The sequence below is a fragment of the Dongia sp. agr-C8 genome, assembly GCF_054658695.1.
In genome coordinates, this window is the sequence record NZ_BAAGHZ010000004.1 from 721,835 (window position 1) to 835,384 (window position 113,550).

Genomic DNA, 113,550 nt, shown 5'->3' on the forward strand with positions numbered 1-113,550 from the left:
GCCGGTCACGGTCTTCGGCAGCTCGCCGAAGACGATGTAATGCGGACGCTTGAATCCGGCCATGTGGTCCTTGCACCAGGCCTTGAGATCCTCGGCGCTTGGGGCGGCGACGCCATCCTTCAGTGCGACATAGGCGCAGGGCGTCTCGCCCCAATGGCTGTCGGGCTTGGCGACCACGGCGACTTCCCGCACGGCAGGATGCCGCGACATGATCTCCTCGACCTCGAGCGAGGAGATGTTCTCGCCGCCGGAGATGATGATGTCCTTGGAGCGATCCTTGACCTCGACATAGCCGTCCGGATGCATCACGCCGAGATCGCCGGAGCGGAACCAGCCGCCCTTGAACACCTGTTCCGAGGCTTCCGGATTCTTCAGGTAGCCCATCATCACCGTGTTGCCGCGGATCGCGATCTCGCCCATCGACTGGCCGTCGGCCGGCATCTCCTTGCCGGTGTCGGGATCGATCACCGTCAGGCCCGCGGAGGTGACGTAGCGGACGCCCTGGCGCGCGATCAGCTTCGCCTTTTCGGTGAGCTCGAGTTCGTGCCAGTCGGGCTGGATCTCGCAGAGGCTGGCCGGCCCGTAAGTCTCGGTCAGGCCATAGGCGTGGATTACCTCGAAGCCCATCTTCTCCATGGCGCCGATGACGGTGCTGGTCGGCGCGGCGCCGCCGGTCATGATCCGGACCTTGTGCTTCAGGCGCCGGGTCTCGCTGCCGGGCGCGAAGGCCAGCATGCCGAGCACGGTCGGCGCGCCGCAGAGATTGGTGACGCCATGGCGCTCGATCTTGTCGAAGATCTCCGCCGGCACGATCGCGCGTTGCACGACATGGGTGCCCCCGACTGCGGTGACGCCCCAGGTATAGGTCCAGCCGTTGCAGTGGAACATCGGCAGGGTCCAGAGATAGACGCTGTCGGGGCCCAAGCGACCGGCGAGCCCCTGCCCCAGCGCGTTCAAGTAGGCGCCGCGGTGATGGCAGACGACGCCCTTGGGATTGCCGGTGGTGCCGGAGGTGTAGTTCAAGCTGATCGCGCGCCATTCGTCCTTGGGCCAGTCGATTCGGCCTTGCGGATCGCCGGCGCCGATGAAGGCCTCGTATTCGACGTAATCGCCGCTCGCCGCATGCTTGGGCGCCGCGATCTCGACCACGGTCAGCTTGCGCTTCACCTGCGCCAGTGCCGCGCGGGCGACCGGGGCCAGCTCGGCGTCGAAGAGGAAGACCTTGGATTCGGCATGGTCCAGGATGAAGGCGACGGTCGGCGCATCGAGGCGGAAGTTGATCGCGTTCAACACCGCGCCGGCCATGGGCGCCGCGAAATGCATCTCCAGCATCGCCACGCCGTTCGGCGCGAGGACCGAGACGGTGTCGAGCTCGCCGACCCCGGCTTGGCGCAGGACATCGGCGGCCTGGCGGCAGCGGCGGAGCATCTCGCCATAGGTGATGACCCGGTCGCCGTCGATGATGGCACGGCTGTTGGGATAAACCATCGCCGAACGCTCGAGAAAGCTGATCGGCGTCAGCGGCTCGTAATTGGCCGGACGCTGCTCGAGCCCGGTGACGTATTTCTCCATGAAACTCCATCTCCCAGAATCCGCTGCTTCGAGCGGTTACTGAAGCGATGTTAGCAAGGGATGCGGCGCTGTCGAAACGAGTTTGACGCGGTGACTCGCACCCCACCCTAGCCCGCCCCCGCTTCGGGTCGGGGATTCTTCTCCCTCCCCCGATTCGGGGGAGGGTTGGGGTGGGGGATTGGGGTGGGGGTACGGAACAGCGTGGCAGTTTAATCGCGCGGTTTTCGCGCCCGCGCCCGCGCCGGGCGGAGCTCGCCCTGGTCGAGGACGACGGTGAGCGAGCGCCAGTCCTCGATGAAGAAGTCCCGCGATTCCGGGCCGAGGGCCTCGGTCAGGACGGGATGGAGCTCCCCCTTCATCCGCACCAGCTCCTCTTGCGCCAGCAGCCGTGACTGGTCGGTGATGTCCTCCAGCGTCACATCCTCGAAGCCGGCGCCGTGCAAGAACTGGCCGTACTCCGCCAGGGTCACCAGGTTGTAAGTGAGCCCTTCCATCTTGAAGAAGTACTCCATGTCGCGGCTGTAGGGGCCGGGCGACTTCATCCAGTCGCCGCAGGCGACGCTGCCGCCGGGCTTGAGCACCCGGAAGACCTCGGCGAAGAAGGCCGCCTTGTCGGGGATGTGCAGCCAGGCGTCCTTGCCGAAGACAACGTCGAAACTCGCATCCGCAAACGGCAACGGGCCCGGCTCGGTCAGGCGGATCTCGATCCGGTCCTTGAGCGACGAGTTCGCGATCCGGGCGCGGCCCCTCTCGACGATCAGCTTGGCGACATCGACGCCGGTGACGCGCGCGCCGAACACGCCGGCCAGGACCTCATCCAGGCCGCCGAGGCCGCAGCCGATGTCCAGCACCTGCTTTTCCCGGAGATCGAGCCCTTGGACGATCGCCCGCACGGCTTCGGGACCGCCCGGCGAGAGGAAGCCCTCGCCCCACATGATCTGCAGCAGCTTCAACATGCGGTCGTCGTATTCCTCGTGGACTTCTTCGCTCATGCCCCCTCCAGCGCCGGCTTCGCGGGCGCCTGCCGCGCCCAGCCCCAAAGCAAGGCGGCGGCGATCAGCGCCACCGGCACACCGGCCCCGATCAGCACCCAGGACCAGCCGGCCAGATGCTCGATCGTGCCGGCGATCAGCGAGCAGAGCGCCACCGAGGTGAAGATCAGGCAATCGTTCAGCGCCTGGATCTTCGGCGCCTCGCTGGGGCGATAGCATTTGGTGAGCAGGCTGGTGCCGGCGACATAGAGTCCGTTCCAGCCGAGGCCGAGCAGGATCAGCGCGATCCAGAAATGCGGCAGCGAGACCCCGTGGAGGCCGAAGGCGATGGTGCCGGAATAGGCGACCGCGCCGAGCGCCATCACCTTCAATTCGCCGATCCAGCGGATCACATGGCCGGTGAAGAAGGACGGGAAGAACATCGCCACCGCATGGGCGCTGATGACGCTGGCCGACTGGTCGAAGCCGAAGCCGCAAATCTTCATCGCCAGCGGCGTCGCGGTCATGACGAAGACCATCAGGCCGTAGCCCAGCATGCCGGCGGCCATGGCGACCAATGCCATCGGCTGGGCCAGGATCTCGCGCAAGGGTCGCGCGTGGACCGCGGCGCCCTTGGGGAGCACGGGCGCGAACTTGACCGGCAGCACGAAGAGGCAGGTGGCGCCGGCGAGGACGGTGACGATCAGGAAGCAGCCGGCGAAGGTATAGGGCGAGAGCAGGTCGTAGCCCTGCTTCGAGAGCTCCGGTCCGGCGAGCGCCGCGAGCACGCCGCCCGCCACCACCAGCGAGATCGCCTTCGGCCGGAAGCTCAGGGACGCGGCATCGGCGGCGGCGAAACGATAGAAGGCGGTGAAGGCGTTGAAGATGCCGATCACCATGTTGCCGAGCGAGAAGACCATGAAGTCGGCATGCAAGGTCGCCCAGAACATGATGGCGCCGCCGATGGTGCCGGACAGCGCGCCGACCAGGAAGCCGACCCGGCGGCCGTAGCGGCGCATCAGGAAGGCAGCGGGGAACATGGTCGCCATGGTGGCGACGAATTGCAGGCTGAGGGGCAAGGTCGCCAGCGCCTTGTCGCTCGCCAGCATCTGCCCGACCAGCGCCGAGGTCACCGCCATGATCGAGGAACAGGTCATGGCGACCGCGGTCGCCAAGGCGAGCAGGATGACGTCGCGATGCCGGAACGCCGGCTCGCTCACTCCGCTTCCTCCATGTTGGTGATCGTGACCTGGTAGACGATGCCCGGCCCAAGCCGTCGGTCACAGAGCTTCTGCAGCTGCCTCTGCAGCAGTTCGATCCGGTCGTTGTTGTTCGTTATCTCTTCGACCAGCTTGCGGGCCATCAGGCCGTGCAGCTCGACATTGAAGTCGTTGATCAGGGCGGGCATCAGCCTGCTTGCCTTCTCGCGCTTGTCCGCCGCGTCGAACAGCAGAGTGAAGCGGAAGAAGACGTGCTTCTCGATCTTGCCGTTCTTGGCGATGTTGATGACCAGCGCATCCTCGGCCCGCTCCGGGATGGTGAGCTGCGAGTATTGCGGCGGCGGCGGAGGCGGAGGCGGCGCATTGGGATCGGCGCGCAGATAGAACCACCATGCGGCGAAGCCGCCGCCGCCGAGCAGCAGCAGTACGATCAGGATGATCAGCAGCTTCTTCATGGGCCGGTGGTTTTCATGGGCCGGTGGTCTTCATGAGCCTGCGGTTCTGAGTCTCCCCTGCCCGCCGACTCAGACTGTCACTTGTCAAGCGGGACGGCAGTCTATACGACGCCAGCGGCGGAGAGGAACAGCGGAGGTTGGACTTGACCATCGAGGCGATGATCTTCGATTTCGGCAATGTGCTGATCGGCTGGGATCCGCATAACCTCTATCGCAAGCTGATCCCGGACGCGGCGGAGCGGGAGCATTTCCTGGCCGAGATCTGCAACGGCCCCTGGAACTGGCTGCAGGATGCCGGCCGCTCCTGGGACGAGGCGATCGCCGAGCGAATCGCCCTGCACCCCGAACGCGCCGCCCATATCCGCGCCTATCGCGACCGCTTCGCCGAGATGCTGACCGGCCCGGTCGCCGAGGGCAACGCGATCCTCGACAAGCTCCACGCGGCGGCCTTCCCCTGCTACGGCCTCACCAACTGGTCGTCGGAAACCTATCATGCCAGCCGGGAGGCGATGCCCTTCCTCGCCCGCATGAAGTACACGGCGGTCTCCGGCGACCTGAAGATGGCGAAACCGCATCCCGAGATCTTCCAGCACCTGCTCGGCGTCATCGGCAAGCCGGCCGAGGCCTGCGCCTTCATCGATGACTCGCCGGCGAACATCGCCGCCGCCAAGGCACTCGGCATCCAGGCGGTGCTGTTCAAGAACGACGGCAGCGCGACGGCGCAGCTGCGGGCGATGGGGCTTTCTGTCTAGAAATGCTGCCAGCCGGCGCTGCGCATGGGGATCTCGGCGCCGTCGCGGTCCAGCACCTTCACGCCGCTGCCTGAGACAACTTCGCCGATCTCGGTTGTCAGGTCGGGCGCCGAAAATCCCGCGGCGGCGGTGAACAGGAGCTCGTAATCGTCGCCGCCGGAGAGCAGCACCGGCAGCAGGTCGAGGTTGCTCGCCAGCGCCTCTTGCGCGCCGATGGAGAGCGGCACGCGGTCGGCGTGGATGATCAAGCCGCAGCGCGACGATTCGCCGATATGGCCGGCATCGGCGACCAGGCCGTCGGAAACATCCATGGCCGCCGTCACCTGGCCGCCGGCCAGCAGCGCGGCACCGAGCGCCAGCCGCGGCTGCGGGAGGTGATAGCGGTCGGCGAGCGCTTCGCGCTGGCTTGCAGCAAGTTCGAAGAGTTCGCCCTTCAAGACCTTCAAGCCGAGGATGCCGTCGCCGATCGTGCCGCTGACGAAGAGGCGGTCGCCCGGTTTCGCGCCGCGGCGCCGCAGCGCGCGGCCGGCCGGCACGATGCCCATCGCGGTCAAAGACAGCGTGGTCGGGCCGGGCGTCGCGACCGTGTCGCCGCCCATCAGCGAGATGCCGTATTCCTGCTGGTCGGCGGCGAGACCCGCCGAGAACTTCGCGATCCAGGCCTCGTCGATCTCGGGGCCGAGGGCGACGGTCATGAGGTAACCAATCGGCTTGGCGCCCTTCGCCGCAAGATCGGAGAGATTGACGCGCAGCATCTTGCGCGCGACCAGATCCGCGGGATCGCTGCCGAGATAGTGCCGGTCCTCCACCAGCGCGTCGGCGGTGAGAACCAGGTCATGGCCCGCCGGCGGCGCGTAGGTGCAGGCATCGTCCTCGAGGTCGAGCGCGCCGGAGAACCCCGCGGCCAAAGGCGCGAAGTATTTCCGGATCAGCGCGAACTCACCGGGGAGCGGCGCTCGGTTTCCCACGCCCCTGCTCCATCTCCGCCGGCCGCAGCAGATGGGCGAGACGGTCCAAGACGCCGTTGGCGAGCGAGGTTTCCTTGTCGCCGAGGAAGGCGTCGGCCACGGCCAGATACTCGCTGATCGCCACCTTCGGCGGAATGTCGGTGCGGTGCGCCAGTTCGTAGGCGCCGCCGCGCAGCACCGCGCGCAGGATGGATTCCAGCCGGTCGACGCTCCAGTCCTCGCTGAGCACGCCGGCGATCATGGAATCGAGATCGTCGGCGGTGGCGATGGCGCCGCGCACCAGGTTGCCAAAAAGCCGGATATCCGCGCTCGGCAGGTCTATCCCGTCGACGTTCTTGCCGATCCGATGCTCGGCGAATTCCTTGATGATGGTGTCCGCGGACGCGCCGCTCTGTTCCCACTGATAGAGCGCCTGCACCGCGGCGAGCCGGGCCGCGCGGCGTTCCATCGACTTGCCGGTCTTCGGTTTCGCGTTCACGCCGTGAGCCCGAGCTTCTTGCGGATGGCGATCATGGCGAGCACGGCCTCCGCCGCGCCGCCGCCCTTGTCCTTCTCGGTCACGCGGGCGCGGGCCCAGGCCTGGTCGTCATTTTCGACGGTCAGGATGCCGTTGCCGATGCAGGCGGCGTAATGGACACCGAGCTCCATCAGCCCACGCGCGCTCTCGTTACAGACCGTCTCATAATGCGTGGTCTCGCCGCGGATGACGCAACCTAAAGCCAGATAGCCATCGAACGGCTTCTTCAGCGTCTTCTGCTGCTGCGCTTCGATGGCGAGGCGGATCGCGCCGGGGATCTCCAGCGCGCCCGGGACCTGGAAGCGCTCCAGCGTCGCCCCGCCCTTTTTCAGCGCGCGTTCCGCGCCCTCGAACAGCGCGTCGGAGATCTCGGTATAGAACCGGGCCTCGACGACCATGATATGCGGTTTCTTGGCAGCCACGAGATCCTCTTAGGAAATATCGAGTGGAATGGCCTGCTGGCCCTCGACCGTGAGGCCGTAGCCCTCAAGGCCGACAATCGTTTTCTTGTGATTGGAAAGCAGGATCATGTTGCGCACGCCGAGATCCAAGAGGATCTGCGCGCCGACGCCGTAGTCCCGGAGTTCCGCCTTGCCTTTCGGCGCATCGCCGGACCGGCTCCTGACCGCGTCGGAGAGCGAGGTCGCGAGCGGCTCGCGGATCAGCACGATGACGCCCCGGCCCTTGCGCTCGATCTCGCGCATCGCCGCGGCCAATTCGCCGCCGCGGCCGGAACGTGCATCGCCCAGCACGTCGTCGAGGATGCTGACCGCATGCATGCGCACCAGCACCGGATCATCGGTGTGGAGATCGCCCTTCACCAGCGCGACGTGCTCCGCATGCGCCACGGTGTTGGTATAGACATAGAGCTTGAACGAACCGCCGAAGCGGCTCTCGAAGGTGGTCTCGAGCGTGCGCTCGACGATTCGGTCGTAGCGGCGACGATAGGCGATCAAGTCAGCGATGGTTCCGATCTTCAATCCGTGGAACTGCGCGAACTGCACCAGGTCGTCGCGGCGCGCCATCGAGCCGTCCTCGTTCAGGACCTCGCAGATGACACCGGCCGGCTGCAATCCAGCAAGGCGCGCAACATCGACCGCCGCCTCGGTATGGCCAGTGCGGACCAGCACACCGCCGTCGCGGGCGACCAGCGGGAAGACATGACCGGGAGTCACGATATCGCTCGCACCCTTCGCAGGATCGATCGCGACCTGGATGGTGCGCGCCCGGTCGAAGGCCGAGATGCCGGTCGAGATTCCGTCGCGCGCCTCGATCGAGATGGTGAAGGCGGTCTGGTGTCGTGTGCCGTTGCGCAAGGACATCAGCGGCAGGCCGAGCTGCTCGACCCGCTCGCGCTCCATCGCGAGGCAGATCAGGCCGCGGCCGTGCTTGGCCATGAAGTTGATCGTCTCCGGCGTCGCCATCTGCGCCGGGATCACGAGGTCACCCTCGTTCTCGCGGTCCTCGTCATCGACCAGCACGAACATGCGGCCCTGCCTGGCCTCTTCGATGAGCTCGGCGGTCGTCGATTTGAACTGTTCGAAACTCACTGCGAATCCTTGCCTAGAAGGCGCGCAACATATCGCGCCACCTGGTCGATTTCCAGGTTAACAGCGCCGCCGACCTGGGCCGCGCCGAGATTGGTAACCTCTTGTGTTATTGGGATAATATTTACGCCGAAGGTCGCGTCGGTGACCTCGTTGACGGTGAGGGATATGCCATCGACCGCGATCGAGCCCTTGGAGGCGATGAAGCGCATCAGAGGCTTCGGGCCCTCGAGGGTGATGCGGATGCTGCCGCCGTCCGGGCGCAGCTCGGCGATCCGGCCGACCCCGTCGACATGGCCACTGACCAAATGCCCGCCGAGCTCGTCGCCGACTTTCAGCGCGCGCTCGAGGTTCACCCGGGTCCCGACCTGCCAGCTGCCCAGCGTGGTGACCGAGAGCGTCTCCTGGCTCACCTCGAAGGCCATCCAGTTCGGACCCTTCTCGACCACCGAGAGGCAGCAGCCGTTGCAGCAGACCGAAGCGCCCAGCGCGATCTCGGCGACCGGATAGGCAGTCTCGATCTCGAGGCGGGTCACCGGTCCCGGCGTGATCCGCCGCACCGTGCCCAGATCCGTCACGATTCCCGTAAACATGCTTTTAAATTCAGGTATTTAAGAGGATTTCTTCCGGTAGATCTCAACCGTATCGGCACCGGCGGCGAAGAGCGCCGTGCGTTCGAAGCGGTTCATGTGCTCAGGGCTATCCAAGCCGATTTCGGCGACCGACGCCAGCCCATCCCCGCCGATCACCCCGGGCGCCCGGAACCAGTGGATTCGGTCCACCAGGCCGGCCTTGAGATAGGCCGCAGCGACGGCAGCCCCGCCCTCGATCAGGACTCGAGTGAGGCCGAGCTCGCCCAGCGCCGCCATCACGTAGGGCGGGTGCGGATGGCCCTGTTCATCGGTGATCACGGCGAGGACCTCGAGGCCAGCGTCCTTGTAGGGCTGGCGCAGCTCTTTCCGACCGCGCCCCGCCACCAGCACGGTTCGCACCTTGCTCGCGCTCTGCACGAGCTTGCTGGCAAGCGGCGTGCGCATTCGGCCGTCCAGGATGACCCGCACGGGCGAACGGTCTTCGAGACCCGGCAAGCGACAGGTCAGCTCCGGATCGTCGGCGAGCACCGTGCCGCTGCCGACCAGGATCGCGTCATGGTTGGCGCGCAGCCGATGGCCGTGCGCCCGTGCGCGCTCGCCGGTGATCCACTTGCTGTCGCCGCTCTTGGTCGCGATCCGGCCGTCGAGGCTGGAGGCGATCTTCAAGGTCACCATCGGCCGGTTGTCGCGCAGCTTGGTGAGGAAGCCGAGGTTCAGGTCCTCGGCTTCGCTGCCGAGCAGCCCAACCTCGACGTCGATCCCGGCATCGCGCAGGCGCTGGATGCCGCGGCCGTTCACTTCCGGATAGGGATCCTTGAGCGCCACCACACAGCGCTTGATGCCGGCTTCGACCAGGGCGTCGGCGCAAGGCGGCGTCTTGCCGTGATGCGAACAGGGTTCCAGCGTGACATAGGCCGTGCCGCCGCGTGCTTGCACGCCCGCCATGCGCAGGGCCTCGACTTCCGCATGCGGTCGGCCACCGGGCTGGGTCCAGCCGCGGCCGACGACATGGCCCGCCGCATCGGCGATGACACAACCCACGGCAGGGTTGGGTGCCACGCGCCCGAGGCCGCGCTCCGCCAGCAGGAGCGCGGTCCGCATGTGCTCGATGTCGGCGGTTTTACTCGTTGCCGTCGCCAAGCTTGTCGACGAAGGCCTCGAAATCCTTCGCCTCGCGGAAGTTCCGGTAGACCGAGGCAAAGCGGACGAAGGCGACCTTGTCAAGATTGGAGAGCGCGTCCATCACCGCCTCGCCGATGGCGTTGCTGCTGACTTCGTTCTCGCCCGAGCTTTCCAGGCGCCGCACGATGCCGTTCACGACCCGGTCCAGCCGTTCGCTGTCCACCGGTCGCTTGCGGAGCGAGATCTGCATCGAGCGCATCAGCTTCTCGCGGTCGAAGGGCTCGCGCTGGCCATTGCTCTTCACCACCGTGAGTTCGCGCAGCTGCACGCGCTCGAAGGTGGTGAAGCGCGCGCCGCAATTTGTGCATTGGCGGCGCCGGCGGATCGCGGCGTTGTCGTCGGTCGGCCGTGAATCCTTGACCTGGGTATCCTCGTTACCGCAGAACGGACAACGCATCGTCTCCCCTCAATTCGCCGCTACTCGCCCCTAGTTGTAGATCGGGAAGCGCTTGCAGAGCGCACTCACTTCCTTGCGGATTTCCTGCTCGACGGCGCCGTTGTTCTGCGGGTTCGCCGCCAGCGCATCCAGCACCTTCACGATCATCTCGCCCACCTGCTTGAACTCCGCGGTGCCGAAGCCGCGGGTGGTCGCGGCCGGCGTGCCCAGCCGGATGCCCGAGGTGATGGTCGGCTTCTCGGTGTCGAACGGAATGCCGTTCTTGTTGCAGGTCATGCCGGCATGTTCGAGGCTCGCCTCGGAGATCTTGCCGTTCAGTTTCTTCGGCCGCAGATCGACCAGCATCAGGTGGTTGTCGGTGCCGCCGGTGGTGATCGCGAAGCCGCCGTCGATCAGCGTCTTGGCCAGCACCTTGGCATTATCGATTACCTGCTGCGAATAGACCTTGAACTCCGGCTTCAGCGCCTCCCCGAACGCAACCGCCTTGGCGGCGATCACATGCATCAGCGGACCGCCCTGCAGACCCGGGAAGATCGCCGAATTGATCTTCTTGCCGAGCTCCTCGTCCATGGAAAGGATCATGCCGCCGCGCGGACCGCGCAAAGTCTTGTGCGTGGTCGTGGTCGCGACATGGGCGTGCGGGAACGGGCTCGGGTGCACGCCCGCGGCGACGAGACCCGCGAAATGCGCCATATCGACGAAGAAGATGGCGCCGACTGCATCGGCGATCTTGCGGAAGCGCGCGAAATCCCAAAAGCGCGGATAGGCGGATCCGCCGGCCAGGATCAGCTTCGGCTTCGTCTCATGCGCCAGCTTCTCGACCTCGTCCATGTCGACGGTCAAGGTCTCGGGGTTCACGGTGTAGGGCACAGGCTTGAACCACTTGCCCGACTGGTTGGCGGGCGAGCCGTGGGTCAGGTGACCGCCGGCCGCGAGATTGAGACCCATGAAGGTGTCGCCGGGCTGCAACAGCGCCATGAACACGCCCTGGTTCGCCTGCGCGCCGGAATGCGGCTGCACATTGGCGAAGTTGCAGTTGAACAGCTTCTTGGCGCGCTCGATCGCCAAGGCCTCCGCGACGTCCACGTATTCGCAGCCGCCGTAGTAGCGCCGGCCGGGATAGCCCTCGGCGTATTTGTTGGTCAACACCGAGCCCTGCGCCTCGAGGACGGCGCGGGAGACGACGTTCTCCGAGGCGATCAACTCGATCTGGTCCTGCTGGCGGTGCAACTCCTCGCCGATCGACTTGAAGAGATCGGGATCCTGCTCCTTCAAGGAGGCGGTGAAAAATCCGGGCATCGGCTTGTAGGCGTTCATCTGGCTATCCTCGTATTGCGACGGACACGCTGCCCGTCACCCCAGTTTCGCGACACGGTTTTGGTGGCGCCCACCTTCGAAGTCTGTCTCCAAAAACACCCGCAAACAGTCTTTTGCGACATCGAGCCCGATGATCCTGGCGCCCAGGCAGAGCACGTTGGCATTGTTGTGGAGGCGGGTCAGCCGCGCCGTCGTGGCGTCGTGGACGACGCCGGCGCGGATGTGGCGGTGCCGGTTGGCGGCGATCGAGATACCGATCCCGGTGCCGCAGACCAGCACGCCCCGCTTTGCCTTGTCCTCGGCCAGCGCGCTGGCGAGCTTCCCGGCGAAGTCGGGGTAATCGACGGAGGCGGAGCCTTGGGTCCCGAGGTCCAGCGGCGAAAACCCGAGCTCTTCCAGGGTGCCTTTCAGGGCCTCCTTGAGCTCGAAACCAGCATGGTCGCTGGCAATCGCGATGGTTTCCCGGTTTCCCGTCATTTCCGCCCGGCCGCCTAGGTTAATCGGGGCCTGGGGCTGCCCCGTACGCCCCGGGCCTGGAGGGCCAGAACCCGGAAGGCGCATACCATATCTCCGGCGCCGGGCCGGCAACAACCACAAACTAAGGGATGAGGCTCGGTCTAACGGCGGATTGGCACCCGGCCCCAGCCGGCCGGAAACGCATCAATCCGGCTGTTGCCGATATTGCCCGTTCTGCCAGGCATACCAAGCGTAATAGAGTTCCTTGAGATCGCCCTTGGCGTCCCAGGAGAGGTCGCCGATCACCGTCTGGACGTGGTTCGCCTTCAGCCATTCCGCCATCTTCCGGGCATCAGTCGAGTTGGTTCCGGCGGCCGCGGCGGCGAACACCTGGACCGCGGCATAGGCGTTCAGGGTGTAGCCCTCCGGCTCGTAGCGCGGATCGAGCCGGGACGGATAGTCTCCGTTCCGGAACTTGGCGACGACTTCCCTGGCGGCCGCGAGCCCGGTCTTGCTGCTGGCATCGGCGAAGCGGACACCGTCCGCAGCCGAACCCGCATAGGTGACGAATTCATTCGTGTTCAGCGCGTCGTCGGAGACGAAGGCGCCGTCGAAGCCTTGCTCGCGGGCCTGCTTGGCGAACGGACCGACCTCGTCATGGTATCCGCCGACGAAGACGACATCGATCTTCGCTGCCTTCAGCCGGGTGATCAGATCGGAGAAGTCCTTGGTGCCGCGCTTGAACGAACCCATCATCGCGGGCTTCAGCCCCAGCGCTTCCGCCGTCTTCGCTGTCTGTCCGGCGGTGTCGCGGCCATAAGGCTGCTCGTCATCGATCACCGCGAGGTTCTTGCCGGCATAGGCCTTCGCCAGCCAGGTGCCGGCGAATATCCCTTGGGCATCATCGCGGTTGGTGACGCGAAAGACCGTCGGGATGCCCTGCTCCGTCAGTTCCGTATTGCTCGACGAGGGTGTGATCTGCAGGACGCCCGCATCCTGGTAGACTTTGGCGGCCGGAATCGAGGTGCCGGAGCAGAAATGCCCGACCACGAAGACGGCACCCTGGTCGATCAAGTCGTTCGCAGTCGGCACGGCCTTCGGTGGCTGGCAGCGATCATCCGCCACCACCAGCCGCAGTTGCTTGCCCAGCACGCCGCCCTTGGCATTGATGTCCGTCACGGCCGCCTGGGTTCCCCGGCGCATCTGCTCACCGAACGCTGCGAGCGGCCCTTCCATGGGTCCGGCAGTGCCAATCACCAGTTCGGTCGAGGAGGTGGAGGCGGTCTTGGCGCCGCCGGCGCAGGCCGCCAGCAGCAGCATTGCCAAGATCGCCGACAGATTCCGCAGCAGGCGGGAGTTCATCGCATTCTCCTCCAAAGCTGCCGGATCCTAGACAGCCGCCGGTTGCAGCACAACGGCGCCGGCGAAGATGCAAAGAAAAAGGCCCGGGCTTGCGCCCGGGCCTTCCGTCAGCCTCCTTGCGGAAGCCGATGCTTAGTTCAGCGGCTCCTGGGTGGCCTTGCCGTCGTGATAGACGTACCAGGCATAGTTGACCTTGGTGAGGTCGCCCTTGGCATCCCACTTCAGCTCGCCGATCGCCGTCTGGAACGGATGGCTGCGGAGCGTGGCCGCAACCTTGTCGCCATCGGTGGTCTTCGCTTCGTTGGCCGCAGCGGCCCAGGCCTGGATCGCCGCGTAGCTGTTGAGGGTGTAGCCCTCCGGCTCGTACTTCTCGGCGCGGAACTTCTCGACCACCGCCTTCGCGGAATCGAGGTTCACGGCAGAGGCGCCGTCGCTGTAGCGCAGGCCTTCACCGGCCGGACCGGAGATCGACCAGAACTCCGCGGTGTTCAGCGCGTCGGCCGAGATGAAGTCGGCCTTGAAGCCCTGCTCACGCGCCTGACGCACCATCAGGCCCACGTCGTTGTGGTAGCCGCCGATGTAGACGGCGTCGATCTTGGCTTCCTTCATCTTCGAGATGAGGGCCGAGAAGTCCTTTTCCTTCTGCGTGTAGGTCTCGCGCAGCGCGGTCTTCTGGCCGGCGGCCTCGAAGTTCTTCTGGGTCTCGTTGGCGAGGCCCTGGCCGTAGGCCGACTTGTCGTCGAGGATCGCGACGTTCTTGCCGGCATAGGTCTTCGCCAGCCACGGGCCAGCGAACACGCCCTGCGCATCGTCACGGCCGCAGGTGCGCATCACGGTGGTGACGCCCTTCTTCGCCGGGTCATCGGTGAAGGCCGGGTTGGTCGAGGCCGGCGTGATCTGCAGGATGCCTTCCTCGATGTAGACTTCCGAGGCCGGGATCGACGAGCCCGAGCAGAAGTGGCCGGCCACGAAGACCACGCCCTTCGCCACGAGGTCGTTGGCAACCTGGCGGGCCTGCTTCGGATCGCACTGGTCGTCACCGATCTCGAGCTTCAGCTGCTCGCCGTTGACGCCGCCGGCGGCGTTGATGTCCTTCACCGCCATCTCCGAGCCGCGACGCAGCTGCTCGCCGAACGCGGCGAGGTCGCCCGTCATCGGACCGGCGACCGCGATGGTGATGTCCGCTTGCGCCGAGGCGTTGCCGAAGACGACGGCGCCGGCGGCCAAGGCGACTGCCATGGCGGTCGTGGTAACTAGCTTCTTGTACATTGGTAGCCTCTTCCCGTTGTTCGTTGCGTCCAATCGCTTTCTGCAACCGGACTTGTATTCAATCTTGCGCACCCAGTGTCGCGGGTCAACCCGCTAGCGGCGGCCGGTCGCGCAGCCCGGTCGCCGAAACGTTCCACTCACCTACAATTGTACGGCACGCTAGCTGCGTGCCCGCCATGAGAGCAAACTGGACCGCTCATACAACCAAGGGTACTGCTGCACCATCTTGCGCGCAAGCGTGATGCGGTGCGCCAGGAGCGCGATGACGATGATGATGACGGCGTCGAGCAGGTAGTGGCTGATCGAAAGCCAGTCGCCGCCGAACAGGGCGCAATCGATGAAGTGATTGCCGAGCGCCAGTAGCAGGCCGTAGGTCACGTTCTGCCATGCCGGGCGCCAGGTGTCGGCGATCGCCTGCCCCATCAGGAACGCGGCGAAGCCGAACAGGACGAGGGTGACGCCGAGGACTTCGCCGATGCTGAACTCGCTCATGCCCGCCTCCACCATCAGTGATGCCCACCTTCGAGATAGGCGGCGCGCACCTCGGCGTTGCTCAGCAACTCCTTGCCGGTGCCGCTCAGCGTGATCTTGCCGTTGACCATGACGTAGGCGCGATGCGCCAGCTTCAGCGCATGGTTGGCGTTCTGCTCGACCAGGAAGACGGTGACACCCTGCTTCTCGTTGATCTCGCGGATGATCTGGAAGATCTGCTTCACGATCAGCGGCGCCAGGCCCAGCGACGGCTCGTCCAGCAACAACAGCTTCGGCCGGCTCATGAGCGCCCGGCCGATCGCCAGCATCTGCTGTTCGCCGCCGGAGAGCGTGCCGCCGCGCTGCTTCTGCCGCTTCTCCAGCACCGGGAACATGGCGAAGACCCGCTGCAGGTCCTCATCGAAATGGCCGGGATCGGTGGTCAGCGTGCCCATCTTCAGGTTCTCGAGCACGGTCATGCGCGGGAAGATCCGCCGTCCCTCGGGCGATTGGGCGATGCCGAGCCGCATGATTTCGTAGGTCGGCAGCCGGCTCACGTCCTTGCCGGAGAACGTGATCGTGCCCTCGCGGATCCGCGGCGAACCGCAGATCGACATGAGAAGCGTCGACTTCCCCGCGCCATTGGCGCCGATCAACGTGACGATCTCGCCGGTGTTGATCGTGATGTCGATGCCCCGCAGCGCCTCGATATGGCCGTAGAAGGAGCGGATGCCCGAGACCTGGAGCATGGTTTCGGCCATGGCTAGTCTTTCTCTTCTTCGCCGAGATAGGCGCGGATCACGGCCGGGTCCTGCTTGATCTCCGCCGGCGTGCCGTCGGCGATCTTGCGCCCGTAATCCAGCACCACGATGTGGTTGGAAATTCCCATCACGACGCTCATGTCGTGCTCGATCAGCAGCAGGCCGATACCGGTGCGGTCGCGGATCTCCAGCAGGAGCTCGTTGAGCTCGGCGGATTCGCGCGGGTTGAGACCGGCGGCCGGCTCGTCCAGGCAGAGCAGGACCGGATCGGTGCACATCGCGCGCGCGATCTCCAGGCGGCGCTGGCCGCCGTAAGGCAGGCTGCCCGCCGGCTGGTCGGCCAGGCTCAGCAGCCCGACCCGCTCCAGCCACTGCACCGCGAGGTCCTTCGCCTCGGCCTCGGCGCGCCGATAGCCGGGGGCGCCGAACAGGCCGAGAATGGTGAGGCCCGAGGCCTTCATCAGCTTGTTGTGCTGGGCGACGATCAGGTTCTCCAGCGCCGACATGCCGGGGAAGAGGCGGATGTTCTGGAAGGTGCGCGCGACCCGGGCGCGCTGCCCGATCCGGAACCCGTCCATCTGCTCCAGCAGGTAAGGCGGCGCGCCGTCGGTCCGGTGCAGGGTGATGCGGCCGGTCGAAGGCTTGTAGAAACCGGTGATGCAGTTGAACAGCGTCGTCTTGCCGGCGCCGTTCGGGCCGATCACGCCGGTGATCTGGCCACGACGGGCGGTGAAGTTCACGTCCTCGACCGCGACCAGGCCGCCGAAGCGCATGGTGAGATGCTCGACCTCCAGCAGGACGCTGGAATCGGTCGGGTGATCGGGCTGGGCCGGAACCGCGGTCATGACTTCACCCCGCGCGCGGTGGCGCCGGTCGCCGAGGGCGCGTGCTTCGGGTCGAGCGCGATCGTCGGCTCGCGGTGTGCGAGCAGGCCGCGCGGCCGCAGCAGCATGATCATCACCATGCACATTCCGTAGAACAGCATGCGGTAGAGCGAGAGCTCGCGCATCACCTCGGGAAGCCCCACGAGCAGGATCGCCGCCAGCGCCACGCCGACCTGGCTGCCCATGCCGCCCAAGACGACGATCGCCAGGATCTGCGCGGATTCGATGAAGACGAAGCTCTCCGGGCTGACGAAGCCCTGGCGGGTCGCGAAGAACGAGCCGGCGAAGCCGGCGAACATCGCGCCGATCGCGAAGGCGGTGAGCTTGGTGTTGGTCGGGTTGATGCCGAGCGCGCGGCAGGCGGTCTCGTCCTCGCGCAGGGCTTCCCAGGCGCGGCCGATCGGCAGCTTGCGCAAGCGGATGGTGACGAAGTTGGTGATCAGCGCCAGCACCAGGATCACGTAGTAGAGAAAGATCGACCGGTGGATAGTGCTGAAGTCGAGGTTGAAGAAGGTGGCGAAGGTGTCCTGCCCTTCCGGCGCCTTGCGGTCGAACGGCAGGCCGAAGAAGGTGATCTTCGAGAGATTGCCCAAGCCGTTCGGACCACCGGTGAATACCTGCCAGTTGATCAGCACGATGCGGATCATCTCGCCGAAGCCGAGCGTCACGATCGCCAGATAATCGCCGCGCAGCCTGAGCACCGGGAAGCCGAGCACCACGCCGAAGGTCGCGGCGAGCAGGCCGGCGATCGGCAGGCATTCCCAGAAGCCGAAGCCGAAATCGATGCTGAACTTGGCGTAGGTATAGGCACCGACGGCATAGAAGGCGACGTAGCCGAGATCCAGCAGCCCGGCGAGACCGACGACGATGTTCAGGCCCCAGCCCAGCATCACGTAGGTGAGGATCAGGATCAGCGTCTCCACCACCTGGCGGGTGTTGTTCGACCAGGGGGAGATGTAGATCAGCCCCGGAAGAACGATCGCGATGATGATCAGCGCAGGGCCGAGAATGCCGGACATGCGGCGCGCCCAGTGCGCGCGACGTTCCTCGCGGGCCTCGCGCGCGGCGACCGTCATCGCGCCGTGGCGCAAGGCGCGCCGGCTGGAGATCGCTGTGCCGAAGATGAAGGCGGCGCCGAGGCCGAAGATCACGTTCACCATCGGCTGCTCGTAGGGGAACGGCAGGCTGGTGTAGATCGCATCCAGGCTGGGGTTCTCCGCCGGCTCGAACAGGCCGGTCGCACCCAGAACGGACAGGTAGATGAAGCCGATGGCGCCGCCGATCAGCGCGGGCTGCGACTTTCCGAGCCGGTTGAGCGCAATCAGGAACCGGCCGACCGGCACCAGGATGCAGGCCCAGATCACGTCGGAGAACTGGGTAACGAAGCTCAGGGGCTGGCCCTGCTCCGCCTGGGTCTTGAAGCCGACCATGTAGATCGAGAGCAGGAAGACCAGGACGACGGTGATCGAGGCCTCGCGCGCCGCCTCGATCACGGGCGACGGAGCCTTCTTGGTCGGCATTGCGCCGCGCACAGCAACGTCGGCCATGGTCAGACCTTCTCCACTTCAGGACGCCCGAGCAGGCCGGTGGGACGGAAGATGAGCACCAGCACCAGGATCGAGAAGGCCGCCACATCCTTGTACTCGGAAGTGAAATAAGCCGACCACAGCGCCTCGATGAGGCCGATCAGGATGCCGCCCAGCATCGCACCCGGGAGCGAGCCGATGCCACCCAGCACCGCCGCGGTGAAGGCCTTGATGCCGGCCACGAAGCCCATGAAGAAGTCGTTGTTGCCGTAGTAGAGCGTCACCATCATGCCGGCGACGGCGGCAAGGGCCGCGCCCATGACGAAGGTCAGCGAGATGGTGCGGTCGACGTTCACGCCCAAGAGCGAGGCCATCTTCATGTCCTGCTCGCAGGCACGCTGCTGGCGGCCGAGCGAGGTGTTGCCGATAGCGAAGGCGACGGCGCCCATCATCACCACGGTGACGCAGATGATGACGATCTGCAGATAGCCGAGCTGCACCGTGAAGCCCGCGGTCTCGGCGCTGATCACCTCGAAGCCGCCGCGGATGATCGGCTCGACCGGCTTCGGGCGCGGGCCTTGCAGCAGCTGCACGTAGTTCTGCAGCAGCACCGACATGCCGATCGCGGAAATCAGCGGCGCCAGGCGACTCGATCCGCGCAGCGGCCGATAGGCGATACGCTCCACCGTCCAGCCATAGGCGGCGGTGAGCACGACGGAGACGACCAGCATCAGCAGCAGAATCGCCGGCACCCAGGTGATCCCCAGCGCGCCGCAGACCAGCAGCATGATCATCCCCTGGAAGGCGCCGATCATATAGACGTCGCCGTGGGCGAAGTTGATCATGCCGATGATGCCGTAGACCATCGTATAGCCGATGGCGATCAGGCCGTAGACCGAGCCGAGCGTGAGCCCGTTGATGACCTGCTGCAGAAAATACGGAAACCAATCCATGTGAACTCGCCTGCCGGATTATGCCGAAGCAAAGCGGATGGGTCCCGCGACATGGTTTCCCCGCGCTCCCCTGCCTGCCTTCCGAATTTGGCAGGACGTCCAGACCTGAATGATTGTCTTTCCCGGTTCCGCTGGAACCGGGCTCCACTGTGCGACGCTCAGCATTCCCCGCTCTCGACCTTCGCTGGCCGGCCGATGGTTCGGCCCGATCCGCGCTGTCGTTGTTTCGCGGAACCTAGCTCAAGCCCCTTGTAGGAACAAGAGATATTGCACCCCAAGGATTGCGTTCCTTACCTGTTCCCGGGATTGGTCCCGCGTTTGGCGAGCACATATTCCAGCTTGCGGACCGCCAGGCGCGTGAGTTCCGCGTCGCCGACGCCAAGTGCTCCGACGATCGATACTTCGGTCAGGGTTGCCGGGTCCATGGCGGTCACTTTCACCGCATTGCCAACGCGGTGAAACTCGATGATATACCCTTCTTCGTCAGCCATTGACCCTGGCATTCCCGCCCTGGGATGAAATCGGTCCCAAGATGAATTCTAGCATCGATCGCCTGTTGAGGAGAGTGAGATGAGTTCCGCCCGCCACAGTTCCAAGCCCGAGTTCACCTGGGATGACGCCTTGCTGCTGGACGAGCAGCTCAGCGAAGAGGAACGGCTGGTGCGCGACACCGCGCGCGGCTATGCCCAAGACAAGCTGATGCCGCGCGTGCTCCTCGCCAACCGGCATGAGAAATTCGACCGCGAGATCATGAACGAGCTGGGCGAGCTTGGCTTGCTCGGTTCCACGATCGACGGCTATGGCTGCGCCGGCACCAACTACACCTCCTATGGCCTGGTGGCGCGCGAGATCGAGCGCGTCGATTCGGGCTATCGCTCGGCGATGTCGGTGCAGTCGAGCCTGGTTATGCACCCGATCCACGCCTACGGCACCGAGGAGCAACGGCAGAAATACCTGCCCCGCCTCGCCACCGGCGAGATCGTCGGCTGCTTCGGCCTGACCGAGCCGGACCACGGCTCCGATCCCGGCAGCATGAAGACCACGGCGAAGAAGACCGCCGGCGGCTATGTGCTGAATGGCGCCAAGATGTGGATCACGAATTCGCCGATCGCCGACATCGCGGTGGTCTGGGCCAAGACCGAGGACGGCGTCATCCGCGGCTTCATCCTCGAGCGCGGCATGCAGGGCTTCTCGACGCCGAAGATCGAAGGCAAGTTCTCGCTCCGCGCCTCGGTCACCGGCGAGATCGTGATGCAGAATGTCGAGGTGCCCGAAGCCAATCTGCTGCCGAATGTCTCAGGCCTCAAGGGTCCGTTCGGTTGCCTCAACAATGCGCGCTACGGCATCGCCTGGGGCGCTTTGGGCGCCGCCGAGTTCTGCTGGCACCAGGCGCGCAGCTACACGCTGGACCGCAAGCAGTTCGGCCGGCCGCTCGCCGCCAACCAGCTCATCCAGAAGAAGCTCGCCGACATGCAGACCGAGATCACGCTGGGGCTGCAGGCTTGTTTGCGGGTCGGCCGGTTGAAGGACGAGGGCCGCGCCGCGCCGGAGATGATCTCGCTGATAAAGCGCAATTCCTGCGGCAAGGCCCTCGACATCGCGCGGACGGCCCGCGACATGCACGGCGGCAACGGCGTCAGCGACGAGTTCCACGTCATCCGCCATGTGATGAATCTGGAAGCCGTGAACACCTACGAGGGCACGCACGACATCCACGCGCTGATCTTGGGGCGCGCGCAGACCGGTTTGCAGGCCTTCACCGGGGCATAGGACCGGCACGGACAAGGCCGCCGATCACCCCGCCCTACTCCGACAGGGCGGCAAGGGCGAAGCGCAGCGCCGCCAACGCCGCGGCGACTGTCGCTGCCAGGGCCGCGCGGGCGTTGAGCAACTGACTCCGGTTGACCGCCGTGACGATGCGGTTGAGGTCGGCCGCGTCGATCTCTTCCGAGCGCGAAATGCGCCGGAGCGTTCGGCCGGAGGCGCGGTACCACAGCATTGAGGCGAGGCAGGCTGCGGCGGCGGCGGCGACGTCAAGGGTGAAGGCGAGTATCTGCATGCCAGAGAGCTCGGGGCGTCGGAAGACGGACGATACTACCGGACCGGCTGGCTCGCCGCACCCCGGGACTTCCAGAGGGAGGCACCGACGCCGGCCGCAAGCAGGCCGAAGGTAATGGCGAGCGAGACTACCGGCGGGATCTTGGCCAAGTCCAGCATGTCGGCAACGAAGATCTTCGAGCCGATGAACACCAAGATCGCGGCCAGCGCGTATTTCAAGTAATGGAACCGGTCCGCCATGGCGGCTAGCGCGAAGTAGAGCGCCCTCAAACCGAGGATCGCGAAGATGTTCGAAGTATAGACCACGAAGGGATCGGTGGTGATGGCGAAGATCGCCGGCACCGAATCCACCGCGAAGACCAGGTCGGCGAACTCGATCATCACCAGCGCCAGGAAGAGGGGCGTCACAAACCAGCGATGGCGGCCCTTGCCGTCGGCCTGGCGAACGAAGAAGCGCTCGCCGTGCAGCTGCTCCGTCACGTTGAAACGCCGGCGCACCCAGCGCAAGGCCGGATTGGAGCCGACATCATACTGTTTATCGACCGTCATGGCCATCTTGATGCCGGTCGCGATGAGGAAGGCGGCGAAGATGTAGAGAACCCACTCGGCCTGCGCGATGATCCCGGCGCCGAGACCGATCATGATCGCACGCAGCACGATGACGCCGAGAATGCCCCAGAACAGCACGCGGTGCTGGTAGAGCCGCGGCACCGAGAAATAGGCGAAGATCATGGCGATGACGAAGACATTGTCCATCGCCAGCGCCTTCTCCACCGCGAAGCCGGTGATGTAAGCCATGCCGGAAGCGGCGCCCAGATACCACCAAACCCAGGCTCCGAAGGCGAGCCCCAGCCCGATGTAGAGCCCACTCATCAAGAGGCTCTCGCGGATTCCGACCTCATGGACCTTGCGATGCAGCGCGCCGAGATCGAAGGCGAGGAGCGCCAGCACGATCCCGATGAAGCCTAGCCACATCCAAACCGGCTGACCCAGCACGGGCTCGGTCACGAGACTGCCTTTGAACGCGCTGCCGTCCAGCACCCTGGCGGTGATGGCAGCAAGGTCGAGCGCCACGGTCTCCATCGGTCCCCGTCGTCCCATTCGATCGTCGGCGGACGCGCGTTAACGATCCGACATCGCGCAGCTGCCGACAGGCTGCGCCAGAGGGGCCCGGACCGGGTGTGCGGCTCAGATGGCGGCGGGAGGCCGATTCGTCAAGGGCGGGCGCGACGGCACGTGCCCGGTCGAACCGCCGGGATGGGAGTCCCGGCGGCGGCGCTATGCCACCCGCACCGCTTCGAGGAAGCTCTCCACCTCGCCGCGCAGGGCCTGGGAGCGTTCGGCCAAGCCATCGGCCGCGCCGCGCACTTCCGAGGCCGCAGCGCCGGTCAGGTCCGCGGCATGCGTGACACCGGTGATGTTCTCGTCCACCGAGGCGGTGCCCTGCGCCGCCTCCTGGACGCTGCGGGCGATTTCCTGGGTCGCGGCGCTCTGCTGGACCACGGCGGCGGAAACCTGGGACGTGATGTCGTTGATCTTGTCGATGGTCTCGACGATCGAGCGGATCGCCGCCACGGATTCGCCGGTCACCGACTGCACGGCCGAGATATGCGCGCCGATCTCCTCGGTCGCCTTGGCGGTCTGGTTGGCCAAGGTCTTCACTTCAGACGCGACCACCGCGAAGCCGCGGCCGGCATCGCCCGCCCGCGCCGCCTCGATCGTGGCGTTGAGCGCCAGCAGGTTGGTCTGCTCGGCGATGTCGTTGATGAGCCGCACCACGGTGCCGATCTTCTCGGTCGCGGCGGCCAGGCTCTCGACCAGCTTGTTGGTCGACTTCGCCTGCTCGGTCGCCTCGCCGGCGATCTTGGTGCTGTTCTCCAGCTGGCGCCCGATCTCCTGCACCGAGGCCGCCAATTCCTCGCTGGCGCCGGCCACGGCCTGGACGTTGACGGTCGCGGCGTTGGAGGCCTTGGCCACGGTCTGCGCCCGCTCGGCGGCGCCGCTCGCGGTTTCGGTCATTGATTCCGCCGTGGTCCGCATCTTGCCGACCGCGTCGGAGACGTCCTTCAGGATGCCGGAGACCGCTTCGTCGAAGCGGCCGGTGATTTCCGTCACGCGTTCCGCGCGCGCCTCGCGCGCCGCCTGCTCCTCTTTCTGCTGCGCATCGAGCGCGCGGGCCTGGATCATGCTGGTCTTGAACACCTCCAGCGCCCGGGCCATGGCGCCCATCTCGTTCTTCAAATGCGCGTCCGGCACGACGACCTCGAGATCGCCGCCCGAGAGACTGCCCATCGCCGCGGTCAGGCGCGAGATCGGCCTGGTCAGCGCGCGGATCACGATGACAGCGATGACCGCCGCCAGCACGATGCCGCCGATGCCGAGCGCCCCCATCACCAGCATCAGCAGCTTGGAGGCGTCAATGATCTGGTTGCCGCTGGTCTTCAGCGAATCCGCCTGGCGCTCGACCAGGCCGCCATGGCGCTGGCCGTCCTCACCCGGCTTGCCGGCGAGCAGATCGAGAATGGCCTCGAAGGTCGGCGTCACTTCCTTGTTGAGCTTGGACTGGGCCGCGTTCCAGTCGTCGCCGCTGCGGATGTCCTGCACCTGCGGCAGGATCGGGGAGATGATACCCATCTGCTTCTGCAGCATGCCGAAGGTGACCTTCTGGCCGCTGGTGAACAGCGCCTGGTCCTTCTCGAGCTTGGCCATCCGCGTGGTGGTGATCGCCCAGTTCTTCTTGAAACCGGAGGTGAAGGAGTCATCGCCGGTCAGGGCATAGGCGCGGATATTCGCCATGCTGAGCGCGAAGCCCTGCCGCAGATCGGCGATGGTGAGCAGCAATTCCTTGCGCTCGTCGGTGCTGGGCTGGGTCCGCTCCTCGTTGGCCATGGCGACGAGACCGCCGTTCATCTGCGCCTCGGCCGACTTCGCATTCTTCTCCAGCAGGGTGAGCGCCGGCTGCTCCAGGGTGCTGTGCGCGATGGTCTCGGTCTCTTGCTGGGCATTGCGCAGCGTCTCCAGCAGCGTCTTCACCTGCTGCCAGTCTTCCTTGTCTTGCTGTGCGTCCCACCCCGCCGCCAACGCGTCGAGGCCAGCCACGTCGGCGTCGATGGCCTTCCAGATGTCGAGGCGCGCGCCCTTGAACACGGCATTGTCGCTGATCATCCAGTCGCGCAAGGCGGCGGTCGAAGCCTGGACATTGGCGACCAGGCGGTCGCCCGTCATTGTGCTCGGCAGGCGCTCGGCCACCATCTCGCCAGTCATCGCGCCGTTGTCCTGGATCTGCTTGAGGCTGACCGCGACGATCACGACCAGAATGGCCGCCATCAGGCCGAAGCCCGCGATGAGCCAGGTCCGCACTTTGAAGCCGGACAGTTTTGCTTTAATTCCCATGGAGTTGGTCCGCATCCCGAGGTCAAGATTATTCCCGTCAACTTTTGCCGGTAATGTCTTTCCACGCGGTTAACGAGAGAGATTAGGATGAGCACACGGAACCTGACGCACCTGCTTCAACCGCAGTCGATCGCATTGATCGGCGCCAGCGACCGGCCCGGCCGCATGGGGGAAAAGACCTGGCGCAACCTGACCGGCTCCGGCTTCTCCGGCCGCCTCTTTCCGGTCAACCCGAAGCATCGTCGCCTCGGCGATGCACAAGTTTATCCGAATATCGCGGCTCTCCCGGAAACACCCGACCTCGCGGTGATCGCGACTCCCGCCGATACCGTGCCCGGCATTGTCGAGGAACTTGCGACCAAGGGCGTGAAGGGAGCGGTCATCATCACGGCCGGCCTGGATGCCGGCATGAAGCAGCGCATGCTCGACGCCGCCAGGACGAACACCATGCGCCTGCTCGGGCCGAACTGCCTTGGGTTGATCATCCCGGGGCTGGGCGTCAATGCGGCCTTCGCGCATCTGATGCCGGAAGCGGGCGGCCTCGCCTTCCTGTCGCAGTCGGGCGCGATCCTGACCTCGGTGATCGACTGGGCGCAGCCGCGCGGCATCGGCTTTTCCCATCTCGTTTCCATGGGCGAGCTGATCGACGTCGATTTCGGCGACATGCTCGACTATCTCGCCGACGACCCCGGCACCACCGCGATCCTCATGTATGTCGAGGCGGTCACCCATGCGCGGAAGTTCATGTCGGCGGCAAGGCGCGCCGCGCGCGTGAAGCCGGTCATCGCCATCAAAGCCGGACGCCATTCGGAAGCCGCCAAGGCGGTCGCTTCGCATACCGGCGCGCTGGCCGGCGCCGACGCGGTCTATGACGCCGCCTTTCGCCGCGCCGGCATGCTGCGGGTCTATCAGCTCGACGAGCTGTTCGCCGCGGCGCAGACCCTGGCGCTGTCGCGGATCCCGGCCGGGGGACGGTTGGCGATCATGACCAACGGCGGCGGCATGGGCATTCTCGCCACCGACACGCTGATCGATGCCGGCGGCGAGCTCGCCGAGCTTGCGCCGGCAACGCTGGATAAGCTGAGTGGCGTGCTGCCGGCCGGCTGGTCGCACGGCAACCCGGTCGACATCATCGGCGATGCCCCGCCCGAACGGTTTGCGGCGGCGGCCGGAATCCTGCGCGACGATCCCAATGTGGATGCGCTGCTTGCCCTCAACTGCCCGACCGCGATCGCCGATCCGGTCGCCGCGGCCGATGCCGTGATCGGCGCGGTTGAAGGCAGCCGGCTCTGCGTCCTGACCAGCTGGATCGGCGAGGCAACCGCGGCCGAGGCGCGGCGGCATTTCTCCGCCGCCGGCATCCCCACCTACGAGACCCCGGAAGCGGCGGTGCGCGCCTTCGGCCACGTGGCCGAGTATAGGCGCAACCGCGAGATGCTGATGGAGACCCCGCCCTCGATGCCGACCTCGTTCCAGGTCGAGATGGAGCCGGTCCGCAAGATCATCGACGGCGCGCTCGCCGAACGGCGCGAGATGCTGACCGGCCCGGAGGCGCAGGCGATCCTCGGCGCCTATCACATCCCGACCACCGAGGCAGCCAGGGCATCGACACCGGCCGAAGCCAGGGCGGCCGCGGCGATGCGGTCCGGGCCCTTCGCGGTGAAAATCCTCTCGCCGGACATCACCCACAAGTCGGATATCGGCGGCGTGGCGCTCGGCCTCGACGGAGCCGATGCGGTCGAGCGGGCCGCCGAGGCGATCATCGCCCGGGCGAAGAAGCTCAGGCCCGAAGCGCGGATCCTTGGCGTCAGCATCGAGCCGATGATCCGCAAGACCGACTCGATCGAGCTCATCCTCGGCATGACCGAAGATGCGCAATTCGGCCCGGTGCTGCTGTTCGGCCATGGCGGGGTCGCGGTCGAACGCCTCGCCGACAGCGCCCTCGCGCTGCCGCCGCTCAACATCAAGCTCGCCCATGAGCTGATGAAGATGACCCGGGTCTACCGGCTGCTGACCGGCTATCGCGACCGGCCGCGGGCGGACATCGACGCCATCGCGCTCACCCTGGTCAAGCTTTCGCAGCTGATCGTCGATGTGCCGGAGATCGTGGAGCTCGACATCAACCCGCTGCTCGCCGACCAGCACGGCGTTATCGCGCTCGACGCCAGGATGAAGGTGCGACCGGCCAAGGGCGTGCCGCGGCTGGCGATCCGCCCCTATCCGCGCCGGCTCGAGGGTATGGTCGCGGACGCGAGCGGCCGCCCCTTCATGATCCGGCCGATCCTGCCCGAGGACGAGCCGGAGGTGCAGGCGCTGATCGGCCGCCTCTCTCCCCGCGCGATCCGGCTGCGCTTCTTCGCGCCGCTGAAGGCACTGACCCACCGCGATGCCGCTCGTCTCACCCAGATCGACTATGACCGCGAGATGGCCCTGGTGCTGACCGAGCCCGGCCCAGCCGGCAGGTCGCCGATCTACGCCGCCGTGCGCCTGATCTCCGATCCCAACAACGAGCACGGCGAGTATGCGGTCGTGGTGCAGGACGACCTGACCGGCAAGGGTCTCGGCATGCTGCTGATGAAGCGGATCATCGAATATGCGAAGAGCCGGGGGCTGGGCGAGATCATCGGCCATGTGCTGAGCGAGAACACCACCATGCTGAAGCTCTGCGAGGAACTGGGCTTCCGCATCGAGCGCAACCTGGAAGACACCTCGGGCGTCGTGGTGCGGCTCAAGCTCTAGGAATCTTCGAAGCGGCTTGGAACAATTTTACGTCGCCGCTCTCCCAGCGCCCTGCTACAAGTCCGCCCCATTTCACTGGAGGGAGGATTCGCCATGTCGTCTCTTGCAGGAAGGATCGCGCTGGTCGCCGGCGCCACGCGCGGCGGCGGGCGCGGAATCGCGGCGGAACTCGGCGCCGCCGGGGCCACGGTCTATGTCACCGGCCGCACCACACGCAGCCAGCAATCGGAATACCGAAGACCGGAGACCATCGAGGACACGGCGGAGCTCGTCACCAGCCTCGGCGGCCAGGGGATCGCCGTGCGGACTGATCACCTAAACCCGAGCGAAGTCGAGGCGCTGGTCGCTCGGATCAAGAGCGAACAGGGCCGGCTGGACATCCTGGTCAACGATGTCTGGGGCGGCGAGAATCTGTTCGAGTGGAACAAGGCGGTCTGGGAGCACAATCTGGAGAACGGCCTGCGCCTGCTCCGCCTCGCCATCGACACCCATCTCATCACCGCGCATCACGCGCTGCCGCTGCTGATCCAGCAGCCGGGCGGGCTGATGGTCGAAGTCACCGACGGCACAGCGGAATACAACGCGACCCATTACCGCCTCTCGGTGTTCTACGATCTGGCCAAGAATGCGGCGATCCGCATGGCCTGGGACCACGCCAAGGACCTGGAGAAACACGGCGCCATGGCAGTCGCGATCACGCCCGGCTGGATGCGGTCGGAGATGATGCTCGGGCACTTCAACGTCACGGAAGCGAACTGGCGCGACGCGACGAAGGACCAGCCGCATTTCGCGATCTCGGAGACGCCCCGCTTCACCGGCCGCGCGATCGCGGCGCTTGCCGCCGATCCTGACCGCAAGCGCTGGAACGGGCAGTCGCTCTCCAGCGGGCAACTGGCGCAGGTCTACGGCTTCACCGACCTCGATGGGTCACGGCCGGATTGCTGGCGCTATCTGGTGGAAGTGCAGGAAGCCGGGAAGCCCGCGGATACGACGGGGTATCGTTAGCCTCTTGAATCGTCATGCCCGGGCTTGACCCGGGCATCTGGTTCCTTGGGGCGCGAGATGGCCGGGTCAAGCCCGGCCATGACGGTTTGACTAGCGGTAGTCCATGCTGGTGGCCCAGAAGCGCTCCAGCTTGCGCAGGGTTCCGTTAACGCCGTCGAGATCGCCTTCGTTGGCGACTTCCGCGGTCATGTTCTTAAGGTGCCGGTCATACATCTCGTGCATGCGCTCGACAACCTTGAGCGCCTTCTCCGAGAGCTTCACATGGACCGCGCGGCGGTCATGCGGCGAACGCTCCTGCACCAGATAGCCGTTCTCGACCATCTTCTTGACGTTGTAGGAGACGTTGGAGCCGAGGTAGTAGCCGCGGTTGGTCAGTTCGCCGACCGAGAGCACGTCGGAGCCGATGTTGAACAGGATCATCGCCTGAACGTTGTTCAAGTCGCGGATCCCCTGGCGGTCGAGGTCAGCCTTGATGACTTCGAGACACTCGCGGTGCAGCCGCTCGATGAGCGCGATCGTGTCCAGATATGCCTTTTTCACCTTGAGCCCCCGAAACTTCGAATCGGCAGAAAACTGCGAATAAGCGCCGAAACTAGGCGATCGTCCTAAAAAAAGGGTTAATTTCGCAGGAATTCCGCCTAACCTGCCGGAAAAAGAGCATAAAATGATTCGCCGCGCATGGCGAGCAATTCGCTAAGCCTGGGCCCTGGCAAGAAAATTGCCTCCTAGGCCGCAGGCGACCATTCCATTGCGCGATCCAGCGGCGCAAACAGCGCGTCCAGCGCGGCTTCCGTGACTTCGCGCTGCTCGGCGGGCTGCCAGACCGGCTTCTCATCGCGGTCGATGACGAAGGCCCGGATCCCCTCCCGGAAGTCGTGCCCGTCGATCAGGTGCTGGCTCAGACGGTAGTCGGCCTTCAGCACCTCCTCGAGCGGCTTCCCCTTGGAGGTGCGCAGATGGCGGTAGGTCAGCGCCAGGCTGGTCGGCGATTGCGGACGCAGCTGCTCGGCGGTGCCCTTGGCCCACTCGCCGCCGCGCGCCGCCAGCACGCCCTTGATCTCGGCGACGCTGCCGAGGCCGAAGACCTGGTTCACATGCGGCTCGATGTCTGACAGCGTCGAGACCGGCGGCGGGATCGAGAGATCGTTGATCAGGAGCGGCGTGATCAGCGAGACGCGGTCCTCAGGCACCATATGGGTGAGCAGTCCGGCGTGGAACAAGCCGCGCGCCCGCAAAGCGACGCCGGTCAGCGCCAGGAACATGCCGATCTCGCCGGGGCATTTATTGTAGAAGAAGGCAGCGCCGCCATCGGGGAAGTAGCCGACCTTGCAGTCGGCGAAGGCGAGGTAGCAGTTGCGCGTGCCGACGCGGATCCGGCAATGCGCGCCCAGCGCCACGCCGCCGCCCATGGTGATGCCGTCCATCACGGCGACGGTCGGCTTCTTGTAGGTCGCGATCCGATAGAGCAGCTGGTAGAAGCGGCGATAGACCCGCGCGCCGTATTCCCGGTCGCCCGACTGCAGCGCTTCGTAGAGCGCGCGCTGGTCCACCCCGGCGCAGAAGGCATCGCCGGTCCCGGCCTTGCCGATCAGGATGCCGGTGACCTTGGGGTCGGTCGCCCATGCGGCGAGCTGGCCGTCGATCGCCTCGATCATCTCCAGCGAAAGCGCGTTCAGCTCCTCCGGCCGGTTGAGGCGGATTTCGCCGGTACCGGCGCGCAAGGAAAACTCGACATGGGGCGTGCTGGGCATAAGGGGATCTGTGTTGACAGCGGATGGGGCGGCAGGCCGGAATTGGCGGGCCTGATTGGCACGATTTCGACCGTTTTGACAAGTCTTTGCCGTTTCCGGCGAAAGGCGTTGGGAAGGGCGCGATTTCATGCTTGGATGACCCAACAGCCGCTGGAGCCCCGGCCGGGTGACGAAGATCACTTGATCTCGCCCGGCCCATCAAAAATAGTCCGACCCCATTGAAATCGACCTTCGATAAGGGAGCCCCGACATGACCGCGAAGAGCAAAAACCCCGAGACCATCGTCCTTCACGCCGGCCACCGGCGCGATGCCGCCACCAACGCGGTCGCGGTGCCGATCTACCAAACCACCTCGTATCAGTTCAACAGCACCGAGCATGCTGCGAACCTGTTCGGCCTCAAGGAATTCGGGAACATCTACACCCGGATCATGAACCCGACCCAGGACGTGCTGGAGCAGCGCCTGGCGGCGATCGAAGGCGGTGCGGCCGCCCTCGCCCTCGCCTCCGGCCAGGCGGCCAGCGCCTTCTCGATCCAGAACATCGCCCGGGCCGGCGACAATTTCGTCGCCTCGACCGATCTCTACGGCGGCACCTGGAACCTCTTCGCCAACACCTTCAAGGAAATGGGGATCGAGGCCCGCTTCGTCGATCCGAAGGACCCTGAAGCCTTCGCGCGTGCGACCGACGCCAAGACCCGCGCCTATTACGCCGAGACCCTGCCCAACCCGAAGCTGCGCGTCTTCCCGATCAAGGAAGTCGCCGATATCGGCCGCAAGCTCGGCGTGCCGCTGATCATGGACAACACCGCGGCGCCGATCATTTGCAAGCCGTTCGAGCATGGCGCGGCGGTCATCGTCTATTCGACCACCAAGTATATCGGCGGCCACGGCACCTCGATCGGCGGCGCGCTGATCGACGGCGGCAACTTCGACTGGGAAAAGCACGCCGAGCGCTTCCCGGGACTCAACCAGCCGGATCCCAGCTATCACGGCGCGGTCTGGACCCAGGCGGTGAAGCCGATCGGGCCGGTCGCCTATATCATCAAGGCGCGGGTCACCCTACTGCGCGACCTCGGCGCCGCGATGAGCCCGTTCAACGCCTTCCAGTTCATCCAGGGTCTCGAGACCCTGCCGCTCCGTATGCGCGAGCATTGCCGCAACGCGCAGGCGGTGGCCGATTTCCTGAACAGCCATCCCTCGGTCACCAAAGTGATCCACCCCAGCCAGATGGAGGGCGAGGAGAAGCGCCGGGCGCAGGCCTATCTGAAGGGCGGCCTCGGCGGCCTGGTCGGCTTCGAGATCAAGGGCGGCGCGGCGGCCGGCCGGAAGTTCATCGACGCCTTGGAGATGTTCTACCACGTCGCCAATATCGGCGATGCGCGCAGCCTGGCGATCCATCCGGCGAGCACCACGCATTCGCAGCTTTCGCCGGAAGAGCAACTGAAGACCGGCGTCAGCGACTCCTATGTGCGGCTGTCGGTTGGCCTGGAGCATATCGACGACATCCTCGGCGATCTTCGCCAGGCGCTGGACAAGGCCACCGACGCGAAGAAGGCGGCGGAGTAGGCGTCAACTTTTTCTACAAGGGGCGCGCTGGATCCTCCGGCGCGCCCTTTTTCTTGCTCCGACTTTTGTGACGCCTGCCGGCAGAAGCGGCACAACAACTCCCCAACCGCGCCCGGATTAGGCCGCAATCCTCCGCCATCGATGGAGGATGCACGACCACACCACGATGCTCCCCGTTATCCCGGTGGACGAACCGGTGCCGATCGGCCCCCGCACCGCCGACTTGCCGCTGGGACGCGTCCTGCTGGCACTCGCCGTAGCGCCGCTGCTGGGCGCCACGCTCATGACGCTGGGCGTCCATCTGGTCAACGCATTCGAGGGCAGCGGTGTCGGCTGGCAGGACCTGACGCTTTCGATGCTGGCCCCGATCGCCTGGTCGGTGATCTGCGGATTGACCTATCTGCGGACCGTGAGTCGGTTGCGCAACCAGATTGCGTGGCACGAATGTCTCCTGCTCGGCTGCGCCAGCAGCTTCCTTATGCCGCTGGTCTACGACATCGTGGGCACCCTCCTGCTGCAGGGGCGCTTCCCGCTCGTGGATTGGGCGCACCTCAAGACCTACGCCTTTGCCGGCCTGTTCACCCTGCCCTTCGGCCTGCTCGGCGGCTGGCTGTTCTGGCGCATCGCCGTGCGCCCGGCGGATACGGCGATGCGGGATCTGTCCGGCGTGTTCGACTGAGCCGAGACCCCGGCGCTTGAGCACTTTCGGTCCCGCGTGAGGTCGTGCCATCATCGGCCGAACCGGAATCGAATGGCACCGATGTACGACCTCAACCACTGGATCGTCTTCTTCACCGCGGCCTTGGCGCTCAACCTCTCGCCGGGGCCGGATATCGCCTATATCGTTTCGAACACGGTCGCGCAGGGGAAGCGGCACGGCTTCGCGGCCTCGTTCGGGGTCTGCTCCGGGGCGATCGTGCATGTGCTGGCCGCTGCCTTCGGTCTGTCGGCGATCCTCGCCGCCTCCGCCCTCGCCTTCTCGGTGGTGAAATGGGTCGGCGCCGCCTATCTCATCTATCTTGGGATCCATGCGCTGATGACCGCGGGTTCCGGTTTCGCGATCGACGGCAGGCTGCGAAAGCCCCGTTCCAGTTCTGCGATCTTCCGGCAGGGCTTCATGATCGATGTGCTCAACCCGAAGGTTGCCGTCTTCTTCATGGCCTTCCTGCCGCAGTTCGCCGACCAGGCCTTGGGCCACATCCCGTTGCAGTTGGTGCTGCACGGTGCGCTGGTCATCGCCGTCGGCCTCGCGGTCGAGGCGGTGATCGTGCTCATTGCCGCGCGCTTTACCGAAGCGCTGCGGCGCAACCCGCGGATCGGCCTCTGGCTCGACCGGGCGCTGGGCACGGTGCTGATCGGACTGGGCGTGCGGCTCGCCTTGCAGCAGCGCGCGCACTAGCCGATCCGCGTCTCCTTCAGGATCTGCAGCAAGGTCTGCGCCGGGGCCGTCAGCTTGCGGGCGGCCACGGCGACGTATTGCACGTCCGGCAGCGCCGGCAGCGGCGCGGCCACGCGCGGCAGCGCCAGGCCCGCTGTCGGTAAGTGCGCCGGCTGCACGGTGATGCCGAGACCGGCGCGGGCGGCGGCACTGCAGGCGGCATAGCTGCCGCTGCTGCAAACCACCTGCCAGCGGTGCCCCGCCTCGCCCAGGGCGTTCAGCGCCTCCTTGCGGGTGACGCTCGGCTCCGCCAGCAGGATCAGCGGCAGCGGGCGATCGGCATCGAACCTGGCGCCGGCCTGCGCGAGCCAGACCAGGGCCTCACGGTGCAAAGCGTGGCCTCGCTCCTCGCCAGGCCGGCGCTTGCCGGTGATGATGTCGAGCTTGCCGGCGTCGAGCTCGCGGTAGAGCGCGTCCGTGAAGCCGATGGTGATGTCGAGATCGACATCCGGATGGCGGCGGCGGAAGGCGGCGAGGATATCCGGCAGCGGCCCCTGAACCAGGTCGTCCGAGGTGCCGAAGCGCACCCGGCCGCGCAGCTTCGGGCCGGTGAACTGCGCCTCGGCGGCTTGATGCGCCTCGAGGATCAGCCGGGCATGGACCAGCAGGGTCTCGCCGTCCGGCGTGAGGGCCAACGAATGGGTGTCGCGGACGAACAGCCGGCGGCCGAGCGCGGCCTCGAGCTGGCGCACATGCTCGCTCACCGTCGATTGGGTGAAGCTGAGGCGCCGGGCAGTCTCGCTGAAGCTCGAGGCCGCCGCCGCGATCAGGAAGGTGCGGAGCCAGTGCGGGTGGAGCATCCATTCTGGTTATCGGATTACCCGATGACAGTCAACGTAGCCAGCGGTCTTCACGATGGCTAGCTGCGGGGCCAGATTTACCGCGACCCCATAACCCGGACCTCGCGCCATGACCCGCTTCCTGCCCGACCGCTTCATCCTCGCCTTGCTCGCGACCGTCGCCCTGGCGAGCTTTCTCCCCGCCAGCGGCGGAGCGGCCGAGATCGTCGGCTGGGCCAGCAACATCGCGATCGGCCTGTTGTTCTTCCTGCACGGCGCGCGGCTCTCGCGGGAAGCGGTGATCGGCGGCCTCCGCCAGCCGAAGCTGCATGGCGCCGTGCTGGCCAGCACCTTCCTGCTGTTCCCGATGATCGGGCTGCTGCTCGAGGCCGCCTTCCCCGACCTCCTGGCGCCGGCGCTCTGGACCGGCGTGCTGTTCGTCTGCACCCTCTCCTCCACAGTGCAGTCCTCGATCGCCTTCACCTCGATCGCCCGCGGCAACGTCCCGGCGGCGGTCTGCGCCGCGACCGCGTCCAATCTCCTCGGCATCCTGCTGACGCCGCTGCTGGTCGGGCTGCTGCTGCACAAGACCGGGAGCGCCGACGGGCTCGATTCCGCCTTGAACATCGTGGCGCAGTTGCTGCTGCCCTTCCTCGCCGGCCAGCTGCTTCGGCCCTGGATCGGCGGCTGGGCCGCGCGGCACAGCAAGATCCTGGCCGTGGTCGATCGCGGCTCGATCCTGCTCGCAGTCTACAGCGCCTTCGGCGCGGCGGTGGCCGAGGGCATCTGGCACCTCTTCCCGCTCCTCCAGCTGGGCGAGCTGGTACTGGTCAACGCAATGCTGCTCGGCCTGGTGCTGGTCGTCACCAGCTTCGGCAGCCGGCTCTTGGGCTTCCGCCGCGCCGACGAGATCGTCGTGGTGTTCTGCGGCTCGAAGAAGTCGCTCGCCGCCGGGATCCCGATGGCGACTGTGCTGTTCGGCGCCTCGACCGTCGGCGTGGTGCTGCTGCCGATCATGATCTTCCACCAGATGCAGCTCATGGTCTGCGCCCTGCTGGCGCGGCGCTATGCGGCGCACCAGCAGGGCGCCGACGCCGTTCCAGTCGCCGCCGAATAATGCTATCTGCGGTCGCATGACCGCCGCCGTCACCAACCGCCTGCGCAAGATCTGCCTTGCCCTCCCCGAAGCCGCGGAGAAAGAAGCCTGGGGTGATCCGACCTTCCGGGTGAAGGGCAAGATCTTCGCCATGGAGAAGCGCGGCGATGGTCGCGTCTCGGTCTGGTTCAAGGCGCCGCCGGGTAGCCAAGCCGTGCTGATCGGCGCCGAGCCGGAGACTTTCTTCCGCCCGCCCTATGTCGGGCATAAGGGCTGGGTCGGCATGCGGCTCGATGCGAAGCCGGATTGGAAGGAGGTCGCGGCGCTGCTGCGGCGGAGCTACGCGCTGACCGCGCCGAAGAAGCTGGCGGGGATGGTGAAATGACCGTGCACCCGGATAGGCCCGCCGAGCTGCCGGTTTCGGCCGAGGTGTCAGCCAACGGCGGTCCCCTTCGCGGGCGAATACTCGGCGGCATCATCCTCGCAGCCGTGCCGACAGCGGTGCCGATGGTTGCCTCGGCGCTGAACGTCGACGCGGCGCATCTCTTGTGGGGCGTGGGCGTGGTCTGCCTGGGCGCGGTCGGAATCTGGCTGATCGGTGGAATCGCAGTTGTCTGGCTGCGCAGAGGCGATCTTCGTCTGGTTGAATGCCTTGCCTTGGGCTTGCTCCTCGGATTCCTGCTGCCCGCGGCCTCGATTGCGGTTTCGGGGCTGATCCAGCAAGCCATATCTTCGGAGGCGCACTCGGTCGCGGCGACATTCCGGAGCGTCGGCCTCCAACCCCTGGTCACCATGGGCGTGGCGGGACTGCCCTTCGGTCTGCTCGGCGGATGGTTGTTCTGGCGGGTGGCGCGACGACGGTTGATTGCCGCAATCGCACGCACCGACACACCCGACACACTCTTGCACCGGCGTTGGCAGGACCTGAGCAAGCGACGCCTGGCCTGCGGGCTGCTCGCGGCTGGGGCGCCATGGACCCTGGCCAACCTCGCCTACACAGCCTTCGCAATGCGCGGTGCGGAACTTGTGGGCGCGCTGCCGGTGGCGCTGATCGCCACGGAGTTCTGGTTTCTCGCGCTTGGCTTTCTCTATCTATTCGCCTTCAGCCGGCGCCGCCGCAGCGTTGCGCGCACGGACTGCTTTCTGCTCGGCATGCTGCTCACCTGTGTCTACCCGGTCTACGGCATAGGCTTCAGCCTTGCGTTCGGTGTCGTCCCGGACGGAATCCCGACGGACATGGGGCTATTGGGCGGTGCGCTCGCCATGATTCTGTTCGGCCTCTCGCTCACCCCGGTCGGCCTGCTTTCCGGCTGGCTGTTCTGGCGGGTCGGCGTTCGGCCCGCGCGACCGAAGGATTTGGCGAGCGCACCGGTGTTCGATTGAGGCAACGGGCCATAACGCTGCCACTTTTCCGTTTATAGTGGCGGCAGGCCAACCTGCGGGGACCGACGTGGACAGCACAGTGCTATTGGAGCAGCAGCGGCCCAACCAGCGGCTTTGGCGCGATCTGTCGAAGATGCGGCTGTTCCTCGCGCTCGGATTCGCGCCGCTCCCGCCTTTCATCTTGGGATTTCTGCTGATCAAGATGTGGGTCGGAACTCTGCCGATCGGGATTATCACCGTCTTCGGCGGCATCCTCGCCGCCGCCGAGGTCTGGTCGATGCTGGCCGGCACGGTCTTCCTGCTGGTCCTGGCTTGGATGCGCGGCGCCCTCCGCCGGGGCGATTGCCTGCTGCTGGGCGTGCTGCTGGCCTTTACCCTGCCCTTTGCCGCTTTCCTGGCCGACGCCGGGGTCGATTGGTTGACCGGCGCCACCGCACCGGAAGCTGTCTCCTGGGATGATCTCGAGGGGCCGTCCAATCGGTCCGCCGCGCTCTTCATCAGCATCGTCCTCATCCCATTCGGCGCGCTCGGTGGCTGGATTTTCTGGCGCGTCGGGGTGCGGCCGGCGCAGTCGCGGCCGATCGATGTGGCGCCGGTGTTCGACTGAGAACCGCGACATTCCGCCCGTTCGGCGCTGTTGTTGATCCGGGTCAAGCGGCTTAGTATCCCCGGCCTCAGCAAGAACAACGCGCCTGCCCGCACCATGCCCGACAATTCCAAGCATTCGCGCCAGCACTTCGGGCAGTATCCGCGCGTCCGTATGCGCCGGAACCGCAGCGACGACTGGGTGCGGCGCCTCACCGCCGAGCAGGTGCTGACCCCCGCCGATTTCATCTGGCCGGTCTTCGTCAAGGAAGGCGGTGCCGCCAAGGAACCGGTGCCATCGCTGCCCGGCGTCAACCGGCTGACCGTGCCGGCGCTGGTGAAGGCGGCCGAGCAGGCGGCCAAGCTCGGCATCCCGATGCTCTCGCTCTTCCCCTATGTGCCGAAGGAGAAGAAGACCGACGATGCGCGCGAGGCCTATCGCAAGGGCAACGTGATCGACAAGGCGATCCGCGCGATCAAGCAGGCGGTGCCGGAGATCGGCATCATGTCCGACGTGGCGCTCGATCCCTATATCACGCATGGCCAGGACGGACTGGAGCGCGGCGGGCGGATCCTCAACGACGAGACCATCGAAGTGCTGATCAAGCAGAGCCTGGCGCTCGCTGAATCCGGCGTCGATGTGGTCGGGCCTTCGGACATGATGGACGGGCGCATCGGCCGGATCCGCGATGCGCTGGATGCGGCCGGCTACAGCCATGTGAAGATCATGGCCTATTCGGCGAAATACGCGTCCAATTTCTACGGGCCGTTCCGCGACGCAGTGGGATCGAAGTCCGCGCTCGGCCGCGCCGACAAGCGAACCTACCAGATGGACCCGGCCAATGGCGACGAGGCGATGCGCGAGGCCGCGCTCGATGTCGCCGAGGGCGCCGACATGCTGATGGTGAAGCCCGGCCTGCCCTATCTCGACGTGCTCTGGCGGATGAAGCAGGCGTTCAAGATACCGACCTTCGCCTATCAGGTCTCCGGCGAATACGCGATGCTGAAGGCGGCCGCCGCCAACGGCTGGCTCGACAACGACAAATGCGTGCTGGAGACACTGATGTGCTTCAAGCGCGCCGGCGCCGACGGCATCCTCACCTACTCGGCCGTAGAGGCCTGCGCGCTGCTGAAGCGGCTCTGACCAGGCGGAGCGGATGGCCGCGCGGCTGTTCAGCAAAGGTGAGGCTTGAGATTGCGACCGCCAGGCCGAACAAAGCGGCAAAAGCAAGCAGCAGCATCAAGAGCGGCAGGGCTTGATCATGCGCGATCAGCGTCCCGAGTCCGCCCACGTCGAGGAACAGCAGAACCGCGACGAAGCCGCAACCGCTAAGCGCGCCTGCGGCGAAGGGAAGGCGCAGCGCTTTCATGCTACGCCAACCGGCCCTTGGCTGGCGCGTTCCGGGCGATGATGAATTCGGGTGCTAGCTCAGGGCGCCGATGAACTGCGTCAGCGCCAAGTCGTGCCAAGGCACGTCCGACCCGACGGCGTGGAAGCCGACATGGCCGCCGGAACGCGGGATCAGCGGGATGAGGCTCGGGTTGGGCGCGAGGTCGCGATAGCTCGCGGCCGGAATCCAGGGGTCATCCTGGGCGTGGATCAGCAAGGTCGGGCGGCGGATCGCGCCCAGCCGCGGCGCCGCCGATGAATGGCGATAGTAGTCCCGGGCATCCTTGAAGCCGTTGGCGGGCGCCACAAAATGATTGTCGAAATCGAGCAGGGTCCGAATCTCGCGCGGGAGGTTGCGGGCTTCGCGTTCGCTCATCACCCATTTCAGGATCTCGCGGTGGTAGATGCGGTTCCGGGCCTCGGCAATGCGGCGCTGCGCGGCGTCGAGATCGATCGAGGCCGAGATAGTGATCGCCGCCAGCACCGGCGCCAGCGCGCCGCATTCGGCGAGATACTTCAGCACCAGATTGCCACCGAGCGAGAAGCCGACCGGCACCACGCCCTGCGCCGCGAGGCCGCCGTCCAGGCTGCCGATCACCTGCTTCAGATCCTCGGTGCGGCCGGCGTGATAGAACTGCTTGGTCGAGCCCGGCGCCTCGCCGGCGCCGCGCAGGTTGAGGCGCAACACCGGATAGCCGGCGCGCAGCAGATGCACGCTGCTGTTGCGGATATAGGCGCTCTCAAGCGAGCCGCCGATGCCGTGAACCAGCAGCATGAGCGGCCGGCGCTTGTCTTCCGCCGGACGGTGCAGCACGCCGTGCAGGCGGTCGCCGGTGCCGTCCGCCATGTCGAAGCTGATCGGCTGGCCGGGCCAGTTCTCGATCGGCGGCTTCGGCTTCATCAGGAAGTTGCGCACGGTCTGGAGATCGCCGCCGAGCCAGGGCAGCCGCGGCCGGAACGGTGGCAGCTTCTCGATGATGGCCCTTAGGGTTGCCGTGCCAGCCATTGCGTGACGGTCTCGATCTGGTCGCTGCTCATCAAGGCCGGAGCATGGCCGATTCCATCGAAGCTGGCGAGCGCGGCCTTGGGCCCGCGTGCAGACATGGCGGCGGCGGTCTCGGCGCTGAGCAGGTCGGATTGCGCCCCGCGCAGCACCAACGCTGAACAGGCGACCGTGTCCCAGACCGGCCAGAAGTCCCAATCCTGGACTGCAAGCTTCACGTTGACCGCGATCCGGGGATCGTAGGCCAGGCCGTAGCTGCCATCCGCGTTGTAACGATGGCCATGTTGGACCAGGTGCTGCCACTCGCGATCCGTGAGCGGCCCGAAGGGCGCGTGGATGCGGCGGAGATGCGCCTCGAGCTCGGTGAGATTGTCGAACCGCGCGTCGGTGCCGACATATCCGGCAATGCGCTCCAGCGCAGCGCGCGACAGCACCGGGCCGACATCGTTCAGCACCAGCGAGCGGATCGGCGAGGTGGGCGAGGCCGCCAAGAACATCCCGATCAACCCGCCCATCGAGGTTCCGATCCAGTCCACCCGCGTTATGCCGAGCTGTGTCAGCAGCGCGGTCATGTCGGCGATGTATTGCGGGTAGGCGTAGTGCAGCGGGTCGCTGAGCCATTGCGAGCACCCGCGCCCGGCCACGTCCGGGCAGATCACGCGGGCCGGCAAGGTGATCGCAAGGCTCGCCGCAAGCGCATCGAAGTCGCGGCCGTTCCGCGTCAGGCCGTGCGCGCAGACGACCACGCGCTGCGCCGCCGGATCGCCCCAGTCGGTGTAGAAGACCTCGTGAAAGCCGCCGGGCGAAACCGCCGTGATGGAGCCGACCCGGGGCTGCAGCATCCCTCTATCCATCGCCACCTCGCTTCATGTTGCAATGCAACAATTAAGCACTTCCAGCAGGTTGGCAAGGGCGGTTCGATGACAGGTTGCGGTCAAAGCGAGGGAATGATCGCCCGGTCGTGGACCGTCACCATGGTCTCGGGGTGAAAGCCGTTGAAGCGGGTGGCGAGCGCGTTGGAATAGGCGCCGACCCGGTCGATCTCGATCCAGTCGCCCTCGCGGACGTCTTCCGGCAAGGAGAACGGATGCGGCAGCACGTCCAGGGAATCGCAGGTCGGGCCGTTCAGGGTGAAGTCGCGGCTGGGCGCGCGGGAATCCTCGCCGATCCGCACCAGGCGCGCGGGCAGGCGCAGGCCCGCATCCACCGTCTCCGACAACGAGCCGTAGATGCCGTCGTTGATGTAGAGCTGGTCGCCTTTGCGGAGCTGCACCTGGGTCACGACCGAGATCGCGTGCGCCACGAGGGCGCGGCCGGGCTCGCACATGAGGACACAGTCACGACGAAGCCCCAGCTTCTTCACGCCATCCTCGATCTCCGCGACGAAGTCCTCGAGCGGCGGCATGTTGGTGCCGAGATAGGCGGCCGGAAATCCACCGCCGACATCCAGGCCGGCGATCTGCACCTTGGCCTGATCGAGCACCTCGCCGACCAGCTGCAGAGCGGTCGAATAGGCGCCCGGTGTCAGGCATTGCGAGCCGACATGGAAGGCGACGCCGACCTGGCAGCCGCGCGACTGCGCCTCTTTCAGCATGGCTGCAGCTTCCGCGACGCCAGCGCCGAATTTCGCCGCAAGGTGATAGAGCGTGCCTTCGGCCGGTGGCGTCTTGATGCGGACATAGATTGTCAGGCCTTCGGCGCCGCCGGTCTCCTTCAGGATCTTCTCCAACTCGTCCATGTGGTCGATCACGAAAGTGTCGATCTCGTAGACCCGGGCCGAGGTGTTGATCACCGCCCTGCCCTTCACCGGATGCATGAAATAGCAGGCGGCGTCGCCGAAGCTCTCGCGCACCTGGGCGATCTCGGGCAGCGAGGCGGTGTCGAAATGCCGGATGCCGGCGTGATAGAGCGCCTTCAGGACTTCCGGATGCGGGTTGCATTTGACGGCGTAGAGCACGCGGCCGGGGAAGAGATCGAGGAAGCGCTTCGCCGTCTCGGCGATGACCTCGGGCCGCAGGCAATAGACCGGATAGCTCGGCTGCAGGGCCGTCACCATCGCTTTGACCGATTCGAAATCCTTGGTGGCCATGACGTCTCCCAGCCCTACTACCCACGTCACGCGCGGACTTGATCCGCGCATCTGCCGGAGCCAGACCCGCAGGTCAAGCCCGCGGGTGACGAAAAGGTCTTAGCCCAGGCGCTTCCCACTGTCACCCGCCTCGGCTATCAAGGCAGAACGAAGACATTTGAGGTTATCGATTGTGGCGGGACCGCTTTCCGACATTGTTGTCATCGATCTGACGCGGGTCCTGGCGGGGCCGTTCTGCACCCTGCTGCTCTCGGACCTGGGGGCCCGGGTGATCAAGGTCGAGAACCCGGAGGGCGGCGACGATTCGAGGGCTTACGGGCCCTTCATCAACGGCAAGTCTGGCTATTTCATCTCCCAGAACCGCGGCAAGGAGTCGATCGCGCTGGATCTGAAGAATGCCGACGACCTCGCGATCCTGCACCGGATGCTGAAGCGCGCCGACGTGGTGATCGAGAATTTCCGGCCCGGCACGATGCAGCGGCTCGGCCTCGGCTGGGATGCCTTGCACCGGCGCTACCCGCAGCTGATCTATGCCTCGACTTCGGGTTTCGGACAGACCGGGCCTTATGCCAAGCGCGCGGCCTATGACATCATCGCCCAAGCGATGGGCGGCATCATGAGCGTCACCGGCCATGAAGGCGGGCCGCCGACCAGGGTCGGGTCCTCGATCGGCGATCTCGGCGCCGGCATGTTCACCGCCCTCGGCATCCTCACCGCGCTGCATCATCGCACCAAGACCGGCGAAGGCATGATGGTCGATGTCGCCATGCTGGATTCCCAAGTGGCACTGCTGGAGAATTCGATCGCGCGTTATTTCGCCAGCGGCCAGCCGCCGAAACCGCAGGGCGCGCGTCACCCGTCGATCGCGCCCTTCGAGCCCTACCAGACAAAGGACGGGCATGTCGTGATCGCCTGCGGCAATGACGAGTTGTTCGCCAGGTTCTGCCAGACCATGGGTTGCCCCGCCCTCGCGCAAGACCCGCGCTTCGCCACCAACGCCGCGCGCAGCGACCATGTCGTGCTGCTGAAGGCGGAGCTCGAGGACATGCTGGTCCATCACCCGACCCAGCATTGGCTCGACCTGCTGTTGCCCGCCGGCATTCCCTGCGCGCCGATCAACAATGTCGAGCAGGCGGTGCATGACCCGCAGGTCCAGGCCCGCAACATGGTGCTGCCGGTCGATGACCCGAGTGTCGCGCCGCTGATGGTCGCCGGCATGCCGATCAAGATGTCGGCCTATCCCGATGCCGAGAAGCGCGCCGCCGCGCCGGCGCTGGACGGCGACCGCGCCCGCATCCTGGCGGACTTTCCCTGAGCCCGATGCGGCGCGTGTTCAAATGGCTCGGTCGCGGACTGCTGGCGCTGCTGCTGTTGGTCATTGTCGCGGCAATCGGCGGGTATTTCTGGCTCCGCACGTCGCTGCCGCAGGTCGACGGCGCGATCAGCGTGGCGGGACTCTCCGCGCCGATTGAGATCGCGCGCGACGATCGCGGCGTGCCGAGCATCAAGGCGCAATCGCCGAACGACGCCTATTTCGCCATCGGCTTCGCCCATGCCCAGGACCGGCTGTTCCAGATGGAGCTGATGCGCCGGGTCGGCGCCGGGCGACTCTCCGAAGCGATCGGCGATGCCGGCCTATCGACCGACAAGCTGATGCGCACGCTTGGCCTCTACCGCACGGCCGAGGCGCAAGCGGCCGCGGCAGGACCGGGACTGAAGGCCGCGCTCGATGCCTATGCGGCGGGCGTCAACGCGTTCCTGAAGCAACGGCGCGGCGCCCTGCCGCTGGAATTCCAGCTGTTGCGCATCACGCCGGAACCCTGGAAGCCGGCGGATTCCCTGGTCTGGGGCCGGATCATGGCCTTGCAGCTCTCGGCCAACTGGCGCGAGGAGCGGCTTAACCTCACCTTGCAGAAGACGCTGCCGCCGGAGCTCTTCCAGCTGCTGCTGCCGGAGGCAAAGTCGCTGGCCGGGCTGCCGGCGCCCTGGTTCGGGCGCCTGAGCATCGCCTCCAACAACTGGGTGGTCGGCCCGCAGAAGAGCGAAAGCGGCGCGCCGCTGCTGGCCAACGATCCGCATCTCGGCCTCGGTGCGCCGTCGATCTGGTACCTAGTGCATATCGTGACACCGGAGCGGCAATGGGTCGGCGCGACCAGCCCGGGCATGCCGCTGGTCGTCATCGGCACCAGCGACCTGGTCGCCTGGGGCCTGACCACCACCAGCGGCGATACCGAGGACCTGTTCGAGGAAAAGCCGATCGCCGGCAATCCCAACCTCTATCAGACGCCGGAAGGTTCCGCGCCGTTCGAGACCCGCAAGGAGACCATCAAGGTCAAGGGCGGCGCCGATCTGGTGATCGATGTGCGCAGCACGCGGCATGGACCGGTCGTCTCCGACCTCGACAAGGATCGGAATCAGGATGATCCAGTCTTCGCCCTGTCGGCCGCCTTCCTGCTGCCGGACGACCGCACCGCCGACGGACTCTACGCCATGAACATGGCGCGCTCGGCCGACGAGTTCCGCACGGCGCTCGCCGATTTCCATGCCCCGCAGCAGAACGTGGTCTTCGCCGATCGCGAAGGCCATATCGGCTTCGTTGCCGCGGGGCGGGTGCCGCTGCGGCGCAAGGTCTATGCGAATGGCCTGCTGCCGGCGCCGGGCTGGACCGGCGACTATGACTGGACCGGCACTTTGCCCTTCGACCAGTTGCCGCAATCCCGCGACCCCGAGGCCGGATGGCTCGCGACCGCGAACAACAAGGTCGTCGCCGACGATTACCCGCATTTCATCGCCGGCCGCTGGTTCGACGATGGGCGCTATCGGCGCATCGCCGACCTGCTGCAGGCCAAGCCGAAATTTGCCATCGAGGATATGGAGAAGATCCAGCGCGACACGCTCTCAGGCCCGCTGCGCGATCTGGTGCAGTCCTGGCTGCCGCTGGTGAAGGACGGCGACCCGGTTATCACCGGCATGCTGGAGCGCTGGGACGGGCATGCCGCCCTCGACCGCGCCGAGCCATCGATCGCGACGCTCTGGGTCTCGCTCACCGCCAACAAGCTGCTGCGCAAGAGGCTCGGCGGGTCCTATGACGACTGGTGGTTCTGGAACGACGATGTGCTGAAAGCGCTGGTGCGCGATCCCCGTGGCTGCGCGCCGGAGAGCTGCAGCGCGTTGCTCAGTGCCACATTGAAAGATGCGACCGACCGGCTGCGCGATCACTTCAAGACCGATGCCGCGGACTGGAAGTGGGGCGCGCTGCACCAGATGCATTTCCGCCATCCGGTGTTCGGCAACGTGCCGCTGCTGGGCGATTGGCTGGACCCGAAGCTCGCGACCGACGGCGACATGTATACGCTCAACCGCGCCGTACCGGCCGAGTCCGACGATCCGCTGGAATTCGCCGATGTGCATGGCCCCACCATGCGGATCGTGGTCGATCTCGCCGATCCGATGCAAGCCATGGCGACGCTGGCCGGCGGCCAGTCCGGCAACCCGCTGTCGGAGCATTATGCCGACGGGCTGCTGGACTGGCGTGACGGCCAATATCGCTCTATCGTGCAGCCGTCCGTCCACAGACTGACGCTGCTACCGGGGAACTAATCTTGTCGTCCGACCTCGTGTTTCCGACCGCCGATGACATTCGCGCCGCCGCTGGACGCATCCACGGCCAGGTGGTGCGCACCCCGCTGGTCAACTCGCCGCGCCTGGCGGCGATGTCCGGTGCGAACAGCGTGCACCTGAAGCTCGAGAACCAGCAGTTCACCGGCTCCTTCAAGGACCGCGGCGCGCTCAACAAGCTGCTCTGCCTGACGCCGGAAGAAGCCAAGCGCGGCGTCATCGCCATGTCGGCCGGCAACCATGCACAAGGCGTCGCCCATCACGCGCAGCGCCTCGGCATTCCGGCGACCATCGTGATGCCGAAGGCGACACCCTTCACCAAGGTGGAGCGGACCGCCGGCTTCGGCGCCAAGGTCGTGCTCGAGGGCGACACGATCGATGCGGCGGCGGTCTATGCGCGCGAGGTCGCGGCCAAGGAAAACCTGGTCTTCGTCCATCCTTACGACGATCCGCTGATCGTCGCCGGCCAGGGCACGATCGGTCTCGAAATCCTGGAAGAGCTGCCCGCCTTCGACAGCCTGATCGCGCCGATCGGCGGCGGCGGGTTGATCAGCGGTATCGCCATCGCGGTGAAGGAGAAGAAGCCGGACGTGCAGATTTACGGCGTCGAGGCCGATCTCTATCCCTCGATGCATCATGCGGTGAAGCAGCTGCCGCCCGACAACCGCGGCCAGACCATCGCCGACGGCATCGCGGTGAAGTCGCCGGGCCGCCTCACCCAGGCGATCATCCAGCGCCATACCGCCGACCTTCTGCTGGTCAACGAAAACCAGCTCGAAAACGCAGTGCACATTCTTGTGGAACGTCAGGGCCTGGTGGCCGAGGGGGCCGGCGGCGCCAGCCTCGCGGCTCTGCTGATCGATCCCTGGCGATTCAAGGGCCGCGATGTCGTTATCATCGTCAGCGGTGGCAACATCGATTCGCGGCTTCTGGCCCAGGTGCTGATGCGCGGGCTGATCCGCGACGGGCGGGTGGTGACGCTCCGGATCGAGATCTCCGACCAGCCCGGCGTGCTCGGCCATCTGGCCCGGCTGATCGGTTCAACCGGCGGCAACATCATCGAAATCTATCACCAACGCATGTTTTTCGACCTGCCGGTGAAGCGTGCCGACGTCGATGCCGTGATCGAGACGCGCAACGCCGCACACGTGGATGAGATCATTTCCGCCCTGGAATCCGGCGGTTTCCCGACCCGCCGGCTCTCATCGCGGTCCGAAGACAAGTCTCAATAAACGGACCGATAGGTCCGACCCTAACCAAGTTTTAACTCTATTGGGTAATGGTTGGGCCGGTTCGAATCAAAGTCCGGTCCCGTCCCCGCATGCTCGTCATCGTCGGCACTATCATTGTCTTTGGCGCTGTTGCCGGCGGTTACCTGATGGCCGGTGGCCATTTCGGCGTGCTGTTCCAGCCGAACGAGTTCGTCATCATCCTGGGCGCCGCGGTCGGCGCCTTCGTCATCGGCAACACCAAGACCAACCTGAAGGCGGTCGGCGCCGGGCTGAAGCGGGCGCTGAAGGGCCCGACCTACAAGAAGGGCGACTATGTCGAGTTGCTGAGCCTGCTCTACCAGCTGTTCCGCCTGGCCAAGACCAAAGGCATGCTGGCGCTGGAGCAGCACATCGAGAAGCCGGACGAGAGCGCCCTGTTCGCGGCCTTCCCCAAGGTCCAGCACAACCATCACGCGGTCGAGTTCCTGTGCGACTACCTGCGCATGATGACTCTCGGCACCGAGAATGCGAACGAGGTCGAAACGCTGATCGACGCCGAGCTCGAAGCGCACCATGCCGAGCAGCACAACGCCTCGCACGCCATGCAGCTGATGGCGGACGGCATGCCGGCGCTCGGTATCGTCGCCGCGGTGCTGGGCGTCATCCACACCATGGGCTCGATCACCGAGCCGCCGGAAGTGCTGGGCCATCTGATCGGCGCGGCGCTGGTCGGCACCTTCTTCGGCGTGTTGATGTCCTACGGCCTGGTGGCGCCGCTCGCCGGGGCGATGAACGGCGTGGACAACGCGGATTCCAAATACTTCCAGTGCATCAAGGCCGGCCTGCTCGCCCATATGCAGGGCTATCCGCCGGCGGTTTCCATCGAGTTCGCGCGCAAGATGCTCTGGTCCACGGACCGGCCGAGCTTCTACGAAGTCGAAGAGGCGGTGAGCGCCCTCCCGGCGGTCTGACGAGGAGCCGCAGGCAGTGGCCGAAGACAGACCAATCATCATCAAGCGGATCAAGAAGTCGGGTGGCGCCCATCATGGCGGTGCCTGGAAGGTTGCCTATGCCGACTTCGTGACCGCGATGATGGCCTTCTTCCTGCTGCTCTGGCTGCTGAACGCGGTGACCGAGGAACAGAAGAAGGGCATTGCGCAGTATTTCAAGCCAACCATCGCCCCGCAGAACCAGCAATCGCAGGAAGCGATCCTCAACGGCCAGCCCGCGGTGATGATGGCGGTCGATGGTGCCTCCGCTGCACAGGCGCAGGTCGATATCGAGGACGCCCAGGAAGACGCCCAGGACGAGCCGAAGCCCACTTCGCAGACCGAAGCGGTTCCGGCCGAGGATCAGCAGAAGGCCGAGAAACCGGTCGACGTTCAAGAAGCGCAGCAAGTCGTCGCCAAGGCCGAGCAGAAGCAGTTCGAGGACGTGAAGCAGAAGATCGAGGAGCAGATCCAGCAGGATCCGGGGCTCGCCGACCTGAAGAACAACATCGACATCCAGCAGACGCCAGAAGGCCTGCTGATCCAGCTGCTCGACAAGGAGAAGGTCTCGATGTTCCCGTCGGGCAGCGCCACGATGAACGAGCGCAGCCGGCAGCTCTTGTCGCTGGTGGCGCATGTGGTGGCGCCGCTCGACAACAAGCTCTCGATCTCCGGCCATACCGACGCGACGCCCTACCAAGGCCGCGCCGACTACAGCAACTGGGAGCTCTCGACCGATCGCGCCAACGCCGCGCGGCGCGCGCTGGTGACCAACGGCGTCGACGACAGGCGGATCGAGAACGTCTCCGGCCGCGCCGACACCGATCCGAAGATCAAGGACAACCCGCTGTCGCCGGAGAACCGCCGCATCTCCATCGTGCTGCTGCGCGACAAGCCGGCTCCCAATCCGGGCACGCAGGGCGCGAACGCGCCCGCTCCGGCTCCGGCGCAAGCTCCGGCCGCCGGCCCGACACCTGCACCGGTCGCGCCGGCATCGGCCGAGCCGACCGCCCCGCCACCGGAGATCGTGCCGTCGGATCCGGCCTTGCCGGAGAGCATCACGAACCAAAGCGCGGCCCCCGCGAACAGCACGCACTAGGCAGTTAATATCGTCATTGCCGGGATCGACCGGCAATCTGCACGCCGCCACGAGATGCGCGAATCAAGTCCGCGCATGACGGCTGAAGGGGCACACGCGGCCGTGAAGACCCGACCCCACTTGCATTGGGGTTTCGCCGGGCCATATAGCGGATTGGCGTGAACCAGCAGTGAGTTTCACTTGGGCGACCGGAAACCCCCGCTGATTCTTCTCGGGTCCCGCGCGGGGGCGGGACGGAACAGCAGCTTCGATGCCGCCGCGCTCGAATGGCGCGAGCCGGAATGGCTGAGCGATCCGGCGCTCTATGACGGTGTCTTCTCGCGCCGCATCTTCGCCTACGTGATCGATGCGCTGATCGCCTTCGTCATCGTCGCGATGCTGTTCGCAGTCTCCTGCACGCTGACCGTCGGCACCCTCGGCCTGCTCGGCCTGCCCGCCTTCATCTTCGGCACGCCCTTCGTGCATTTCGTGCTGGCCGCGGCGACCATCGGCGGACGGCGCGCCGCGACCCCGGGCATGCGCGCCATGGGCCTCCGGACCGTCGCCTGGAACGGCGAGAATCCGGGCATGCTGCGCGGCGTCATCATGACCGCGATGTACTACGTGACGGTGCCGACCACCGGCTTCCTGATCCTGCTTTTCGGGTTCTTCGATCCGCGTGGGCGGCTGCTGCACGACCATCTGGCCGGCATCCTGGTCTACCGGGCCGAGGCTGCGGGGGCGACTTGACCTTGAACAAGGAGCCCTGAGGGCGTCCTCCGACTAGCGCAACGCCCCGGATTCGCTTAAGATTCGCAGCCATGAGCGTCCAAGGCCGCGGGTTTCCCATCCCCTTTCTGGTGACCACCGAGGTCCCCTGCCCGTATTTGCCCGGGCGGATGGAGCGCAAGATCATCACCGAGCTGTCCGGCGCGCAATCGCCGGAGCTGTTCGAGATCCTCTCCCATGCCGGATTCCGGCGCAGCCATTCGATCGCCTATCGCCCGGCCTGCGCCGGCTGCCGCGCCTGCGTGCCGGTCAGAATCGTCGCCCCGGATTTCGAGCCGGTGCGCTCGCTGCGCCGGGTGATGAAGCGCAATGTCGACCTGCGCGCGACCGTGACCGACGCGGTGCCGACCCAGGAGCAGTTCAAGCTGTTCGCCCGCTACCTCGAGGCCCGGCACAATGACGGCGAGATGGTCGGCATGGGCCCGCAGGATTATGCCAGCATGGTCGGCGACAGCCCGGTCGACACGCGGATCGTCGAGTTCCGCGACCAGAAGGGCAAGCTGGTCGCCGCCTGCCTGACCGACTGGGGACAGGACGGGATCTCCGCCGTCTACAGCTTCTTCGAGCCGGATCTCGCGCGGAACAGCCTGGGCAGTTTCATCGTTATCTGGCTGATCGAGGAGGCGCAGCGCCGGAACCTCGCCTATGTCTACCTCGGCTATTGGGTCGCCGGCAGCCAGAAGATGGATTACAAGCGGCGCTTCCGGCCGATCGAGGCCTATGGCCCGCAGGGCTGGGTGCGCCTGGCGCCGCTCGACGAAGACTTCGATTGATACGCGGTGCTTTGGTCCGGTCTTGGGCGGAATTTTGTCGTTCTTCCTTTGCTGCATGAAGGTTGTTAGCTTAGGCGCCGCAACGGCCGGCCTCGCACCGCGGGGCGGCATTTTTGGGCGCGCTTCCTCGCCCCATCTCGTTTCCCGGGCTGAACCGGGGGAGGCCACTGAATGAATCGCCGCGGGTTTCTGGCTGGAGCGGGTGTCGCCGCTGGAGCCAGCGTCGCCTCCGCATTGCCCAAGCCTGCCATCGCCCAGGACAAGATCGAATGGAAGATGGTGACCGCTTGGCCGAAGGGCATGGCGGGGCTCGGCTCCGGGGCCGAGCGGCTGGCCGACCGGATCGCCAATCTGTCCGGCGGACGGCTGACGGTGAAGGTGCTGTCGGCGGGCGAGCTGGTACCGGCGACGCAGTGCCTCGACGCGGTCTCCCAGGGCGGCGCCGACATGGCGCATGACTTCGCGCATTACCATCTCGACAAGGCGCCGGCAGCGGGCCTGTTCTCATCCGTGCCGTTCGGCCTCGCGCCGGACGAGTTCGCGGGCTGGATCTCCTTCGGCGGCGGGCAGGAGCTCTGGGACGAGCTCTACGGCCCGTTCGGCGTCAAGCCCTTCCTCGCCGGCAATACCGGCGTGCAGATGGGCGGCTGGATGAAGAAGGAGATCAACTCGGTCAAGGATCTCACCGGCTTCCGCGTTGCGGTCTCGTCGGGCTACGCCACCCAGGTGCTGGCGCGCCTTGGGGCGAAACCGGTCAACCTTCCGGTGGGCGAGATCTTCGACAGCCTGCAGTCGGAGAACCTCGACGGCGCCGAATGGATCGGCCCCTACAACGATCTCTCGCTCGGCCTCTACAAGATCACCAAGCTCTGCTATTGGCCTGGCTTCCAGGAGCCGGGCTGCGGAATCGAATGCCTGGTCAACAAGCGCAAGTATGACGAGCTCGCCGACGACCTGAAGCAGATCGTCGCCGCGGCCTGCGCGGCCGAGAACGCGATCTGCCAGGCGGAATATGCCGGGCGCAATCCGGCGGCGCTCGCGACCCTGGTCAACGAGTACAAGGTGCAGCTGAAGCAGTTTCCCCGGCCGGTGATCGCCGCCTTCGGCACCGCGGCGGGCGAGACGATGCAGGAGCTCTACGACAAGGGCGACGACACCACCCGCAAGATCGCCAGCTCCTACTTCAAGTTCCGGAAGCAGGCGATGGCCTGGACCCGCATATCCTATGCGGCCTTCGCCGACGCGCGGGACGCGAAGTTCGACTATCCCGCCGGCTGACCGCCTCCGCCTGAGCGGGCCTTCCCTTACGACCAAAGTCGCGGTTTGCGAGTCGGGCGAGCAAATGGCTTGAACTGACGGAAGAAACTGCACAATCTGCTGACGCGCCGTTCGGGTATCGCAAACGGCCGGCGCGCCGCGCTTGCGGTCAAAACAATAACTTGCGGTCAGTGGAGGACGTTCTGGGGAGGCCGTGACCGGCAGGAACCTGACGTCATAACCGGATAGTCACCCGGTCCTCGCGGACCGAGAGGAAGGGGAACGCCAAGCCATGGGCGCATTGCTCGCCGTCAGCCGTGCGATCGACCGGGCCAACGCCCTGATCGGCCGCCTCGTCATGTGGCTCATCCTGGCCGCGACGCTGGTCAGTGCCGCCAATGCCGTCTCGCGCAAGGCCTTTGATCTCTCCTCGAATGCCTTCCTCGAGCTGCAATGGTACCTGTTCGGAGCGGCCTATCTCTTCGCCGCGGCCTACACGTTGCAGCGGAACGAGCATATCCGGATCGACATCATCTCCAACCACTTGCCGAAGGCGGTTCGCCACGCGATCGAGCTGTTCGGCCATGTCTTCATGCTGCTGCCGTTCTGCGCGCTGATGCTCTGGGAGACCTGGCCCAACATGATGGAGTCCTATCGGATCGGCGAAGGCTCCAGCAATTACGGCGGGCTCATCGTCTGGCCGGCCAAGGCCTGCATCGTCGTCGGCTTCGCGCTGCTGTTCCTGCAGGGCATCTCCGAGCTCATCAAGCGCATCGCCGTGATCGCGGGTGTCATCCCTGAGTTCCAGGAGGCTCACCACACGCCCCTGGCGGTCGAGTAGCGGGGAAGACGCATGGAAGCCTTCCTCATCGCGAACATGGCGCCGATCATGTTCGCTTCGCTGGTCGTGGTGCTGCTGCTCGGCTACCCGGTCGCCTTCGCCCTCGCCTTCAACGGCCTGCTCTGGGGCATCATCGGCATCTCGGTCGGCCTGTTCCACCCGACCTTCTTCCAGGCCCTGCCGGAGCGCATTTTCGGCGTGATGGGCAACGAGACCCTGCTCGCCATTCCCTTCTTCACCTTCATGGGATTGATCCTCGAGCGATCCGGCATGGCCGAGGAGTTGCTCGAGACCGTCGGACAGCTGTTCGGGCCGATCCGCGGCGGCCTCGCCTATGCGGTGATCTTCGTCGGCGCCCTGCTCGCCGCCACCACCGGCGTGGTCGCGGCCTCGGTGATCGCCATGGGCCTGATTTCGCTGCCGATCATGCTGCGCTACGGCTACGACCGGCGGCTCGCCAGCGGCGTCATCGCCGCCTCCGGCACGCTGGCGCAGATCATCCCGCCGAGCCTGGTGCTGATCGTCATGGCCGACCAGCTCGGCAAGTCGGTCGGCGACATGTACGAGGGTGCGATCGTTCCGGGCCTTGTTCTCTCCGGCCTCTATGCCGGCTACATCCTGCTCGTGACGCTGATCAAGCCGCATTTCGCGCCGGCTCTGCCGAAGGAATTCCGGACGCTGAAGGGCTTCCAGCTGCTGGTCCGCGTGATCGTCGCGCTGGTCCCGCCGCTGATCCTGATCTTCCTGGTCCTGGGCACGATCTTCATCGGCGTCGCCACGCCGACCGAGGGTGGCGCCATGGGTGCGGTCGGCGCGCTGGCGCTGGCCGCGATCAAGCGCCGGCTCAACTGGGGCATCGTCCGCCAAGCCCTGGAATCGACCACCAAGCTTTCGGCCTTCGTGCTGTTCATCCTGATCGGCTCGCGCGTCTTCAGCCTCACCTTCTACGGCGTCGACGGCCATGTCTGGGTCGAGCACCTGCTGACCGGCCTGCCCGGCGGCGTGATCGGCTTCCTGCTCGTGGTCAATGCGCTGGTCTTCGTGCTTGCCTTCTTCCTCGATTTCTTTGAATTGGCCTTCATCGTCGTGCCGCTGCTGGGGCCCGCTGCGGCGCATCTCGGCATCGACCTCATCTGGTTCGGCGTGCTGCTCGGCATCAACATGCAGACGGCCTTCATGCACCCGCCGTTCGGCTTCTCGCTGTTCTATCTCCGCTCGGTGGCGGCCAAGGTGCCTTATAAGGATCGCGTCACCGGCCAAATGACGGCGCCGGTGACCACCGGCCAGATTTACTGGGGCGCGATTCCCTTCGTCTGCATCCAGATCCTGATGATCGGCCTCACCATCGCCTTCCCCGGCATGGTCATGCGCTATCAGGATGTCGATCACAGCGCACCACCGGCCGCGGTCGATACGCAGCAACCCTCGGGCGGCCCAGACTTCAACACCGGGCAGCCGAATTTCGGCGCCACGCCCGCACCGGCGCCGGAGAACGGCGCGCCCGCCGCGCCCAATTTCGGCACAACGCCAGCACCGGCGCCTTCGGGATCGGAAGCACCGGCCGACGGGCCGAACTTCGGCACGCCCGCGCCGGCACCCGCCGAAGGACAGCCGGATTCCGGGCCGAACTTCGGCACCCCGTCCGGGTAAAGAGAAAGGGCTCCGGATTGCTCCGGAGCCCTCTTCGCTCGAGCGTTAGGGCTTACTGGTTCAGCTTGCCGGCGCGCTGCTGGTTGTACATGAAGTTGTCGTAGGTGCCGTCGGCAACCTGGAACCAGAGATATTCCTCGTTGCGGAAGGCCTTCACGGATTCGAACACCTTCTTGAAGTCCGCGCTCTTCTCGCTCATCTCGTTGCAGGTCTGCTGCGCGGCATCGAAGCAGGCCGAGAGGATCTCGTTCGAGAAGGCGCGCAGCTGCACGCCGCGGCCTACCAGCTCGCGCAGCGCCTTCGGGTTGAGCGCGTCATACTGCGCCTGCATGTCGACGTTAACATAGGCCGCCGCGGTCTTCAGGACCGTCTGGTAGCTCTTCGGCAGCTCGTTCCACTTGTCCTGGTTGACGAAGGCATGCAGCGTGGCGCCGCCTTCCCAGAAACCGGGGTAGTAATAGAACTTCGCCACTTTGTCGAAGCCGAGCTTCTGGTCGTCATAGGGACCGACCCATTCCGCGGCGTCGATCGTGCCCTTTTCCAGGGCGGGATAGATGTCGCCCCCGGGGATGTTCTGCGGCACCACGCCCAGCTTGGCCATGACCGCGCCGCCGAAGCCGCCGACCCGGAACTTCACGCCCTGCATATCGGCGACGGTCTTGATCTCCTTGCGCCACCAGCCGCCCATCTGCGCGCCGGTATTGCCGCAGGGGAAGCCGACCATCTTGAACTTGGCGTAGAAGTCGTCCATCAGCTGATTGCCGCCGCCGTAGTAGAACCAGGCGTTCTGGCCGCGGCTGTTGAGGCAGAACGGCACCGCCGCGCCGAAGGCGAAGGTCGGCTCCTTGCCGAAATAGTAGTAGCTCGCGGTATGCGCCATCTCGACGGTGGCGTTCTGCACCGCATCGACCACGCCCGGGGTGGGGACGATCTCGCCGCTGGCGAAGACCTGGATCTGGAACTTGCCGTCGGTCATCTCGCTGACAGCCTTTGCGAACCGCTCGGCGCCGCCGTAGATTGTATCCAAGGCCTTGGGGAAGCCCGAGGTCAGGCGCCATTTCAGCTCCGGCGCCGCTTGCGCGATGGCGGGCGCCGCCACGGTCGCGCTGCCGCCGGCTGCTGCCGCAACCAGGCCTGCATTCTTGATAAATGAGCGACGATTAGACCGATGATTCATGTCCCCTCTCCTCCCTGTGGAGCTTTGTTGAGGGGCCGAATTTCCCGCAATTACCGGTGCTTCGCAAGTTCGACTATCGTCGCGGTTCAATACCGCCTCGGTTGACTTTTCCGCCATGGGCGAGGACAAATGCGCATGGATTTGCTGGCGTGGACCCGACTCCGCGCCCGAGACAGTCGAAATGACCCAATCCGCTGAGACCCAAACCTGGAGGACATCGTGAGAGCATTTTCGATTGGCACGGTCGCGATCGTGTCGGCGCTGCTACTGGCCGGCTGCGGCAAGGAAGAGAAACAGGAATCGTCCCAAGCCGAGCAATCGAGCAGCGCCGCGCCCGCGACCACCAACGAAGCGGCCACGACCCCCGCTCCGGCGGCCACCCAGGAAGCGGCCGCCACGCCGGCCGCGTCCGATAGCAGCGGCGGCAAGGTCAATGTCTACAATTGGTCCGACTATATCGGCGAGCACACCAACGAGAATTTCACCAAGGCGACCGGCATTGCCGTCACCTATGACGTGTTCGACTCCAACGAGACGCTGGAGGCCAAGCTGCTGGCCGGCAACACCGGCTATGACGTGGTGGTGCCGTCGGGCGCCTTCCTCGGCCGCCAGATCGCGGCCGGCGTGTTCCAGAAGCTCGACAAGTCGAAGCTGCCGAACATCGCCAACATCGACCCGGTGCTGATGAAGGCGACCGAAGCCTTCGATCCCGGCCATGAATACTCGGTGCCCTATTTCTGGGGTACGGTCGGCATCGGCTACAATGTCGACAAGATCAAGGCGGCGATGCCGGAGGGTGCGCCGACCGACAGCTGGGATCTCGTGCTGAAGCCGGAAGTCGTCTCCAAGTTCAAGGATTGCGGCGTCACCATGCTCGACGCGCCGAGCGACATCCTGCAGTCGGTGCTGATCTATCTCGGCAAAGATCCGCATACCGAGAAGGCCGAGGACTATGCCGAAGTCCAGAAGGTCCTGACCGCGGTCCGGCCGAACATCAAGTATTTCCACTCCTCCAGCTACATCAACGACATCGCCAACGGCGAGATCTGCCTGGCGATCGGCTGGAACGGCGATTTCGGCATCGCCCAGACCCGCGCCGACGAGGCCAAGAACGGCGTGAAGATCCAGTATGTCATCCCGAAGGAAGGCGCACTGCTCTGGGTCGACAACCTCGCCATGCCCAAGGACGCGGCCAATGTCGAGCAAGGCCTGAAATACATCAACAACATGCTCGATCCGCAGGTCGCCGCGGACAATGCCAACTATGTGCATTACGCCTCGCCGAACAAGGCCGCGGTCGACAAGGGCCTGATCGCCGAGGAAGACAAGAACAACCCGGCGATCTATCCGCCGGCGGACGTGATGGCCAAGCTCGCCGGCGACAAGGTCGCCTCGCCCGAGCTCGACCAGCTGCGAACCCGCACCTGGACGACGATCAAGACCGGCCAGTAAGCCCGCCTCGATCGTGATCGCATCGAACCCCGCGTCCAGCCTCTGGGCGCGGGGTTTTTCTTTTCCCGAAGGCTCGGAATGGGCTGCGATTGACAATCCGGTCCCGGACGCGGTCTGATGACGGCGGGGCTACAATGACGTTCCGGTTGCAATCCGGACGCTGATAACAGGGCGTTCTGTCGGAATTCCGCTTGGATTCCAAGGGGCCGGCTCTCTACAGGGAGGGTGCGATGGCGCAATCGACCGCATGGCCAAGGGCGATGGCTTGGGCCGCCGCCTTGGGCACGGGGATTCTGCTGTCGATGCTTCCGGCCGCGGCCCAGGAGACGGACGCAGAGAAGATCCTCAATGTCTCGAACTGGTCCGACTATATCGATATGGAGACGGTGAAGGCGTTCGAGAAGGAATACCGGATCAAGGTCAACTACGATACCTATGACGGCGACGAGACCCTGGAAGCCAAGCTGCTGACCGGACATACCGGCTACGACGTCGTCTTCCCTTCCTCCAACTATTTCGCGCGCGGCATCCGGACCGGGCTCTACATGAAGCTCGACAAGACCGCGCTCGGCAACATGAGCAACATCGACCGCTGGATCCTGGACCTGCTCTCCAAGCAGGCCGATCCCGGCAACCAGTATGCGGCGCCGTACAACTACGGCACCAACGGCTTCACCTTTAATGTCGACATGATCCAGAAGCGCATGAAGAATGCGCCGGTCGACAGCCTGAAGATGATCTTCGATCCCGAGGTGCTGTCGAAGTTCCAGGATTGCGGCATTTCCTTCCTGGACTCCCCGGAGGACGTGATCCCACTGGCGCTCGCCTATATGGGCAAGAACCCGACCTCCCAGGACGGAGCCGACATCAAGGCGGCGGTCGATATGCTGATGAAGGTCCGGCCCTATATCCGGAAGTTCGACTCCGCCGGCTATCTCAACGACCTGCCCAACGGCGATCTCTGCATCGCGATGAGCTGGTCGGGCGACTATGCGACCGCGACCCAGCGCGCGATCGACGCCAAGATCAAGATCAACCTCGCCTACACCATACCGAAGGAAGGCACCAACATCTGGTTCGACGCCATGGTGGTGCCGAAGGATGCGCCGCATCCGAAGAACGCCATGCTGTTCATCGACTTCATGATGCGGCCCGAGGTGGCGGCGGCCAATACCAACTTCACCTATTATGCGACCGCCAACATGGCGGCGATGAAATACGTCAACAAGGACATCCTCGACAATCCGGCGATCTACCCGGACCCCAAGGTCATGGCCAACGGCTATCCCAGCGTCGTGCGCGACGCGGAAATCCAGCAGCTCATCACGCGGGAATGGACCCGCTTCAAGACCGGACAATAGGAAGCATCATGGCAGCAGAGAAACCGGCCCACAGTCTCACCAGCACGCCTTGGAAAGAGCCGGGTGCCGAACCCTACATCCGCATCGAGAACGTCACCAAGAAATTCGGCGACTTCGTCGCGGTCAACGACGTCTCGCTCAACATCTATCGCGGCGAGCTGTTCTCGCTGCTCGGCGGCTCCGGTTGCGGCAAGACCACGCTGCTTCGCATGCTGGCGGGCTTCGAGGAGCCGAGCTCCGGCAAAATCTATATCGACGGCATCGACATGGCCGGGATTCCGCCCTATGCGCGGCCGACCAACATGATGTTCCAGTCTTATGCGCTGTTCCCGCACATGACCGTCGAGGCCAACGTCGCCTTCGGCCTGAAGCAGGACAAGGTACCGGCCGGCGAGATCAGGGAGCGCGTGAAGCAGATTCTCGACATGGTCCAGCTCACCCAGTTCGCCAAGCGCAAGCCGCACCAGCTCTCCGGCGGCCAGCGCCAGCGCGTGGCGCTCGCCCGCGCTTTGGTGAAGGCGCCGAAGCTGCTGCTGCTCGACGAGCCCTTGGGCGCGCTGGACAAGAAGCTGCGCGAGGCGACCCAGTTCGAGATCATGAACATCCAGGACAAGCTCGGCATCACCTTCATCGTCGTGACCCACGACCAGGAAGAGGCGATGACGCTCTCGACCCGGATCGGCGTCATGCACCAGGGCCAGATCGTCCAGATCGGCACGCCGCAGGAGATCTACGAATACCCCAACACCAAGCATGTCGCCGACTTCGTCGGCTCGGTCAACCTGTTCGAGGGCCGGCTGATCGAGGACGAGCCCGATCACGTGCTGATCGATTCGCCCGACGCCGGCGGCCGGATCTACGTCGATCACGGCATCTCCTCCTCGCCCGGCGCCCAGGTCTGGGCGGCGATCCGACCGGAAAAGATGACCCTCACCAAGGGCGAACGCGGCGAGCCCTACAACTGCCTCAAGGGCACGGTCAAGGGCATCGCCTACATGGGCAACCTCTCGATCTACCTGGTGGCGCTCGACAGCGGCAAGGAGGTCAAGGTGACCATGCCGAACCAGATGCGGGCCGCCGAGCAGGAAATCGGCTGGGACGACCGGGTCACCTTGACCTGGCACGCCAACTCTCCTGTCGTGCTGATGTCGTGAGGGGCAACATGAGCGACGAAACGACGTTGGGCAACAGCCGCCTGCACCGCGCCCCCGGCGCCCAGAGCATCCGGCGCGTACTGAGCGCCCTCGGATTCAGGCCGCGCACGGCGGTGATCCTGATCCCCTATCTCTGGCTGACGCTGTTCTTCCTCATCCCATTCCTGATCGTGCTGAAGATCAGCTTCGCGCGTCTCGCGATCGCGCAACCGCCGTTTACGTCGCTCTTCATCTGCGCCGATCCGGCCTCAACCTCGCTGATCGGCTGCTTCTTTTCCGGCGAACTGGACCTGCAGCCCTCGCTCTCGGCCTATGGTTTTCTGTTCAGCGAGCCGCTTTACTTCAAGGCCTACTGGAACTCGGTGCAGACCGCGTTCTGGTCCACGATCTACTGCCTGCTGATCGGATATCCGATCGCCTATGGCATCGCCCGGTCGGGCCCCACGATCCGCAATGCTCTGCTCATGCTGATCATCCTGCCGTTCTGGACCTCGTTCCTGATCCGGGTCTATGCCTGGATCGGGCTGCTGAAATCCAACGGCGTGATCAACAACGTGCTGATGTGGACCGGCCTCATCGATGCGCCCTTGCCGATGATGAACACGCAGTTCGCGGTCTACATCGGCATCGTCTATTCCTACCTGCCGTTCATGATCCTGCCGCTCTACGCGAACCTGGAGAAGATGGACCTGACGTTGCTCGAGGCGGCGGCCGATCTCGGCTGCAAGCCGTTGAAGGCTTTCTTCATGATAACGGTACCGCTGTCCTTCCCCGGCATCGTCGCCGGATCGATGCTGGTCTTCATCCCGGCGGTCGGCGAATACGTGATCCCCGAGTTGCTCGGCGGCTCTAACACCGTGATGATCGGGCGCGAGCTCTACAACGTCTTCTTCCAGAACCGAAACTGGCCGGCGGCATCCGCGATCGCCATCATGGTCCTGCTGCTGCTCGTGGTGCCGATCACCTTCTACCAATACTACCAGAACAAGGAAGCGGAGGCCGGCAAATGACCAAGCGGCTCTCCTGGTTCATCATCCTGGTGATGGTGCTCGGCTACATCTTCCTCTATGGGCCAATCATCTCGCTGGTCGTGTTCTCATTCAATGCGTCTAAGCTGGTCACCGTCTGGGGCGGGTTCTCCACCCAGTGGTACGGCTCGCTCATGCACAACGACCAGATCATCAACGCCTTCATTCTCAGCCTGAAGATCGCGATCATCAGCTCGACCGTCGCGACGATCCTCGGCACGATCGCCGGCTATGTCCTCGCCCGCTTCGGCTTGTTCCGCGGCCGCATCGTCCTGTCGGGCATGGTGACCGCACCACTGGTCATGCCGGAAGTCATCACCGGTCTTTCGATGCTGCTGCTGTTCGTCTCCATGGAACAGCTGATCGGCTGGCCGCAGGGACGCGGGCAGTTGACGGTAACCATCGCCCATATCACCTTCACGATGTCCTATATCGCGGTGGTGATGCAGTCGCGCTTCTCCACGCTCGACATCTCGCTCGAGGAGGCGGCGCAGGACCTCGGGGCCAGGCCGCTGAAGGTGTTCTTCGTGATAACCCTGCCGATCGTGGCGCCGGCCATCGTCTCCGGCTTCCTGCTGGGCTTCACCATTTCGATCGACGACCTGGTGATCACGGCCTTCACCAGCGGTCCTGGCGCCAACACGCTGCCGATGGTGATCTTCTCGAAGGTGCGCCTGGGTCTCAATCCGGAGATCAACGCCTTGGCCAGCCTGATCATCGCGGTCGTCGCGACCGGTGTGATCGCCTCCACGATCTACATGGCCCAGGCCGAGAAGCGCCGGCAGCGCGACATGCAGATGGCGGTGCAGGCGAACGAGTAGCTATTCCTTGCTGAGGCGGAGGACCGTGCCGTTATGGTCCTCCGTCACATAGAGGGCGCCGTCGGCGCCGGCCTTGAGATCGGTCGGTGCGCCGTCGGGGTTCACCCAGTCGAAGACCAGCTCCTTGGGCTGGTTCAGCGGCCGGCCATCGGCGTCGATCGGGAACCAGACGATGCGGTGGCCGGTGTCGCGATAGCCGTGATAACCGACCGCAAGGCCGCCGTCCCAATAGGCCATGCCGAGCGGCGCCGCATGGGCCGGCAGCGGGACCAGCGGCGGGTGATAGCCGCTGCAGTCCTTGCCCTTGTATTCGGGACTGGCGATGTTGGCGCCGTAGCAATAGGGCCAGCCGTAGCGGCCGCCGGCGGTGAGCTCGTTGATCTCGTCCGGCGGCAGATCATTGTCGTTGGGGAGATCCGGCATCAGGTCGTCGATGCTGTCGCGGGCATTCTCGCCCTGCAACACCACGCCGCTCTCGGGAAACTCCACCAGCGCCAATGAATTGCGCAGGCCCTCGGCGAAGACGATCCAGCCCTTGGCCTTCCCGGTCGCCCAGTCGAACTCGTACTCGCGCACCAGCCCATGGCCGGCCGGCGCCCTGGTTTCCGGGCAGATCTGGTCGGGCTTCGGCAGATCGCCGTTGGCACGTTCGCAATTGTTGCTGGCCGAGCCGACATTGACCAGCAGCGTCTTGCGCTGGGTGAAGATCATGCTGACCAACGGATGACGGCCATCGCCCGGCGGGCCCTTGACCGCGGACTTGCCGCCGATGACGTCCTCGACGGTCTTCTCCGGGTTACCGAGGTCGAAGCGCTTGATGCCGCCGACCACGCCGACATAGATCTTGCCGTCCGGCCCCAGCACCAGCCCATGCGGCTGCTTCAGGCCTTTCAGGATCTGCTTCTTCGCATAGCCGCCCTTGCCGTCGGGCGTGAGCATCGTGATCCGGCCGTTCTTGGTGCCCCAGCCGATCATCTCGGCAACCAGGACCCGGCCGTCTTTGAGCGGCAGCAGGCCGCGCGGAAACTTCAGGCCTGACGCAACCAGGCCGACGCAGAGGCCGGGCGCGGCGTGAATGCCGGTGACTTTCGGCAGGCCGGCGCAACTGCCGGAGACCGGATACGGCCCTTGCGGCTGCGCAAGAGCATGCGCGGACGACAGCGCGAGCGCTGCGGCGGCCACGACAAGGATCGAACGCATGATCGGGTCTCGGGCGGTCAGGCTACTTGCCGGCTTCCAGGGTGATGGAGGCAATGCCCGCGGCGACGTTCAGCCCGATGCCGCCGGTGATGCTCAAGGGCTGAAGGGCGATCTGCTTCGAGCTGCCGCCGAGCAGCACGTTGGCGCCGAGGCCGAGGCCGAGCTCCACCTCGCCGCTGACGCCGCCGTAATGGCCGGCCAGCGATCCCTTGGAGACCTGGCCGGGCGCGAACACGCCCCAGATGATCCGGCTCTCGGTCGTGAAGCCGATATCGACGCCGTATTTGTTGATCTCGCCGCTGTAGCGCTCGGTCTCGCCGTTCGCATGCTTGAAGATGCAGTCGAGATCCTTGGAGGATCCGAAGATGAAGCCGACGCCGCCGGAGACATGACAGGAGAGCGCGCCGACATTCACGCTGTTCTCCGCCTCGGCCGGAAGATTCCCGAACAGGCCAAGCAGACCGACCCCGAGCATCGCCGCCGCAACACGCGCCTTCATCGCTTCCCTCTCTGATCCGCATCCCTCACTGAACGGCCAAGTTTAGCATGGCCGCCCAACCGCAACCAATGCCGGGCGGGCCGGTTCTCCCCCGGTTTTCCGCGGCTTTTCAACCATCCGAATGTGTTGTTGTTCAACGGTTTTCGAGTCTTGACCACGTGTGGAGCGGCCTTGTGATCGCGGTCACAGAACTTTTGCCCGGCTGTGACTACCTTACTGATGCGAGGCGGGAACTACACCCAACCGTCCCCACGGACCCGCCTCGAGGTCACAGGCGCCCGACGTTCATCCCCGTCGGGCGCCTTCCTCGTTTTAGGCTCCACCGAGCTTCCCCACGCCACTCTGTCTCCACCGGCACCGTTCTCACGGCACCGTTCCGCCTGCGCTTGCATGCGCAGCTTCCGCCCCCTTCGCGCTTCAGCCGGCGCGTTTGCCACGCCGCCCGGTGACCCGCGTCACAGCGCTCCACCCGGAGTCGCAGGCCGCAAGTCCCGGATCCAATTCAACAAACCTCCGATCAAAGGAAAATTCGCGGCGCACGAACCTGGAGGGGCCGAGGCCGCACCAATAACGCAGAGGCTCGGTTGTCGAACCTCTTCAAAACGGGAGACCCTGACCATGTTTACCAAGAAGATCACTTTCGCGGCTTGCGCCGCTGCGCTGTCGGCCACTGTTCTGGCGAGCAACGCACATGCCATGGAATGCTCCGAGATGACGGGCAACCAGCTCCTCGCCGCGATCGAGCGTGGCCAGTGCGAAGTGCAGACCGTCGGCAGCACGCACACCATCGTCGAAAGCGACCGCTGGATCCGGATTTCGCGCAATGCGGCTTCGTTGAGCGGCAGCGCGGGGAGCCGTGGTTACGGGTACTAAGGCCGGAGATGAGCTCCGTGATCTGCCGTGCCGTTCTCCGGGAGACGGCACGGCAGTACGGAGGATCTGCTCAGCAATGCCCCTTGAAGCGATTTGGGCTGAAGCAGCTTTGACGCAGCACTTTTCACCCTGCGGCGGCGCGACATGGCGCGGCGCCGCCCGGACGATCGCAAGATCGAGCTCTGTTCCGTAAGATCCATCAGGCGGCCTTGACGCCGCCCGCTTCCTTCCGCCGCGCCACGAAGTCGCGCAACGCCTCGTCGATCGCCGGGTCAAGCGCCGGCGCGGCGAAATCGGCCAGCGCCTGCTTCCAGATCTGATTGGCCCGCTGCGCGGTATCCAGCGCGCCGGCCAGGCGCCAGTTCTCGAAATTCCGCCAGTCCGACAGCAGCGGCGAGTAGAACGCCTTCTCGTAGCGCGCCAGTGTGTGCTGGGCGCCGAAGAAATGGCCGCCGGGGCCGACTTCCTTCATCGCCTCGAAACCCAGCGTATCCTCATCGACCACCAGCGGCTGCATGAACTCGGCCATCGACTGGATGAGCTCGACATCGACCACCAGCTTCTCGAACGAGGCGACCAGGCCGCCTTCCATCCAGCCGGCGCCGTGCAGAATGAGATTGGCATGTCCCATCACCGCACCCCAGAGCGACATCTCGGATTCGTAGGCCGCCTGGGCATCGACCGCATTCGCCGCGCAGGCATTGCTGGAGCGATAGGGCAAGCCGTAGCGCCGCGCCAGCTGGCCGCCGACCAGTGCCGCGCGGGTATATTCCGGCGTGCCGAAGGCCGGGGCGCCGGTCTTCATGTCGACATTCGAGGTGAAGCCGCCATAGACGCAGGGTACGCCGGGATTGACCATCTGGATGAAGGCGATGCCGGCCAACGCCTCGGCATTCTGCTGCGCCAGCGCGCCCGCAACGGTGGCCGGGGCCATCGCGCCCGAGAGCGTGAACGGCGTCAGCACGACGGGTTGCCCGTGGCGCGCCATCGCCATCAGGCCTTGCAGCATCGGGATATCGAGCCGCAGCGGCGAATTGCTGTTCACGATCGAGAAGACGCTCGGCTCCCGGGCCAGCTGCGCCTTGTCGATGCCGCGGGCGATGCAGATCATCTCGATCGCATCCTCGATGCGCTCGCGGCCGAGCGAATAGGGATGCCAAATCTTGTCGGTCAAAGTGATCGCCGCGTAATGCGCGTCGAGATGCCGGGTCGCGGGTGGGAGATCGGCGGGCTCCACCGGATAGCCGCCGGTGAACTGGATGACGTTGAAGGTCTGCACCAGCTTCAGGAGATCGCAATAGTCCGAGAAGTTGCCCGGCCGCCGGCCGCGGTCGAGATCGGACACGTTCGGCGCCGAAGCCACCGAGCCGAAATTGATGTGGTTGGCCCCGAAGGTCAGGTTATGTGCCGGGTTGCGCGCATGCAGCGTGAATTCCCGCGGCGCCTTGGCAACATGGCTGAGCACCAGCTCGCGCGGCATGCGCACGCGGGTGCCGTCCGGCTGAACCTCGGCGCCTTGGCGCTTCAGGATCGCGCGCGCCTCGTCGTCCAGGAACTCGATGCCGAGCTCCTCCAGGATGCGCAGGGAGGCGTTGTGGATCGCCTCCAACTGGTCGGCGGTGACCGCCTGGATGGGGCTATAGGGATTGCGGTAGGTGCGCCACGGCAGCTGATTCAATCCGCGCGCGGCGCGGCGTTCACGCCGGGGACGTTGTTCTCTGGACATGGATTTGCGCTAGGGCCTTGTTTCTGGAACGAAACTCGGATGGGACCCTAGCAGACCGACCCATTGAGCCATGCCCCAGAAAAGCTCATCCGGGCGATGCCGGTTCGGCATGCACCCGGATGGGATGGAAAGTCGCGGCTGGATTACTGTGCGTCGGCCAGGACGGTCGGCGCCCCCTCGGCCTTCTTCAGCTTCACCTTCACGGTGGTGGTGCGGCCGGCCTTGATCGACAGCTTTTCCACGCCCCAGAGATCGCCCTGGCGCGCGACCACGAGATAGTTGCCCTCGCGGATCAGGAGCTGCGGCGAGGCATCGGCGCTGCTGGTGACGAGCTGATAGGAGCCGTCGGCGGCAGGCTTCGCGCGGACGATCTGCCAGGAGACACCCTTCTTCATCGTGGTGCCGCCGACGTTGGCCGCGCTGAGCTTCGCGTTACCGGCGTAAAGGTTGATCGTGTAGGTGTAGGACTGGTTCGGCGCCAGCGGGATCACCAGATCGGACTGCGTGCCCTTGTAGGCGGCGCGGATCACGTAGCTCCCGGCCGGCAGGTTGAAGGTCGCTGACGGCGCGGTCTTCTCGGCAACGAGCTGACCGTTCTCGGTGACGCCCTTCGAATAGGTGAAGACCTGCCAGGCGATCGGATCGCTGATCGCGCCGCGACCGGAATTGGGAATCATGCCGATCGTCAGCTTGGTGTTCGGCTTCACGATCACCTGCGCCGGCTTGGCGGCGGGCGCCGCCGCCTTCTGCACCAGCGGCTGCACAACCGCGGTGGCGGGCGCACCCGAGCTCGCGGTTGCAACCGCGGTGCCGAGGTTGGTCGCCTTCACCGCCGCATTGGCATTGCTGACGACGATGTTGCGGGTCTCGGCGGCGGAACCGACCACCAAGCCCTGCTTGATGTTGATGGTGCCGCGGATCGCCTGGATCATGTAATGGCCGGGGCTGAGCTCGGCCTTGAGCACCGGATCGTTTCCGACCGCCGCCGGCGTCGGCACTTCCTTGCCCTGGTTGTCGAGGCGCATCACGCGCCATTGCACGGGTTCATTGAGAACGGCGCCGCCCGGTCGATCGACGGCGTTCAGCGTAACGGGGCTGGCAAATGCCGGCAAAGCCGCGAAGACGAGGGCTGCCGCAAGCGCCAGCCGACCAAATCGGATGCCCACGCGAAGGACTCCCCTGAGAGGTGAATTACTGGCCGATTGATACCCCGATGAATCCGGCAAAGACAAGGCAAATTCTGGAATCGGCTCAACAAATCATCGTGTTAATAGACACTCTCCGAATCCGCCGGGTGTGAAACCCGCAGCCCGCGCCCGCGCAGAAAGGCCGCCATATGGAAGGCCATCGCCCGATCCGGGTAGACGAAGCCCGCACCCACCGGACAGGCCCGCCGGGCGAGACAACCGCTTGATCGGCAGGCCTTCCCTGCCGCGCTCGCCACATGCTGGCCGCAGTTATCCACAGCATAGCCTGCCGTTGTCACGGCCCCGACCGGGCAGGCCGTGAGGCAGGGCTTGTCGGCGCAATTGTCGCAGGGATGGGCGCCGCGCGGCGGGGCCGGCAATTCCAGGACTTGATCGAAAACAAGTGCCGCGCGGTAAGCATGCCAGAGACCGAACTCGGGATGGATCAGCACACCCAGCGGCGACGGCTTCACCCCTTCGGCCCGCATCGCCCACCGCTGGAACGGCAGCCAGGGCGGTCCATCCGAGGGAAAGGCGGCGCGGGCGCCGAGACGATCGGCGATCGGCAGCACGATCCGCCGCGTCCAGTCGTCCAGCGGATTAGCACCAGCGCTTTCCCCCACCGAAAAGAAGGCGTCGTAAAGCGCCGCCCCCCCATTGCCGATCAGAAGCAGGAAGCGGCTCCGCTTCGGAGATGCCAAATCGGGAAAGCCGGCGAGGCCTTGCTCGTCTTCGTCGGTCAGCGCGAAGCCGCCGCGGATCAGCATGCCGTGCGGCCGCAGCGCTGCAGTCAGTTCAGCCATATTGCCCTTGTCGCTCATCGGCCGGGACTCTACGCTGCCCACCCGACATGACCAAGCGGAGAGACGCAATGGACCGCGCGACGGAATTCGGCACCATCGATTTCATCAATATGGCCGACGGCACGCGCGCGGAATACGAGCTGCTGGAGCGTCATTATCGCCGGTTCACCGATGCACTGCCCGATCGGCTGATGACCCATCTTTCGCTGCTCTCCGGCGACCTCATGGGCTACAAGATCGACCGATTCCAGCACTCGCTGCAATCCGCGACCCGCGCGCAGCGCGACGGCGCGGCCGAAGAAATGGTGATCGCTGCCCTGTTGCACGACATCGGCGACACGATCTCGCCGGAGAACCATTCGGAGCTCGGCGCCAGCGTATTGCAGCCCTATGTCAGCGCGAAGACGCACTGGATCATCAAGCATCACGGCCTGTTCCAGGGTTACTACTACTTCCACCACCTCGGGGGCGACCGCAACGCGCGCGACCGCTTCCGCGGCCATCCGATGTTCGAGGACTGCGCCGATTTCTGCGAGCGCTGGGACCAGAATTCCTTCGATCCGGACTACGACACGATGCCGCTCTCCGCTTTCGAGCCGGCGCTGCGCCGGGTTTTCTCGAGAAAGCCGTTCGGCGATCACGTCGGCGAGCCGGTCTAGGATTCCGCGGCCCGGCCGGTGACCGTCACGCGGCATCCTCGCGCAAAGGCAAATGGGCTAAGCTAAGCCGCATGGGGGAACCGGATCTGTGATGGTCGACGGCGAGGAGTCCTCCTTGAGGCCGGCCGATGCCGAAGCGTCGGCGCCGCGCTTCCTGCAGGGCGGCGGCGAGATGGGTGCGCGCATGCGTGCCCATGACTGGACGGCATCCTCGCTCGGCCCGCCCGAGACCTGGCCCCAGCCGCTCAAGACCGCGCTGCGCCTGCTGCTGAATACCGGCCACCCCATGTATATCTGGTGGGGGACCGAGCTCCTCTGCTTCTACAACGACGCCTACCGGCAATCGATCGGCGCCGAGCGCCATCCGGCCTCGCTGGGGCGGCCGGGCCGCGAGGTCTGGGACGAGATCTGGGAGATCATCGGCCCGCAGATCGACCAGGTCATGTCCGGCGGCGGCGCCACCTGGCACGAGAACGCGCTGGTGCCGATCACCCGGAACGGTCGACGCGAGGAGGTCTACTGGACCTATAGCTATGGCCCGATCGACGACCCCGATGCACCGACCGGGGTCGGCGGCGTGCTGGTGGTCTGCACCGAAACGACGAAGACGGTGCTCGCGGAGCGCCAACGGGCGCAGGAGATGGAACGGCAGCGCCGTCTGTTCGAGCAGGCGCCGGGCTTCATCATCATCATGCAGGGTCCCGATCACATCGTCGAATTCATCAACGACGCGCACCACCGGATCTTCAACAGCGCGCACTGGATCGGCAAACCGATCCGGGAGGCCTTTCCCAGCATCGCCGGTCAGGGTTTCTACGAGTTGCTGGACCAGGTCTATGCCACCGGCCAGCTCTACGAAACCACCGGCGCGGAGGTGCGCTACCGTCGCTCACCCGACAGCCCCGAGGAAACCCGCTACCTGACCTTCAACTATGCGCCGCTGATCGGCCATGACGGCCAGACCACCGGCATCTTCTGCGAGGGCTTCGACGCAACCGAGCAGTACACCGTCGGCCAGGCACTGCGGCACAGCGAGGAGCAGCTGCGCCTCTCCACCGAGGCCGCCGAGATCGGCCTCTGGGACGTGGACGTGGTCGCCGGCCTGCTGTTCTGGCCGCCCCGGGTCAAGGCCATGTTCGGCATTTCGCCGCATGTTCCGGTCTCGATGACGGATTTCTACGACGGGCTGCATCCGGACGACCGGGAACGCACCGCAGCCGCCTTCGCCGCTGCCTGCGATCCGGCGCGCCGCGCGCTCTACGATGTCGAGTACCGGACCATCGGCAAGGAGGATGGCGTCATCCGCTGGGTGGCGGCCAAGGGCCGCGGCATCTTCGACGAGAAGGGCGCCTGCGTGCGCGTGATCGGAACCGCGATCGACATCACGGCCCATAAGCAAGCCGAAGCGCAGCGCGTCTTCATGCTGGAATTGAGCGATGCCTTGCGCGGCGGCGGAACCGACCCTGCGCTCGACGCCGTCTCCGGTCTGATGGGTCGCTATTTCGCCGTCAATCGCGTCGGCTACGGCCATCTCGATCCCGACGAGGATGTTTTCGACTACACGGTCTGCTGGACCGACGGAAAGACGGTGCCGCTGCTGGGCCGATTTCCGGCCAAGGCTTTCGGCGCCAAGATCGTCGCCAAGCTCCAGGCCGGTGAAACCGTCGTGGTCGAGGACCTGCTGCATGACGCCCTGAGCGACGAGAGCTGGACCCGGGAAACCGCCGCCAAGGTGGACACCCGCGCGATCCTGGTCGTGCCCTTCGTCCGCGGTGGCCGGCTACGCACCATCGTCTACCTCAACAGCACCCCGCCCCGCCGCTGGACCGCGGAAGAGATCGGTTTCATGCAGGAGGTCGCCGAGCGGACGCGCCAGGTGATCGAGAAGAGCGAAGCGGAAGCCGCGCTTCAGGCCCTGAACGCGACCTTGGAGGCGCGGGTCGAGGAGCGAACGGCGGCGCTGCGCGCGGCGGAAGAGGCGCTGCGCCAGTCGCAAAAGATGGAGGCGATCGGCCAATTGACCGGCGGTGTCGCCCACGATTTCAACAACCTTCTCACCATCGTCACCGGCGGGCTCGACATGATTCGGCGGCAGCTGCCGAAGCTGCCGGCCTCAGATGCAACGGCGCGGATCGAGCGGGCGCGCGACATGTCGCTCGAAGGCGTGCGCCGCGCCACCGTGCTGACCAGCCGGCTGCTGGCATTCTCGCGCCAGCAGCCTCTCTCCCCCGAGGTCATCGACCCGAACAAGCTGGTTGCCGGCATCGCCGAGCTGCTGCGCCGGACGCTCGGCGAGACCGTGGAGCTGGAGACGGTGCTGGGCGGCGGGCTGTGGCGCACCGAGGCCGATGCCAACCAGCTTGAGAGCGCATTGGTCAACCTGGCGGTCAATGCGCGCGATGCGATGCCCCAAGGCGGCAAGATGACCATCGAGACCGCGAACGCCTCGCTCGACGCCGCTTATGTCGCGAGCATTGCGGACCCCGTCACCGAAGGCCAATACGTCATGATCGCCGTCTCCGACACCGGCACCGGCATGGACCGCAAGACCTTGGAACGGGCCTTCGACCCGTTCTTCACCACCAAGGAGGTCGGCAAGGGCACCGGCCTCGGCTTGAGCCAGGTCTACGGCTTCGTCCGCCAGTCGGCGGGGCATGTGAAGATTTGCAGCGAGCCCGGCCAGGGCACGACGGTAAAGATCTACCTGCGGCGCAGCCGCGGCGATGAAGCTCAGCCCAATGAATCATTGCCGGCAGCGGCTGCGCAAGCCCTCGGCCGCGAGAGAATTCTGGTGGTCGAGGACGACGCGGCGCTGCGCGACTATTCCTCCGATATCCTCAAGGAACTCGGCTATCACGTGACCCAGGCTTCGAACGCGGAAGAGGCCTTGAAGGCGATCGAGGGCGGCACCTTCGATCTGCTGTTCACCGACGTGGTGATGCCGGGCAGGATGAACGGCCGCCAGCTCGCGGACGAGGCCGCGCGGCGGCAGCCCGGCCTCAAGGTGCTGTTCACCACCGGGTATTCACGGAACGCGATCGTCCATCACGGCCGGCTCGACGTCGGCATCCAGATGATCAGCAAACCCTTCGCCTATGATGAACTGGCGGCGAAAATCCGGGCGGTGCTGGACGGCGCCTGAGCTCTACTCCACCCCAGCCAGCACCGGTGGCTCGACGGCGCTGCGCTGCACCGGGCCGGCGCGCTCGCGGCGCGGCGTCTTGCCGAAGAAATCGCGATAGCACTTGGAGAAGTGCGAGGCCGAGACGAAGCCGCAGGCCAGCGCAATATCGATCACCGACATGTTGGTCTGCAGCAGCAGCAGCCGCGCGCGGTTGAGCCGGAGCTCGACGTAATAGCGCGCCGGTGACTTCTTGAGATACTTGGCGAACAGCCGCTCCATCTGCCGGCTGGAGAGTCCGGCCGCATCGGCGAGATCGCCGCGCGACAGCGGCTCCTCGAGATTGGCCTCCATCTGCTGGATCACCTGGATCAGCTTCGGGTGCCGCACGCCAAGCCGCGCGGTCAGCGCCATGCGCTGGTGGTCGTGGCGGTCGCGGATCCGCTCGTGGATGAACTGCTCGGAGACGGCGGCGGCCAGCTCATGGCCGTGCTGCTGGCCGATCATGTTCAGCATCATGTCGAGCGCCGCGGTGCCGCCGGAGCAGGTGAAGCGGTTGCGGTCGATCTCGAACAGCTCGGCGGTCGCCTCCACTTCCGGGAAATTCTCGGTGAAGCTCGCCAGATTCTCCCAGTGGATGGTGCAGCGATAGCCGTTCAGCATGTTGGCCTTGGCCAGGATATGGCTGCCGGTGCAGAGCGCGCCGATATCCGCACCCTGCCGCTCCGCGCGGCGCAGCACCGCGAAGACGTTGCGGTCCTCGTAAAGATGCCCGTCGATGCCGCTGCAGAGGATCACCGTGTGGTAGTTCAGCACCTGGTCGACCGCGCCTTCCGGCGTCAGCGGGATGCCGTTGCTGGCGGCGACCGGTTTTCCATCGGGCGTGAAGAGGTGCCAGCGATAGAGCTCCTTGCCGCTGGCGCGGTTGGCGAGCCGCAACGGCTCCACCGCCGAGGTGAAGGCGATCATGGAAAAGTTGGGCACCAGCAAGAACGCGATCTGCTGCGGCAGCTTGGCCGGAAGGTCCCCGAACATGAAACGACACCGCCTTCTGATGGCTTTTGAAGCGACTAGCCCATTTGCGTCATATCGCCCGTCGAGCACATGACCGGAAACGACGCCAAAAGGATAAAGCGCGACGCTTATAGACCCCTCAAATCCCCTCGCCAAGGACAATCGGCCCGCAGCTGAAGCAAATCGCAAGAGCCAGCACCGGCTGGGGATATTTTCTGCAATCATGATTAATATCAATCAATTAACTATAGCCGTTCTCAGCAGCGGAGGGGCCTCTCGCGCGGCTCGAATGAGAAAAAGCCATAGCAAAACTGCGGTTTTGGTGGATGCACGCGGGTTTCGCCGGCCAAAGCGACGCTCTCAGGCAAAATCGGCAGCAGCCCGCTCCCGGCCTGCATTCGGGGCCTGATCCGCGTCCTTTCAACCACTTGGACCGGTGAAGCGGATTGACGCTGCGGCGGGTTCGCGACATTAGATGCCGCGCGGTCATTTGAACGACAGCCACCACCTTGGCAGTATCCGCGCCGAATCCAATGGCGCTCCCCCGGGGACAAGCATGAAACAGGCCTATTCGATCTTCACCCTGGTGCGGAACGCGCTCAATTATCACCAGGACTGGCAGGAAGCCTGGCGCAGCCCCGAGCCCAAGCGCGAATACGACGTCCTCGTCATCGGCGGCGGCGGGCACGGCCTCGCCACCGCCTACTACCTCGCCAAGGAGCACGGCATCACCAACGTGGCGGTGCTGGAGAAGGGCTGGCTCGGCGGCGGCAATACCGGCCGCAACACCACCATCGTCCGCTCCAACTATCTCTGGGATGAATCGGCGCATCTCTATGAGCATTCGTTGAAGCTGTTCGAAGGTCTCTCCCAGGACCTGAACTACAACGTCATGTTCTCGCAGCGCGGCTTGCTCAACCTCTGCCACACCGAGCATGACATGCAGGCGACGCGGCGCCGAGTCTACGCCATCCAGATGAACGGCATCGATTCCGAGATGCTAACCCGCGAACAGGTCCAGGAGATGGTGCCGATCCTCGACTGTTCGCCCAAGGCGCGCTACCCGGTGCTGGGCGCCAGCCTGCAGCGCCGCGGCGGCGTCGCCCGGCATGACGCAGTGGCCTGGGGCCTTGCCCGCAAGGCCGACGAGCGCGGCGTCGATATCATCCAGAACTGCGAGGTCACCGGCTTCGACATCGTCAACGGCGTCGTCAAAGGCGTCCAGACCAACAAGGGCCCGATCGGCGCCAAGAAGATCGGCATCGTCACCGCCGGGCATTCCGGCGTGATGGCGGGCCTCGCCGGCTTCCGCCTGCCGGTCGAGAGCCATCCCTTGCAGGCTTTGGTCTCCGAGCCGATCAAGCCGATTCTCAACACCGTCGTCATGTCGCCGCAAGTCCACGTCTACGTCTCGCAGTCCGACAAGGGCGAGTTGGTGCTCGGCGCCGGCATCGACTCCTTCAACTCCTATGCCCAGGCCGGCTCGCCGCCGATCATCGAGAACCAGCTCAACGCGCTTACCGATCTCTATCCCTGCTTCAGCCGGCTGCGGATGCTGCGGCAATGGGGCGGCATCGTCGATACCTGCCCGGATGCCAGCCCGATCATCGGCAAGACACCGGTCGAGAACCTGTTCATCAACTGCGGCTGGGGCACCGGCGGCTTCAAGGCGACGCCGGGCTCCGGCAATGTCTTCGCCCATACCATCGCGCGCGGCGAGCCGCACCCCCTGGCGGTGCCCTTCGCGTTGGAGCGCTTCACCACCGGCTATCTGATCGACGAGCACGGCGCCGCCGGCGTCGCGCATTGAAAGGTCGCACCCAATGTTCGTGATCCACTGCCCCTATTGCGGCCCCCGCGACGAGCACGAGTTCGGCTACGGCCACGAGGCGCATATCGCCCGCCCGACGCTCGAGCAGCAGAAGACGATGTCGGACGCCGAATGGGCCGATTATCTGTTCCTGCGCACCAACCCCAAGGGCGTGCATTTCGAGCGCTGGGTCCACACCAAGGGCTGCCGCCGCTGGTTCAACGTCGCGCGCCACACCGTCACCCATGAAATCCTGAAGGTCTACAAGATGGGCGAACCCAAACCGGACATCGCGATGGAGATGAAGCCGCGATGAGCCAGACCAATCGCCTGAACGCCGGCGGCCGCATCGACCGCAGCCGCCCGGTCACCTTCAGCTTCGACGGCAAGAGCTACAGCGGCTTTGCCGGCGACACGCTCGCCTCGGCTTTGCTCGCCAATGGTGTGCGCCTGGTCGGGCGTTCGTTCAAGTATCACCGCCCGCGCGGCATCGTCACCGCCGGTGCCGAGGAGCCGAACGCGCTGATCCAGCTCGGCACCGGCGCCCGCACCGAGCCCAACACCCGCGCCACCCAGATCGAGCTCTATGACGGTCTCGTCTCCGAGAGCCAGAACCGCTGGCCCTCGCTCGGCTTCGACATCGGCGCGGTCAACAGCCTGATCCACCGCTTCATCCCGGCCGGCTTCTATTACAAGACCTTCATGTGGCCGGCCAAGGCCTGGCTGTTCTACGAGAAGTTCATCCGCAACGCCGCGGGCCTGGGTAAGGGCCCGACCGAGGCCGATCCCGACCGCTACGACAAGCTCTACGCGACCTGCGACGTGCTGGTGATCGGCGCCGGCCCGGCGGGCCTCGCCGCGGCGCTCGCCGCGGGGCGCACCGGTGCCCGCGTCGTGCTCGCCGACGAGCAGTCGGAGTTGGGCGGATCGCTGCTGAGCGAGAGCATCGCCACGGTGAACGGCCAGCCCGCCTCTGCCTTCCTCGCCGAGGCTCTGCGCGAGCTCGGTGCACTGCCCGAAGTGAAGCTGCTGCCGCGCACTACCGCTTTCGCCTATTACGACCACAATGCCATGAGCCTGGTCGAGCGGCTGACCGACCACCTCGGCCCGACACCTGACAAGCCAAGACAACGGCTGTGGCGCATCCGGGCCAAGAAGATCATTCTCGCCACCGGCGCGATCGAGCGGCCCCTGGTCTATCTCGACAACGATCGCCCCGGCTGCATGCTGGCCTCGGCGGTGCGCACTTACGTGAACCGCTACGGCGTCATGCCGGGCCGCCGCGTGGTGCTGATGACCAATAACGACAGCGCCTATCGCGCGGCCCTCGATCTCGCCAATGCCGGCGTCACGGTCCCGGCAATCGTCGATCTCCGCGCCGAAGCGACCGGCCCGCTGGCCTCGGCCGTCCGCGAGAAGGGCATCGAGATCCTGGCCGGCCATGCGATCATCAAAGTCTATGGCGATCAGGGCGTGAAGGAGGTCGAGGTTGCGCGCCTCGCCGACGACGGCAAGACCGTCACCGGTTCCACCCGCCGCATCTCCTGTGACTGCGTTGCTTCCTCCGGCGGCTGGCAGCCGACGGTGCATCTCCACTCCCAAACCCGCTCCAAGGTGAAGTGGGACGATGCGATCAATGCCTTCGTCCCGGGCGACATCATCCCCGGCCAGAACTTCGTCTCCATCGGCGGCGCCCACGGCGTCTTCGATCTCGCTTCCTGCCTGACCGAAGGCCATGTCGCCGGCACCAGTGCCGCGCTCGAAGCCGGCAATGGCGGCAACGCCGGCGCCGCGCCCTCGGCCGAGGCCGGCGCTGAAGAGCAGCCGCAGCGACCGCTCTGGATCGTCCCCTCCGAGAAGCCGGTCGGCCAGGGCGGCAAGCATTTCATCGACTACCAGAACGACGTCACCGCCGCCGACGTGATGCTGGCACATCGTGAGGGTTATCGCTCGGTCGAGCACCTGAAGCGCTACACCACCATGGGCATGGCGACCGACCAGGGCAAGACCAGCAACGTCAACGCGCTGGCGATCATGGCGGGCCTGCGCAATGTCGACATCCCTGCGGTCGGCATCACCACCTATCGCCCGCCCTACACGCCGGTGACCTTCGGCGTGTTCTCGGGCCGCGACAAGGAGGAGTTCCTCGAACCGGTGCGCAAGACCCCGATGCACCAGTGGCATGTCGACCACGGCGCCAAGTTCGAGCCGGTCGGCCAATGGCACCGCGCCTGGTACTACCCGAAGCCCGGCGAGAGTATGCATGACGCGGTCAACCGCGAGGTCAAGGCGGCGCGTACTTCCGTCGGCATCGTCGATGCCTCGACCCTCGGCAAGATCGACGTGCAAGGTCCGGATGCCGCCTGGTTCCTGGACATGGTCTACACCAATGCCTGGTCGAAGCTCGGCATCGGCAAGTGCCGCTACGGATTGATGTGCGGCGAGGACGGCATGGTGTTCGACGACGGCGTCACCAGCCGTCTCGGCGAGAACCACTTCCACATGACCACCACCACCGGCGGCGCGCCGCGCGTCATGGCCTGGCTGGAAGAATGGCATCAATGCGAATGGCCGGAGAAGAAGGTCTACTTCACCTCCGTGACCGAGCAATGGGCGGTCATGGCGATTGTCGGCCCGATAGCGCGCAAGCTGCTCGCCGAGGTCTGCAGCGACATCCCGCTGGATGACGCCTCCTTCCCGCATCTCTCCTTCAAGGAAGGCACGGTCGCCGGCGTGCCGGCGCGGGTCTTCCGCATCACCTTCACCGGCGATCTTTCTTACGAGATCAACGTGCCACCGTCCTATGGCCTGCATGTCTGGCGCGCCTTCATGCAGGCGGGCGAGAAATACGGCATCACGCCCTACGGCACCGAAGGCCTGCACGTGCTCCGCGCCGAGAAGGGCTTCGTGATCGTCGGCCAGGACACCGACGGCACCGTGACGCCGCAGGATCTCGGCATGGACTGGATCATTTCCAAGGCCAAGCCGGATTTCATCGGCCGCCGCTCGATGCTCCGCTCCGACACCGCGCGCCCGGACCGCAAGCACCTGGTCGGCCTCCTGACCGAGGATCCGAAGGTCGTGGTGCCGGACGGCGCGCAGATCGTAGAGCATCTCAAGGACAAGCCGCCGATGACCATGCTCGGCCATGTCACCTCCAGCTATTGGAGCCCGAACATGGACCGCTCGATCGCCATGGGCCTGGTGAAGAACGGCCGCAACCGCATGGGGCAGACGCTCTATGCCTGCTGGGAGAACAACCGGGTGAAGATGAAGGTGACAGAGCCGAAGTTCTTCGACCCCGAAGGAGCGCGCGTCAATGGTTGAAGCCTATCAGCGCCGCAGCGCCCTCGCCCATTTCGGCCTCGCCGCCCTCGCCAGCCGGAAGAGCGACGGCGCCGGCATCACCCCCCCTGGAATCACCCTGGGCGAGAGCGCGCACCGCGCCATCATCAACATCCGCGGCGATGCGAACGACGGCGCCTTCAGCGCGGCGGTCAAGCACGCCACGGGCTGCGAGCTTCCGCTCGTCGCCAACACGGTCGCGCAGGCGGGCGATGTGCGCATCCTCTGGCTCGGCCCCGACGAATGGTGGGTGGTCGGCGCCGATGCCCGGCGCCAGGGCCTGATCGACGGGCTGCGCCAGGCCTTCGCCGGCCAGCATACCAACGTGACCGACGTCTCGGAGAGCCGCACCGTCATCACCCTCGGCGGCCCGGCCGCGCGCGACGTGCTGGCCCGGGGCATCAGCAACGATCTCCATCCCCGCGCCTTCGGTCCCGGCCAGTGCCTCCAGACCAGCCTCAGCCGCGCCAATGTCCTGCTGCACCAGACCGACAACACGCCGGCTTATGAGATCTACGTGCTGAAGAGCTTCGCCGACTATCTCTGGCGCTGGATCGGCCTGATCGCCGAAGACTTCGGGATGAGCGTTCGCGCCGACTGACGATCGTTCTCTCTATTCGTCATCCCCGGGCTTGGCCCGGGGACCCCTGAGTTCCTTCGCGACATGACTCAGGGGTGCCCGGGCCAAGCCCGGGCATGACGAACGAGTTTGATGCGACATCGGCACCTAGGATGGCCACACGGCCGCCAGCAACGCCGGCAGCACCACGCCCGCCTTGCCGCGCAGGTTCATTGAGATCCGGTCCAGCGGCGTCGGCTCCGGGTTGACCTGCACCACCAAGGCGCCCGCCTCGCGCGCGACCGAGGGAATCCGCGCGGCGGGGTGGACGGTCGCCGAGGTGCCGACGGAGATCACGATCTCCGCCGCAACCGCCGCTTCCACCGAAGCCTTCCATTGCGCCTCCGGCAGGCCCTCTCCGAACCAGACGATATCCGGCCGGCACAATCCGCCGCATTCCGCACAGCGCGGCGGCGTCTCGAGATCATGCGGGACCTCCGGCATCGCGATGCCGCAGCTTGCGCATTTGTTGCGGAACACGCTGCCATGGAGATGGATCGGCGCGGGACTGCCCCCGAGTTCATGCAGTCGATCGACATTCTGGGTTACCAGCACTGCCCCGGGCAGCCGTGCCTCGAAGGCCGCGATGGCGTGATGCGCCGGGTTCGGCGCCACGTCGGCATGGACACGCCGCCGCCACTGATACCAGCGCCACACCGTTTCCGGGTCTCGGGCGAAGGCTTCCGGCGTCGCCAGATCCTGCGGCTTGTAGCTGGCCCATAAGCCGGTCTGCGCATCGCGAAACGTGGGCAAGCCGGATTCCGCCGAGACGCCGGCGCCGGTGAAGAACACGACCCGCGATGCATGCCGCAATTTCTCGATCAGAGCGGGTTCGAACGTCGTCAAGCTTCAGTCCCCAGCAGGCGTTCTGCCTCGAATGGTTCGTCGTAGCCAAATCGCATTTGGTATCGCTAGACTAAAGCCGCGCAGATTTCGGCGCCATGGGGGACGAATGATGACTGAATCGACCGAGCCACCCGCGAAGCCCGCGGGCGAGCGTTATCGCGTGCAGAGTCTGGGGCGCGCCCTCGATCTCATGGAACTGATCGCCGCCCGCGGCAAGGATGGCGCCCGCCTCACCGATCTCGCCCGTTCGCTCGACATGTCGAAGGCCGCGGTCTATGCGCTGCTGCAGACCCTGCTTGCCCGTGGCTTTCTTTCCGACATGGGTGAAGGCGCCAGCCGGCGCTATCGTCTCGGTCTCTCTCTGGCCCGGCTCGGCGATCTGGCGGTCGCGCAGATCGGCCTCACCGACGTGGCAATGCCGGAGCTGCGTCAACTCACCGCCGACCTCGGCATGACCTCCCGGCTCGCGGTCTTCGAGGATGATTGCGCTGTGGTGGTCGGCCGGGTGGATGCCCCGGGCACGGTGCGCTTCGAAGCCGCGCTTGGGCGTCGCGAGCTGCCGCACTGCTCCGCCGTCGGCAAGGCCATGCTTTCGGCCATGCCGCGCGAGGCGGCGCAGCAAATCCTCGAGCGCGGCTCCCTCCCCAAGCGCACCGCGCGCACCATCACCGCCGTGCCGTTGCTGATGGAGGAGCTGGCGCTGAGCCATGCGCGGGGATTTGCCGTCGATGACGAGGAGGACAATGACGGCGTGACCTGCATCGGCTCCTGCGTCTTCGATCGGGGCGGCGGGGTGGCCGGCGCCATCAGCGTCACCGGATTGAAGTCCCGCGACTGGGGTCTCCGGCTGCCCGAGTTCGGCGCCCGGGTCCGGCACAGCGCCCGAGCGGTCTCTCGCCAGCTCGGCTTCTCCGGCGTCTAACCCGCTCTTTTCCTCAGGAATCGGGTCTTCCGCGCTGCCCTTGGCCGCGGGATGGCGACGCACACCCCGGTCTGGTGACGCCGGTCACCCCATGGAACAAAAGCGGTCGCGGATTAACCATCTGAGAAGGATCTTGCCCAATACTACAATGGGTAGCAGACTTTGAATTCTGGGGAGATCCCACATCTTCGTGTGGGGCGCGGTGAGGACCAAGTTCTATGGAGACGACCGTTCTTCGCAACGACTTCGCATTGCGCAAGGTTGCGAACCGATATCCGCTGCGCCGTCACATCACGGCCTTCTTCGCGGCGCTGCTGGTCATCGCGTTCCTGGCGCTGATCGGCATCGGCGGGTGGCAGATCAGCGAGTTGATGTCGCTGCCGCAGGGCCTGATGGAGGCCGGCCGCAAGCGCATCGTCTGGATGCTGGTGATCGTATCCTGCCTTCTCCTGCTGATGTCGATCTTCGCGGTCTGGGAACTGGCGCGCCGCCTGTCGAAGCCGTTGCGCTCGCTTGCGGACGAAGCCGGATCGATCCGCGATTTCGACTTCTCGAACGCCGCCGCCGTGCATACCGGCATCGAGGAGGTGGACGAACTCTCGATCATCATGAACGAGATGAAGACCACGATCCGCCGCTTCCTGGAAATCGGCAGCAGCCTGACCGCCGAGCGCGACCTGCATTCGCTGCTGAACCGCATCCTGCGCGAGATGGTCGATGTCAGCCGCACCATCGGCGGCGTGATCTACCTGCTGGAGGAGGACGGCAGGGCGCTTCGCTTCGAGATCGGTCGCCATTCCGGCGACCAGACTTTCGAGGCTCTCGACGAGGAATACGCCATGCGCGTGCCGCTCGAGATCCGCAACAGCATCATCTCGGATGCCGCTCTGCGCCGCAAAATGGAAACCCGGCAGGTCCGGCTCGATGAGATCAAGTCGGTCGATCGCGCGGTCGCCTACAAGCTGGGCGTCAAGTCGGAATACGTCGATTTGATCGCGGTCCCGCTCCTGAGCCCGCGCGGCGAAGCGCTCGGCATCGTCATGCTGGTATCGGAGGCGGCGACCGCCAAGACGGACACCGAGAACGTTTCCGGCCACCTGCTCTCCCTGCTGAAGGCGATCGCCGGCAGCGCCGCCATCGCGCTGGAGAACCAGCAGCTGATGATGGCGCAGAAAAACCTGATGGACTCCCTGATCAAGCTGGTGGCGAGCGCGATCGACCGCAAGTCTCCCCATACCGGCGGCCACTGCACCCGCGTGCCGGCGCTGGCCAAGATGCTGGCCGAGGCGGCGGTGAAGCAGAACTACGGTCCCTTCGCCAACTTCCGCCTGACCGACCAGGAATGGGAAGCGCTGGAGCTGGCTTCCTGGCTGCACGATTGCGGCAAGGTGACGACCCCGGAATACGTGGTCGACAAGGCGACCAAGCTCGAGACGCTCTACAACCGCATCCATGAGATTCGCACCCGCTTCGAGGTGGTGAAGCGCGAGAACGAGGTGAAGCTGCTGCGCGAATTCCTGAAGGGTGGCGCCAGCCTGCGCGACATCGAGCGCCGCATCGTCGAGTTCAACGCCGAGATCGACCAGGAATACGCGCTGGTCGCCGAGGCGAATATCGGCGGCGAAGGCATGGCGCCGGACGTGATCGAGAAGATCAAGGCCATCGCCGCCAGCCGTACCTGGACCCGGACGCTGGACGATCGCATCGGCATCTCCCACGAGGAGATGACCCGCCTCAAGGCCGCGCCGCCGCAGACCTTGCCGGTGGTCGAATCCGTGCTCGCCGACAAGCCGGAGCATATCGTGGTCCGCGAGGAGCGCGACCAGATGCCGGAGGACAACGCCTGGGGCTTCAAGCTCCGGGTGCCGGCCCACAAGTTCAACCTCGGCGAACTGCACAACCTCGGCATCCAGCGCGGCACCCTGACCGACGAAGAGCGCTACATCATCAACGACCATATCGTGCAGACCATCATCATGCTGGAGAGTCTGCCCTTCCCGCGGCACCTCCGGAACGTGCCGGAGATTGCCGGCGGCCATCACGAGCGCATGGACGGCAACGGCTATCCGCGCCGCCTGATGGGCAAGGACATGTCGGTCTTGGCCCGCATCATGGCGATCGCCGACGTGTTCGAGGCCCTGACCGCGGGCGATCGCCCGTACAAGAAGGCGAAGCCGCTGAGCGAGGCGATCAAGATCATGGGCGCCTTCAAGCGCAACGGGCATCTGGATCCTGATCTCCTGGATCTCTTCCTCGAATCCAATGTCTGGATGGACTACTCCTACCGCTTCCTCAATCCGGAGCAGATGGACGAGCCGGACATCCGCGCCGCCCTCGCCATCCGCCCCGCCAGCGAGCCGGTCGGCCCCCGCGCCGGCAACATGGCGCACATGGAAACGCCGCGGCGGATCGCCTAGCCTCGGCGTCACTCACAAAAGATTCACAAGAATCCCCCTCCCCCGACTTGTCCACCGAAGCATTGGCCCAGGTGGAGATGGGGGAGGGCCAGGGAGGGGGCTGACGCCTCCAGTATTCGCGCGCTGGAAGATGCAGCGCTGCGCATGCAACAATGCACAAAACATCACGACTCCAGGAGGCTCTCCCATGGCCGTCGAACCCACTTCCGGCGCCCCCGCCGGCAAGCTTGTCATCCGCAATATCGGCCTGCTCCTGACCGGTGACATCGAAAAGCCGATCGCCGAGGGCTGCGACACCCTGGTCGCCGTCGACGGTCGGATCGTCGCCTTCGGCCGCGAAAAGGACCTCGACACCGCCGACGCCAAGGTCGTGGTCGATGCCAACGGCACGGCGCTGGCCCCCGGCCTCATCGACTCCCATGTGCACCCGGTCGCCGGCGAGTGGACGCCGCGCCAGAACCAATTGGGCTGGATCGAGAGCTGCCTGCATGGCGGCGTCACCACCATGATCTCGGCGGGCGAGGTCCACATGCCCGGCCGGCCGAAGGACATCGCCGGCCTCAAGGCCTTTGCAATCTCCAGCCAGCGCATTTTCGCCAACGCCCGCCCCGCCGGCGTGAAGGTGCATGGCGGCGCGCCGGTCATCGAGCAAGGCATGGTCGAGGACGACTTCAAGGAGATGGCCGCGGCCGGCGTGACCTTGCTCGGGGAAGTCGGTCTGGGCGGCGTCAAGACCGGCGATGAGGCGAAGAAGATGGTCGCCTGGGCCCGCAAGTACGGGATCCAGAGCACCATCCACACCGGCGGCCCCTCGATCCCGGGCTCGGGCCTGATCGACAAGGACGTGATCCTGGAAGCCGATCCCGACGTGATCGGCCATATCAACGGCGGCCACACCGCCCTCCCCGACTCCCAGATCCGCTGCCTCTGCGAAGGCTGCAAACGCGGGCTCGAGATCGTCCACAACGGCAATGAACGCGCCGCGCTCTACACGCTGCGCACGGCGCGCGAGATCGGCGACCTCCACCGCGTCATCCTCGGCACCGACGCGCCGGCCGGCTCCGGCGTCCAGCCGCTGGGGATTCTGCGCTTGGTCTCGATGCTCTCGTCGATCGGCGAAGTGCCGGCGGAGATCGCGCTCTGCTTTGCCACCGGCAACACCGCGCGCATGCGCAGGCTCGACGTCGGCCTGATCGAAAAAGGCTGGTCCGCCGACTTCGTGTTCCTCGACAAGGCGCAGCATTCCGCCGGCAAGGACCTGCTCGAGAGCATCCGCCTGGGCGACCTGCCGGGCGTCGGCATGACCATCATCGACGGCATCATCCGCACTCAGCGCAGCCGCAACACGCCGCCGGCGAGCAAGGTGCCGACGATCGCGAAGACCTGACACGCGACATGCGCAGGGTATCCTTCGCCTCGGTCGCCCTCGCCTGCGCGCTGGCCTGGAACGCCATCGCCGCGGCGGATCCCGCTGTGGACAGCCTCAAGACCGAAGAGGCCGAATGGCTGGCCATCCGCGACAGCCGGGACCCGGCGGTGTTCGAGGCCTATCTCGCGAAATTCCCCTCCGGCGTCTTCGTCGAGCTGGCGGCCCACCGGCTGGTGGCGTTGCAGCCCGAGGCAGCACCGGTGCTGCTTGGCCAGATTGCCCCGCTGTCGAGAGCGGCCGTGGACGCGAAGACCTACAAGGAGCTGGATTCCAGCTTCTTCGACACGATCTGGGACAGCAAGAACCCCGACGACTTCTTCGCCTATCTGCGGAAGTTTCCCGACGGCGCGTTCAGGCCGCTGGCCGAGCAGCGGCTGGGATCGCTGGTGCAATAGCCGCGCTCAGGCCTAGCGCAATTTCATCAGCAGTTTCAGGAACTGGTCGCGCTCATCGGGGTTCAATGGCTCCAAGGTCTCGGCACTGATCTCGAGCCCGACCGGAATCGCGCGCGCGACCAGGTCCAGGCCCAGCGGTGTCAGCGCCAGCATGCGCCGGCGCCCGTCCTCGGGATCGACCTTGGCCTCGACGAAGCCGCGCTGGATCAGCCGGTCGGTGACGCCCTTGATGGTCGCAGCATCCATCGCCGTCTGCCGCCCGAGATTGTTCTGCGAGCAAGGCCCCACCTCCTGCAAGCGCACCAGGGTCGCGAACTGGGTCGTGGTCAGCTGCTCCGGGATCCGCGCGGCGAAGATGGCCGCATGGCGCTGCGAGGCCTGGCGCAGGATATAGCCGACCTGCTTCTCCAGCCGGTACCCCTCTTCCGGCGTCACGCGTGCGACCGGCTTGGCGGCGCTGGGCTTCACCGGAGGCCGTCCTCGCCCTTGATCTCGGAGACCTTCAACCCGCCGACCCGAGGTAGCGGTCGCCCGGAATCCGTGACCGCGACGGCGACGACGATCTCGTCGGCCGCCGGCGCATCGACGACGCGCACTTCCATCCCGTCGAAATGGCTGCGCACGAAAGCGGCGTCCTTGTGGCCGAGCGGAATGTCGAGCGCCACGCCCGGTCCGCCGCGCTTCTTCGAGGACGGGATCAGCGCGGCGCCCTTACCGAGCACCTTGCGGAAGGGCGCGCCGAGCTTCGGGTGCAGGATCGCCGCCGCATGCTCCAATTCGCCGTTGGCCCCGACCGCCGCCGCCTTGCCATAGCTCTCGATCTTCGCGCCCTCGATGCCGAGCGCCTTCACCGCCCGCTCGGCCAGCAACCCGCCCAGCTCCTCGCCGACATCGATGAGGTCGGTGAGGTCCTCCTGGTAGCGGCCGGCGAAGGGATTGGTGATGACGGCGATCGCCGCGGCGCGGCGGGTCGGCGGGCTGACGTCGCGCCCCGCCTCGCTCAACGTCTCTTCGACCACGGTCACGATCTTGCGGATCCTGGCTTTCATGTTTCTCCCCTTATGCCGCCGCGATCTGCAGCGCGCCTTCGACCTGCCGCGTTTGTCCGCCGAGATGCAAGGCTACCGCCCGGATCAGGTGCCGCTCCAGGCAGGTCTCCGCCATGCGGCAACCCCGTTCCAGCGCCTGCGCTTTCTCCGCCTCGCTGAGCGCACCCACCGCGACCGTCACCCGACGCTCGCCGAGGTCGTTGTCCGGCGCCAGGTCGCATGCCGGGCGGCGCTCGATCGCGGTGTGGCCGGGCAGGTCGACCGCGTTGGCGATGATGGTCGCCGCTGCATCGGCCATCGCCGCCGTATCCGCCAGCACCGTCACCGCATCGGCGATCCCCAGCGAGAAGCTGCGCCCGCGCCAGCCGCTGGTGGCGATGCCGCGCACCGGCTGATCGGAGGCGAGAAACAGCGAGCCGAACATGCTGGGCCGATCCGGCCGATCCACCATGCCGATCCGCAGGGTCTCGCCCGGCGCCAGGGCCAGCGCGATATCGCCGCCGTTGTTCACATAGGCCCGGCTCAGCTTCGCGGCGCCGATCATCGCGCCAAGCACCTCCTCAGCGACGGCGCCGGCGACCGCCGCCATCGGCGTGATGAACTGCGCGCGCGCGAACGGCTCGACGGCATGCCACATCCGCTGCGCCACGATGCCGGCCGGCCGCCGCGCCGCTGCCGCCCGCAGCAGCGGCAGCTCGCTGCAAAGCTCGTCGAGGATAGTGATGAACCGCGCCGCCGCCGCGCAATAGGCGATCTCGGTCTGCTCCCCCGCGCCGAAGGCCTCGACGATGAGATCGATCGGCCCGTCCTGCAGATGCAGCCGGTTATGCCCGAAGCGGCGGATGACCGGCGTCCGGCGCATCAGGCGGCGCCCTTCGCGGAACGAAGACGCAGCGAGGAATCCTGCAGCACTTCCTCGACCGGCCTGACGTGATCGACATGGCCGCCGAGCGCCGCGTAATCCTCGAGCTTCAGGGTGAACTCGATCGGCGCGACCAGAGCCGGCGTCGGCACATAGCCGAAGGCGCGCTCGGGCAGCAAGGTCACATCGACCATGTAGGTGATCCCGCCGCCCGGCCAGACATAGACCGGCGCGCCGCCCGCGGTGACCCGCGTGATCGCCTGCCGCACCGAGCGCGTGAGCCGCACCGGATTCTCGGTGACGCCCGCGCGCAAGGAGCCGCCTGCTCCCGCCATGAACAGCACGGTGCTCAGCGCCGGCTCGCAATTCTCAGCGATGCGATCGACCGATTCCTGCAGGTTCGCCGGCAGCTCCTTCTCGATCGGTTTCAGGTTCTCATCGAGCTCGTAATAGGCATGCTGCTCGCCGGTGGTGCTGACCATCAGCATCCGAAGCCCCGGCTTGGCATGTTTCGGGTCGAAGCCCGTGACGATCTCCAGCGGATCCATGACATTGGTGCCGCCCCAGCCGGAGCCTGGCTCGGCGACATGGAAGTAGCGGCCGGGAGTCGACTTCCGGCCACGGATCTTGATCCCGGTGTCCTGGGCGCCCAGCACCTTGCCGGCCTGATGCTCCGACAAGACACCGGTGATGTGGTCGTCCACGACGACGACCTCGTCGACCTTGCCATACCATTGCTTGGCGAACATGCCGATGGTGGCCGAGCCGCAGCCGACCCGCATCCGCTCCTCGATCTTGCCGTTGATCATCGGCGGCTTGCCCGCCTGGACGATCGCGGTGGCGCCGGCATCGACGGTCATCTCCACCGCCTCGCCGTTGCAGAGGCGCAAAAGCGCGTCGCAGGTGACGCGGCCTTCCTTCTTGCCGCCATGGGTCAGGTGATTGACCCCGCCCAGGGACAGCATCTGCGAGCCGTATTCGCCGGTGGTCACATGGCCGACCGGCTCGCCATCGACGCGGACCAGGTTCCGCTCCGGCCCGAGATGGCGGTCGGTATCGATCTTCACCTTGACGCCGCAATAGCTGAAGATGCCCTCGGTCACCACGGTGACGGTGTCGACGCCGTCGACCTTGGAAGAGACGATGAAGGGCGCCGGCTTGTAGTCGGGATAGGTCGTCCCCGCGCCGATCGCGGTGATGAAGGTGCTCGGCGACTTGACGATCTCGCCGTCCCATTCTCGGCCGCCGCCGCCGAGGAAGGGCACCACCTTCTCGCCCGCCTCGATCGTGTGTTCCAGCACCACCAGCGGATCGACCCGCACCAGCTTGCCGTCCTCGTTGGCGTAGCGGTCGCAGGCACCGGCCTTGCCCGGCTTGATGTAGCAGGTGACGGGACAGGCGTCGCAGCGCACCAGATCTGGATCAGCCATGCTTGCCCTCCTTGCGCGCCAGCAGCGCGGCCCGTACGCGGTCAGGGATCGCCGGGATCCGCTTGAGGCGGATTCCGGTCGCATGATGGATGCCGTTCAGGATCGCGGGTGCGGTCGGGATCAAGGCCTGCTCGCCGATACCCTTGGCGCCGAAGGGACCGACCGGCGACTGATCCTCGATCAGGATGGATTCGACCGGTGGCATGTCGCCGATGGTCGGGATCAGGTAGTCGTGCAGGTTCTCGCCCTTGCCCGGGAAGAACTCCTCCATCAGCGCCATGCCGAGGCCTTGCGCGACGCCACCTTCGATCTGGCCTTCGATCAGGGTCGGGTTGACGGCGCGGCCGACGTCATGGGCGCAGGTCATTTTCAAGACCCGCACGATGCCGAGATCGGTATCGACCTCGATCTCGGCGATATGCGCGCCGGAGCCGTAGACCGCATAGGGCGAGCCCTGCCCGTTCGCATCCAGCGGCGAAGTCGGCGGGTCGAAACTGCCCTCCGCAAGGAGCACATAGCCTCGATCATCGCGCGGCAGGCGCTTCAAATCGAGCGCCCGGCTCTGCCCCTGCTCCTCCACGGTGATGATACCGTCACCGAAGACCAGTCGCGCGTCCTCACCGGCATTGGCGAGGCGCAGGATCTCCTGGCGCAGCTTGTGCCCGGCCAGGAACGCCGCCTTTCCGGTGACGAAGGTCTGCCGCGAAGCCGAAGTCTTGCCGGCATCGGGCGTCAGGTCGGTATCGGCGCCGAGTAGATCGAAGCGATCGATCGGCGCGCCCAGCGCATCGGCGCTGATCTGCGTGACGACGGTGTTGGAGCCCTGGCCGATATCGACCGCGCCCTGGTAGAGCGCGATGCGGCCATCGGGCTTCAACCCGATGCGAATGGTGGAAGGGTTCGGCAGCGAAGTATTTCCGCAGCCATACCACATGCCGGCAATACCGACGCCGCGGCGATAGCGGGTCGACGCAGCATTGAACGCTTCCGCCTCGGCCCGCGCGCGTTTCCAGTGCGGCGCCAAGGCTTCGAGACAGGCCTTGTAGCCGAAGCCCGCACCCAGCACCTGCCCGCAGACCGTGGGCTGGTCCGCGGTCAACGCGTTGCGCACGCGAAACTCCAGCGGATCGAGGCCGAGCTTCTGGGCGAGCTCGTCATAGAGCTGCTCCTGCGCGACACCGGCCTGCGGCACACCGAAGCCGCGGAAGGCGCCGGCCGGCACCAGATGGGTGTGGATCGCACGCGTGGTCGCGCGGTAGTGCGGCACGAAATAGGGGCCGGAGGCATGCACCGGCACGCGGTTCGCGACCGTCGGACCCCAGGAGGCATAGGCGCCGGTGTTGAAGTCGCCGTGGAACTCGATCGCCCGCAGCTTGCCGTCCTTCGAGGCGCCGACCTTCATGCGGATCTGCGAGGGATGCCGCTTGGTGGTCGACATCATGGTTTCGGGCCGCGAAAAGACCATGCGCACCGGCCGATTGAGCACCCAGGCGGCGACGCCGATGAAGGGCTGCACCGAGAGATCGAGCTTGGAGCCGAAGCCGCCGCCGACCGCGGTCGGGATGATCCGCACGTCTTCCGGCGCGATGCCGAGAATGGCCGCCATCTCGTCGCGGTCGAGATAAGGCGACTGGGTGCAGGCCTGGATCTCGATCCGGTCGCCGACCCGGCGCGCGAAGCCAGCCTCGGGCTCGATATAGCCATGCTCGACGAAACCGGTCTCGAACTCGCCTTCGGCGGTCACATCGGCATCCACCATTGCCGCTTTGGCGTCGCCGCGTTGCACGATGCCGCTGGTCAGGATATTGCCGCCACGGCTCGCATGCAGCTGCACCGCCTTCGGATCGGTCGCTTCCGCCATCCTGGTCAGCGCCGCCAGCGGCTCCCACTCGACCGGGAAACCCTTGAGATCGCACTGCCAGGCGACGTCCGGTTCGAGGACCACCGCGGCAACCGCCTCGCCTTTGAAGCGGACGATGTCGCGGGCAAAGACCGGCTGGTCGACGAACGGGCCGATCGTGCCGAACAGGTTGCGCCCCGGCACGTCGTCTGCCGTCACCACCCGCACCACGCCGGCATGGCGCGCGGCCCAGCCCGCGACGTCGCCGAGCTTGAAACGCGCATGGGCATGGGGCGAACGAATGGCGCGCAGCACCAGCGCATCTTCCGGCCAGTCGTCGGCGCCGAAGATCTCGCTGCCGTCGAGCTTGCGCTGGCCGTCGAGCCGGGCCAGCCGCGCGCCGACCGCCTGCCCCGCCGCCGCGGACATCTCCGGCGTCTCCACGCGGTTCGCGTCGCAAACGGCGTCGATGATCTTGCGATAGCCGGTGCAGCGGCAGAGCACGCCACCCAGGGCCTGCTCGACCTCGGCCTCGCTGGGATTTGCGTTCTTACGCAGCAGCGCGGTGGCACTCACCAGCATACCCGGCGTGCAGATCCCGCATTGCGCGGCGCCATGGCGATGGAAGGATTGTTTCAGCTTCTCGGCCAGGGCGTCGCCCAGGCCTTCCACGGTTTCGACCGCCGCGCCGTTCACCTGGCCGAGCGCGGTCAGGCAGGCGCAGACCGGCGCGCCGTCCAGGAGCACGGTGCAGGCACCGCAATCTCCGGCGTCGCAGCCGACCTTCACGCCGCGCGCCCCGAGATTCTCGCGCAAGGCATGGGAGAGCCGCCGGTTGGCCGGCGCGTCGAGGCTGATCGGCTGGCCGTTGAGCTTGAAGCGGATCGGCGCCGGTTCCGGCTTCATGCCATGCCTCCGGCACGGCCCTCGACCGCGGCCAGCAAGGCCTCGCGGACCAATTGCAAGGCCGCGTCCTTGCGATAGCCTTCGGTGCCCCGCACGTCGTCGATCGGCGTCAAGCCGGCCACATGTGCCGGCCTTACAGCATTGCGCAAGGATGCATCACACGCCTGTCCGACCAACGCTGCTTCCAGTAAAGGCAAGCGTTGCGCCACGGCGGAGCATGCGCCCACCGCGACCCGCGCCGCCGTGAGGCGATTGCCTTCGACGACCAGCAGCACCGCGGCGGAAACGATCGAGATCACTAGGAAGCGCCGGCTGCCGAGCTTCAGGAAGGCCGAGCGCCCCTCCGCCAGCGGACGCGGGATGCGGATCGCGGTGACCAGCTCGCCCGGCTGCAGCAGGGTCTTGCGGTTGCCTATGATGAAATCCCCGACCGGCAGGCTGCGGCGCGTTCCGCTGGCCTGGATTTCCAGCACGGCATCCAGGGTCAGCAACGGCGGCACGCCATCCGCGGCCGGCGAAGCATTGCAGAGATTGCCGGCGATGGTGCCGCGGTTCTGAATCTGGATCGAACCGACTTCGAGCGCCGCCGCCTTCAGCCCGTCGAAACCATGGGGCAGGTCCGCCGCTACCAGCTCCGACCAGGTCGTGCCGCCGCCGATCACGACGGAATCCTCGGTGATCGCGATGCCCTTCAGCTCAGCGACGCGGGAAATGTCCAGGATCGGACCGGACCCGAGGTCGGCGGAAGCGCCGACCATCAGGTCGGTGCCGCCGGCCAGCACCAGCGGCCGGCTGCGGGCCGCCAGGTCCAGAGCTTCGTCGAGCCGGGTCGGTTGCGCGAACAGGAGGCAGGCCCTCGCAAAAATGAGATTGTTTGTGTACAAATGATCTTGTCGGGAGGCGCGAGAGTCAAGAGCGGATTGCCGCTCCGGACCGCCCTCGGCATTATGCGCCCGAGAATCCAATGGGTCCCGCGCGAGGAGTCCTGCCATGAACATTGCAACGCCGGTCCAGAACCCGTTGATCAAGCAGTTCAACGAGATCATGCCGCTCGCTTTCAGCAGCGCCGCTGTCGGCGCGACCGGCCTAGTCATCGTCGATGAGATCAACGGCTTCGCGACGGTCGGCGCCGGCTACCTGGCGCCGCCTGCGCCCAACGCCCAGGTCACGCGCATGGTCGAGGAGACCGATCGCCTGGCTAAGGCTTTTACCGCGGCAAAGCGCCCGATCCTCGCCTTCCTCGACACCCATGTTCCCGGCAAGGCCGAGCCGCCCTACCCGCCGCATTGCGAAGCCGGGACCGGCGAGGAGAACCTGGTGCCGCAGCTGGAATGGCTGGAGCAGGACCCGAACACCACCCTGGTGCGCAAGGACTGCATCAACGGCTTCGTCGGCTCGATCACGCCCCAGGGCAACAACCGGGTGGTGGATTGGGTCAACGACAAGAAGCTCGCCGAGATCCTGGTGGTCGGCATCTGCACCGATATCTGCGTCATGGATTTTGTGCTGACCATGCTGTCCGCGCGCAACCACGGCATGATGCCGAGCCTCAAAGAGATCCTGGTCTATGACGCCGGCTGCTCGACTTATGACATGCCGCGGGCCGTCGCCGAGAAACTCGGCCTGCCCTCGAGCCTGGCGCATCCGCAGGATGTCACGCATTACATGGGTCTCTACTTCATGCATATGCGCGGCGCGAAGCTCATCAACGAAGTGGTGCTGAAGTAATGCCGTTCGACATTCGCAAGACCCAGGTCGCGGTCGAGGAGACCTGGCACGAGCGCGGCCCGCGCCTCAGCGCACCCTTGCGCGTCGGCATGGCCTGCGCCGTGATCCGCAACCCCTTCGCCGGCCGCTATGAGAAGGACCTGATGCCGTTCATGGCGGAACTTCGCGAACTCGGCACCCTGCTCTCAAAGGCGATCATCGACCGCCTCGGCGCCGCCAGGGTCGAAGCCTATGGCAAGGGCGCCATCGTCGGCGAGGATGGCGAGCTGGAGCATGGCGCGCTCTGGCATGAAGCCGGCGGCTGGGCGATGCGCGCGCTGCTCGGCGAACCGAAGGCCATCGTGCCGGCCGCGAAGACGGTCGGCACGCTGGGCACGCGGATCATGATTCCGCTCGGCCACATCCAGGCCGCCTATGTGCGCAGTCATTTCGGCGTGGCCGAGATGACGGTCTGGGACGCACCGCGCCGGGACGAGATCGTCTACGGCCTCGCCATGGCGACCGGCGGCCGCGTCCACGAGCGCAGCGGCGGGCTGAAGGCCGCCGATATCAAGATCAACGACGGGCAGCGGTAGGCGCTACACGCCGACCGGATGGTGGCAAGCCACCAGCCTGCCCGGCTCTATCTCCGCCAGCTTCGGGCGTTCGACCTTGCAGCGTTCGGTGGCATAGCGGCAGCGTGGGTGGAAGCGGCAGCCGCTGGGCGGATTGATCGGGCTCGGCACGTCGCCCTGCAGCACGATGCGCTCGCGGCGGTTGGTGCGGTCAAGATCGGCCGAAGGCACGGCTGAGATCAGCGCCTCGCTGTAGGGGTGGCGCGGCGATTGGAAGATCGCCTCGGTCGGACCGGATTCGACGATCGAGCCGAGATACATCACCGCGGTCCGGGTCGAGACCTGGCGCACCACGCTCAAGTCATGGGCGATGAAGACGTAGGTGAGGCCCAGCCGCTCCTGGAGATCGGCGAACAGGTTGACGATCTGCGCCTGGATCGAGACGTCGAGCGCCGAGACCGGTTCGTCCGCCACCACCAGGCTGGGCTCCAGCGCGATCGCGCGAGCGATGCCGATGCGCTGGCGCTGGCCTCCGGAAAACTCATGCGGGAAGCGGTTGAGATGATCGGGCAGCAGCTCGACCAGGCGCATCAGCTCGGCGACGCGCTCCTTGATCTCGGCGCGGCTGCGATTGCCATGCACCTTCAAGGGCTCGGCGAGCAGGTCGGCGACGCGGCGGCGCGGGTTCAGCGAGGAATACGGGTCCTGGAACACCATCTGCATCCGCTGCCGGATCGGGCGCAAGGCGCCGGTCTTGGCGGTGGAGATGTCCATGCCTTCGAACTCGATCTTGCCGGCGGAGATCTCGTAGAGCCGGACCAGGCAGCGGCCGAGGGTCGACTTGCCGCAACCGGATTCGCCGACCAGGCCGACGGTCTCGCCGCGATAGACGTCGAGCGAGACGTCATCGACCGCATGCACGATCGTGTTGCCGCCGGGCAGGATGCTGTTGCCGACCCGGAATTGCTTCGAGACGTTCCGCGCTTTCAGCAGCGGTGTGCCGGCCACGTTCATCGCCCCGCCTTGCTCAAGCGGCTGTCGGGATGCGCCGCGCGGAAGCGGGCCTCGGCCCGCTGTTCCGGCGGGATCCAGCAGCGCGCCAGATGACCGCCTGCGCCTTCCAGTGCCGGCATTTCGCTGCAGGGCTCGAAACGCCGGCCGCAGCGCGGACGGAAGGAGCAGCCCTGCGGCAGGTCCAGCAGCGACGGCGGCGCGCCGGGAATCGAGACCAGCCGTTTCATCCGCGCGCCGGTCAAGGGCGGGATCGAGTTGAACAGGCCCCAGGTATAGGGATGCTGCGGATCGACGAAGATTTGCTCCTTGGTGCCGGCCTCGACGATCTTGCCGGCATACATGACGACGACCCGGTCGGCGATCTCCGCCACCACGCCCATGTCATGGGTCACCAGCATGACCGCGGAGCCGAAATCCTTACGCAGGCGCCGGATGAGGTCGAGGATCTGCGCTTGCACCGTAACGTCGAGCGCGGTGGTCGGCTCGTCGGCGATCAGCAGCGAGGGGTTGCAGGACAGGGCCATGGCGATGAAGGCGCGCTGCCGCATGCCGCCGGAAAGCTGGTGCGGATAACGGTCGATCGTCTTGTCGGGATTGGGAATGCCGGTCTCGCGCAGCAGCTCGATCGCCCGGTTGCGCGCGGCCTTGGCCGAGAGATCGGTATGGGCGCGGAGCTGCTCGATGATCTGCCAGCCGATGGTGTAGACCGGCGTCAAGGCCGTCATCGGATCCTGGAAGATCATCGCGATCTCCTCGCCCCGCACATGCCGCAATTCCTGCTGCGGCAGGCCGATCAGCTCGCGCCCCTTGTATTTGATCGAGCCGGCGATGACCGCGTTCGGGTCGTTGATCAGCCCCACCACGCTCAGCAGGGTCACAGTCTTGCCGCAGCCGGATTCGCCGACCACGCTCACGATCTCCTGCGCGTCGATGGTGAAGGAAACGCCGCTCACCGCCCGTACCAGCCCCTGCTGTGTGCGGAAGGAGACGCTGAGGTCTTTCACCTCCAGCAAGGGGGTTGTGCCCTGCTCCACGGCCTTATCGACCACGGACGCGGGGGTCGAGGATTGCATAGGCCATATCCACCACGAAATTCGCGCCGACCACGAAGAAAGACGCATAAATGACGGAAGCCAGGATCACCGGCAGGTCCAGGCTCTTCAAGGAATCATAAGTGAGCTTGCCGACGCCCTGGAGTCCGAAGACGACCTCGGTCAACAGGGCACCGCCGCCGACCAGCGCGCCAAAATCCAGGCCGAACAGGGTCACGAAAGTGATCAGCGAAGTGCGGAGCGCATGCCGGAACAGGATGCGCGTCTCGGTCAGGCCCTTGGAGCGCGCGGTGCGGATGTAGTCCTCTTCATTGGCCTCGATCAGGCTCGCGCGGAGCACGCGGCCATAAAGCCCGATATAGAGCACCGCCAGCGAGATCCAAGGGATGAGCATGGTCTTGAACCATTCCCAGGGGCTTTCCAGCAGCGGCTTGTAACCGAGCGCCGGCACCCAGGAGAACATCCAGGTGTCGTGAAAGCGGCTCTGGGTGATAAGGTTCAGCACCGAGCCCAGCCAGAAGACCGGCATGGATATGCCGATCAGCCCGATGATCATCAGGCCCCGGTCGATCACGCTGCCCTTGGTGGCAGCCGCCGAGAGGCCGACGACGATGCCGCCAATCACCCAGAGGATCGCACCGCCGATCACCAGCGAGAGCGTGACCGGCGTGGCTTGGACCAGCTGCGGCACAACCTTCTGCCCGCGGTTCTGGAACGAGGTGAGATCGAAGGTGACCAGCAGCTTCTTCATCATCAGCCCATATTGGACATAAAGCGGGCGATCGAAGCCGAAATCCTTCCGCACCGCGGCCAGCACCTCGGGGGAGGCGTTGCGGCCGGCGATCCGGGCGGAGGGATCGGAGCCCGGCGTCGCGAAGAAGATCAGGAAGACGATGACGCTGATCCCGAACATCACGAAGACCATCTGGATCAGGCGACGGATGAGCGTGTTCAGCATCGGAGCGGTTAGTCCCTTCCGATCCGGAGCTTCGACCGGGGATCGAGCGCGTCGCGCACCCCGTCGCCGAACACGTTCAGGGTCATGACCGTGACGGCGATGGCGAGGCCCGGCGCCAAGGCCACCATCGGCCGCGAATAGAGCAGGTTCTGCCCGTCCTGGATGATGGTGCCCCAGCTGGCGTCCGGCGGCTGCACGCCGATCGAGAGGAAGGAGAGCGCGGATTCCGTCACCATGTTGAGCGCCATCATCAACGGCACGAACACGATCAAGGTGGTGGCGACGTTCGGTAGGATGTCCTTCCAGAGGATCCGGTAGCTCGGCACGCCGAGACCGACTGCGGCGAGCACGAACTCGCTGTTCTTCAGCGACAGGACCTGGCCGCGAATGGGGCGCGCGATATACGGCACATAGACGATGCCGATGATGAAGATCGGCAGCCAGAGGCTGCCCGAGCGGACGACGATCGGCCCGATCTGGATCGTGGTGTTGATCAGCACGATCGAGAGCGAGATCGCCAGCAGGAAGATCGGGAAGGCCCAGATCACGTCCAGGATCCGGGAGAGCACGGCATCGACCACGCCACCGAAGAAGCCGGCGACGACGCCGAGCGCCCCGGCCAGGATCAGGCAGAGCACGGTCGAGGCGCTGGCGATCCAGAGCGAGTTCAATCCGCCATAGAGCATGCGGGCGAAGACGTCCCGCCCCTGGTCGTCGGCGCCGAGGAAATAGCCGTGGATATCCCAGGTCGGCCCGATCGGCGTGGTGCCGAGACCCAGTCCCTCGGTCGATTCTTCGATGACCGGCTGCTCCACGCCGTCGACCATCACCGTGCCGTCGAGGTTCGAGCTGAACGGCTGGATCTTGGCGACATTGCTGGCGTAATAGGACGCGAAGCAGCAACCGATCACGATCAGGATGAACAGCAGCAAGGCCGCCATCGCGGCCTTGTCGCGGATGAGCTTTCGAAACGCGGTGGCCCAGGGTCCCGCGGCCGGCCGGCGCTTCGCGCCGACCGGATCCGCTTGACCAGGAGAATTACCGGTAATCGAAGTTTCTGACGCTGCCATGTTCAAGAACGAGTGGCGTCAGCAATCAATGACGATGGGCAATCACTGCACCCACGCCTGGTAGACCATGAAGTAGTACTGCGGATTGAACTGGAAATTGCCGAGGCGCTTGGAGATGAAGTCCACGTGCTTCGGGGTGAACAGGATCGCCGCCGGCGCCTTGTCCGTGGTCGCCTTGTCGATGGCCTTCCACATCTCGTTGGCTTTCGCCGGATCGGTGACGGCGGTGGCCATCGCATCCTTCATCATCTTGTCGATGTCCTTGTCGCAGAAACCGGCAATGTTGACGGAGGAATCCGAGCCCGGGTGGAAGTTGTCGCAGCCGAACAGGATGTTCAGGAAGTCCGAAGCGGCCGGATAATCCTGGTACCACTGGGTGACGCTGATCTGCACCTTGTTGTTGGTGTTCTGGATATAGGTGAACTGGATGTTCGAGGAGATCGGCTTCAGCTCGGCCTTGAAGCCGAGCTCGTTCAGCACGCTCTGCAGATAGGTGCCGACCGACTTCGAAACCGCGCTGTCTTCCGAGATCACCGTGACCGGCTGACCCTTCTGACCGGATTCCTCCATCAGTTTCTTGGCCATGTCCATGTCGGGGCCGTTGTACTTCCCGCCACCCGGATTCTTGGTGAAGGGGCAATAGGACTCATGGCCAGGAAAACCCGGCGGCAGGATCTGGCAGACCGGCTGGGCGAGCACCTTGCCGCCGAACAGCTTCACCACCTGATTGCGGTCGATCGCATGGGCAACAGCCTGGCGCGCCTTCTCGTTGTTGAAGGGCGGGATGTTGACGTTCATCGGCGCGTACCACATCGCGGTCAGCGGCGTGACGTGCACCTGGTCCTTGTACTTGGTGCCGATCTCGGCCAGGCGATCCGCCGGCGGCGGGTCGAAGGCCCAATCGGCCTGATCGTTGGCAACCGCTGTGATCTCGGCTTCGTCGGTCAGGCCGAAATCCATGACCACCACATCCGGATAGCCGTCCGGCTGGGCGTCCTTGCTCCATTCCTTGAAATGCGGGTTGCGCACGATCTTGAGCTGCTTGTTGGGATCGTAGCTCTCGACCATGTAGGCGCCGGTGCCGGGCAGCGCGTCAGTACCCACATCCTTGGCCGGAGCATCGGCCGGCAGGATGACCGCATGCGGCACGGCGAGCTTGTAGTAGATCTCGGCATCGGGCTGGGTCAGGTGGATGGTGACGGTGTTCGCCGCCTCGTCGGCGACCACGCCGCCTTCGAGCGTGCAGGTCGCCGGTTCTGCGAGGCACTTATCGGCGCCGACGATGCCGTTGTAGAAGCCGCCCGCGGTCGGGCTCGAAACCTTGAAGATGCGCTGGAACGAGGCGACCACGTCCTTTGTGGTCAGTTCCTGGCCGTTGGAGAACTTGATGCCCTTGCGGATCTTGAAGATGAGCGTCTTGCCGTCATCGGCGACCTGCGGCATGTCCTCGGCGATGTCGGGAACGACCTTGAAGCCTTCCTCGCCGGTCCCCTTCTTGAAGTTCAGCAGGCCGTCATAGAGGCCCTGATAGAGCTGCCAGTATTGCAGCGTGTAATTGATCTGCGGATCGATCGTGCCGCCGGCGCCGACGGCGACCAGGCGCATCGTGCCGCCGCGGTGATCCTGCGCGTCCGCTGAGGACGTGCCGGCGAATATGGCTGCCGCCATACAGAGGGCTCCGGCAGAGATGCCGAGCCAACGCGTCTTCATCATGGATAGCCTCCTTGTTTCAACCAGTTCCGGTTCTTTTGTCGCGCGACCCTGTCACCCGGGACGGCTTTGGACCAGGCCGCGACTGATCGCGCCCCGCCGGACCCTTGGGTGGTTGCGGGAAGGTTACGTCCCGCATCTGCGAACGGCAAAGCTAGCAAATTTACTAGGGGGTGGGTAAGCTGACCCTCCATGTATGATCCCCTCCCGGCCTTCGAGACGGCCCTGGGCCAGAAGCATGGGCTGGAGCCCTGCCTGGATGCCGCCCAGGAGGCCCTCGCCGCCTTCGGCTTCACCTCCGTCATCTATGACTATACCCCAGTGCCGCTCAGCCATGACGGCGAGCTGATCACCCCCAGCCTGCTCAAGCTGCGGAATATCGAGGCCAACATGGCCGATCTTTGGTGCCGCGGCGGCTATTACCAGATCGATCCCGTGCAATGGGTCGCCGCCAGGAGCTCGGCGCCCTTCGTCTGGTCCTACGCCCATCCCGAGGGCTCGGTGCTTGAACGCGTCATGGGGCCGCGGCACGCACCGGTCGTCTCCTATCTCCGGGATACCCGGATGACGTGCGGCGCCACCGTACCGATCCATCTTTCAGGTGGTGATTTCGCCACCTTCACCGGCATCCGCATCGATCCCGAAGGCGACTTCGGCGCCGGCGCGCGCGCGCACCTCGCCGCCATCACCTTGATCGGTCACATCTTCCACAACGCGGTCTACGCCGATTTCGACCCGCGGATAAGAACCTGTCAGCATGTCCGCCTGACCGCCCGCGAGCGGGAATGCCTGCGCCTCACCGCCCAAGGCCTGACGGCAAAGCAGATCGCGCACAAGCTCGGGCGCGCGGTCGGCACGGTGAACCTGCATCTCACCCTGGCGATCAAGAAGCTCGGCGCCAAGAACCGGGTCCAGGCGATCGCCCGCGCCGCGCATTACCGCCTGCTCGACGGTGCCTGCTGAAGCTCCCGGCCCTTCCCTCCCGCGTCATTGCCGGGCCTGACCCGGCAATTTTGAGCCAACTTGAACCGGATCCCCGGGTCGAGCCCGGCCCTATAATTTTTGCTAGCTGGCTCGCGGTTTCGCGGCGGCGCTAGGTTTGTCTCAGTTCAATGAGGGGAAGAACCATGGCCGAACCGCGCGCAACTGAAGGCTTCGCATCATTCCGCGGTCACCAGACCTGGTACCGCGTCACCGGCGAGTTGAAGGCGGCGAAGAAACCGCTGGTGATCCTGCATGGCGGCCCGGGCGCGTCGCACGACTACACCGACCGGATGAAGCTGATCGCATCCCAAGGCCGCGCCGTCGTCCACTACGACCAGCTCGGCTGCGGCAAGTCCACCCACCTGCCCGAAAAGGGCGTCGACTTCTGGACCGTGCAGCTCTTCCTCGACGAGCTCAACAATCTCTTGGACCATCTCGGCATCCGCGGCGCCTATCACGTCCTGGGGCAGTCCTGGGGCGGCATGCTCGGCGCGGAACATGCGGTGACGCAGCCGAAGGGGCTGAAGTCACTGACCATCTCGGATTCCCCCGCCTCGATGGAGCTCTGGGTGCAGGAGGCGAACAAGTTGAGAGACCAGCTGCCGCCCGACGTGCAGAAAACCTTGCTGGAGCACGAGGCCGCCGGCACAACCACCTCCAAAGAATACACGACGGCGATGATGGTGTTCTACGCCCGCCATGTCTGCCGGGTGCAGCCGATGCCGGAGGAAGTCACGCGCAGCTTCGCCCAGATCGAGGCCGATCCGACGGTCTACTTCACCATGAACGGCCCTTCCGAGTTCCACGTGATCGGCAGCCTGAAGCATTGGTCGATCATCGACCGCCTGCACAAGGTCCAGGTCCCGACCCTGCTGATCTCCGGCAAGTATGACGAGGCGACGCCGGCCACGGTCAAGCCCTACCAGGACAACATCAAGGGCGCGCGCTGGCAGATCTTCGAGCATTCCAGCCACATGCCCCATGTCGAGGAAACCGAGCTCTACATGAAGAGCGTCGGGGCATTCCTCGATCAGAACGACTGAAGGAAGGCGCCGCCGAGGACGATTTCGGCCAGCAGCGCCGGCAGGCGTTCAGGCGGCAGGCCTTCGGCCGCTTCCCCCAAGCTCCGTCCGTCGACCAGGGCGCGGATGAAGCGGTTGGCCGGGCGATCGAGCGGCGTACAGATCGGCGCGCAGTCCCTGCGCCAGATCATCAGATCGACGCCGCCGGCGTCCAGCGAAGCCCCCTCGGCCTTGCCGATCGCGACATCGCGGATGCGCAGCAGCGGATAGAGCGAGGTCAGCAGCGTCAGCGAGGGATGCGGCTTCAGCCGCAGCGCTCCCAGCTGTTCCGGCTGGATCCCCGAGAGGCAATGTGCCGAGAAGCTGGGCAGATCATCGGCCCGCTCGGCGACATTCAGGGCCCAATCCAGCCTCGCGACATCGCCGAGATAGACCAGGCTCTGCGCGCGCGGGTCGCTTTCCAGGAAGGCCGGGAAGCCGGCACCATAGGCCGCGAGGCTGGGATCGCGCGGCGGATCGATCGCGAGATAGGACAAGGCCAGCGCCTGGAAGGCGTCGTCGCCGATCACCTTGACGACGGTCGGAAAATTCGCGGCCAGGGCAGCGGCGAGGCTGATGCGGTGATGGTTGCGATAGACCGCGACCCGGCGCTCGGCGTTAAGCGCGCCGGGGTCGATGCCGAGACTCGGCACCGCCAGCGCATCGCCGCGCACCGCCCGGGCGAAATCGCGCTGCAGCTCAGCCAGCATGGCGCAGCTCCATCGTCGCATTGCGATGCGCGTCCGCCTTGGTCGCTTCCGCCAGCAAAGTATCGAGCGGCGGAATCCGGCTGTCCCATTCGACCAGGGTCCGGGCCTGCGGAAATCGCAACGCGGCTTCGCGGTAGAGCTCCCAGACCGCATCCGACACCATCGAACCATGATCGTCGATCAGCAAGGTCGCGTCGCCGAGATCGGCGACGTGATGGCCGGCGACGTGAATCTCCGCGACGCTCGCCGGCTGCAGCGCGGCCATGACGGCGCGCGCCGGCAGGTCGTGGTTGCGCTGGTTGACGTAGAGATTGTTCACGTCGAGCAGCAGGCCGCAGCCGGAACGCCGCGCCATCTCCACCAGGAACTCGCCCTCGGGGATCGTCGAATGGGTGAAAGCGAGATAGGTGGAGGGATTCTCCATCAGGATCGCCCGCTTCAGCCGGCCTTGCACCCGGTCGATGTTGCGGACCAGGACGTAGAGCGCCTCCTCGGTATAGGGCAAGGGCAGCAGGTCGTTGAGGTAGACGCCGTCCTGCCGGCACCAGGCGACATGCTCGGAAACCAGGACCGGATCGACGGCGGCCACCAGTTCGGCAAACCAGTCGAGATGCACGCCATCTACCGGCTCGACGCTGCCCAGCGAGAGGCCGACGCCGTGGATCGAAACCGGATATTCGCGCCGCGCCCGTTCCAGCACGGCGGCGCGCCTTCCGCCGCCCATGTGGTTCTCGGCATGGACTTCGAGAAAGCCGACCGACGGACGGCGCTCCAGCAATTCGGCATGGTGCGGCGCCCGCCAGCCGATGCCGGCGCGTCTTTCCATGGGCCCGATGCTATCGAGCGGCATGGCGTTATCGCAAGGCCTTGCCGATCAGATGGTCCAGCGAGAAGACGCCGGGCCCACGGCTCAAGAGCAACAGCAGCATGGCCATCCAGGTCAGGTGATCGACCCAGGCCATCGGATAGACGAAGGTCTGGATCACCAGGGTCATGCCGATCATCGGCAAGGTCGCGACCCTTGTCAGCAGGCCCAGCACCAGCAGCACCGGCGTGCTGAGCTCGACCGCGGCAGCCATGGGTGCGGCGATCTCCGGCGGCAGGACCGGCACCTTGTATTCGTCGGCGAAGAGCTTGAGCGTGAGGTCCCAGTTCGCGATCTTGGCCTGACCGGAACGCCAGAAGATCATCGCCATGCTCACCCGCGCCATCAGCTGGATGAAGCTCAGGGGCAGCAGGCCGAGCCGATCGTACAAGTCTCGAACGCGGCCGAGCAGGGTCGGCGATGTCGTCTCGTCCATCTTCATCGTCATGGTCATGACCCTCTCCTCTCGGGCGTCTTCAGGCGTGGTGATCCAGCACTGGTCGCCGCGCACGGCGGCGATGATGTCGGACTGGCTCGAACCCATGACCTGGCGCCGCACGCGGCCCTTCAGTTGATCGGATATGCCTTGGGACGCCATGGTCGAATCTGCGTGAATGACGGCGGGGCGACCGGAATCGCCCCGCCGCAGGTTGCGTGATCAGGACTTCTTCGGCTCGAGGCTGCCGCCCGAGATCTTGCCGCAGACGCCGGCCGGGACATAGATCCAGGCATCGCCCTGCATCGGCTGGGTGACGCTGCCGGCGCAGGAATTGGTCGCGGTCTGGCAGTCGTTGGAACCGCTGGCGGCGATGCCGAAGCACTTCTCGGAGTCATAGCTCGGCACCGCGGCCGGGCCGGCATTGGCGGCGCTCATGGCGACGAGGCCCAGGGCGGCGGAAGCAGCGGCCATCAGCAGGGCATTGGAGGTCTTCATCGGTAGTCTCCTCAAGGTTTCTGGTTCAGGGTCGGGGTCACTCCCCGGGGGACAGTTCGAAGGTAAGCGCTCCGGGGTTACAGGCGAAATGCCGCTTTGTTTGTAAATCGATAGCGGCCGGGCATGGTCGCGCGCCTAAAGATAGGCCTGGTTGATATCGACGGTCGAGCGGCGGCCGATCTGGTCGAAATTCTGCTTCAGCCAGGCGTCGGCATGGGTGCGGCCGACTTCCTTCAAGTCCAGCAGGAAGTCCCAGTCGGCGTTGAATTTCGAGAGCACGCTGAAGTCGCGCATCCGCTCCTCCGCCGAGATCGCGTGGATGTGAAGCCGTTTCAGCCGGTCCATCTCCACCTCGCCGTCATCGATCAGGCGGGTGACGAAGCTGATCGCCCGCATCTCCCGCATCAGCGAAGAGTTGAAGCTGATCTCGTTGATGCGGTTCATGATCTCGCCGGCGGTCACCGGCACCTCCTCGCGCATGATCGGGTTCACGTGCACGACCATGATGTCCGGGCTGCCGCAGCGGTAGATCAGCGGAAAGATCGCCGGATTGCCCATGTAGCCGCCGTCCCAATAGGCCTCGCCGTCGATCTCCACCGCCTTGAACAGGAACGGCAGGCAGCCGGAGGCCATCACCGCGTCGGCCGAGAGTTCGGCCTCGTTGAACACCTTGACCTTGCCCGAGCGGACATTGGTGGCGCAGAGGAAGAGCTTGATCGGCAGTTTCGCGCGCCGCATCGCCTCGAAGTCGACCGAGGCGGTCAGCACGTCGCGCAGGGGATTCCAGTCGGTCGGGTTCAGCTGATAGGGCGAGAGCACCCGGGTCACGAAATCCAGCCAGAGAAAGGCCGGCGAATTGTCCAGCGCATGGTTGCCGGTGAGCCGGTCCCACCAGGTCGCCTGGAACGGGGTCTGCGCCTGCGCATGGGCGATCCGGCGCCAGAAATTGCCGAGCGCGGCGCGCGCCCCGGCCCGCCCGCCCTGCTGATAGCCATAGACCATGACCGTCGCGTTCATGGCGCCGGCCGAGGTCGCGGAGATGCCGTCGAACACCAGCCGCTCGTCCTCGAGCAGCCGGTCGAGCACGCCCCAGGTGAAGGCGCCGTGGGCGCCGCCGCCCTGCAAAGCGAGGCTCAGATGCCGGGTCTCGACCGAGGCATTGCCGGCCGGGCTGATCTCGGATTTCGTCTCGAGGTTCATTGCTTCCTCCCTCAATGCGCAGTCCAGCCGCCATCGACCGGCAGCGCGGTGCCGGTGATCGAGGCGGCATTGGGGCCGCAGAGAAACGCCGTCAGGGCACCGATTTCGGCGGCTTCGGCGAAGCGCTTGCTCGGGGTGTTCTTCAGCAGCACGTCGCGCACGACCTGCTCTTTGTCGATCTTGTGCGCCGCGGCCTGCTCGTCGATCTGCTTGGCCACCAGCGGCGTCCAGACGTAACCCGGGCAGATCGCGTTGGCGGTAACACCGTGCTCGGCCCCTTCCAGGGCCGCGACCTTGGTCAGGCCGAGCACGCCGTGCTTGGCGGCGACATAGGCCGACTTGAAGGGCGAGGCGATCAACGCATGGGCCGAGGCGATGTTGACGATCCGGCCCCAGCCGCGGCTCTTCATCCCGGCGAAGCTCACCCGGATCGCATGGAAGGCCGCGGAAAGATTGATCGCCAGGATCGCGTTCCATTTCTCAACCGGGAAGGTCTCGATCGGCTCCACATGCTGGATGCCGGCATTGTTGACCAGAATGTCCAGCGAGCCGAAGGCCTGGCGCGCCGCCTCGACCATGGCCTCGATCTCCTCGGGCTTGCTCATGTCGGCGCCGTCGTAGCGGACGCGGACGCTGTAACGTTGCTCGAGGCCGGATCGAATAGTCTCGATGGCCGTGGGATCGCCGAAGCCGTTCATGACGACGTCGGCGCCCTCGGCCGCGAGCTTTTCGAGCACGGCCAGGCCGATGCCGCTGGTCGAGCCGGTGACCAGGGCGACCTTGCCGGCGAGCGACCGCGGCGTGTTCAGGGAAGAGGATTGTGCAGTGATGCTGTTCATGGCGACCCATCCGAGCGGGATTGCGAATGGGTCCAATCTGGGCCGCGCTTTGCATCCTGGGAAATGCCACCCCCCTATGGTTTCGATGCGGCATCGGCATCGCCGGACCGATGCCTTCCGGTTATAATCGGGCCATCGATCGGCGGGACCTAACCAAGGCTAACCCTATGGAAATGCATCAAATCCGCTACTTCCTGGCGGTCTGCAACACGCTCAACTTCACGCGCGCCGCGGAGCAGTGCAACGTCACCCAGCCGGCTTTGACCCGGGCCATCCAGAAGCTCGAGGAGGAGCTGGGCGGCCTCCTGTTCCGGCGCGAGCGCAAGCTCACGCATATGACCGACCTCGGCAACCTGGTGCGGCCGCAGCTGGAAACCATCCTGAAACAGAGCGAGCAGGCGCGCACCACCGCGCAGAGCTTCCTGCAGCTGCGCGACGCGCCGCTCCGGCTCGGCGTGATGTGCACCATCGGCCCGGTGCGGTTCGTGAGCTTCCTCTCCCGCTTCGGCGCCGATCATCCGGGCATCGAGGTCTCGCTGACCGAGAGCATCCCGGATGAGCTGATCAACATGCTGATGGAAGGGACGCTGGACGTCGCGATCACCACCGCGCCTGAGACGCCCAATGAGCGGCTCGATTTCCGCAGGCTCTACGACGAGCGTTTCGTCGTCGCCCTGCCCGCCGGGCATCGTTTCGAGGCAATGTCGGAAGTGCCGATCCAGGAGATCGCCGGCGAGGCCTATCTCTCTCGGACCAACTGCGAATACTATGAGAAGATGGAAACCGTGCTCGAGCAGCAGATGGTGCAGGTCGAGGACGTGTTTCGCTCCGAGCGCGAGGATTGGATCCAGACCATGGTGATGGCCGGGATGGGCATCTGCTTCATGCCGGAATTCTCCGCTGTCCTGCCCGGCTTGCTGACCCGGCCAATCTGCGATCCGCCCGTCACGCGCACCATCCACCTCGCCACCGTCGCCGGGCGGCGCTTCTCGCCCGCGGTTGCCACCTTCATCAAGGCGGTCGACCGCTATCAATGGCCGGAACGCGCCGAGAGCATCACCGAAGCGCTGGAACCCGCCTGATACGCCATGGCCGATCCGGCGCTCCCCTCTCCTCAACCACGGCGATTCCGTCGGCTCGGTCTCGGCGCCGCGCTGATGTTCCTGCTGGCCGGAATCTGCATCCTGATGGCGGCCCTGGTCCATGGCAGCTGGCAGCGGACCTCGACGAAGAACGCCAACGCGCTGGTCAAGGAGATCAACACCCGGATCGCCGACACCGTCGCCGGCAACCTGCAGCAAATCCTCACCAATGCCAGCGCCAGCCAGGAGGCGCTGCGCACGATCTTCTTTCAGGACGTGATCGAGATCACCAACGAAGCCAAGCGCGAGTTCGTGTTCCTCTCGCTGCTGCAATCGCAGCCGACCGTGTCCTGGGTGGCCTTCGGCTGGCCCGACGGCAACTTCTTCGGCGCCCGCAAGGATTCCGACGAAGGCATCCGCATGGTGGAGGTGCGGCACGGCGCCCCGGGGGCTGAACCCGACCTGCTGCGCGTGGACAGCTATCAGCCGGTGGTCGGCGATATCCATTTCCTCGATCGCGCCATGAGCGCGACGCCGTTCCGCTCGACCGAGCAGGATTGGTATCATGCCGCCGATCAGGCGAAGATGCCGGTCTGGACGGAATACACGGATACCCCGCTCGGCAAGCAGCCGGGCATAGCCATCTCCAGCAAGCTCACGGTCTACGGCCATTACCTCGGCGTGGTGATGATCGGGATCGATCTCGACCGCCTGGCGCGGTTCCTGACCGCGCTCAAGGTGACCAGCCACGGCCGCGCCTTCATCCTCGACGGCGGCAACCGGGTGCTGACCGCCAGCGAGGTCGGCACGACGGCCGGCGGCTGGCACGATCTGGCGGCGGTCAAGGACCCGCTGGCCGGCGCGATCCAGCGCGCCATGACCGAGAACAAGATCGACCTCAGCGCGCTCACCATGCCGCGCACCATTACGGTGATGGACGGCATGACCGAAGTCGAGGAATACGTCACCTTCACGCCGCTGCCCTTCCGCCACTGGGTGATCGCGACCGTGATCCCCGCCGAGGACATCCTCGGCGAGATTCCCGGCGCGACGCGGCGGCTCTATATGATCGTGATCGCGTCCGTCGTCGTGGTCTCGCTGCTCGGCGCCTTCGTGGCGCACCGGCTGATCAGCCGTCCCATCGCCGGCATCGCGCAGCAGATGCATCAGATCGAGCATTTCCGGCTCGAGAACTTGACCTATCGGCCCTCCCGCCTGCGGGAGCTGGACGAGCTCTCGCGCGCGCTTCGTCTGATGGGCACCGGCCTCTCCGCCTTCCGCAAGTATTTGCCGGCGGACCTGGTCGAGATCCTGATCCGGGAAGGCATCGAGGCCAAGCCCGGCGGCCGCACCCAGCCGCTGACCGTGCTGTTCACCGATCTCGCCGGCTTCACCGGCCTGACCGAGCAGGCGCCGGACAAGATCGTCGAGATCCTCGGCGATCACCTGGACTTCATGTCGCGGATCGTCGCCGCCCATGCCGGCACGGTCGACAAGTTCATCGGTGATTCGGTCATGGCCTTCTGGAACGCGCCGGCCAGCAATCCGCACCACGCGCTCTCCGCCTGCAAGGCGGCTTTGGCCTGTCGCGCCGCCTTCCTGCAGTCGGCGCAGGGGATGCAAGCCGCAACTCTCGGCCAGATCGGGCTCCGGATCGGCGTCAACTCCGGCGCGGCGCTGGTCGGCAACATCGGCTCGCACGACCGGTTGAACTACACCGCGATCGGCGACGTGGTGAACGTGGCAAGCCGCCTCGAATCGCTGAACAAGCGCTACGGCACCGACATCCTGATCGGCGAGGCGACCTTCCAGGAAGCCGGCGACGGCATCATCACCCGCCGGGTCGACAAGGTGGCGGTCTATGGGCGTCGCGGCGGCATCGCGGTCTACGAGCTGCTGGGGCTGGCCGAGACCCGCGCCGAGCTCGGCGATCTCGCCTGGATCGCGCAATACGACGATGGATTCGAACGCTATCTCAACCGCGATTTCGACGGCGCCGTGGCAGCCTTCCGCGAAGCCGACCGGCTGCGCGGCCGCGACGAGCCCTCGCGCCGCATGATCCTGCGCTGCCACCGCTACATCGAGCAGGCACCCCCGGTCGATTGGGACGGCACCGATACCGCGGAGAGCAAATAGCGCGCTGATAGCCGCGCGCTATCGAATCCAGTCCCCAACGGCATTCGTGCTTGCCCCTCCTTTCAGCGATCTTCAATCCAGCGCTGCGGCCGCTTCCGGACCTCAGCCGAGACTCGTTGAAGGAGAAACACGATGAACATGAGGAACCTGACCGCCGCCGCTTTCCTCGCCGGCACCACCATCCTGGCCGCCACCGCCGCCAGCGCCAACGGCTGCCCGGCCAACCAGATGGGCCAGAACGCGCTTTCCAACGCCCCGACCAAGCCGGTCGGCGTCACCGACACCGTGCTTGAATCGATCGACCTCGCCCAGCAGATGGTGAAGCTCGACGACCACAAGCTGCGCATCCGCCGCCTGGAGATCCAGCCCGGCGGCATCGTGCCGCTGCACGACCATGCCGACCGCCCGGCGCTGATCTACATCGTCTCGGGCGAGATCACCGAGTTCGCCAGCGACTGCAAGACCGGCATCGTGCACAAGGCCGGCGACAGCTCGCGCGACGCCGATCTGAAGCACTGGTGGAAGAACATGAGCAAGAAGCCGGTGGTGCTGATCTCCGCCGACATCCTGCACGACGCGATGGACATGAACATGTAAGGACGCCCAGCCCCACCCGTCTCCAACGAGGGGCGTCCTTCTGCGAGGCGTGATGCCGGTCCACCCCACCCCGGCATCACGCCGCTTCCTTTTGAGGCATGACATGCGCCAAGACAGCTTCCGCAATCTCGTGATCGGCCTGATCGCCTTTCTCACCCTGGTCGATCTCTTCGCCACCCAGGCGATCCTGCCTGCGCTGGTGGCGCATTACGGCGTCAGTCCGGCCGCCATGGGCCTGGCCGTCAATGCCAGCACCTTCGGCATGGCGGTCGCGGGGATCCTGGTCTCGCTGTTCAGCCGCCGCATCGATCGCCGCAAGGGCGTGGTGCTCAGCCTGGCGCTGCTTTCGATTCCGACCGCCCTGCTCTCGATCGCGCCGGATCTCGCGGTTTTCACCGCGCTGCGGGTGGTCCAAGGGCTGCTGATGTCCACGGCCTTCACCCTGACCCTGGCCTATCTCGCCGAGAATTGCAGCGCCCGGGCGTCGGGCGGAGCTTTCGCCGCCTACATCACCGGCAATGTCGCCAGCAATCTCTTCGGGCGCCTCATATCGGCGGCCGTCGCCGACCATCTCGGCCTCTCGGCCAACTTCATTCTCTTTGCCGGACTGAACCTGGCCGGCGCCGCGCTGGCCTTGGCCAGCCTGCGGCGCACGCAGCCGATGCCGGCCGACGACCGCATGCGTTTCGCCCTGCGCGATCATCTGCGGAACCCCGCGCTGCGCGTCGCCTTCGCCATCGGCTTTCTCATCCTCTTCGCCTTCATCGGCACCTTCACCTATGTGAACTTCGTGCTGGTGCGGCAGCCGCTGGCGGTCAGCCCGATGCAGATCGGTCTGGTCTACTTCGTCTTCCTGCCATCGATCCTCACCACGCCGCTGGCCGGCCGCGCCGTCCAGGCCTTCGGCACCCGCCCGACCTTCTGGTCGGCACTGGCGCTGGCCGGACTGGGGCTGCCCCTGCTGCTGACGGCATCGCTGCCGGTCGTGCTGACCGGGCTCGCCTTGGTCGGCGTCGGCACCTTCTTCGCCCAGGCCGCCGCGACCGGATTCGTCGGCCGCGCCGCCACCGGCGACCGCGGCGCCGCCGGCGGACTCTATCTCGCCAGCTATTTCCTCGGCGGCCTCGCCGGCACTTTCGTCCTGGGGCAGCTGTTCGACCGCTTCGGCTGGCCGGCCTGCGTCGCGGGGATCGGCCTCGCCCTGGGGCTCGCGGCCTTGCTGGCGTTCCGCCTCACCGTCCGGCGTGCTATGGAGGAATATCCAAGGCACACCGGACCGGAACATGAGCAAGCCCAAGTCTCCTGACTCTCTCCGCAGCGCGCGCTGGTTCGCGCCCGACGATCTCCGCTCCTCGACTCATCGCTCGCGGGCGATGCAGATGGGCTATGCCGCCGCCGAATGGGCCGGCAAGCCGGTCATCGCCATCATCAACACCTGGTCCGACATCAACCCCTGCCACGCCCATTTCAAGACCCGGGTCGATGATGTGAAGCGCGGCGTGCTGCAGGCCGGCGGCTTCCCAATCGAGCTCCCGGCGATCTCCCTCGCCGAGATCTTCGTCAAGCCGACCACGATGCTCTATCGCAACATGCTGGCCATGGACACCGAGGAGCTGATCCGCTCGCACCCGGTGGACGGCGTCGTGCTGATGGGAGGCTGCGACAAGACCACGCCCGCTTTGCTGATGGGCGCCACCAGCGCCGGATTGCCGGCGATCTACGTGCCGGCCGGTCCGATGCTGCGCGGCAACTGGCAGGGCACGGTGCTGGGCTCCGGTTCCGATGTCTGGAAATACTGGGACGAGCGCCGCGCCGGACGCATCGGCAAGACCGAGTGGGAAGGCGTCGAGGCCGGCGTCGCCCGCAGCCACGGCACCTGCATGACCATGGGCACCGCCGCCACCATGATGTCGATTGCCGAGGCGCTCGGCATGTCGCTGACCGGCGCATCCTCCATCCCCGCCGCCGACGTCAATCATATCCGCATGTGCTCGGCTTCGGGCCGGCGCATCGTCGAGATGGTCTGGGAGGACCTGACGCCGGCGAAGATCCTGACCCGCGAGGCATTCGAGAACGCGATCCGCACCGCAATGGCGCTCGGCTGCTCGACCAATGCCATCATCCATGTGATTGCCCAGGGCCGCCGCGCCGGGATTCCGATCGATTTGGACGACTTCGAGAAGGCGAGCCGGATCATTCCCGTCATCGCCAACATCCGGCCGAGCGGCGACCAATATCTCATGGAGGACTTCTTCTACGCCGGCGGCCTGCCCGGCCTGCTGAACCGGATCCGCGACAAGCTGCATCTCGGCGCCTTGACCGTCACCGGCAGGACCCTTGGCGAGAACATCGAAGGTGCCGGCGTCTTCAACGACGACGTCATCCGCCCGGTCGGCAACCCGATCTACAACGAGGGCGCGCTGGCGGTGCTGAAGGGCAACCTCGCGCCCGACGGCTGCGTCATCAAGCCGAGCGCCTGCGCGCCGCATCTCCGCAAGCATTCCGGCCCGGCCTTGGTGTTCGACGACTACCCGTCGATGAAGGCCGCGGTCGATGACGAAAATCTCGACGTCACGCCGGAGCATATCCTGGTGCTGCGCAACGCCGGGCCGCATGGCGGCCCGGGCATGCCGGAATGGGGCATGCTGCCGATGCCGAAGAAGCTCTTGAAGCAGGGCGTCAAGGACATGCTGCGCCTCTCCGACGCGCGGATGAGCGGCACCAGCTACGGCGCCTGTATCCTGCATGTGGCGCCGGAGGCCTATATCGGCGGGCCGCTCGCCTTGCTGAAGACCGGCGACATCGTCGCGGTCGATGTCCCGGCGCGTTCGATCCGCATGGAAGTCTCGGATGCGGAATTGGCGAAGCGCCGCGCGGCCTGGACCCCGCCGCCGCCGCGCTTCGAGCGCGGCTATGGCTGGATGTTCGCCAAGCATATCCGGCAGGCCAACGAGGGCTGCGACTTCGACTTCCTGGAGACGGCGTTCGGCGCTCCCGTCCCAGAGCCTGTCATCTACTGAACCCGCGATCTATTGACATCAGTTCATAGCTGAAGTCTCTTTTCTCTAATAACGAGAATAGTACCTGACGGCGCCGCGAGACGCCGAAATGGACCGGCGGGGAGAGGGACAGATGGCCTTCGACGAGGTCGAGGAGCGCTATCGCGCGCCGGCTCTGGACAAGGGCCTCGATATTCTCGAATTGCTGGCGGAAACCGAGGAAGGACTCTCGCAAGCCGAGATCGCCAAGGCGCTCAACCGCTCGCCCAACGAGATCTACCGCATGCTCGACCGGCTGGTGCGGCGCGGCTACATTGCGCGCACCACGACCGACCGCTATGAACTCACCCTGAAGCTCTTCGCCCTCGCCCATCGCCATGCGCCGATGCGGCGCCTGGTCAGCCAGGCGATGCCGGTGCTGCGCGACTTCGCGCGCGCCGCGGGCCAGGCCTGCCATATCGCCGTCTATGACCGCGGCGAGGTGATCGTGGTGGCGCAGGTGGACTCGCCCAGCTACTGGGGCATCGCGGTGCGGGTCGGCGCCCGGGTCGGGCTGTTCGACACCGGCTCGGGCCATATCCTGCTGGCCTATGCCACGCCGGGCGAGCGCAAGCTGATGGCCGAGGAGCACGAGATGCTGCCGCTCGAGACCCGGCCCGCCGATCTCGAGGCTCGCCTCGCCGACATCGTCAAGCGCGGCTACGAGCAGATGGAAAGCCGGCAGACGCCGAGCGTGGTCAACCTCGCGGTGCCGATCCTGGGGCCGCATGGCAGCATCATCGCCGCCATGACCTGCCCCTATGTGCAGCGCCTCGACGGCAACTCGCCCGATCAGCATTCGGTGCTGAAACACCTGATCGCCAGCGGTGCCGCCATCTCCGCCAATGCCGGCGGCGCCGAGCAGTAGGACGCTGATGCCCACCCCGATCATCGACACGCATCTGCATCTCGTCTACCGCGATCGTTTCTCCTACCCCTGGCTCGCCGATGTGCCGCCGCTCAATCGCGATTTCACGCTTGAGACCTATCGGCCGCAGGCGGAAGCGGCGGGCATCAGCCAGTCGATCCATATGGAGGTCGACGTCGCCGAGGCCGATCAGCTGCTTGAAACCGACTTCGTCACTGCTCTCGGCGGATCCGTGGTCGCCGCGGTTTCATCCTGCCGGCCGGAGAATCTGGATTTCCCCGCGCAGTTGGAAAAACTTGCGCAGAACCCCAAGGTCAAAGGCTTGCGCCGCATCCTGCACACCTCGCCGGATGAACTGAGCCAGGCGCCGCTCTTCACCGAGAACCTGAAGCGCCTCGCCGCGCACCGGCTGAGCTTCGACCTCTGCGTGCTGGCGCGGCAGCTGCCGCAAGCTTCGCGCATAGCCCGCGCCTGCCCCGAAGTGCAGTTCATCCTCGACCATTGCGGCGTGCCCGCGGTGAAGGACCGTACCCTCGATCCCTGGCGCGCGGACATCAAAGCGCTTGCCGCCTTGCCGAACGTCGCCGCGAAGATTTCCGGCGTGGTCGCCTATGCCGATCCGAACTGGACCGTCGATGACCTGCGTCCCTTCGTCGAGCACGTGATCGAGAGCTTCGGCTGGGACCGCGTGGTCTGGGGCAGCGACTGGCCGGTCTGCACCCTGACCGCCGACCTCGGGCGCTGGGTCGACGCGACCCGCGCGATCATCGCCGGCGAGAGCGAGAGCCATCAGGCGAAGCTGCTCGATGGCAATGCACGCCGCATCTATCGTCTCAACTGAGGGGTTCTCGATGAAACGCATGGGCTTCGTCCTCGGCATCAAGGCCGACCAGATCGCCGAGTACAAACGCATCCACGCCGCAGTCTGGCCCGAGGTGCTGGCCACGATCGCCCGCTGCAACATCAGGAACTACACGATCTTCCTCAAGGAGCCGGAGAACCTGCTGTTCGCCTATTTCGAATACCACGGCACCGACTTCAAAGCGGACATGGCGAAGATGGCCGCCGACCCGAAGACTCAGGAATGGTGGGGCATTTGTGAGCCGATGCAGCTGCCGCTGGAGACCCGCAAGCCCGGCGAATGGTGGGCCGAGATGGAGGACGTCTTCCACACCGACTGAGGCGGTCGGGTTCGGCTTTCGGCTTGCCTAATGTTTCATTCATGAATATATGATTTAAATAAGAAACTGCGGCTCTCCAGCCGCCTTGGGAGGACTTCGTGGGCGCACCGCCTGTCTCGAACCTGCGCCAGGCCTGGCCGCGGCCGAGCCGGCCGCGCCCGGTCGTCATCATCGGCGCCGGCGGCATCGTCAACGACGCCCATCTGCCCGCCTATCGGCTGGCCGAGTTCCCGGTCGCCGGCGTCTTCGACATCGACCGCGGCCGCGCCGATGCCCTCGCGGCAAAATGGGGGCTGAAGGTGTTCGGCAGTCTCGCGGAAGCCGCCGCAGTGAGGGGTGCGGTGTTCGACCTGGCGACACCGCCGGCCG

107 protein-coding genes (2 of these 107 only partly in view) are annotated in these 113,550 nt (G+C 65.7%); 51 read left to right on the top strand and 56 right to left on the bottom strand.

Going from position 1 to position 113,550, the window contains the following annotated elements; genetic code table 11:
* From ACYQ4T_RS23735 to ACYQ4T_RS23750, 4 genes are all read right to left on the bottom strand, one after another.
* Positions 1–1,572, bottom strand: partial view of an AMP-binding protein gene (locus ACYQ4T_RS23735; protein WP_459859079.1) — the 5' portion only. The gene continues 45 nt to the left of window position 1, outside the view; 1,572 of the gene's 1,617 nt are visible here — the first part of the coding sequence; the start codon lies at positions 1,570–1,572; the stop codon falls past the left edge of the window.
* A gap of 209 nt (positions 1,573–1,781) precedes the next feature.
* On the bottom strand, positions 1,782–2,564 hold the full coding sequence (locus tag ACYQ4T_RS23740) for a methyltransferase domain-containing protein (protein ID WP_459859080.1): 783 nt from the start codon (positions 2,562–2,564) through the stop codon (positions 1,782–1,784).
* On the bottom strand, positions 2,561–3,763 hold the full coding sequence (locus tag ACYQ4T_RS23745; protein ID WP_459859081.1) for an MFS transporter: 1,203 nt from the start codon (positions 3,761–3,763) through the stop codon (positions 2,561–2,563). The genes ACYQ4T_RS23740 and ACYQ4T_RS23745 overlap by 4 nt, the downstream gene beginning before the upstream one ends.
* A complete protein-coding gene (locus tag ACYQ4T_RS23750) occupies positions 3,760–4,218 on the bottom strand; it encodes a hypothetical protein (protein ID WP_459859082.1) in 459 nt (152 codons plus the stop codon). Before ACYQ4T_RS23750 ends, ACYQ4T_RS23745 begins: the two co-directional genes overlap by 4 nt.
* A gap of 137 nt (positions 4,219–4,355) precedes the next feature.
* On the opposite strand from ACYQ4T_RS23750, the gene ACYQ4T_RS23755 reads away from it, so the two are divergent.
* Positions 4,356–4,970 (top strand): HAD family hydrolase, encoded by a 615-nt coding sequence (locus ACYQ4T_RS23755; RefSeq protein WP_459859083.1) that lies wholly within the window; start codon positions 4,356–4,358, stop codon positions 4,968–4,970.
* Here the strand turns inward: ACYQ4T_RS23755 and thiL are convergent.
* The 17 genes from thiL to ACYQ4T_RS23840 all read right to left on the bottom strand — a co-directional run bounded on the left by thiL (position 4,967) and on the right by ACYQ4T_RS23840 (position 19,664).
* Entirely contained in the window at positions 4,967–5,938 is a 972-nt protein-coding gene (gene thiL / locus ACYQ4T_RS23760; RefSeq protein WP_459859084.1) for a thiamine-phosphate kinase, read from the bottom strand. The two genes, ACYQ4T_RS23755 and thiL, sit on opposite strands and share 4 nt — an antisense overlap.
* Entirely contained in the window at positions 5,910–6,416 is a 507-nt protein-coding gene (nusB, locus tag ACYQ4T_RS23765) for a transcription antitermination factor NusB (protein WP_459859085.1), read from the bottom strand. Before nusB ends, thiL begins: the two co-directional genes overlap by 29 nt.
* The gene (locus tag ACYQ4T_RS23770) at positions 6,413–6,877 is read right to left on the bottom strand and encodes a 6,7-dimethyl-8-ribityllumazine synthase (protein WP_459859086.1); all 465 of its coding nucleotides are present in this window, start codon (positions 6,875–6,877) and stop codon (positions 6,413–6,415) included. Before ACYQ4T_RS23770 ends, nusB begins: the two co-directional genes overlap by 4 nt.
* 9 nt (positions 6,878–6,886) lie before the next feature.
* A complete protein-coding gene (gene ribB / locus ACYQ4T_RS23775) occupies positions 6,887–8,005 on the bottom strand; it encodes a 3,4-dihydroxy-2-butanone-4-phosphate synthase (protein ID WP_459859087.1) in 1,119 nt (372 codons plus the stop codon).
* A complete protein-coding gene (locus ACYQ4T_RS23780) occupies positions 8,002–8,595 on the bottom strand; it encodes a riboflavin synthase (protein WP_459859088.1) in 594 nt (197 codons plus the stop codon). Before ACYQ4T_RS23780 ends, ribB begins: the two co-directional genes overlap by 4 nt.
* A gap of 18 nt (positions 8,596–8,613) precedes the next feature.
* Positions 8,614–9,795, bottom strand: coding sequence for a bifunctional diaminohydroxyphosphoribosylaminopyrimidine deaminase/5-amino-6-(5-phosphoribosylamino)uracil reductase RibD (gene ribD, locus ACYQ4T_RS23785; protein WP_459859089.1), 1,182 nt, complete (start codon positions 9,793–9,795; stop codon positions 8,614–8,616).
* Positions 9,716–10,174: a transcriptional regulator NrdR gene (nrdR, locus tag ACYQ4T_RS23790; protein WP_459859090.1), complete on the bottom strand. Its 459-nt coding sequence runs from the start codon at positions 10,172–10,174 to the stop codon at positions 9,716–9,718. The genes ribD and nrdR overlap by 80 nt, the downstream gene beginning before the upstream one ends.
* Positions 10,175–10,204: 30 nt before the next feature.
* Positions 10,205–11,491 (bottom strand): serine hydroxymethyltransferase, encoded by a 1,287-nt coding sequence (gene glyA / locus ACYQ4T_RS23795; protein WP_459859091.1) that lies wholly within the window; start codon positions 11,489–11,491, stop codon positions 10,205–10,207.
* 36 nt (positions 11,492–11,527) lie between these two features.
* Positions 11,528–11,968, bottom strand: a complete 441-nt coding sequence (rpiB, locus tag ACYQ4T_RS23800; protein ID WP_459859092.1) for a ribose 5-phosphate isomerase B — start codon at positions 11,966–11,968, stop codon at positions 11,528–11,530.
* 183 nt (positions 11,969–12,151) lie between these two features.
* Complete coding sequence (locus ACYQ4T_RS23805; RefSeq protein ID WP_459859093.1) at positions 12,152–13,309, bottom strand: branched-chain amino acid ABC transporter substrate-binding protein; 1,158 nt, start codon at positions 13,307–13,309, stop codon at positions 12,152–12,154.
* A gap of 132 nt (positions 13,310–13,441) precedes the next feature.
* Entirely contained in the window at positions 13,442–14,578 is a 1,137-nt protein-coding gene (locus tag ACYQ4T_RS23810; protein WP_459859094.1) for a branched-chain amino acid ABC transporter substrate-binding protein, read from the bottom strand.
* A gap of 159 nt (positions 14,579–14,737) precedes the next feature.
* A complete protein-coding gene (locus ACYQ4T_RS23815; protein ID WP_459859095.1) occupies positions 14,738–15,070 on the bottom strand; it encodes a DUF6867 family protein in 333 nt (110 codons plus the stop codon).
* A gap of 14 nt (positions 15,071–15,084) precedes the next feature.
* Positions 15,085–15,798 (bottom strand): ABC transporter ATP-binding protein, encoded by a 714-nt coding sequence (locus ACYQ4T_RS23820; RefSeq protein WP_459859210.1) that lies wholly within the window; start codon positions 15,796–15,798, stop codon positions 15,085–15,087.
* Positions 15,799–15,812: 14 nt separating this feature from the next.
* Positions 15,813–16,655, bottom strand: coding sequence for an ABC transporter ATP-binding protein (locus ACYQ4T_RS23825; RefSeq protein WP_459859096.1), 843 nt, complete (start codon positions 16,653–16,655; stop codon positions 15,813–15,815).
* The gene (gene livM, locus ACYQ4T_RS23830) at positions 16,652–18,241 is read right to left on the bottom strand and encodes a high-affinity branched-chain amino acid ABC transporter permease LivM (RefSeq protein ID WP_459859097.1); all 1,590 of its coding nucleotides are present in this window, start codon (positions 18,239–18,241) and stop codon (positions 16,652–16,654) included. Before livM ends, ACYQ4T_RS23825 begins: the two co-directional genes overlap by 4 nt.
* Before the next feature lie 2 nt (positions 18,242–18,243).
* Entirely contained in the window at positions 18,244–19,173 is a 930-nt protein-coding gene (locus ACYQ4T_RS23835) for an ABC transporter permease subunit (protein ID WP_459859098.1), read from the bottom strand.
* A 290-nt stretch (positions 19,174–19,463) separates the two neighbouring features.
* Positions 19,464–19,664, bottom strand: a complete 201-nt coding sequence (locus ACYQ4T_RS23840) for a DUF6898 family protein (RefSeq protein WP_459859099.1) — start codon at positions 19,662–19,664, stop codon at positions 19,464–19,466.
* A 79-nt stretch (positions 19,665–19,743) separates the two neighbouring features.
* On the opposite strand from ACYQ4T_RS23840, the gene ACYQ4T_RS23845 reads away from it, so the two are divergent.
* Positions 19,744–20,943: an acyl-CoA dehydrogenase gene (locus ACYQ4T_RS23845; RefSeq protein ID WP_459859100.1), complete on the top strand. Its 1,200-nt coding sequence runs from the start codon at positions 19,744–19,746 to the stop codon at positions 20,941–20,943.
* Positions 20,944–20,977: 34 nt separating this feature from the next.
* Here the strand turns inward: ACYQ4T_RS23845 and ACYQ4T_RS23850 are convergent, their stop codons facing one another.
* From ACYQ4T_RS23850 to ACYQ4T_RS23860, 3 genes are all read right to left on the bottom strand, one after another.
* On the bottom strand, positions 20,978–21,232 hold the full coding sequence (locus ACYQ4T_RS23850) for a hypothetical protein (protein WP_459859101.1): 255 nt from the start codon (positions 21,230–21,232) through the stop codon (positions 20,978–20,980).
* A gap of 35 nt (positions 21,233–21,267) precedes the next feature.
* Positions 21,268–22,332, bottom strand: a complete 1,065-nt coding sequence (locus ACYQ4T_RS23855) for a TerC family protein (protein WP_459859102.1) — start codon at positions 22,330–22,332, stop codon at positions 21,268–21,270.
* Positions 22,333–22,509: 177 nt separating this feature from the next.
* On the bottom strand, positions 22,510–24,624 hold the full coding sequence (locus ACYQ4T_RS23860; protein WP_459859103.1) for a HAMP domain-containing methyl-accepting chemotaxis protein: 2,115 nt from the start codon (positions 24,622–24,624) through the stop codon (positions 22,510–22,512).
* An 87-nt stretch (positions 24,625–24,711) separates the two neighbouring features.
* On the opposite strand from ACYQ4T_RS23860, the gene ACYQ4T_RS23865 reads away from it, so the two are divergent.
* The gene (locus tag ACYQ4T_RS23865) at positions 24,712–27,363 is read left to right on the top strand and encodes a bifunctional acetate--CoA ligase family protein/GNAT family N-acetyltransferase (RefSeq protein WP_459859104.1); all 2,652 of its coding nucleotides are present in this window, start codon (positions 24,712–24,714) and stop codon (positions 27,361–27,363) included.
* A 93-nt stretch (positions 27,364–27,456) separates the two neighbouring features.
* Entirely contained in the window at positions 27,457–28,368 is a 912-nt protein-coding gene (locus ACYQ4T_RS23870; protein ID WP_459859105.1) for an SDR family oxidoreductase, read from the top strand.
* 90 nt (positions 28,369–28,458) lie between these two features.
* Here ACYQ4T_RS23870 and ACYQ4T_RS23875 read toward each other — a convergent pair whose 3' ends face one another.
* Both ACYQ4T_RS23875 and ACYQ4T_RS23880 read right to left on the bottom strand, forming a co-directional pair.
* On the bottom strand, positions 28,459–28,908 hold the full coding sequence (locus tag ACYQ4T_RS23875) for a MarR family winged helix-turn-helix transcriptional regulator (RefSeq protein ID WP_379955721.1): 450 nt from the start codon (positions 28,906–28,908) through the stop codon (positions 28,459–28,461).
* A gap of 185 nt (positions 28,909–29,093) precedes the next feature.
* On the bottom strand, positions 29,094–30,119 hold the full coding sequence (locus tag ACYQ4T_RS23880) for an enoyl-CoA hydratase/isomerase family protein (protein WP_459859106.1): 1,026 nt from the start codon (positions 30,117–30,119) through the stop codon (positions 29,094–29,096).
* Positions 30,120–30,369: 250 nt separating this feature from the next.
* Between ACYQ4T_RS23880 and ACYQ4T_RS23885 the strand changes: the two genes are divergently transcribed.
* The 3 genes from ACYQ4T_RS23885 (at position 30,370) to ACYQ4T_RS23895 (ending at position 33,085) form a co-directional block, all read left to right on the top strand.
* The gene (locus ACYQ4T_RS23885) at positions 30,370–31,686 is read left to right on the top strand and encodes an O-acetylhomoserine aminocarboxypropyltransferase/cysteine synthase family protein (protein WP_459859107.1); all 1,317 of its coding nucleotides are present in this window, start codon (positions 30,370–30,372) and stop codon (positions 31,684–31,686) included.
* Positions 31,687–31,852: 166 nt separating this feature from the next.
* Entirely contained in the window at positions 31,853–32,365 is a 513-nt protein-coding gene (locus tag ACYQ4T_RS23890; RefSeq protein ID WP_459859108.1) for a hypothetical protein, read from the top strand.
* A 72-nt stretch (positions 32,366–32,437) separates the two neighbouring features.
* The gene (locus ACYQ4T_RS23895; protein WP_459859109.1) at positions 32,438–33,085 is read left to right on the top strand and encodes a LysE family translocator; all 648 of its coding nucleotides are present in this window, start codon (positions 32,438–32,440) and stop codon (positions 33,083–33,085) included.
* Here ACYQ4T_RS23895 and ACYQ4T_RS23900 read toward each other — a convergent pair.
* On the bottom strand, positions 33,082–33,924 hold the full coding sequence (locus tag ACYQ4T_RS23900; protein ID WP_459859110.1) for a LysR family transcriptional regulator: 843 nt from the start codon (positions 33,922–33,924) through the stop codon (positions 33,082–33,084). The genes ACYQ4T_RS23895 and ACYQ4T_RS23900 overlap by 4 nt on opposite strands.
* Positions 33,925–34,033: 109 nt before the next feature.
* On the opposite strand from ACYQ4T_RS23900, the gene ACYQ4T_RS23905 reads away from it, so the two are divergent.
* From ACYQ4T_RS23905 to hemB, 5 genes are all read left to right on the top strand, one after another.
* A complete protein-coding gene (locus ACYQ4T_RS23905) occupies positions 34,034–35,020 on the top strand; it encodes a bile acid:sodium symporter family protein (RefSeq protein ID WP_459859111.1) in 987 nt (328 codons plus the stop codon).
* A gap of 16 nt (positions 35,021–35,036) precedes the next feature.
* Positions 35,037–35,384 carry an MmcQ/YjbR family DNA-binding protein gene (locus ACYQ4T_RS23910; RefSeq protein ID WP_459859112.1) on the top strand — a complete coding sequence of 116 codons (348 nt, stop codon included), beginning with the start codon at positions 35,037–35,039 and terminating at the stop codon, positions 35,382–35,384.
* The gene (locus tag ACYQ4T_RS23915) at positions 35,381–36,382 is read left to right on the top strand and encodes a hypothetical protein (RefSeq protein WP_459859113.1); all 1,002 of its coding nucleotides are present in this window, start codon (positions 35,381–35,383) and stop codon (positions 36,380–36,382) included. The genes ACYQ4T_RS23910 and ACYQ4T_RS23915 overlap by 4 nt, the downstream gene beginning before the upstream one ends.
* 67 nt (positions 36,383–36,449) lie before the next feature.
* Complete coding sequence (locus ACYQ4T_RS23920; protein ID WP_459859114.1) at positions 36,450–36,989, top strand: hypothetical protein; 540 nt, start codon at positions 36,450–36,452, stop codon at positions 36,987–36,989.
* Between the two features lie 33 nt (positions 36,990–37,022).
* Positions 37,023–38,111 (top strand): porphobilinogen synthase, encoded by a 1,089-nt coding sequence (gene hemB, locus ACYQ4T_RS23925; RefSeq protein ID WP_459859115.1) that lies wholly within the window; start codon positions 37,023–37,025, stop codon positions 38,109–38,111.
* Here hemB and ACYQ4T_RS23930 read toward each other — a convergent pair.
* From ACYQ4T_RS23930 to ACYQ4T_RS23945, 4 genes are all read right to left on the bottom strand, one after another.
* Positions 38,065–38,337, bottom strand: a complete 273-nt coding sequence (locus tag ACYQ4T_RS23930) for a hypothetical protein (RefSeq protein ID WP_459859116.1) — start codon at positions 38,335–38,337, stop codon at positions 38,065–38,067. The genes hemB and ACYQ4T_RS23930 overlap by 47 nt on opposite strands.
* 54 nt (positions 38,338–38,391) lie before the next feature.
* Entirely contained in the window at positions 38,392–39,363 is a 972-nt protein-coding gene (locus ACYQ4T_RS23935) for a YheT family hydrolase (protein ID WP_459859117.1), read from the bottom strand.
* The gene (locus tag ACYQ4T_RS23940) at positions 39,342–40,202 is read right to left on the bottom strand and encodes an alpha/beta fold hydrolase (protein WP_459859118.1); all 861 of its coding nucleotides are present in this window, start codon (positions 40,200–40,202) and stop codon (positions 39,342–39,344) included. The genes ACYQ4T_RS23935 and ACYQ4T_RS23940 overlap by 22 nt, the downstream gene beginning before the upstream one ends.
* Before the next feature lie 92 nt (positions 40,203–40,294).
* Positions 40,295–41,449 carry a type III PLP-dependent enzyme gene (locus ACYQ4T_RS23945; protein ID WP_459859119.1) on the bottom strand — a complete coding sequence of 385 codons (1,155 nt, stop codon included), beginning with the start codon at positions 41,447–41,449 and terminating at the stop codon, positions 40,295–40,297.
* A 172-nt stretch (positions 41,450–41,621) separates the two neighbouring features.
* Between ACYQ4T_RS23945 and ACYQ4T_RS23950 the strand changes: the two genes are divergently transcribed.
* The 10 genes from ACYQ4T_RS23950 to ACYQ4T_RS23995 all read left to right on the top strand — a co-directional run bounded on the left by ACYQ4T_RS23950 (position 41,622) and on the right by ACYQ4T_RS23995 (position 53,655).
* Positions 41,622–42,764: a CaiB/BaiF CoA transferase family protein gene (locus ACYQ4T_RS23950; protein WP_459859121.1), complete on the top strand. Its 1,143-nt coding sequence runs from the start codon at positions 41,622–41,624 to the stop codon at positions 42,762–42,764.
* A 5-nt stretch (positions 42,765–42,769) separates the two neighbouring features.
* Positions 42,770–45,049 (top strand): penicillin acylase family protein, encoded by a 2,280-nt coding sequence (locus ACYQ4T_RS23955; RefSeq protein WP_459859122.1) that lies wholly within the window; start codon positions 42,770–42,772, stop codon positions 45,047–45,049.
* Positions 45,050–45,051: 2 nt separating this feature from the next.
* The gene (locus tag ACYQ4T_RS23960) at positions 45,052–46,299 is read left to right on the top strand and encodes a threonine ammonia-lyase (protein ID WP_459859123.1); all 1,248 of its coding nucleotides are present in this window, start codon (positions 45,052–45,054) and stop codon (positions 46,297–46,299) included.
* 89 nt (positions 46,300–46,388) lie between these two features.
* Complete coding sequence (gene motA, locus ACYQ4T_RS23965; protein ID WP_459859125.1) at positions 46,389–47,249, top strand: flagellar motor stator protein MotA; 861 nt, start codon at positions 46,389–46,391, stop codon at positions 47,247–47,249.
* 16 nt (positions 47,250–47,265) lie between these two features.
* The gene (motB, locus tag ACYQ4T_RS23970; protein WP_459859126.1) at positions 47,266–48,366 is read left to right on the top strand and encodes a flagellar motor protein MotB; all 1,101 of its coding nucleotides are present in this window, start codon (positions 47,266–47,268) and stop codon (positions 48,364–48,366) included.
* A 180-nt stretch (positions 48,367–48,546) separates the two neighbouring features.
* Positions 48,547–49,095 carry an RDD family protein gene (locus tag ACYQ4T_RS23975; RefSeq protein WP_459859127.1) on the top strand — a complete coding sequence of 183 codons (549 nt, stop codon included), beginning with the start codon at positions 48,547–48,549 and terminating at the stop codon, positions 49,093–49,095.
* Positions 49,096–49,166: 71 nt separating this feature from the next.
* A complete protein-coding gene (locus ACYQ4T_RS23980; RefSeq protein ID WP_459859128.1) occupies positions 49,167–49,907 on the top strand; it encodes an arginyltransferase in 741 nt (246 codons plus the stop codon).
* A 171-nt stretch (positions 49,908–50,078) separates the two neighbouring features.
* Positions 50,079–51,185, top strand: coding sequence for a TRAP transporter substrate-binding protein (locus ACYQ4T_RS23985; protein ID WP_459859129.1), 1,107 nt, complete (start codon positions 50,079–50,081; stop codon positions 51,183–51,185).
* Positions 51,186–51,456: 271 nt separating this feature from the next.
* Entirely contained in the window at positions 51,457–52,005 is a 549-nt protein-coding gene (locus ACYQ4T_RS23990) for a TRAP transporter small permease subunit (protein WP_459859130.1), read from the top strand.
* A gap of 12 nt (positions 52,006–52,017) precedes the next feature.
* Entirely contained in the window at positions 52,018–53,655 is a 1,638-nt protein-coding gene (locus tag ACYQ4T_RS23995) for a TRAP transporter large permease (protein WP_459859131.1), read from the top strand.
* Between the two features lie 52 nt (positions 53,656–53,707).
* Here ACYQ4T_RS23995 and ACYQ4T_RS24000 read toward each other — a convergent pair whose 3' ends face one another.
* On the bottom strand, positions 53,708–54,832 hold the full coding sequence (locus ACYQ4T_RS24000; RefSeq protein WP_459859132.1) for a TRAP transporter substrate-binding protein: 1,125 nt from the start codon (positions 54,830–54,832) through the stop codon (positions 53,708–53,710).
* Positions 54,833–55,051: 219 nt separating this feature from the next.
* Between ACYQ4T_RS24000 and ACYQ4T_RS24005 the strand changes: the two genes are divergently transcribed.
* The 5 genes from ACYQ4T_RS24005 to ACYQ4T_RS24025 all read left to right on the top strand — a co-directional run bounded on the left by ACYQ4T_RS24005 (position 55,052) and on the right by ACYQ4T_RS24025 (position 60,648).
* Positions 55,052–56,284, top strand: coding sequence for a polyamine ABC transporter substrate-binding protein (locus ACYQ4T_RS24005; protein ID WP_459859133.1), 1,233 nt, complete (start codon positions 55,052–55,054; stop codon positions 56,282–56,284).
* A gap of 230 nt (positions 56,285–56,514) precedes the next feature.
* Positions 56,515–57,645, top strand: coding sequence for a polyamine ABC transporter substrate-binding protein (locus ACYQ4T_RS24010; RefSeq protein ID WP_459859134.1), 1,131 nt, complete (start codon positions 56,515–56,517; stop codon positions 57,643–57,645).
* An 8-nt stretch (positions 57,646–57,653) separates the two neighbouring features.
* Positions 57,654–58,799: an ABC transporter ATP-binding protein gene (locus ACYQ4T_RS24015; RefSeq protein WP_459859135.1), complete on the top strand. Its 1,146-nt coding sequence runs from the start codon at positions 57,654–57,656 to the stop codon at positions 58,797–58,799.
* Between the two features lie 8 nt (positions 58,800–58,807).
* Positions 58,808–59,809 (top strand): ABC transporter permease subunit, encoded by a 1,002-nt coding sequence (locus tag ACYQ4T_RS24020; protein ID WP_459859136.1) that lies wholly within the window; start codon positions 58,808–58,810, stop codon positions 59,807–59,809.
* Positions 59,806–60,648, top strand: coding sequence for an ABC transporter permease subunit (locus ACYQ4T_RS24025; protein WP_459859137.1), 843 nt, complete (start codon positions 59,806–59,808; stop codon positions 60,646–60,648). The genes ACYQ4T_RS24020 and ACYQ4T_RS24025 overlap by 4 nt, the downstream gene beginning before the upstream one ends.
* Here the strand turns inward: ACYQ4T_RS24025 and ACYQ4T_RS24030 are convergent, their stop codons facing one another.
* A complete protein-coding gene (locus ACYQ4T_RS24030; RefSeq protein WP_459859138.1) occupies positions 60,649–61,848 on the bottom strand; it encodes a PQQ-dependent sugar dehydrogenase in 1,200 nt (399 codons plus the stop codon).
* A gap of 22 nt (positions 61,849–61,870) precedes the next feature.
* Positions 61,871–62,347, bottom strand: a complete 477-nt coding sequence (locus ACYQ4T_RS24035) for a DUF992 domain-containing protein (RefSeq protein WP_459859139.1) — start codon at positions 62,345–62,347, stop codon at positions 61,871–61,873.
* 618 nt (positions 62,348–62,965) lie between these two features.
* Between ACYQ4T_RS24035 and ACYQ4T_RS24040 the strand changes: the two genes are divergently transcribed.
* Entirely contained in the window at positions 62,966–63,220 is a 255-nt protein-coding gene (locus ACYQ4T_RS24040) for a hypothetical protein (protein ID WP_459859140.1), read from the top strand.
* 199 nt (positions 63,221–63,419) lie between these two features.
* Here ACYQ4T_RS24040 and ACYQ4T_RS24045 read toward each other — a convergent pair whose 3' ends face one another.
* From ACYQ4T_RS24045 to ACYQ4T_RS24055, 3 genes are all read right to left on the bottom strand, one after another.
* Positions 63,420–64,946 carry a trimethylamine methyltransferase family protein gene (locus ACYQ4T_RS24045; RefSeq protein WP_459859141.1) on the bottom strand — a complete coding sequence of 509 codons (1,527 nt, stop codon included), beginning with the start codon at positions 64,944–64,946 and terminating at the stop codon, positions 63,420–63,422.
* Positions 64,947–65,089: 143 nt separating this feature from the next.
* Positions 65,090–66,112 (bottom strand): hypothetical protein, encoded by a 1,023-nt coding sequence (locus ACYQ4T_RS24050; RefSeq protein WP_459859142.1) that lies wholly within the window; start codon positions 66,110–66,112, stop codon positions 65,090–65,092.
* Between the two features lie 101 nt (positions 66,113–66,213).
* Positions 66,214–66,954 carry a 4Fe-4S dicluster domain-containing protein gene (locus ACYQ4T_RS24055; RefSeq protein ID WP_459859143.1) on the bottom strand — a complete coding sequence of 247 codons (741 nt, stop codon included), beginning with the start codon at positions 66,952–66,954 and terminating at the stop codon, positions 66,214–66,216.
* A gap of 50 nt (positions 66,955–67,004) precedes the next feature.
* Here ACYQ4T_RS24055 and ACYQ4T_RS24060 point away from each other — a divergent pair, with 50 nt between their 5' ends.
* The gene (locus tag ACYQ4T_RS24060) at positions 67,005–67,595 is read left to right on the top strand and encodes an HD domain-containing protein (RefSeq protein ID WP_459859144.1); all 591 of its coding nucleotides are present in this window, start codon (positions 67,005–67,007) and stop codon (positions 67,593–67,595) included.
* Positions 67,596–67,710: 115 nt separating this feature from the next.
* On the top strand, positions 67,711–70,737 hold the full coding sequence (locus ACYQ4T_RS24065; protein ID WP_459859145.1) for a response regulator: 3,027 nt from the start codon (positions 67,711–67,713) through the stop codon (positions 70,735–70,737).
* A gap of 3 nt (positions 70,738–70,740) precedes the next feature.
* On the opposite strand, the gene ACYQ4T_RS24070 is transcribed toward ACYQ4T_RS24065, so the two are convergent.
* Positions 70,741–71,751, bottom strand: coding sequence for a GlxA family transcriptional regulator (locus ACYQ4T_RS24070; RefSeq protein ID WP_459859146.1), 1,011 nt, complete (start codon positions 71,749–71,751; stop codon positions 70,741–70,743).
* Between the two features lie 535 nt (positions 71,752–72,286).
* Between ACYQ4T_RS24070 and ACYQ4T_RS24075 the strand changes: the two genes are divergently transcribed.
* The 4 genes from ACYQ4T_RS24075 to ACYQ4T_RS24090 are packed head-to-tail and all read left to right on the top strand — an operon-like array spanning position 72,287 to position 77,486.
* Positions 72,287–73,540, top strand: a complete 1,254-nt coding sequence (locus ACYQ4T_RS24075) for a sarcosine oxidase subunit beta family protein (RefSeq protein ID WP_459859147.1) — start codon at positions 72,287–72,289, stop codon at positions 73,538–73,540.
* Between the two features lie 13 nt (positions 73,541–73,553).
* A complete protein-coding gene (locus ACYQ4T_RS24080) occupies positions 73,554–73,856 on the top strand; it encodes a sarcosine oxidase subunit delta (RefSeq protein ID WP_459859148.1) in 303 nt (100 codons plus the stop codon).
* Positions 73,853–76,867: a sarcosine oxidase subunit alpha gene (locus tag ACYQ4T_RS24085; RefSeq protein WP_459859149.1), complete on the top strand. Its 3,015-nt coding sequence runs from the start codon at positions 73,853–73,855 to the stop codon at positions 76,865–76,867. The genes ACYQ4T_RS24080 and ACYQ4T_RS24085 overlap by 4 nt, the downstream gene beginning before the upstream one ends.
* Positions 76,860–77,486, top strand: coding sequence for a sarcosine oxidase subunit gamma (locus tag ACYQ4T_RS24090; RefSeq protein ID WP_459859150.1), 627 nt, complete (start codon positions 76,860–76,862; stop codon positions 77,484–77,486). Before ACYQ4T_RS24085 ends, ACYQ4T_RS24090 begins: the two co-directional genes overlap by 8 nt.
* Before the next feature lie 126 nt (positions 77,487–77,612).
* Here ACYQ4T_RS24090 and ACYQ4T_RS24095 read toward each other — a convergent pair whose 3' ends face one another.
* Positions 77,613–78,350 (bottom strand): SIR2 family NAD-dependent protein deacylase, encoded by a 738-nt coding sequence (locus tag ACYQ4T_RS24095; RefSeq protein WP_459859151.1) that lies wholly within the window; start codon positions 78,348–78,350, stop codon positions 77,613–77,615.
* A 106-nt stretch (positions 78,351–78,456) separates the two neighbouring features.
* Here ACYQ4T_RS24095 and ACYQ4T_RS24100 point away from each other — a divergent pair, with 106 nt between their 5' ends.
* The 4 genes from ACYQ4T_RS24100 (at position 78,457) to ACYQ4T_RS24115 (ending at position 83,513) form a co-directional block, all read left to right on the top strand.
* A complete protein-coding gene (locus ACYQ4T_RS24100) occupies positions 78,457–79,272 on the top strand; it encodes an IclR family transcriptional regulator (protein ID WP_459859152.1) in 816 nt (271 codons plus the stop codon).
* A 218-nt stretch (positions 79,273–79,490) separates the two neighbouring features.
* Entirely contained in the window at positions 79,491–81,689 is a 2,199-nt protein-coding gene (locus ACYQ4T_RS24105; RefSeq protein ID WP_459859153.1) for an HD domain-containing phosphohydrolase, read from the top strand.
* Between the two features lie 187 nt (positions 81,690–81,876).
* Entirely contained in the window at positions 81,877–83,076 is a 1,200-nt protein-coding gene (locus ACYQ4T_RS24110; RefSeq protein ID WP_459859154.1) for an amidohydrolase family protein, read from the top strand.
* Positions 83,077–83,084: 8 nt separating this feature from the next.
* Positions 83,085–83,513 (top strand): hypothetical protein, encoded by a 429-nt coding sequence (locus tag ACYQ4T_RS24115; RefSeq protein WP_459859155.1) that lies wholly within the window; start codon positions 83,085–83,087, stop codon positions 83,511–83,513.
* A 12-nt stretch (positions 83,514–83,525) separates the two neighbouring features.
* On the opposite strand, the gene ACYQ4T_RS24120 is transcribed toward ACYQ4T_RS24115, so the two are convergent.
* The 6 genes from ACYQ4T_RS24120 to ACYQ4T_RS24145 are packed head-to-tail and all read right to left on the bottom strand — an operon-like array spanning position 83,526 to position 90,484.
* On the bottom strand, positions 83,526–83,981 hold the full coding sequence (locus ACYQ4T_RS24120; protein ID WP_459859156.1) for a MarR family winged helix-turn-helix transcriptional regulator: 456 nt from the start codon (positions 83,979–83,981) through the stop codon (positions 83,526–83,528).
* A complete protein-coding gene (locus tag ACYQ4T_RS24125) occupies positions 83,978–84,562 on the bottom strand; it encodes an amino acid synthesis family protein (RefSeq protein WP_459859157.1) in 585 nt (194 codons plus the stop codon). The genes ACYQ4T_RS24120 and ACYQ4T_RS24125 overlap by 4 nt, the downstream gene beginning before the upstream one ends.
* Positions 84,563–84,572: 10 nt before the next feature.
* Entirely contained in the window at positions 84,573–85,424 is an 852-nt protein-coding gene (locus ACYQ4T_RS24130) for a UPF0280 family protein (protein ID WP_459859158.1), read from the bottom strand.
* Positions 85,424–86,854 carry a 6-hydroxynicotinate reductase gene (locus ACYQ4T_RS24135; protein ID WP_459859159.1) on the bottom strand — a complete coding sequence of 477 codons (1,431 nt, stop codon included), beginning with the start codon at positions 86,852–86,854 and terminating at the stop codon, positions 85,424–85,426. The genes ACYQ4T_RS24130 and ACYQ4T_RS24135 overlap by 1 nt, the downstream gene beginning before the upstream one ends.
* Positions 86,847–89,600 (bottom strand): molybdopterin-dependent oxidoreductase, encoded by a 2,754-nt coding sequence (locus ACYQ4T_RS24140; protein WP_459859160.1) that lies wholly within the window; start codon positions 89,598–89,600, stop codon positions 86,847–86,849. Before ACYQ4T_RS24140 ends, ACYQ4T_RS24135 begins: the two co-directional genes overlap by 8 nt.
* Positions 89,597–90,484: an FAD binding domain-containing protein gene (locus tag ACYQ4T_RS24145; RefSeq protein ID WP_459859161.1), complete on the bottom strand. Its 888-nt coding sequence runs from the start codon at positions 90,482–90,484 to the stop codon at positions 89,597–89,599. The genes ACYQ4T_RS24140 and ACYQ4T_RS24145 overlap by 4 nt, the downstream gene beginning before the upstream one ends.
* Before the next feature lie 106 nt (positions 90,485–90,590).
* On the opposite strand from ACYQ4T_RS24145, the gene ACYQ4T_RS24150 reads away from it, so the two are divergent.
* Positions 90,591–91,328: an isochorismatase family protein gene (locus ACYQ4T_RS24150; protein WP_459859162.1), complete on the top strand. Its 738-nt coding sequence runs from the start codon at positions 90,591–90,593 to the stop codon at positions 91,326–91,328.
* Positions 91,328–91,903 (top strand): amino acid synthesis family protein, encoded by a 576-nt coding sequence (locus ACYQ4T_RS24155; protein WP_459859163.1) that lies wholly within the window; start codon positions 91,328–91,330, stop codon positions 91,901–91,903. Before ACYQ4T_RS24150 ends, ACYQ4T_RS24155 begins: the two co-directional genes overlap by 1 nt.
* A gap of 3 nt (positions 91,904–91,906) precedes the next feature.
* Here the strand turns inward: ACYQ4T_RS24155 and ACYQ4T_RS24160 are convergent, their stop codons facing one another.
* From ACYQ4T_RS24160 to ACYQ4T_RS24180, 5 genes are read right to left on the bottom strand one after another with little or no spacing between them, the layout of a single operon-like run.
* Entirely contained in the window at positions 91,907–92,890 is a 984-nt protein-coding gene (locus ACYQ4T_RS24160) for an ABC transporter ATP-binding protein (RefSeq protein ID WP_459859165.1), read from the bottom strand.
* 2 nt (positions 92,891–92,892) lie between these two features.
* Positions 92,893–93,969, bottom strand: coding sequence for an ABC transporter ATP-binding protein (locus tag ACYQ4T_RS24165; protein WP_459859166.1), 1,077 nt, complete (start codon positions 93,967–93,969; stop codon positions 92,893–92,895).
* Positions 93,935–94,906 (bottom strand): ABC transporter permease, encoded by a 972-nt coding sequence (locus ACYQ4T_RS24170; RefSeq protein ID WP_459859167.1) that lies wholly within the window; start codon positions 94,904–94,906, stop codon positions 93,935–93,937. The genes ACYQ4T_RS24165 and ACYQ4T_RS24170 overlap by 35 nt, the downstream gene beginning before the upstream one ends.
* A gap of 8 nt (positions 94,907–94,914) precedes the next feature.
* Positions 94,915–95,976 (bottom strand): ABC transporter permease, encoded by a 1,062-nt coding sequence (locus ACYQ4T_RS24175; protein ID WP_459859168.1) that lies wholly within the window; start codon positions 95,974–95,976, stop codon positions 94,915–94,917.
* Positions 95,977–96,018: 42 nt separating this feature from the next.
* Positions 96,019–97,644 carry an ABC transporter substrate-binding protein gene (locus ACYQ4T_RS24180; protein ID WP_459859169.1) on the bottom strand — a complete coding sequence of 542 codons (1,626 nt, stop codon included), beginning with the start codon at positions 97,642–97,644 and terminating at the stop codon, positions 96,019–96,021.
* Between the two features lie 234 nt (positions 97,645–97,878).
* Between ACYQ4T_RS24180 and ACYQ4T_RS24185 the strand changes: the two genes are divergently transcribed.
* Both ACYQ4T_RS24185 and ACYQ4T_RS24190 read left to right on the top strand, forming a co-directional pair.
* A complete protein-coding gene (locus ACYQ4T_RS24185; protein WP_459859170.1) occupies positions 97,879–98,649 on the top strand; it encodes a LuxR family transcriptional regulator in 771 nt (256 codons plus the stop codon).
* 164 nt (positions 98,650–98,813) lie between these two features.
* Positions 98,814–99,713 (top strand): proline iminopeptidase-family hydrolase, encoded by a 900-nt coding sequence (locus tag ACYQ4T_RS24190; RefSeq protein WP_459859171.1) that lies wholly within the window; start codon positions 98,814–98,816, stop codon positions 99,711–99,713.
* On the opposite strand, the gene ACYQ4T_RS24195 is transcribed toward ACYQ4T_RS24190, so the two are convergent.
* From ACYQ4T_RS24195 to ACYQ4T_RS24220, 6 genes are all read right to left on the bottom strand, one after another.
* Positions 99,701–100,441: an HvfC/BufC family peptide modification chaperone gene (locus tag ACYQ4T_RS24195; RefSeq protein ID WP_459859172.1), complete on the bottom strand. Its 741-nt coding sequence runs from the start codon at positions 100,439–100,441 to the stop codon at positions 99,701–99,703. The two genes, ACYQ4T_RS24190 and ACYQ4T_RS24195, sit on opposite strands and share 13 nt — an antisense overlap.
* Complete coding sequence (gene bufB, locus ACYQ4T_RS24200) at positions 100,431–101,291, bottom strand: MNIO family bufferin maturase (RefSeq protein ID WP_459859173.1); 861 nt, start codon at positions 101,289–101,291, stop codon at positions 100,431–100,433. The genes ACYQ4T_RS24195 and bufB overlap by 11 nt, the downstream gene beginning before the upstream one ends.
* A 4-nt stretch (positions 101,292–101,295) precedes the next feature.
* Complete coding sequence (locus ACYQ4T_RS24205; protein WP_459859174.1) at positions 101,296–101,904, bottom strand: DoxX family protein; 609 nt, start codon at positions 101,902–101,904, stop codon at positions 101,296–101,298.
* A gap of 60 nt (positions 101,905–101,964) precedes the next feature.
* On the bottom strand, positions 101,965–102,240 hold the full coding sequence (locus tag ACYQ4T_RS24210) for a BufA1 family periplasmic bufferin-type metallophore (RefSeq protein ID WP_459859176.1): 276 nt from the start codon (positions 102,238–102,240) through the stop codon (positions 101,965–101,967).
* A gap of 135 nt (positions 102,241–102,375) precedes the next feature.
* Complete coding sequence (locus tag ACYQ4T_RS24215; protein ID WP_459859177.1) at positions 102,376–103,440, bottom strand: patatin-like phospholipase family protein; 1,065 nt, start codon at positions 103,438–103,440, stop codon at positions 102,376–102,378.
* An 11-nt stretch (positions 103,441–103,451) separates the two neighbouring features.
* Positions 103,452–104,279, bottom strand: a complete 828-nt coding sequence (locus tag ACYQ4T_RS24220) for a 3-hydroxybutyrate dehydrogenase (RefSeq protein ID WP_459859178.1) — start codon at positions 104,277–104,279, stop codon at positions 103,452–103,454.
* A gap of 167 nt (positions 104,280–104,446) precedes the next feature.
* Between ACYQ4T_RS24220 and ACYQ4T_RS24225 the strand changes: the two genes are divergently transcribed.
* From ACYQ4T_RS24225 to ACYQ4T_RS24265, 9 genes are all read left to right on the top strand, one after another.
* Complete coding sequence (locus tag ACYQ4T_RS24225; RefSeq protein ID WP_459859179.1) at positions 104,447–105,361, top strand: LysR family transcriptional regulator; 915 nt, start codon at positions 104,447–104,449, stop codon at positions 105,359–105,361.
* A 6-nt stretch (positions 105,362–105,367) separates the two neighbouring features.
* Positions 105,368–107,497 (top strand): adenylate/guanylate cyclase domain-containing protein, encoded by a 2,130-nt coding sequence (locus ACYQ4T_RS24230; protein WP_459859180.1) that lies wholly within the window; start codon positions 105,368–105,370, stop codon positions 107,495–107,497.
* Positions 107,498–107,629: 132 nt separating this feature from the next.
* Positions 107,630–108,094: a cupin domain-containing protein gene (locus ACYQ4T_RS24235; protein ID WP_459859181.1), complete on the top strand. Its 465-nt coding sequence runs from the start codon at positions 107,630–107,632 to the stop codon at positions 108,092–108,094.
* A gap of 103 nt (positions 108,095–108,197) precedes the next feature.
* Positions 108,198–109,400, top strand: a complete 1,203-nt coding sequence (locus ACYQ4T_RS24240; RefSeq protein ID WP_459859182.1) for an MFS transporter — start codon at positions 108,198–108,200, stop codon at positions 109,398–109,400.
* Positions 109,378–111,114 (top strand): L-arabinonate dehydratase, encoded by a 1,737-nt coding sequence (gene araD, locus ACYQ4T_RS24245; RefSeq protein ID WP_459859183.1) that lies wholly within the window; start codon positions 109,378–109,380, stop codon positions 111,112–111,114. The genes ACYQ4T_RS24240 and araD overlap by 23 nt, the downstream gene beginning before the upstream one ends.
* A 112-nt stretch (positions 111,115–111,226) precedes the next feature.
* The gene (locus ACYQ4T_RS24250) at positions 111,227–112,000 is read left to right on the top strand and encodes an IclR family transcriptional regulator (RefSeq protein ID WP_459859184.1); all 774 of its coding nucleotides are present in this window, start codon (positions 111,227–111,229) and stop codon (positions 111,998–112,000) included.
* A gap of 7 nt (positions 112,001–112,007) precedes the next feature.
* Positions 112,008–112,841, top strand: coding sequence for an amidohydrolase family protein (locus tag ACYQ4T_RS24255; protein ID WP_459859185.1), 834 nt, complete (start codon positions 112,008–112,010; stop codon positions 112,839–112,841).
* Between the two features lie 10 nt (positions 112,842–112,851).
* Positions 112,852–113,181 (top strand): L-rhamnose mutarotase, encoded by a 330-nt coding sequence (locus ACYQ4T_RS24260; RefSeq protein ID WP_459859186.1) that lies wholly within the window; start codon positions 112,852–112,854, stop codon positions 113,179–113,181.
* Between the two features lie 98 nt (positions 113,182–113,279).
* On the top strand, positions 113,280–113,550 hold the 5' portion of the coding sequence (locus ACYQ4T_RS24265) for a Gfo/Idh/MocA family protein (RefSeq protein ID WP_459859187.1). It continues 803 nt past the right edge of the window; 271 of the gene's 1,074 nt are visible here — the first part of the coding sequence; its start codon is at positions 113,280–113,282; its stop codon lies beyond the right edge, outside the window.

Bases quoted from the DNA above. Each gene is read 5' to 3' on its own strand.
- ACYQ4T_RS24220 (WP_459859178.1), bottom strand. From the start codon at position 104,279: ATGAACAGCATCACTGCACAATCCTCTTCCCTGAACACGCCGCGGTCG.
- ACYQ4T_RS24155 (WP_459859163.1), top strand. From the start codon at position 91,328: ATGCCGTTCGACATTCGCAAGACCCAGGTCGCGGTCGAGGAGACCTGG.
- ACYQ4T_RS24170 (WP_459859167.1), bottom strand. From the start codon at position 94,906: ATGCTGAACACGCTCATCCGTCGCCTGATCCAGATGGTCTTCGTGATG.
- ACYQ4T_RS24080 (WP_459859148.1), top strand. From the start codon at position 73,554: ATGTTCGTGATCCACTGCCCCTATTGCGGCCCCCGCGACGAGCACGAG.
- ACYQ4T_RS24165 (WP_459859166.1), bottom strand. From the start codon at position 93,969: ATGCAATCCTCGACCCCCGCGTCCGTGGTCGATAAGGCCGTGGAGCAG.
- ACYQ4T_RS24040 (WP_459859140.1), top strand. From the start codon at position 62,966: ATGTTTACCAAGAAGATCACTTTCGCGGCTTGCGCCGCTGCGCTGTCG.
- ACYQ4T_RS24075 (WP_459859147.1), top strand. From the start codon at position 72,287: ATGAAACAGGCCTATTCGATCTTCACCCTGGTGCGGAACGCGCTCAAT.
- ACYQ4T_RS23940 (WP_459859118.1), bottom strand. From the start codon at position 40,202: ATGCTGCAGCCCCGGGTCGGCTCCATCACGGCGGTTTCGCCCGGCGGC.
- ACYQ4T_RS23880 (WP_459859106.1), bottom strand. From the start codon at position 30,119: ATGCCCAGCACGCCCCATGTCGAGTTTTCCTTGCGCGCCGGTACCGGC.
- ACYQ4T_RS24210 (WP_459859176.1), bottom strand. From the start codon at position 102,240: ATGAAGACCTCCAATGCCCTGCTGATGGCCGCTGCTTCCGCCGCCCTG.
- ACYQ4T_RS24020 (WP_459859136.1), top strand. From the start codon at position 58,808: ATGAGCGACGAAACGACGTTGGGCAACAGCCGCCTGCACCGCGCCCCC.
- ACYQ4T_RS24150 (WP_459859162.1), top strand. From the start codon at position 90,591: ATGAACATTGCAACGCCGGTCCAGAACCCGTTGATCAAGCAGTTCAAC.
- ACYQ4T_RS24115 (WP_459859155.1), top strand. From the start codon at position 83,085: ATGCGCAGGGTATCCTTCGCCTCGGTCGCCCTCGCCTGCGCGCTGGCC.
- ACYQ4T_RS23740 (WP_459859080.1), bottom strand. From the start codon at position 2,564: ATGAGCGAAGAAGTCCACGAGGAATACGACGACCGCATGTTGAAGCTG.
- ACYQ4T_RS23820 (WP_459859210.1), bottom strand. From the start codon at position 15,798: ATGCTCCAGGTCTCGGGCATCCGCTCCTTCTACGGCCATATCGAGGCG.
- ACYQ4T_RS24205 (WP_459859174.1), bottom strand. From the start codon at position 101,904: ATGGCGTCCCAAGGCATATCCGATCAACTGAAGGGCCGCGTGCGGCGC.
- ACYQ4T_RS24130 (WP_459859158.1), bottom strand. From the start codon at position 85,424: ATGCGCCGGACGCCGGTCATCCGCCGCTTCGGGCATAACCGGCTGCAT.
- ACYQ4T_RS23895 (WP_459859109.1), top strand. From the start codon at position 32,438: ATGGCACCGATGTACGACCTCAACCACTGGATCGTCTTCTTCACCGCG.
- bufB (WP_459859173.1), bottom strand. From the start codon at position 101,291: ATGCCGCTCGATAGCATCGGGCCCATGGAAAGACGCGCCGGCATCGGC.
- ACYQ4T_RS24030 (WP_459859138.1), bottom strand. From the start codon at position 61,848: ATGCGTTCGATCCTTGTCGTGGCCGCCGCAGCGCTCGCGCTGTCGTCC.
- ACYQ4T_RS23995 (WP_459859131.1), top strand. From the start codon at position 52,018: ATGGAAGCCTTCCTCATCGCGAACATGGCGCCGATCATGTTCGCTTCG.
- ACYQ4T_RS24140 (WP_459859160.1), bottom strand. From the start codon at position 89,600: ATGAAGCCGGAACCGGCGCCGATCCGCTTCAAGCTCAACGGCCAGCCG.
- ACYQ4T_RS24045 (WP_459859141.1), bottom strand. From the start codon at position 64,946: ATGTCCAGAGAACAACGTCCCCGGCGTGAACGCCGCGCCGCGCGCGGA.
- nrdR (WP_459859090.1), bottom strand. From the start codon at position 10,174: ATGCGTTGTCCGTTCTGCGGTAACGAGGATACCCAGGTCAAGGATTCA.
- ACYQ4T_RS23885 (WP_459859107.1), top strand. From the start codon at position 30,370: ATGACCGCGAAGAGCAAAAACCCCGAGACCATCGTCCTTCACGCCGGC.
- ACYQ4T_RS23985 (WP_459859129.1), top strand. From the start codon at position 50,079: ATGAATCGCCGCGGGTTTCTGGCTGGAGCGGGTGTCGCCGCTGGAGCC.
- ACYQ4T_RS23855 (WP_459859102.1), bottom strand. From the start codon at position 22,332: ATGGGACGACGGGGACCGATGGAGACCGTGGCGCTCGACCTTGCTGCC.
- ACYQ4T_RS24085 (WP_459859149.1), top strand. From the start codon at position 73,853: ATGAGCCAGACCAATCGCCTGAACGCCGGCGGCCGCATCGACCGCAGC.
- ACYQ4T_RS24015 (WP_459859135.1), top strand. From the start codon at position 57,654: ATGGCAGCAGAGAAACCGGCCCACAGTCTCACCAGCACGCCTTGGAAA.
- ACYQ4T_RS24110 (WP_459859154.1), top strand. From the start codon at position 81,877: ATGGCCGTCGAACCCACTTCCGGCGCCCCCGCCGGCAAGCTTGTCATC.
- ACYQ4T_RS24055 (WP_459859143.1), bottom strand. From the start codon at position 66,954: ATGAGCGACAAGGGCAATATGGCTGAACTGACTGCAGCGCTGCGGCCG.
- ACYQ4T_RS24260 (WP_459859186.1), top strand. From the start codon at position 112,852: ATGAAACGCATGGGCTTCGTCCTCGGCATCAAGGCCGACCAGATCGCC.
- ACYQ4T_RS23945 (WP_459859119.1), bottom strand. From the start codon at position 41,449: ATGGCCACCAAGGATTTCGAATCGGTCAAAGCGATGGTGACGGCCCTG.
- ACYQ4T_RS24180 (WP_459859169.1), bottom strand. From the start codon at position 97,644: ATGGCGGCAGCCATATTCGCCGGCACGTCCTCAGCGGACGCGCAGGAT.
- ACYQ4T_RS23905 (WP_459859111.1), top strand. From the start codon at position 34,034: ATGACCCGCTTCCTGCCCGACCGCTTCATCCTCGCCTTGCTCGCGACC.
- ACYQ4T_RS24010 (WP_459859134.1), top strand. From the start codon at position 56,515: ATGGCGCAATCGACCGCATGGCCAAGGGCGATGGCTTGGGCCGCCGCC.
- ACYQ4T_RS24125 (WP_459859157.1), bottom strand. From the start codon at position 84,562: ATGAAAGCCAGGATCCGCAAGATCGTGACCGTGGTCGAAGAGACGTTG.
- araD (WP_459859183.1), top strand. From the start codon at position 109,378: ATGAGCAAGCCCAAGTCTCCTGACTCTCTCCGCAGCGCGCGCTGGTTC.
- ACYQ4T_RS23955 (WP_459859122.1), top strand. From the start codon at position 42,770: ATGCGGCGCGTGTTCAAATGGCTCGGTCGCGGACTGCTGGCGCTGCTG.
- ACYQ4T_RS24175 (WP_459859168.1), bottom strand. From the start codon at position 95,976: ATGGCAGCGTCAGAAACTTCGATTACCGGTAATTCTCCTGGTCAAGCG.
- ACYQ4T_RS24135 (WP_459859159.1), bottom strand. From the start codon at position 86,854: ATGGCTGATCCAGATCTGGTGCGCTGCGACGCCTGTCCCGTCACCTGC.
- ACYQ4T_RS24255 (WP_459859185.1), top strand. From the start codon at position 112,008: ATGCCCACCCCGATCATCGACACGCATCTGCATCTCGTCTACCGCGAT.
- ACYQ4T_RS23990 (WP_459859130.1), top strand. From the start codon at position 51,457: ATGGGCGCATTGCTCGCCGTCAGCCGTGCGATCGACCGGGCCAACGCC.
- ACYQ4T_RS23840 (WP_459859099.1), bottom strand. From the start codon at position 19,664: ATGGCTGACGAAGAAGGGTATATCATCGAGTTTCACCGCGTTGGCAAT.
- livM (WP_459859097.1), bottom strand. From the start codon at position 18,241: ATGGCCGACGTTGCTGTGCGCGGCGCAATGCCGACCAAGAAGGCTCCG.
- motA (WP_459859125.1), top strand. From the start codon at position 46,389: ATGCTCGTCATCGTCGGCACTATCATTGTCTTTGGCGCTGTTGCCGGC.
- ACYQ4T_RS23865 (WP_459859104.1), top strand. From the start codon at position 24,712: ATGAGCACACGGAACCTGACGCACCTGCTTCAACCGCAGTCGATCGCA.
- ACYQ4T_RS24100 (WP_459859152.1), top strand. From the start codon at position 78,457: ATGATGACTGAATCGACCGAGCCACCCGCGAAGCCCGCGGGCGAGCGT.
- ACYQ4T_RS24035 (WP_459859139.1), bottom strand. From the start codon at position 62,347: ATGAAGGCGCGTGTTGCGGCGGCGATGCTCGGGGTCGGTCTGCTTGGC.
- ACYQ4T_RS24070 (WP_459859146.1), bottom strand. From the start codon at position 71,751: ATGTTCGGGGACCTTCCGGCCAAGCTGCCGCAGCAGATCGCGTTCTTG.
- ACYQ4T_RS24025 (WP_459859137.1), top strand. From the start codon at position 59,806: ATGACCAAGCGGCTCTCCTGGTTCATCATCCTGGTGATGGTGCTCGGC.
- ACYQ4T_RS23930 (WP_459859116.1), bottom strand. From the start codon at position 38,337: ATGAAAGCGCTGCGCCTTCCCTTCGCCGCAGGCGCGCTTAGCGGTTGC.
- ACYQ4T_RS24230 (WP_459859180.1), top strand. From the start codon at position 105,368: ATGGCCGATCCGGCGCTCCCCTCTCCTCAACCACGGCGATTCCGTCGG.
- ACYQ4T_RS23815 (WP_459859095.1), bottom strand. From the start codon at position 15,070: ATGAGCGAGTTCAGCATCGGCGAAGTCCTCGGCGTCACCCTCGTCCTG.
- ACYQ4T_RS23860 (WP_459859103.1), bottom strand. From the start codon at position 24,624: ATGGGAATTAAAGCAAAACTGTCCGGCTTCAAAGTGCGGACCTGGCTC.
- ACYQ4T_RS24215 (WP_459859177.1), bottom strand. From the start codon at position 103,440: ATGAACCTCGAGACGAAATCCGAGATCAGCCCGGCCGGCAATGCCTCG.
- ACYQ4T_RS23750 (WP_459859082.1), bottom strand. From the start codon at position 4,218: ATGAAGAAGCTGCTGATCATCCTGATCGTACTGCTGCTGCTCGGCGGC.
- ACYQ4T_RS23935 (WP_459859117.1), bottom strand. From the start codon at position 39,363: ATGGCTGGCACGGCAACCCTAAGGGCCATCATCGAGAAGCTGCCACCG.
- ACYQ4T_RS23890 (WP_459859108.1), top strand. From the start codon at position 31,853: ATGCTCCCCGTTATCCCGGTGGACGAACCGGTGCCGATCGGCCCCCGC.
- rpiB (WP_459859092.1), bottom strand. From the start codon at position 11,968: ATGACGGGAAACCGGGAAACCATCGCGATTGCCAGCGACCATGCTGGT.
- ACYQ4T_RS24235 (WP_459859181.1), top strand. From the start codon at position 107,630: ATGAACATGAGGAACCTGACCGCCGCCGCTTTCCTCGCCGGCACCACC.
- ACYQ4T_RS24240 (WP_459859182.1), top strand. From the start codon at position 108,198: ATGCGCCAAGACAGCTTCCGCAATCTCGTGATCGGCCTGATCGCCTTT.
- ACYQ4T_RS24090 (WP_459859150.1), top strand. From the start codon at position 76,860: ATGGTTGAAGCCTATCAGCGCCGCAGCGCCCTCGCCCATTTCGGCCTC.
- ACYQ4T_RS23915 (WP_459859113.1), top strand. From the start codon at position 35,381: ATGACCGTGCACCCGGATAGGCCCGCCGAGCTGCCGGTTTCGGCCGAG.
- ACYQ4T_RS23900 (WP_459859110.1), bottom strand. From the start codon at position 33,924: ATGCTCCACCCGCACTGGCTCCGCACCTTCCTGATCGCGGCGGCGGCC.
- ACYQ4T_RS24225 (WP_459859179.1), top strand. From the start codon at position 104,447: ATGGAAATGCATCAAATCCGCTACTTCCTGGCGGTCTGCAACACGCTC.
- ACYQ4T_RS23835 (WP_459859098.1), bottom strand. From the start codon at position 19,173: ATGGATTGGTTTCCGTATTTTCTGCAGCAGGTCATCAACGGGCTCACG.
- ACYQ4T_RS23810 (WP_459859094.1), bottom strand. From the start codon at position 14,578: ATGTACAAGAAGCTAGTTACCACGACCGCCATGGCAGTCGCCTTGGCC.
- ACYQ4T_RS23870 (WP_459859105.1), top strand. From the start codon at position 27,457: ATGTCGTCTCTTGCAGGAAGGATCGCGCTGGTCGCCGGCGCCACGCGC.
- ACYQ4T_RS24000 (WP_459859132.1), bottom strand. From the start codon at position 54,832: ATGAATCATCGGTCTAATCGTCGCTCATTTATCAAGAATGCAGGCCTG.
- ACYQ4T_RS23850 (WP_459859101.1), bottom strand. From the start codon at position 21,232: ATGCAGATACTCGCCTTCACCCTTGACGTCGCCGCCGCCGCCGCAGCC.
- ACYQ4T_RS23980 (WP_459859128.1), top strand. From the start codon at position 49,167: ATGAGCGTCCAAGGCCGCGGGTTTCCCATCCCCTTTCTGGTGACCACC.
- ACYQ4T_RS23910 (WP_459859112.1), top strand. From the start codon at position 35,037: ATGACCGCCGCCGTCACCAACCGCCTGCGCAAGATCTGCCTTGCCCTC.
- ACYQ4T_RS24060 (WP_459859144.1), top strand. From the start codon at position 67,005: ATGGACCGCGCGACGGAATTCGGCACCATCGATTTCATCAATATGGCC.
- ACYQ4T_RS24195 (WP_459859172.1), bottom strand. From the start codon at position 100,441: ATGCTGGCTGAGCTGCAGCGCGATTTCGCCCGGGCGGTGCGCGGCGAT.
- glyA (WP_459859091.1), bottom strand. From the start codon at position 11,491: ATGAACGCCTACAAGCCGATGCCCGGATTTTTCACCGCCTCCTTGAAG.
- ACYQ4T_RS23805 (WP_459859093.1), bottom strand. From the start codon at position 13,309: ATGAACTCCCGCCTGCTGCGGAATCTGTCGGCGATCTTGGCAATGCTG.
- ACYQ4T_RS23845 (WP_459859100.1), top strand. From the start codon at position 19,744: ATGAGTTCCGCCCGCCACAGTTCCAAGCCCGAGTTCACCTGGGATGAC.
- ACYQ4T_RS24105 (WP_459859153.1), top strand. From the start codon at position 79,491: ATGGAGACGACCGTTCTTCGCAACGACTTCGCATTGCGCAAGGTTGCG.
- ACYQ4T_RS23825 (WP_459859096.1), bottom strand. From the start codon at position 16,655: ATGACCGCGGTTCCGGCCCAGCCCGATCACCCGACCGATTCCAGCGTC.
- ACYQ4T_RS24250 (WP_459859184.1), top strand. From the start codon at position 111,227: ATGGCCTTCGACGAGGTCGAGGAGCGCTATCGCGCGCCGGCTCTGGAC.
- ACYQ4T_RS23780 (WP_459859088.1), bottom strand. From the start codon at position 8,595: ATGTTTACGGGAATCGTGACGGATCTGGGCACGGTGCGGCGGATCACG.
- ACYQ4T_RS24190 (WP_459859171.1), top strand. From the start codon at position 98,814: ATGGCCGAACCGCGCGCAACTGAAGGCTTCGCATCATTCCGCGGTCAC.
- ACYQ4T_RS24185 (WP_459859170.1), top strand. From the start codon at position 97,879: ATGTATGATCCCCTCCCGGCCTTCGAGACGGCCCTGGGCCAGAAGCAT.